Origin of the sequence: Pseudomonas sp. B21-015 (assembly GCF_024749285.1) — a bacterium.
GTDB lineage: Bacteria > Pseudomonadota > Gammaproteobacteria > Pseudomonadales > Pseudomonadaceae > Aquipseudomonas.
On sequence record NZ_CP087196.1, the window covers coordinates 4,178,343 to 4,292,853 of the forward strand.

At 56.5% G+C, this 114,511-nt stretch carries 103 protein-coding genes and 7 pseudogenes (2 of these 110 only partly in view); 50 read left to right on the forward strand and 60 right to left on the reverse strand.

Annotated features, from left to right (window positions below):
* Positions 1–644, reverse strand: partial view of a phosphoribosyltransferase gene (locus tag LOY38_RS18900; protein WP_258696542.1) — the 5' portion only. It extends 46 nt beyond the left edge of the window; only the first 644 of its 690 coding nucleotides appear in the window; its start codon is at positions 642–644; its stop codon lies off the left edge, out of view.
* 304 nt (positions 645–948) lie between these two features.
* Here LOY38_RS18900 and LOY38_RS18905 point away from each other — a divergent pair, with 304 nt between their 5' ends.
* Positions 949–1,515, forward strand: coding sequence for a phosphoribosyltransferase family protein (locus LOY38_RS18905; RefSeq protein WP_258696543.1), 567 nt, complete (start codon positions 949–951; stop codon positions 1,513–1,515).
* A gap of 39 nt (positions 1,516–1,554) precedes the next feature.
* Here LOY38_RS18905 and LOY38_RS18910 read toward each other — a convergent pair whose 3' ends face one another.
* Positions 1,555–2,103 (reverse strand): Spy/CpxP family protein refolding chaperone, encoded by a 549-nt coding sequence (locus LOY38_RS18910; RefSeq protein WP_258700754.1) that lies wholly within the window; start codon positions 2,101–2,103, stop codon positions 1,555–1,557.
* Between the two features lie 196 nt (positions 2,104–2,299).
* Positions 2,300–2,860 (reverse strand): nitroreductase, encoded by a 561-nt coding sequence (locus tag LOY38_RS18915; protein ID WP_258696544.1) that lies wholly within the window; start codon positions 2,858–2,860, stop codon positions 2,300–2,302.
* A 138-nt stretch (positions 2,861–2,998) separates the two neighbouring features.
* Here LOY38_RS18915 and LOY38_RS18920 point away from each other — a divergent pair, with 138 nt between their 5' ends.
* Genes LOY38_RS18920 through LOY38_RS18930 form a run of 3 tightly spaced genes read left to right on the forward strand, consistent with a single transcriptional unit; the run spans position 2,999 to position 7,562 of the window.
* Positions 2,999–3,964: a polysaccharide deacetylase family protein gene (locus LOY38_RS18920; RefSeq protein WP_258696545.1), complete on the forward strand. Its 966-nt coding sequence runs from the start codon at positions 2,999–3,001 to the stop codon at positions 3,962–3,964.
* Positions 3,961–5,232: a putative glycoside hydrolase gene (locus LOY38_RS18925; protein WP_258696546.1), complete on the forward strand. Its 1,272-nt coding sequence runs from the start codon at positions 3,961–3,963 to the stop codon at positions 5,230–5,232. The genes LOY38_RS18920 and LOY38_RS18925 overlap by 4 nt, the downstream gene beginning before the upstream one ends.
* Positions 5,184–7,562 carry an exo-beta-N-acetylmuramidase NamZ domain-containing protein gene (locus LOY38_RS18930; protein WP_258696547.1) on the forward strand — a complete coding sequence of 793 codons (2,379 nt, stop codon included), beginning with the start codon at positions 5,184–5,186 and terminating at the stop codon, positions 7,560–7,562. Before LOY38_RS18925 ends, LOY38_RS18930 begins: the two co-directional genes overlap by 49 nt.
* A 13-nt stretch (positions 7,563–7,575) precedes the next feature.
* Here the strand turns inward: LOY38_RS18930 and LOY38_RS18935 are convergent, their stop codons facing one another.
* The 7 genes from LOY38_RS18935 to LOY38_RS18965 all read right to left on the reverse strand — a co-directional run bounded on the left by LOY38_RS18935 (position 7,576) and on the right by LOY38_RS18965 (position 14,427).
* Positions 7,576–7,854, reverse strand: a complete 279-nt coding sequence (locus LOY38_RS18935) for an acyl carrier protein (RefSeq protein ID WP_258696548.1) — start codon at positions 7,852–7,854, stop codon at positions 7,576–7,578.
* A gap of 10 nt (positions 7,855–7,864) precedes the next feature.
* Positions 7,865–8,983 carry a dihydrolipoamide acetyltransferase family protein gene (locus tag LOY38_RS18940; protein WP_258696549.1) on the reverse strand — a complete coding sequence of 373 codons (1,119 nt, stop codon included), beginning with the start codon at positions 8,981–8,983 and terminating at the stop codon, positions 7,865–7,867.
* A 46-nt stretch (positions 8,984–9,029) separates the two neighbouring features.
* Entirely contained in the window at positions 9,030–10,016 is a 987-nt protein-coding gene (locus LOY38_RS18945; RefSeq protein WP_258696550.1) for an alpha-ketoacid dehydrogenase subunit beta, read from the reverse strand.
* Complete coding sequence (gene pdhA / locus LOY38_RS18950) at positions 10,013–10,996, reverse strand: pyruvate dehydrogenase (acetyl-transferring) E1 component subunit alpha (RefSeq protein ID WP_258696551.1); 984 nt, start codon at positions 10,994–10,996, stop codon at positions 10,013–10,015. The genes LOY38_RS18945 and pdhA overlap by 4 nt, the downstream gene beginning before the upstream one ends.
* Positions 10,993–12,756, reverse strand: coding sequence for an acetate--CoA ligase (gene acsA, locus LOY38_RS18955; protein WP_258696552.1), 1,764 nt, complete (start codon positions 12,754–12,756; stop codon positions 10,993–10,995). Before acsA ends, pdhA begins: the two co-directional genes overlap by 4 nt.
* Positions 12,757–12,828: 72 nt before the next feature.
* A complete protein-coding gene (locus LOY38_RS18960; RefSeq protein ID WP_258696553.1) occupies positions 12,829–13,713 on the reverse strand; it encodes a universal stress protein in 885 nt (294 codons plus the stop codon).
* Between the two features lie 216 nt (positions 13,714–13,929).
* On the reverse strand, positions 13,930–14,427 hold the full coding sequence (locus LOY38_RS18965) for a BCAM0308 family protein (RefSeq protein WP_258696554.1): 498 nt from the start codon (positions 14,425–14,427) through the stop codon (positions 13,930–13,932).
* Positions 14,428–14,716: 289 nt separating this feature from the next.
* Here LOY38_RS18965 and groL point away from each other — a divergent pair, with 289 nt between their 5' ends.
* From groL to LOY38_RS18980, 3 genes are all read left to right on the forward strand, one after another.
* Positions 14,717–16,333, forward strand: a complete 1,617-nt coding sequence (gene groL, locus LOY38_RS18970; protein ID WP_258696555.1) for a chaperonin GroEL — start codon at positions 14,717–14,719, stop codon at positions 16,331–16,333.
* Between the two features lie 131 nt (positions 16,334–16,464).
* Positions 16,465–18,291, forward strand: a complete 1,827-nt coding sequence (gene ftsH, locus LOY38_RS18975) for an ATP-dependent zinc metalloprotease FtsH (RefSeq protein ID WP_258696556.1) — start codon at positions 16,465–16,467, stop codon at positions 18,289–18,291.
* Between the two features lie 54 nt (positions 18,292–18,345).
* The gene (locus LOY38_RS18980) at positions 18,346–18,771 is read left to right on the forward strand and encodes a potassium channel family protein (protein ID WP_258696557.1); all 426 of its coding nucleotides are present in this window, start codon (positions 18,346–18,348) and stop codon (positions 18,769–18,771) included.
* Between the two features lie 16 nt (positions 18,772–18,787).
* Here the strand turns inward: LOY38_RS18980 and LOY38_RS18985 are convergent, their stop codons facing one another.
* Positions 18,788–21,169 carry a phosphoketolase gene (locus tag LOY38_RS18985; RefSeq protein ID WP_258696558.1) on the reverse strand — a complete coding sequence of 794 codons (2,382 nt, stop codon included), beginning with the start codon at positions 21,167–21,169 and terminating at the stop codon, positions 18,788–18,790.
* Between the two features lie 212 nt (positions 21,170–21,381).
* Here LOY38_RS18985 and fnr point away from each other — a divergent pair, with 212 nt between their 5' ends.
* The 3 genes from fnr to LOY38_RS19000 all read left to right on the forward strand — a co-directional run bounded on the left by fnr (position 21,382) and on the right by LOY38_RS19000 (position 25,132).
* On the forward strand, positions 21,382–22,128 hold the full coding sequence (gene fnr / locus LOY38_RS18990; RefSeq protein WP_258696559.1) for a fumarate/nitrate reduction transcriptional regulator Fnr: 747 nt from the start codon (positions 21,382–21,384) through the stop codon (positions 22,126–22,128).
* Between the two features lie 34 nt (positions 22,129–22,162).
* On the forward strand, positions 22,163–23,146 hold the full coding sequence (locus tag LOY38_RS18995) for a zinc-dependent alcohol dehydrogenase family protein (RefSeq protein ID WP_258696560.1): 984 nt from the start codon (positions 22,163–22,165) through the stop codon (positions 23,144–23,146).
* 168 nt (positions 23,147–23,314) lie between these two features.
* Positions 23,315–25,132: a sensor histidine kinase gene (locus tag LOY38_RS19000; RefSeq protein ID WP_258696561.1), complete on the forward strand. Its 1,818-nt coding sequence runs from the start codon at positions 23,315–23,317 to the stop codon at positions 25,130–25,132.
* Positions 25,133–25,296: 164 nt separating this feature from the next.
* Here LOY38_RS19000 and LOY38_RS19005 read toward each other — a convergent pair whose 3' ends face one another.
* Complete coding sequence (locus tag LOY38_RS19005) at positions 25,297–26,115, reverse strand: aldo/keto reductase (protein WP_309475881.1); 819 nt, start codon at positions 26,113–26,115, stop codon at positions 25,297–25,299.
* A gap of 338 nt (positions 26,116–26,453) precedes the next feature.
* Between LOY38_RS19005 and LOY38_RS19010 the strand changes: the two genes are divergently transcribed.
* The 7 genes from LOY38_RS19010 (at position 26,454) to LOY38_RS19040 (ending at position 33,111) form a co-directional block, all read left to right on the forward strand.
* Positions 26,454–27,242, forward strand: a complete 789-nt coding sequence (locus tag LOY38_RS19010; RefSeq protein ID WP_258696563.1) for an alpha/beta hydrolase — start codon at positions 26,454–26,456, stop codon at positions 27,240–27,242.
* A gap of 279 nt (positions 27,243–27,521) precedes the next feature.
* Positions 27,522–28,499: an NAD-dependent epimerase gene (locus LOY38_RS19015; RefSeq protein ID WP_258696564.1), complete on the forward strand. Its 978-nt coding sequence runs from the start codon at positions 27,522–27,524 to the stop codon at positions 28,497–28,499.
* 49 nt (positions 28,500–28,548) lie between these two features.
* Entirely contained in the window at positions 28,549–29,289 is a 741-nt protein-coding gene (locus LOY38_RS19020) for a glycosyltransferase family 2 protein (RefSeq protein ID WP_258696565.1), read from the forward strand.
* Positions 29,286–29,564 (forward strand): lipid-A-disaccharide synthase N-terminal domain-containing protein, encoded by a 279-nt coding sequence (locus LOY38_RS19025; RefSeq protein WP_258696566.1) that lies wholly within the window; start codon positions 29,286–29,288, stop codon positions 29,562–29,564. Before LOY38_RS19020 ends, LOY38_RS19025 begins: the two co-directional genes overlap by 4 nt.
* Positions 29,565–29,567: 3 nt before the next feature.
* Positions 29,568–31,088 carry a glycosyltransferase family 39 protein gene (locus LOY38_RS19030; protein ID WP_258696567.1) on the forward strand — a complete coding sequence of 507 codons (1,521 nt, stop codon included), beginning with the start codon at positions 29,568–29,570 and terminating at the stop codon, positions 31,086–31,088.
* Positions 31,085–32,020 (forward strand): SdiA-regulated domain-containing protein, encoded by a 936-nt coding sequence (locus LOY38_RS19035; protein WP_258696568.1) that lies wholly within the window; start codon positions 31,085–31,087, stop codon positions 32,018–32,020. The genes LOY38_RS19030 and LOY38_RS19035 overlap by 4 nt, the downstream gene beginning before the upstream one ends.
* Before the next feature lie 341 nt (positions 32,021–32,361).
* Complete coding sequence (locus tag LOY38_RS19040; protein WP_258696569.1) at positions 32,362–33,111, forward strand: SDR family oxidoreductase; 750 nt, start codon at positions 32,362–32,364, stop codon at positions 33,109–33,111.
* A 1-nt stretch (position 33,112) separates the two neighbouring features.
* Here the strand turns inward: LOY38_RS19040 and LOY38_RS19045 are convergent, their stop codons facing one another.
* Entirely contained in the window at positions 33,113–34,474 is a 1,362-nt protein-coding gene (locus tag LOY38_RS19045; protein WP_258696570.1) for an MATE family efflux transporter, read from the reverse strand.
* 313 nt (positions 34,475–34,787) lie between these two features.
* Here LOY38_RS19045 and LOY38_RS19050 point away from each other — a divergent pair, with 313 nt between their 5' ends.
* Entirely contained in the window at positions 34,788–37,115 is a 2,328-nt protein-coding gene (locus LOY38_RS19050) for a P-loop ATPase, Sll1717 family (RefSeq protein ID WP_258696571.1), read from the forward strand.
* Positions 37,116–37,556: 441 nt separating this feature from the next.
* On the opposite strand, the gene LOY38_RS19055 is transcribed toward LOY38_RS19050, so the two are convergent.
* The 3 genes from LOY38_RS19055 to LOY38_RS19065 form a co-directional block, all read right to left on the reverse strand.
* Positions 37,557–37,961, reverse strand: a complete 405-nt coding sequence (locus LOY38_RS19055) for a TIR domain-containing protein (protein ID WP_258696572.1) — start codon at positions 37,959–37,961, stop codon at positions 37,557–37,559.
* On the reverse strand, positions 37,958–39,217 hold the full coding sequence (locus LOY38_RS19060) for a DUF4071 domain-containing protein (protein ID WP_258696573.1): 1,260 nt from the start codon (positions 39,215–39,217) through the stop codon (positions 37,958–37,960). Before LOY38_RS19060 ends, LOY38_RS19055 begins: the two co-directional genes overlap by 4 nt.
* A gap of 369 nt (positions 39,218–39,586) precedes the next feature.
* Positions 39,587–40,516, reverse strand: coding sequence for a LysR family transcriptional regulator (locus LOY38_RS19065; protein WP_258696574.1), 930 nt, complete (start codon positions 40,514–40,516; stop codon positions 39,587–39,589).
* A gap of 155 nt (positions 40,517–40,671) precedes the next feature.
* Between LOY38_RS19065 and LOY38_RS19070 the strand changes: the two genes are divergently transcribed.
* Positions 40,672–41,430, forward strand: a complete 759-nt coding sequence (locus LOY38_RS19070; RefSeq protein ID WP_258696575.1) for a TSUP family transporter — start codon at positions 40,672–40,674, stop codon at positions 41,428–41,430.
* Positions 41,431–41,622: 192 nt separating this feature from the next.
* Entirely contained in the window at positions 41,623–41,946 is a 324-nt protein-coding gene (locus tag LOY38_RS19075) for a hypothetical protein (RefSeq protein ID WP_258696576.1), read from the forward strand.
* Positions 41,947–42,038: 92 nt separating this feature from the next.
* On the opposite strand, the pseudogene LOY38_RS19080 reads toward LOY38_RS19075, so the two are convergent.
* Positions 42,039–42,119: pseudogene (locus tag LOY38_RS19080) on the reverse strand (arsenate reductase ArsC); the annotation flags it as partial.
* Between the two features lie 59 nt (positions 42,120–42,178).
* Complete coding sequence (locus LOY38_RS19085; protein WP_258696577.1) at positions 42,179–43,111, reverse strand: Ppx/GppA family phosphatase; 933 nt, start codon at positions 43,109–43,111, stop codon at positions 42,179–42,181.
* Positions 43,112–43,492: 381 nt separating this feature from the next.
* Here LOY38_RS19085 and LOY38_RS19090 point away from each other — a divergent pair, with 381 nt between their 5' ends.
* Positions 43,493–43,885, forward strand: coding sequence for a VOC family protein (locus tag LOY38_RS19090; protein ID WP_258696578.1), 393 nt, complete (start codon positions 43,493–43,495; stop codon positions 43,883–43,885).
* Positions 43,886–44,059: 174 nt separating this feature from the next.
* Positions 44,060–44,365, forward strand: a complete 306-nt coding sequence (locus LOY38_RS19095) for a panthothenate synthetase (RefSeq protein ID WP_258696579.1) — start codon at positions 44,060–44,062, stop codon at positions 44,363–44,365.
* 172 nt (positions 44,366–44,537) lie between these two features.
* Here the strand turns inward: LOY38_RS19095 and LOY38_RS19100 are convergent, their stop codons facing one another.
* Positions 44,538–44,927, reverse strand: a complete 390-nt coding sequence (locus LOY38_RS19100; RefSeq protein ID WP_258696580.1) for a cytochrome c family protein — start codon at positions 44,925–44,927, stop codon at positions 44,538–44,540.
* A gap of 187 nt (positions 44,928–45,114) precedes the next feature.
* Here LOY38_RS19100 and LOY38_RS19105 point away from each other — a divergent pair, with 187 nt between their 5' ends.
* Positions 45,115–45,582, forward strand: a complete 468-nt coding sequence (locus tag LOY38_RS19105; protein ID WP_258696581.1) for a GNAT family N-acetyltransferase — start codon at positions 45,115–45,117, stop codon at positions 45,580–45,582.
* A gap of 41 nt (positions 45,583–45,623) precedes the next feature.
* On the opposite strand, the gene LOY38_RS19110 is transcribed toward LOY38_RS19105, so the two are convergent.
* On the reverse strand, positions 45,624–46,589 hold the full coding sequence (locus tag LOY38_RS19110; RefSeq protein ID WP_258696582.1) for a GlxA family transcriptional regulator: 966 nt from the start codon (positions 46,587–46,589) through the stop codon (positions 45,624–45,626).
* Between the two features lie 106 nt (positions 46,590–46,695).
* Here LOY38_RS19110 and LOY38_RS19115 point away from each other — a divergent pair, with 106 nt between their 5' ends.
* Positions 46,696–47,256: a thioesterase family protein gene (locus LOY38_RS19115; protein ID WP_258700755.1), complete on the forward strand. Its 561-nt coding sequence runs from the start codon at positions 46,696–46,698 to the stop codon at positions 47,254–47,256.
* Positions 47,257–47,741: 485 nt separating this feature from the next.
* Here LOY38_RS19115 and yfcF read toward each other — a convergent pair whose 3' ends face one another.
* The gene (gene yfcF, locus LOY38_RS19120) at positions 47,742–48,374 is read right to left on the reverse strand and encodes a glutathione transferase (protein WP_258696583.1); all 633 of its coding nucleotides are present in this window, start codon (positions 48,372–48,374) and stop codon (positions 47,742–47,744) included.
* 375 nt (positions 48,375–48,749) lie between these two features.
* Between yfcF and LOY38_RS19125 the strand changes: the two genes are divergently transcribed.
* Both LOY38_RS19125 and LOY38_RS19130 read left to right on the forward strand, forming a co-directional pair.
* On the forward strand, positions 48,750–49,253 hold the full coding sequence (locus tag LOY38_RS19125; protein ID WP_258696584.1) for an SLATT domain-containing protein: 504 nt from the start codon (positions 48,750–48,752) through the stop codon (positions 49,251–49,253).
* A gap of 48 nt (positions 49,254–49,301) precedes the next feature.
* A pseudogene (locus tag LOY38_RS19130) lies at positions 49,302–49,784 on the forward strand (adenosine-specific kinase); the annotation flags it as partial.
* 96 nt (positions 49,785–49,880) lie between these two features.
* Here LOY38_RS19130 and LOY38_RS19135 read toward each other — a convergent pair.
* Positions 49,881–50,702 carry a MinD/ParA family protein gene (locus LOY38_RS19135; protein ID WP_258696585.1) on the reverse strand — a complete coding sequence of 274 codons (822 nt, stop codon included), beginning with the start codon at positions 50,700–50,702 and terminating at the stop codon, positions 49,881–49,883.
* A 352-nt stretch (positions 50,703–51,054) separates the two neighbouring features.
* Here LOY38_RS19135 and LOY38_RS19140 point away from each other — a divergent pair, with 352 nt between their 5' ends.
* On the forward strand, positions 51,055–51,915 hold the full coding sequence (locus LOY38_RS19140) for a CAP domain-containing protein (RefSeq protein ID WP_258696586.1): 861 nt from the start codon (positions 51,055–51,057) through the stop codon (positions 51,913–51,915).
* Positions 51,916–52,089: 174 nt separating this feature from the next.
* On the opposite strand, the pseudogene LOY38_RS19145 reads toward LOY38_RS19140, so the two are convergent.
* The 3 genes and pseudogenes from LOY38_RS19145 to LOY38_RS19155 form a co-directional block, all read right to left on the reverse strand.
* Positions 52,090–52,542 (reverse strand): annotated as a pseudogene (locus tag LOY38_RS19145) (GNAT family N-acetyltransferase); the annotation flags it as partial.
* A gap of 24 nt (positions 52,543–52,566) precedes the next feature.
* On the reverse strand, positions 52,567–53,220 hold the full coding sequence (locus LOY38_RS19150; RefSeq protein WP_258696587.1) for a peroxiredoxin: 654 nt from the start codon (positions 53,218–53,220) through the stop codon (positions 52,567–52,569).
* A gap of 170 nt (positions 53,221–53,390) precedes the next feature.
* Positions 53,391–54,247 (reverse strand): annotated as a pseudogene (locus LOY38_RS19155) (cytosine permease).
* A gap of 137 nt (positions 54,248–54,384) precedes the next feature.
* On the opposite strand from LOY38_RS19155, the gene LOY38_RS19165 reads away from it, so the two are divergent.
* Positions 54,385–54,807, forward strand: coding sequence for a hypothetical protein (locus LOY38_RS19165; RefSeq protein ID WP_258696588.1), 423 nt, complete (start codon positions 54,385–54,387; stop codon positions 54,805–54,807).
* A 92-nt stretch (positions 54,808–54,899) separates the two neighbouring features.
* Here LOY38_RS19165 and LOY38_RS19170 read toward each other — a convergent pair whose 3' ends face one another.
* Together LOY38_RS19170 and LOY38_RS19175 are read right to left on the reverse strand one after the other, a co-directional pair.
* Entirely contained in the window at positions 54,900–55,556 is a 657-nt protein-coding gene (locus tag LOY38_RS19170) for a DUF2931 family protein (RefSeq protein WP_258696589.1), read from the reverse strand.
* Positions 55,556–57,112 (reverse strand): DUF2235 domain-containing protein, encoded by a 1,557-nt coding sequence (locus LOY38_RS19175; RefSeq protein WP_258696590.1) that lies wholly within the window; start codon positions 57,110–57,112, stop codon positions 55,556–55,558. The genes LOY38_RS19170 and LOY38_RS19175 overlap by 1 nt, the downstream gene beginning before the upstream one ends.
* Positions 57,113–57,557: 445 nt before the next feature.
* On the opposite strand from LOY38_RS19175, the gene LOY38_RS19180 reads away from it, so the two are divergent.
* Positions 57,558–57,914 (forward strand): DUF6124 family protein, encoded by a 357-nt coding sequence (locus tag LOY38_RS19180; protein ID WP_258696591.1) that lies wholly within the window; start codon positions 57,558–57,560, stop codon positions 57,912–57,914.
* Between the two features lie 15 nt (positions 57,915–57,929).
* On the opposite strand, the pseudogene LOY38_RS19185 reads toward LOY38_RS19180, so the two are convergent.
* The 4 genes and pseudogenes from LOY38_RS19185 to ggt all read right to left on the reverse strand — a co-directional run.
* Positions 57,930–58,684 (reverse strand): annotated as a pseudogene (locus LOY38_RS19185) (response regulator transcription factor); the annotation flags it as partial.
* Positions 58,685–58,815: 131 nt separating this feature from the next.
* The gene (locus LOY38_RS19190) at positions 58,816–59,847 is read right to left on the reverse strand and encodes a lysozyme inhibitor LprI family protein (protein WP_258696592.1); all 1,032 of its coding nucleotides are present in this window, start codon (positions 59,845–59,847) and stop codon (positions 58,816–58,818) included.
* A gap of 183 nt (positions 59,848–60,030) precedes the next feature.
* Positions 60,031–60,564, reverse strand: a complete 534-nt coding sequence (locus LOY38_RS19195) for a cysteine hydrolase family protein (RefSeq protein ID WP_258696593.1) — start codon at positions 60,562–60,564, stop codon at positions 60,031–60,033.
* Positions 60,565–60,809: 245 nt separating this feature from the next.
* Complete coding sequence (gene ggt / locus LOY38_RS19200; protein WP_258696594.1) at positions 60,810–62,537, reverse strand: gamma-glutamyltransferase; 1,728 nt, start codon at positions 62,535–62,537, stop codon at positions 60,810–60,812.
* Between the two features lie 152 nt (positions 62,538–62,689).
* Between ggt and LOY38_RS19205 the strand changes: the two genes are divergently transcribed.
* Positions 62,690–63,205 carry a methylated-DNA--[protein]-cysteine S-methyltransferase gene (locus LOY38_RS19205; RefSeq protein WP_258700757.1) on the forward strand — a complete coding sequence of 172 codons (516 nt, stop codon included), beginning with the start codon at positions 62,690–62,692 and terminating at the stop codon, positions 63,203–63,205.
* Between the two features lie 71 nt (positions 63,206–63,276).
* On the opposite strand, the gene LOY38_RS19210 is transcribed toward LOY38_RS19205, so the two are convergent.
* Both LOY38_RS19210 and LOY38_RS19215 read right to left on the reverse strand, forming a co-directional pair.
* Complete coding sequence (locus LOY38_RS19210) at positions 63,277–64,761, reverse strand: hypothetical protein (RefSeq protein WP_258696595.1); 1,485 nt, start codon at positions 64,759–64,761, stop codon at positions 63,277–63,279.
* A gap of 256 nt (positions 64,762–65,017) precedes the next feature.
* Positions 65,018–66,829: an ABC transporter ATP-binding protein gene (locus tag LOY38_RS19215; RefSeq protein WP_258696596.1), complete on the reverse strand. Its 1,812-nt coding sequence runs from the start codon at positions 66,827–66,829 to the stop codon at positions 65,018–65,020.
* Between the two features lie 236 nt (positions 66,830–67,065).
* Here LOY38_RS19215 and LOY38_RS19220 point away from each other — a divergent pair, with 236 nt between their 5' ends.
* From LOY38_RS19220 to LOY38_RS19240, 5 genes are all read left to right on the forward strand, one after another.
* The gene (locus tag LOY38_RS19220; RefSeq protein WP_258696597.1) at positions 67,066–67,479 is read left to right on the forward strand and encodes a VOC family protein; all 414 of its coding nucleotides are present in this window, start codon (positions 67,066–67,068) and stop codon (positions 67,477–67,479) included.
* Between the two features lie 603 nt (positions 67,480–68,082).
* Entirely contained in the window at positions 68,083–68,814 is a 732-nt protein-coding gene (locus LOY38_RS19225; RefSeq protein WP_258696598.1) for a winged helix-turn-helix domain-containing protein, read from the forward strand.
* Positions 68,815–68,826: 12 nt separating this feature from the next.
* Positions 68,827–69,582 carry an EAL domain-containing protein gene (locus tag LOY38_RS19230; protein WP_309475882.1) on the forward strand — a complete coding sequence of 252 codons (756 nt, stop codon included), beginning with the start codon at positions 68,827–68,829 and terminating at the stop codon, positions 69,580–69,582.
* Positions 69,583–69,620: 38 nt separating this feature from the next.
* Positions 69,621–70,289 carry a winged helix-turn-helix domain-containing protein gene (locus tag LOY38_RS19235; RefSeq protein ID WP_258696600.1) on the forward strand — a complete coding sequence of 223 codons (669 nt, stop codon included), beginning with the start codon at positions 69,621–69,623 and terminating at the stop codon, positions 70,287–70,289.
* 482 nt (positions 70,290–70,771) lie between these two features.
* Positions 70,772–72,166: an undecaprenyl-phosphate glucose phosphotransferase gene (locus LOY38_RS19240; RefSeq protein ID WP_258696601.1), complete on the forward strand. Its 1,395-nt coding sequence runs from the start codon at positions 70,772–70,774 to the stop codon at positions 72,164–72,166.
* Between the two features lie 392 nt (positions 72,167–72,558).
* On the opposite strand, the gene LOY38_RS19245 is transcribed toward LOY38_RS19240, so the two are convergent.
* The 19 genes from LOY38_RS19245 to LOY38_RS19335 form a co-directional block, all read right to left on the reverse strand.
* Entirely contained in the window at positions 72,559–72,918 is a 360-nt protein-coding gene (locus LOY38_RS19245) for a VanZ family protein (RefSeq protein ID WP_258696602.1), read from the reverse strand.
* Positions 72,915–75,005, reverse strand: a complete 2,091-nt coding sequence (locus LOY38_RS19250) for a YjbH domain-containing protein (RefSeq protein WP_258696603.1) — start codon at positions 75,003–75,005, stop codon at positions 72,915–72,917. The genes LOY38_RS19245 and LOY38_RS19250 overlap by 4 nt, the downstream gene beginning before the upstream one ends.
* An 8-nt stretch (positions 75,006–75,013) precedes the next feature.
* The gene (locus LOY38_RS19255; protein ID WP_258696604.1) at positions 75,014–75,781 is read right to left on the reverse strand and encodes a capsule biosynthesis GfcC family protein; all 768 of its coding nucleotides are present in this window, start codon (positions 75,779–75,781) and stop codon (positions 75,014–75,016) included.
* Positions 75,778–76,437: a YjbF family lipoprotein gene (locus tag LOY38_RS19260; protein WP_309475853.1), complete on the reverse strand. Its 660-nt coding sequence runs from the start codon at positions 76,435–76,437 to the stop codon at positions 75,778–75,780. Before LOY38_RS19260 ends, LOY38_RS19255 begins: the two co-directional genes overlap by 4 nt.
* A gap of 14 nt (positions 76,438–76,451) precedes the next feature.
* The gene (locus tag LOY38_RS19265) at positions 76,452–77,564 is read right to left on the reverse strand and encodes a polysaccharide biosynthesis/export family protein (protein ID WP_258696605.1); all 1,113 of its coding nucleotides are present in this window, start codon (positions 77,562–77,564) and stop codon (positions 76,452–76,454) included.
* An 86-nt stretch (positions 77,565–77,650) separates the two neighbouring features.
* Positions 77,651–77,929 (reverse strand): hypothetical protein, encoded by a 279-nt coding sequence (locus LOY38_RS19270; RefSeq protein WP_258696606.1) that lies wholly within the window; start codon positions 77,927–77,929, stop codon positions 77,651–77,653.
* Between the two features lie 430 nt (positions 77,930–78,359).
* Complete coding sequence (gene rfbC, locus LOY38_RS19275; RefSeq protein WP_258696607.1) at positions 78,360–78,899, reverse strand: dTDP-4-dehydrorhamnose 3,5-epimerase; 540 nt, start codon at positions 78,897–78,899, stop codon at positions 78,360–78,362.
* Positions 78,896–79,774, reverse strand: coding sequence for a glucose-1-phosphate thymidylyltransferase RfbA (gene rfbA, locus LOY38_RS19280; protein ID WP_258696608.1), 879 nt, complete (start codon positions 79,772–79,774; stop codon positions 78,896–78,898). The genes rfbC and rfbA overlap by 4 nt, the downstream gene beginning before the upstream one ends.
* A gap of 45 nt (positions 79,775–79,819) precedes the next feature.
* Positions 79,820–80,890 (reverse strand): dTDP-glucose 4,6-dehydratase, encoded by a 1,071-nt coding sequence (gene rfbB / locus LOY38_RS19285; protein ID WP_258696609.1) that lies wholly within the window; start codon positions 80,888–80,890, stop codon positions 79,820–79,822.
* An 81-nt stretch (positions 80,891–80,971) separates the two neighbouring features.
* On the reverse strand, positions 80,972–82,375 hold the full coding sequence (locus LOY38_RS19290; RefSeq protein ID WP_258696610.1) for a mannose-1-phosphate guanylyltransferase/mannose-6-phosphate isomerase: 1,404 nt from the start codon (positions 82,373–82,375) through the stop codon (positions 80,972–80,974).
* Positions 82,376–82,428: 53 nt separating this feature from the next.
* A complete protein-coding gene (locus LOY38_RS19295) occupies positions 82,429–83,535 on the reverse strand; it encodes a DUF1972 domain-containing protein (protein ID WP_258696611.1) in 1,107 nt (368 codons plus the stop codon).
* The gene (locus LOY38_RS19300; protein ID WP_258696612.1) at positions 83,528–84,673 is read right to left on the reverse strand and encodes a glycosyltransferase family 4 protein; all 1,146 of its coding nucleotides are present in this window, start codon (positions 84,671–84,673) and stop codon (positions 83,528–83,530) included. The genes LOY38_RS19295 and LOY38_RS19300 overlap by 8 nt, the downstream gene beginning before the upstream one ends.
* A gap of 20 nt (positions 84,674–84,693) precedes the next feature.
* Positions 84,694–85,758, reverse strand: a complete 1,065-nt coding sequence (locus LOY38_RS19305) for a polysaccharide pyruvyl transferase family protein (protein ID WP_258696613.1) — start codon at positions 85,756–85,758, stop codon at positions 84,694–84,696.
* Entirely contained in the window at positions 85,755–86,930 is a 1,176-nt protein-coding gene (locus LOY38_RS19310; RefSeq protein ID WP_258696614.1) for an oligosaccharide flippase family protein, read from the reverse strand. Before LOY38_RS19310 ends, LOY38_RS19305 begins: the two co-directional genes overlap by 4 nt.
* A 20-nt stretch (positions 86,931–86,950) precedes the next feature.
* Positions 86,951–88,009 carry a glycoside hydrolase family 5 protein gene (locus LOY38_RS19315; RefSeq protein ID WP_258696615.1) on the reverse strand — a complete coding sequence of 353 codons (1,059 nt, stop codon included), beginning with the start codon at positions 88,007–88,009 and terminating at the stop codon, positions 86,951–86,953.
* On the reverse strand, positions 88,002–89,279 hold the full coding sequence (locus tag LOY38_RS19320) for an O-antigen ligase (RefSeq protein ID WP_258696616.1): 1,278 nt from the start codon (positions 89,277–89,279) through the stop codon (positions 88,002–88,004). Before LOY38_RS19320 ends, LOY38_RS19315 begins: the two co-directional genes overlap by 8 nt.
* Positions 89,270–90,427: an acyltransferase gene (locus LOY38_RS19325; protein ID WP_258696617.1), complete on the reverse strand. Its 1,158-nt coding sequence runs from the start codon at positions 90,425–90,427 to the stop codon at positions 89,270–89,272. The genes LOY38_RS19320 and LOY38_RS19325 overlap by 10 nt, the downstream gene beginning before the upstream one ends.
* Positions 90,428–90,726: 299 nt before the next feature.
* Complete coding sequence (locus LOY38_RS19330) at positions 90,727–92,955, reverse strand: polysaccharide biosynthesis tyrosine autokinase (protein ID WP_258696618.1); 2,229 nt, start codon at positions 92,953–92,955, stop codon at positions 90,727–90,729.
* 45 nt (positions 92,956–93,000) lie between these two features.
* Positions 93,001–93,441, reverse strand: a complete 441-nt coding sequence (locus tag LOY38_RS19335; RefSeq protein WP_258696619.1) for a low molecular weight protein-tyrosine-phosphatase — start codon at positions 93,439–93,441, stop codon at positions 93,001–93,003.
* Between LOY38_RS19335 and LOY38_RS19340 the strand changes: the two genes are divergently transcribed.
* The 4 genes from LOY38_RS19340 to rfaH all read left to right on the forward strand — a co-directional run bounded on the left by LOY38_RS19340 (position 93,355) and on the right by rfaH (position 95,934).
* Positions 93,355–93,687 (forward strand): hypothetical protein, encoded by a 333-nt coding sequence (locus tag LOY38_RS19340; RefSeq protein WP_258700829.1) that lies wholly within the window; start codon positions 93,355–93,357, stop codon positions 93,685–93,687. The two genes, LOY38_RS19335 and LOY38_RS19340, sit on opposite strands and share 87 nt — an antisense overlap.
* A gap of 402 nt (positions 93,688–94,089) precedes the next feature.
* Positions 94,090–94,923, forward strand: a complete 834-nt coding sequence (gene galU / locus LOY38_RS19345; RefSeq protein ID WP_258696620.1) for a UTP--glucose-1-phosphate uridylyltransferase GalU — start codon at positions 94,090–94,092, stop codon at positions 94,921–94,923.
* Positions 94,924–94,999: 76 nt separating this feature from the next.
* Entirely contained in the window at positions 95,000–95,431 is a 432-nt protein-coding gene (locus tag LOY38_RS19350; protein ID WP_258696621.1) for a phosphomannomutase, read from the forward strand.
* On the forward strand, positions 95,428–95,934 hold the full coding sequence (gene rfaH / locus LOY38_RS19355; protein ID WP_258696622.1) for a transcription/translation regulatory transformer protein RfaH: 507 nt from the start codon (positions 95,428–95,430) through the stop codon (positions 95,932–95,934). Before LOY38_RS19350 ends, rfaH begins: the two co-directional genes overlap by 4 nt.
* Before the next feature lie 67 nt (positions 95,935–96,001).
* Here rfaH and LOY38_RS19360 read toward each other — a convergent pair whose 3' ends face one another.
* Positions 96,002–96,838, reverse strand: a complete 837-nt coding sequence (locus tag LOY38_RS19360; protein ID WP_258696623.1) for an undecaprenyl-diphosphate phosphatase — start codon at positions 96,836–96,838, stop codon at positions 96,002–96,004.
* Between the two features lie 216 nt (positions 96,839–97,054).
* On the opposite strand from LOY38_RS19360, the gene LOY38_RS19365 reads away from it, so the two are divergent.
* A complete protein-coding gene (locus LOY38_RS19365) occupies positions 97,055–97,177 on the forward strand; it encodes a hypothetical protein (RefSeq protein WP_258696624.1) in 123 nt (40 codons plus the stop codon).
* A 70-nt stretch (positions 97,178–97,247) separates the two neighbouring features.
* Positions 97,248–97,664, forward strand: a complete 417-nt coding sequence (locus tag LOY38_RS19370) for a hypothetical protein (RefSeq protein ID WP_258696625.1) — start codon at positions 97,248–97,250, stop codon at positions 97,662–97,664.
* Here the strand turns inward: LOY38_RS19370 and LOY38_RS19375 are convergent.
* The 6 genes from LOY38_RS19375 to LOY38_RS19400 form a co-directional block, all read right to left on the reverse strand.
* A complete protein-coding gene (locus tag LOY38_RS19375) occupies positions 97,658–98,560 on the reverse strand; it encodes a universal stress protein (RefSeq protein WP_258696626.1) in 903 nt (300 codons plus the stop codon). The two genes, LOY38_RS19370 and LOY38_RS19375, sit on opposite strands and share 7 nt — an antisense overlap.
* A 187-nt stretch (positions 98,561–98,747) precedes the next feature.
* Positions 98,748–99,347, reverse strand: coding sequence for a serine protease (locus LOY38_RS19380; RefSeq protein ID WP_258700759.1), 600 nt, complete (start codon positions 99,345–99,347; stop codon positions 98,748–98,750).
* A gap of 336 nt (positions 99,348–99,683) precedes the next feature.
* Positions 99,684–100,904 carry an organoarsenical effux MFS transporter ArsJ gene (arsJ, locus tag LOY38_RS19385; protein ID WP_258696627.1) on the reverse strand — a complete coding sequence of 407 codons (1,221 nt, stop codon included), beginning with the start codon at positions 100,902–100,904 and terminating at the stop codon, positions 99,684–99,686.
* 9 nt (positions 100,905–100,913) lie between these two features.
* Complete coding sequence (locus LOY38_RS19390; RefSeq protein ID WP_258696628.1) at positions 100,914–101,918, reverse strand: ArsJ-associated glyceraldehyde-3-phosphate dehydrogenase; 1,005 nt, start codon at positions 101,916–101,918, stop codon at positions 100,914–100,916.
* 47 nt (positions 101,919–101,965) lie between these two features.
* Positions 101,966–102,328 carry a metalloregulator ArsR/SmtB family transcription factor gene (locus LOY38_RS19395; RefSeq protein WP_258696629.1) on the reverse strand — a complete coding sequence of 121 codons (363 nt, stop codon included), beginning with the start codon at positions 102,326–102,328 and terminating at the stop codon, positions 101,966–101,968.
* A gap of 138 nt (positions 102,329–102,466) precedes the next feature.
* A complete protein-coding gene (locus tag LOY38_RS19400; protein WP_258696630.1) occupies positions 102,467–103,216 on the reverse strand; it encodes an EAL domain-containing protein in 750 nt (249 codons plus the stop codon).
* A 248-nt stretch (positions 103,217–103,464) separates the two neighbouring features.
* Here LOY38_RS19400 and LOY38_RS19405 point away from each other — a divergent pair, with 248 nt between their 5' ends.
* The 9 genes and pseudogenes from LOY38_RS19405 to yejK form a co-directional block, all read left to right on the forward strand.
* Positions 103,465–104,466 (forward strand): AraC family transcriptional regulator, encoded by a 1,002-nt coding sequence (locus LOY38_RS19405; protein ID WP_258696631.1) that lies wholly within the window; start codon positions 103,465–103,467, stop codon positions 104,464–104,466.
* 1 nt (position 104,467) lies between these two features.
* A pseudogene (locus LOY38_RS19410) lies at positions 104,468–105,292 on the forward strand (aldehyde dehydrogenase family protein); the annotation flags it as partial.
* 258 nt (positions 105,293–105,550) lie between these two features.
* The gene (locus tag LOY38_RS19415) at positions 105,551–105,757 is read left to right on the forward strand and encodes a hypothetical protein (RefSeq protein WP_258696632.1); all 207 of its coding nucleotides are present in this window, start codon (positions 105,551–105,553) and stop codon (positions 105,755–105,757) included.
* Between the two features lie 282 nt (positions 105,758–106,039).
* Positions 106,040–108,067 carry a type VI secretion system tip protein VgrG gene (gene tssI, locus LOY38_RS19420; protein WP_258696633.1) on the forward strand — a complete coding sequence of 676 codons (2,028 nt, stop codon included), beginning with the start codon at positions 106,040–106,042 and terminating at the stop codon, positions 108,065–108,067.
* Positions 108,064–108,912, forward strand: a complete 849-nt coding sequence (locus tag LOY38_RS19425; protein WP_258696634.1) for a DUF4123 domain-containing protein — start codon at positions 108,064–108,066, stop codon at positions 108,910–108,912. The genes tssI and LOY38_RS19425 overlap by 4 nt, the downstream gene beginning before the upstream one ends.
* Complete coding sequence (locus LOY38_RS19430; protein WP_258696635.1) at positions 108,909–109,703, forward strand: hypothetical protein; 795 nt, start codon at positions 108,909–108,911, stop codon at positions 109,701–109,703. Before LOY38_RS19425 ends, LOY38_RS19430 begins: the two co-directional genes overlap by 4 nt.
* A complete protein-coding gene (locus LOY38_RS19435) occupies positions 109,700–112,021 on the forward strand; it encodes a lipase family protein (RefSeq protein WP_258696636.1) in 2,322 nt (773 codons plus the stop codon). The genes LOY38_RS19430 and LOY38_RS19435 overlap by 4 nt, the downstream gene beginning before the upstream one ends.
* A gap of 390 nt (positions 112,022–112,411) precedes the next feature.
* Positions 112,412–113,592 (forward strand): IS3 family transposase gene (locus LOY38_RS19440; RefSeq protein ID WP_258696059.1). Its coding sequence is split into 2 segments (ribosomal slippage): positions 112,412–112,676 and positions 112,676–113,592, totalling 1,182 coding nucleotides; the frame shifts between segments, so codons are not numbered across the junction.
* Positions 113,593–113,599: 7 nt separating this feature from the next.
* Positions 113,600–114,442, forward strand: a pseudogene (yejK, locus tag LOY38_RS19445) (nucleoid-associated protein YejK); the annotation flags it as partial.
* An 11-nt stretch (positions 114,443–114,453) separates the two neighbouring features.
* Here the strand turns inward: yejK and LOY38_RS19450 are convergent.
* Positions 114,454–114,511, reverse strand: partial view of a hypothetical protein gene (locus LOY38_RS19450; protein ID WP_258696637.1) — the 3' portion only. The gene runs 128 nt beyond the window's last position; 58 of the gene's 186 nt are visible here — the last part of the coding sequence; its start codon lies off the right edge, out of view; its stop codon occupies positions 114,454–114,456.

Here is a 114,511-nt window from a genome sequence, read left to right on the forward strand (position 1 = left end):
CTGCGCCAGGCCCGTTGCAAAAGATCGATGACTTCTTCATCCGAGGTCTGGGAAAAATTCATGTACCAATTGCCGATCGACATCAGCCACTCGGGGGTGAGCGGGCAGATCACCTCATCGACTTCGCTAAACAGCGCCTCTACCGTCTCCGGTGGCGCCACCGGCACGGCGACGACAATACGCGACGGTGATTGCAGGCGCGCCGCCTGGACCGCCGCCATCATCGAGGCCCCGGTCGCCAGGCCATCGTCGACCAGAATCACCACCTGATCCTTGAGCGCCACGGGGGCACGCGAGCCCCCGTACAGGCGCTCGCGACGCAACAGTTCCTGGGTTTCCCGTGCCACCACGTTATCGAGCGTGCGCTGATCGATACGGTTCGCCCGCAGCGTATCGTCATTGACGATCTGGATGCCGCCACTGGCAATCGCGCCCATGGCGAACTCCTGATGGAATGGCACCCCCAGCTTGCGGACCAGCATCAGGTCCAGGCGAACCTCCAGGGCCGTGGCAATTTCATAGGCAACCGGCACGCCGCCACGGGGCAAGGCGAGAACGATGACATCGGGTCGATGAGCGTATTTGAGCAGCGGCTCCACCAGCCGTCGACCGGCATCCACCCGGTCACGCAAGAGGGTTTGCATCGAGGGACTCTGAATCACTTGAAAACCTCCCCAGGCGATTACGCCTGTCGGTCCGTATCACACAACCTTGACCTCTCCACGTCCTTGCGGGATCAAGCATCAGCTTTCACTAGAGTCCTCCGCTGAAGTCGCCTTGTTGTTGATTTTTATCAAGTTCGCGCGCAAGGCCCGCCATGGACGCGCAAGGGCTTGGCATTTCTCATTTCGTCGTTGTTGATCAATATCAATCAGGCTTGGGCCGAATGGATTACGTTGCCAATATTGGACAGCGCCGCGCCGCAGCGGCTCTCTGTGGGAGACTGCCATGCCGACCTTACTTGCAAGCCCGCGGTTGCGCTTGTACGACAGCAATGAACTCGATTCGGTGCTGCAGGCGATGGCGCGCCAGGCCGCGACACTGTTGCCATCCACTCAAGTGGCCCTGATTGGCATCCAACGCCGCGGCGAACCTCTGGCGCAGCGTTTACAACACCATCTGTCACGTCAGACCGGCCAGCCAGAACTGCCGCTCTACCCCTTGAAGGTCAAGCGCTATGCCGATGACCTCAAAGTGCTGCATGCCCACACCGAACTGACCGAAAATCCGCTGCTGGGCGAGCTGGACCTTGCCAGCACCACCCTGCTCGTTGTCGACGATGTGCTGTTTGAAGGCCATTCGCTCCTGCGTACCTGCGCGTATCTGGCGCAACTCGGTGCTCGCCGGGTCTACACGGCCGTATTGGTCGACCGGCACGTCTGCCAGCAGCCGATCCATGCCGATATCGTCGGCGTGCATCTGCAAGTTGCCGCCACCGACATCGTCGAATGCAACGTGCCCCCTTACGAAACGGAGTTTTGTATTGAGGTCTGGCGTCATGGCGCTGCGCGATGACGGGCAACGGTTGCAGCGCAAGCGAACAGTGAGTACCGCTTACTGTTTGCTTGTGTCGTCCTGCTCGCCTTGCATCATTCGCGGTCTGAACATGTGCATCGGCATCTGCCAACGGTCATCGCCGAAGAGCCGGTGATGCACCACCGTCCAGAACAGATCGAAAATGGTTTTCTGCTCAGCATCCAAAACCTCGTAGAAGGTTTTGGTACGCACCAGCGCAGCATCCAGGCGCTCCAGATGCGCCTCCATCCACTTGGTTTGTGCGCGCAAACGCTCTATCTCTCTGGCCATTCTTTCGGGGGTCGTTTCATTCATCGGCGCCGTCTTCGTGCTCGCCATTTCATCACGTCCGGCCTTGGCCTTTTCCTGATGCTGATTGGCGTCCGTCATGCCCCCCGTGGCCCATGTGTCCCAGGCGGGCATTTGCTCCGGCTTGAGATTGAGCTTGCCCTTGAGATCGTCCAGGGTCTGTTGCGTGTATTTGACCCAATCGAAATCCTGAAAACGATGATACATGCCACCTTGCGCAGGCATCGGCGGGTTGGCGAAGACGCTGGAGGATGGCACCAGCAACACGCTTGCCGCCATCAACATGCATTGGCCGATCAGGCTTGATCTGTTCATTTCAGTTCATCTCGATACCGTGGGTTGATTCGAGCATAGGAGTCGGCCGGGGGGAGTATCTGGTCCACATCAGAAAACAGACAGGCGGCCGGGCAAGCGGATAGACGGTCGAGTTGCCCCCGTCATTGGACAAGCAGCCAGCAATCGTTATGCGGTGCTGTCACCCAATCCAGCGGATCACTGGCTCCTTCCGGGGGACGGGCGCGGGTGCAGTTTGCGGGTGGCCCACGATGATTGGCGCCACTGGCGTCCACTCGGAGGGAAGGCCGAGTACATGCTTTCCTTGCGGCGTATCTAGAAAACCCTGGGCAAAACCGATCCAGCAAGTACCCAGTCCTTCAGCGTATGCCGCAAGCATCAGGTTTTCGGCAGCTAGTGCGCAGTCTTCGACGACCCACTGACCTGGCGCGGTTCCCGAAATCAGGATGAGTACCGGCGCGTGGTAGAAGATTTGATAGTTTTCATCATCGAGCAATGTATGGAAGTGCTCGGGCTGGGCCGCTGCGGGTATTGTCGCCAACAGGTGAGCTTTCGCTTCGCGCGAGACCCGATCCAGCAGGCTCTGGTCGCGTATGACGGTAAATGTCCACGGTTGTTGGTTCATCGCGCTGGGCGCCTGCGCAGCGGCACTGATCAAACGACGAATGACGTCCTCATCAACCGCTTCTGTCGTGTACTCCCGCGTCGAGCGACGGCCCGAGATCGCCTTATCGATGTTCATGGGGGGCATACCTCAAAAGAGTGTCACATCCTTTATAAAGTCATCCGCCCACGAGGGCTTGCTGTTGATTTAAATCAAATCAAGGCACAACCGGCCTCCCGTTTTGTCTGACGACTCGCCCCCTCGGAGCGGACCACATTGCGCGAAATTGATCTGCATCAGATCGACGATGAACGCTCAATGCACACTGCAAGCGTCTGGCTCGCTCTCGCGACAGGCAACGCGAGTGAAAACGGCTTGCGCAGGAGCGCTGACATGTGCGGGAAAATCATGGTGTGTATCGGTGGCAGCGTCGCGTTCCGGCTGCTGATCCGCGTCATGTTGGTATGCGTCTGCGCACCGGCCTGGGGCGCGGACGGCGCCACACAGAGCGCCGAACCACGCGTCACGATCCTCGTTTACCACCGTTTCTCGGACACGGCCGACGACTCGATGACCGTGCGCATGAGCACCTTCGAAACCCAGTTGCGCGTCCTGCACGAGCACGGCTACCACATCGTGTCGCTGCGCGAGGTGGTCGACTGGCTGCGGGATCCCAATGCGACGTTAGCGTCGAATCCGGTGGCTATCACCGTTGACGACGGGCATCGTTCGGTATTCGACAAACTGCTGCCCGTGGTGCTGCGCGAGCGTTTTCCGGTGACCCTGTTTATCTATCCATCGGCAATCTCGAACGCGTCCTATGCACTGACCTGGGAGCAGTTGCGCACCCTGAAACAGACCGGACTCATCGACATCCAGTCGCATACGTTCTGGCACCCCAATTTCAACGTCGAGCGCAGGCACCGCACGCCGGCGGATTTACAGCAATTCGTCCGTGCCCAACTGCAAAAATCACGTCAACGCATCGAGTCGCAAACCAGTGCGCAGGTCGACATGCTCGCGTGGCCGTTCGGTATCTACGACGACGAATTGATCGCACTCGCCTCCAACGAGGGTTACGCCGTGGCCTTCACACTAGACGCGCGCAAGGCCGATCGGCACGCGCGACTACTCGCCCTGCCGCGCTTTCTGATGAGTGACGCCTACGGCGCACGCGCGTTCGCGCAGTTGCTCGGCGAACCAGACACTGCGCCGACACCCGCAGAGGGAAACCCGCGATGACCTACATCCGCGCACTGAGGCGCTATGCGATCCCGGCGCTACTCGCCGTCACGGCCCTGCTGACCGAGCAAGGCGCACAGGCCGTCACCGGAGTCGTGCTCGACTCGAGCACGCAGAAACCGCTTGCCGACGCGATCATCACGACATCGGCCGGCGTGATGCGTACCGACGAAAACGGACGGTTCGAGACGGCCGAGGCAGTCGAGAGTGTCGCAGCCCGCGCCCCTGGGTATTTGCGCACCGAGGTCAAAGTGAGCGACGAAACACCCGTGACGCTCGCACTGACCCCGTTCCGCCCCAAAGCGGTCTATCTGTCGGCGTTCGGTGTGACCAGTTCGACCCTGCGCAACAACGCTGTCAGCCTTACTGAAAACACCGAGATCAATGCATTGGTGATCGACGTCAAGGATGACCGTGGCCTGACGCCCTATCGCAGTGTGGCACGCGAGACAATCGGCGCGGCGGCCCATGTGACCACACGGTCACCTCAGATGCGCGACTTTCCGGCGTTGCTTGCCAAGCTGCATGCGCAACACCCGTACCTGATCGCGCGTATTGTGGTATTCAAGGACGATCCATTCGCCAGCGCGCATCCCGAATGGAGCGTGCACACCGCCGACGGCCAGCCGTGGCGGGACCGCGAAAAACTGCAATGGATGGATCCGTATTCGCACGAGGTCTGGCAGCACAATCTCGATATCGCCGAGGAGGCCGCGCGGATGGGTTTCGACGAGATCCAGTTCGACTATGTGCGTTTTCCCGACAAGAGCGGGCTGCACTTTGCCCTCCCCAACAACCGCGCCAACCGGACGGCGGCGATCATCGGCTTTCTGCAGGCCGCACGCGCGCGGCTCGCGCCCTACAACGTGTTCGTCTCCGCAGACATCTTCGGCTACGTCTGCTGGAACCTCGACGATACGGCAATCGGGCAACAAATCGAACTGCTGGGCGCGGAGCTCGACTACATTTCTCCGATGTTGTACCCGTCCGGTTTCACATGGGGGCTGCCGGGCTTTACCAACCCGACAGCCGACCCCGGCCAGATTGTCAGGCGTACCCTGACGGAGGCGATGCGGCGCACCCATCTGCCGGGTGTGCGCTTTCGTCCCTGGCTCCAGGCCTTTCGCGACTATGCCTTCGATCGTCGCCCGTTTGACGCCGCAGCAATCAGTGCGCAGATTAACGCCGCCAACGCAGCCGGCACCGATGGATGGATGTTATGGAACCCACGCAATCACTACGATGCCGCCGATCTGCCACAGCGCTGAAGCGCTGGGCGATACTGCTTGGCTTCGCGATGACGGCGCACATGGCCTGCGCCGCCGATCTCGACGCGACGACGCGCCTGCAAGCCGCACAGATCGTTGAGGGCCAGATCGCCGCCGGACGCGTTCCGGGAGCCGTTGTCCTGATCGGTGACTCCAAGCAGGTGTTGTATCGCCAGGCCTTTGGACAACGCACGACGACGCCCCCCCGCGAGCCGATGACGCTGGACACCGAGTTCGATCTGGCATCGCTGACCAAAGTCATCGCGACGACCACGGCCATCCTGCAACTGGCCGAAACGGGCCGTATCAACCTGGACGCACCCGTTGCACGGTATTGGCCTGCCTTTGGGTCCCACGGCAAAGAGGCGGTGAAGGTGCGTGACCTGCTGGCGCACACGTCCGGGCTGCGCCCAGACTTGCCTGGGCGGCCAGCCCGTGCGGGCCGCAAAGGTGTGTTGAGCGCCATCGCGGCGCAGCGGCTGCGCAACGCGCCGGGTGCCCAAGTCATTTACAGTGACCTGAATTTCGTGGTGCTCGGCGAGCTGGTCGAACGCATCACCCACAGCTCGCTCGACGCCTATTGCCAGGCTCACATCTTCGGGCCGCTGGGCATGCGCGATACGGTTTTTCTGCCGGATACCCTGCGAGCGACACGCAGCGCACCGACACTCGCCACCAAGGCCGGCACGCTCCGGGGGCACGTACACGATCCGACGGCGCAATGGATGGGCGGCGTCTCCGGCAACGCCGGGCTGTTTTCCACGGCGGACGACCTTGCGCGTTTCGCGCAGATGGTGCTGAACCAGGGGCGCGCCGGCAACCGACAGATCCTGCGGCCGGCGAGTATCTCCGCCCTGGCGAGCGCCGCATCGCCGTTCGACAGCGTGCCGTGGCGCGGCCTTGGCTGGGAACTGGCCGCACCGTTCGCGCCGAACCATGATCGTCTGCCGCCGATTGGCGTCATCGGCCATACCGGATACACCGGCACGGGGCTGTGGATTGATCTGGTGACCCGCCAATTCATCGTCATCCTGAGCAACCGGGTGTATCCCGATGACCGCGGTGACGCTCGCCCGCTTCGTGCGCAATTGCTTGCACTGATGGCCAGTCGCGGGGCACCTGCAAGCGGCGCGCAAATCGGCCGGTTGCTGCCCTCTGCGTTGCCGGCGCTGCGTGCCGCCGATCGCCTGCCCACCTCGACGGGCCCGGTGCAGACAGGCATTGACGTGCTTGAGGCACAGCAATTTGCCCCGCTCACCGGCATGCGCGTGGGCTTGATCACCAATCGCAGCGGATTCGACGCCAAAGGCCGACGCACCGTCGACGTCCTCGCCCACGCGCCAGGCGTCAGGCTGGCGGCGCTGTTTTCGCCGGAACATGGGCTGAACATCGACGTGGACGAGCGGGTCGGCGACACCCTAGACCCGGCGACGGGCCTCACCGTGCACAGTCTCTACGGCGCAACGCGGCGCTTGCCGGCCGGCTCGCTCAAGGGACTGGATGCGCTGATCTTCGATATTCAGGACGCCGGCGTGCGCTTCTTCACCTATGAGACGACACTCGGCTACGCACTCGAAGCCGCAGCAGCGCAAGGCATCGCGCTGTTCGTACTGGACCGGCCCAACCCACTCGGCGCACAGCGCTTCGGCGGCCCGGTAATGGACAGTCGCCGCGAATCGTTTACCGGCTATTTCCCTGCACCGCTGCAACCCGGCATGACCGTCGGCGAGCTGGCGCGTCTATTCAACCGCAACAAGCACATTGGTGCGGATCTGCGCGTGGTGCCGATGCAGGGATACCGGCGCGCGATGACCTTTGCCGACACCGGGTTGGGATGGGTGCCGCTCTCGCCGAACCTGCGCACGCTCTCCCAGCTGGATCTGTACCCGGATATCGGTTTGCTCGAAGGTGCGAATCTGAGTGTGGGGCGCGGCACACCGCACCCGTTCGAGTGGGTTGGCGCACCGTGGATCGACGCAACCCGGCTCGCCAATGCGCTGAATGCGCTTGATGTCGGCGCGCGTTTCGAGCCGGTCGACTTCGTCCCCACCGAATCAAACTGGCACGGTCGGCTCTGCCATGGTGTGAGCATCACCCGCGCCCCAACGCCTGCGCAACGTCCCGTAGCCAGCCTGGGATTGACGCTACTCGCCACCCTGCACACGCTTTATCCCCAAGTACTCGACCTGGCGGCGACCCGCGATTCGATCGGCTCGCAAAGCGTGTGGCAGGCGATTCGCGACGGCGCGACACCTGACACGGCGCAGGCACTCGACGCGGTGCCGCTTGCGCGCTTCGCGCGGTTACGGCAAGAGAGCTTGCTGTATTGAGCTGCCCGCAGCGTCATCCATTGCCGATGGATGGCGCCTGTTCACCCGGTGTTTCCTTTTCCATCAGATAGGCGACGAGCTTGTCCAGGGTGTCCACCTGTTGGTAATCGATTTCAGGAATGACCACACCCAGGCTCCGATTCAGGGCTTCGATGAAACGAAGCCAATCCATGGAATCCAGATCAACCTCCTCGCGTAGCGGGCGGTCACCGGGTAATTGTTCAGGGTCGACTTCAGGAGCGATGCCCTTCAACGCGTTCAACACCTGATTGCGTACCGATAGCGGGTCCATGGGCTCACCCTCACAGGTTCTCTGGGGTTTGTAACAAACGACGGACTTCCCCCAGGAAGCGTGCGCCGTAGTGACCATCGCTGACCCGATGATCGGCTGACAAGCTGCTGACGACGGTGGGCATGACACACAACTGGCTATCTTGGACCCAGGGCCGCTCGCCGATACGACCGAAACCGACCAGGGCGACTTGGGGCGGGTAGATCACCCCCAATACGCTGTCTACGCCCTGATCGCCGAGCTGGGTGACCGTAATGCCGGCGCCACCGAGCTCGGAGCTGCGCAGAGAACCGCTGCGGGCGCGCTCCACCAGGCTGGTCAGTTCACTCATCAAATCGGTCAAGGACGTGTCGGCCACATGCCGCAGAACCGGGGCGACTAACCCGCCCTGGCGCAAGGTGATTGCCACGCCAAGGTCTGTATCGGGGGCCGGCTTGAAGCCGTTGTCCTGCCAGGAGCCGTTGAGCTGCGGATAGTCACGCAAGGCCAACGCCACCGCTTTGAGCAGCAAGACACTGGGCAACAGACGCTCCTGCAATGGGCTTTGTCCGTTGTGTGCCTTCAGCCAGGACATAGCCCTATCCAAGGCGATGGTTTCGCTCAGGTAGTAATGGGGAATCTCGCGTTTTGAGCGACTCATCGCCGCGGCGATCGTGCGACGCATGGCCTGGTTATGGTCGGGTTCCGGCGCCACACGGGCGGCGGCTTCGACATCTTCCAGGGTCACCACACCGTGTGGTCCATGGCCCTGCACCTGACTGGCATCGAGCCCCAGCTCGGCAGCGCGTTTGCGTGCTGCGGGAGAAATCTTCGGCCGCCTTGCGCAAAGGTTTTCCGTCTCACGCGGCACAAGCACGGGAGTCGATGCCCGTCGCACACTCTGCGGACTTTCACCCGGCTCCAGCAACTGCGCGATGGCGGTACCGACAGGCACCTTGGCACCGACATCGATCAGCAGTTGCAAGACCGTGCCCTCGTGCCAGCACTCTATGTCGATAGCAGCCTTGGCCGTATCGACGACGGCAATCACCTGACCCGGATTGACCGCATCACCAGGATGGATTTTCCATTCCAGCAACGTGCCTTCATCCATATCGGCTCCCAGCGATGGCAGTTTGAATTCGATCATGGTTGACCCTCCTGGCCCGATACCTGGACGCGGCACAGGCACGCCATCACGTTGCAGTTCCTTCGCACAGCTCATGCGCGGCGGCGACGATCGTCGACACTTGTGGCAGCGCGGCGTCTTCAAGATGCCGGGGATAAGGCATCGGCACTTCGGCGCTGCACACCCGTGCTGGCGGTGCATCCAGCTCGAAAAAGCCCTGTTCGACGATCCGCGTGATGATTTCCGCTGCCAGGCTGCCGCTGCGCCAGCCTTCATCGACGACGAGGGCACGACGGGTTTTGCAGACCGACGTCATGATTGTGGTGTCATCCAGCGGGCGCAGAACCCGCAGGTCGATGACTTCACAATCAATGCCCTCCCCGGCCAGTTGCTCAGCCGCTGTCAGGGCCTTGCCGAGTGTGCCGCCATACGTAATCAGGGTCAGGTCGTGGCCGACTCGGCGGACCTTGGCGGCACTGATGTCCAGAGCCTTCCAGTCGCCGGTATCACCTTCCATGTTGTAGAGCTGGGCGTGTTCGAAAATCAGCACCGGGTCCGGATCCAGCAGCGCAGGCCAGAGCATGCCGCGTGCATCCTCGACGGTCGCCGGGGCGAGAATTTTCAGCCCGGGGATATGCGCATACCAGCCTTCGAGACTGTGCGAGTGTTGCGCCGCGAGCTGACGTCCCGCGCCCGTCGCCATGCGCACCACCAGAGGAACCGAGAATTGTCCGCCGGACATATGCCGCAGGGCAGCGGCCGTATTCATCAGAGGATCAAGGGCGAGCAGGCTGAAATTCACGGTCATGATTTCTACGATCGGCCGCATGCCCCCCAGCGCCGCCCCGATACCAGCCCCCACGAAGCCCAACTCGGACAATGGCGCGTCTCGGATGCGCTCCGGGCCGAAGGCTTCAAGCAGCCCCAAAGAGACGGCATAGCTGCCACCGTAACGACCGACGTCTTCTCCCATCAGAAATACCCGTGGGTCGCGTTGCAACGCTTCACGCAGTGCCTCGCGCAATGCTTCGCGGTAGGTCATGCGAGCACTCATGGCGCAGCCCTCGGGGTGTAGACATCACGAGACAGATCCTCCAGCGGTTCCAGGCTACCGCTTTCGGCATAAGCGACGGCGGCCTCCACTTCAGCGTCCACCTGGGCCAGGATCGCCAGAAAACCGGGCTCGTCCAACAGGCCTTGCGCCTTTAGCCGGGCGCTGTAGGTGTGAATCGGTCCGCGGGTCTTCCACTGCTCCACCTCAGCCTTGTCGCGATACAGCTGCGGGTCGAACATCGAGTGGGCGCGAAACCGATAGGTACGAAACTCCAGGAAAAAAGGCCCGCGCCCGTGCCGGATGTGTTCAACCGCCTCCTGGGTGGCTTGGTACACCGCGACCACATCCATGCCATCGACAGACCGGGTCTGGACCTTGTACGCCGAGGCTTTGGCACACAGGTCGGTTTGCGACTGCGAACGCTCCAGGGCCGTGCCCATGGCATAGAGGTTGTTCTCGCAGCAAAACAGCATCGGCAACTGCCACAAGGCGGCCAGGTTGATCGACTCGTGAAACGCCCCTTCCGCCATGGCACCTTCACCGAAAAAGCACGTGGAGAGCCGTGATCCACCCTGCATACGCTCGGCCAGCGCCAGGCCGACGGTGAGTGGCAAGCCGCCGGCCACGATGGCATTGCCGCCGAAGAAACGTGTGCCGGCATCGAACAGATGCATTGAGCCGCCGCGCCCTCGCGAGCAGCCTTCCTGGCGCCCATACATCTCGGCCATGATGGTCTTCATGGGCACTCCCTTGATCAGGGCATGGCCATGTTCGCGATACGTCGCAACCACCGCATCGTCGGCTGCCAGTGCATGCAGAACGCCGACAGCGACCGCTTCTTCACCGATGTACAGGTGCAGGAAGCCACGGATCTTGCCCTCGCCATACAACTCGCCGGCGCGCTCCTCAAGGCGGCGGATGCGCACCATGTCCCGCAGCAAGTCGAGAGAAAAGTCCTTGGGCAACGATTGAAGGCTCATGACGGATTCTCCAGGCTGGAAATATCGCCTTCTGGCAAACCCAGCTCCCGAGCCTTGAGCAGACGTCGCATGAGCTTTCCACTGCGGGTGTGAGGAAGTGCCTGCATGAACGCCAGTTCCTTTGGCGCGACCACGGCGCCGAGACGCTTGCGTCCATGGCCCAGCAACTCATCGTGCAGGGCCTGACTGGCGGTGAATCCACTCTTGAGCGAAACAAACGCTTTCACGGTTTCACCCAGCAGAGGATCGGGCTTGCCAATCACGGCGGCCTCGGCCACGGCCGGATGTTCCATCAGCGAGCTTTCCACCTCGAACGGGCCGATCAGGTGCCCGGCCGACTTGATGACATCGTCGCCGCGACTGACGAACCAGAAATAACCATCGGCATCGCGACGCACCAGATCGCCACTGAGGTACCACTCACCGACAAAACTCTGTCGATAACGCGCCTCTTGCCCCAGGTAAGTACGAAACATCGCGGGCCATGGTCGTTTCAGCGCCAGTTCACCGACTTCATTTTCCTTAAGAAACACCAGCGTACCGTCCGCCTTGCGCTCGATAATGGCCGCCTCGACGCCGGGCAAGGGTTTGCCCATGGAGCCCGGTTTAATGGCCATCGAGACCGTGTTGGCAATCATGATTCCGCCGGTTTCAGTCTGCCACCAGTTGTCGTGGATCGGCAGCCCCAACACCTCTTTGCCCCACCAGACAGCCTCGGGGTTGAGCGGCTCGCCGACACTGGCAACAAAGCGCAGACAGGGGAAGCGATGGCTGCGCGCCAAGGCGTCTCCGGCTTTCATCAAGAGACGAATGGCCGTCGGCGCCGTGTACCAGACCGTTACCCGTTGTTTTTCGAGAATCCGGTACCAGCGTTCGGCATCGAATTCGTTGCCCTCGACCACACTGGTTACCCCTATCAGCAGCGGCGCGAAAATCCCGTATGAAGTCCCCGTGACCCAGCCCGGATCGGCGCTGCACCAGTAAATATCTTCAGGGTGTAAATCCAGGGCGTATTTAGCAGTGACCCGGTGCGTCAGCGCGGCGCCGTGCACATGCAACACTCCTTTGGGGGTGCCGGTCGTGCCGCTGGTGAAATGTAAAAGTGCGGGGCTGTCGATCGTTGTCCGGGCGATGTCGAAATCGTCAGCGGCTGACGCCAGCAATCGATGTACGCTGAGGGTGCCCTCCACAGCGTTCGTATCCTCACCCTCGGCGTCGCACAGCAGCACATGCTTGAGTGCCGGCAAACGCTCACGAATGGGCGCGATCTTGCGTCGATAAAGGGTTGCGCTGGTCAAAAGTACACTGCCCTCACCAAGACGCATCCGGGTTTCAATGGGCTCGGGGCCGAACGCGCAGAATAACGGCGAAACCACGCAACCGAGCTTCAAGCCACCGAGCACGCCCAGATACAGTTCCAGCCCTTGGCCACAGAGCACAAACAAGCGTTCGCCGGGGGCCACGCCCAATGTTTTCAGCACATTGGCAAATCGGTTGGTCAGCGTGCTCAGTTGCCCGTAGCGGATGTCGCGGTGCCCGCCATGGCGATCGAGAATGCGCAACGCCGTATGTTCACGCCCCCCTCCCATCGCATGCCGATCCACCGCCTCATAGGCGAGGTTCATGCCGCCCCCTGGCAACCCGGCCAATTCAAGCGCCTCCACTTGCCATGAAAAGGCTGCGCGGGCTTGTTCGCTTTCCAGCCAATTGGGCTTTTTCGGCAAATTGGCGAGTTTCTTTGTGATCATCGGCAAATGCATGGGCTTCACCTCAACGGCTGTTCATCACAACTCGTCACCCAGGGGGGTGATCAACCGTGAACGGGGCCGTCCCTAAACCGCCAGGACGCTGCAAGGCACCTGATACAGAATATGTTCGGTCGTACTGCCCACAAGCTTGTTCAAGCCATGCGACTGGACTCTACCCATCACAATCACATCCACCTGATGTTCGTTGGCAAACTCACTCAGCGCCGAGACGGGGTTCCCCAGAATGAAATGCCGACGGTCAGAGGCCACACCGTACCGACCGGCCAGCGCCAGGAACGATTTTTCCAGTTCTTTACGCAACTGCTTGGTCAGGTCCGACAGCGTCAGACCACCGCCGCCCATATCGCCCAGATAGTCTGTGATGTCGCAGGCGTACAGCAGGTGCAACTCGGCATTGCACTGCAGCGCGAGGCCATTGGCCTGCTGGATGATCCGGTCATTCAGCTCTCTGTCGGAATCGGTACCCGAAGCGTCGACCGCGGCCACGATCTTGTGCGGCAAGGTATGGCCACTGCCGCCCACCAGATAGACCGGCACCGGACAGTGGCGCAGCAAGTGCCAGTCCAGCGGGGTGAAGAATGCGCGCTTGAGTGCCGACTCATGCTGAACCTCCTTGATCAACAGGTCGGGCTGCATTTCCGTGACGTGATCCAGAATGTCCTGCTGCAGGTCATCGGCCCAGGCCACCTCCGTCGTCACCTCGATCCCCCGACCACGGATATTTTTTGCCTGGTACGTCAACCAATCGCGATGGTCCTGCAGGTAATTCTCTCGCGCCGTTTCCCGCACGCCCTCTTCAAGCAGCGACAGAATGTCCAACGATTTTATCAAGGCAGCGATATGCAAACGTGCCCCGCTGGCCTTGGCCAGGGCCGCCGCATGTTGTATTGCGGGAGAGTGGCGCAGGGCCGGGTTGATGATCAATAACAACCGTTGATACTGGCTCATGATCTGACTCCAGGCAGGTGGGGTTCAACACGCCATGGCCTGTTGCGAGGGCGCGGTCGTTGCGCCCTCGCTGGATCAGGCACCAGCGTCTACCCAGACTCCTCCGTTGGAATCACTTTGGCGTTGATATAAATCAACTACCTTCGCCGGGCAGGCTACCTGCCGCACCCTGCCTGATGAGCATGAAACAAATCAGTATTCCACCCTCGCCCGATTCTACTCGTCACGCGTCCAGTCGATGTTCACCCCGAACTCATCATCGCTGTACTGATAATCGGCGTGCCCTTTGAAGGCTGCTTTCAGTGCATGGCCCAGGCGGTTCGCGAGATGGATGCCCGTGGTGGTGACAACCAGCGCGCCTTCGGAGTCGGTGAGGCTGATGATGCGCTCCAGGGCATGCTCCGCTTTTTCCTTTTTCTCGGTGTTTTCGATCAGGTTGATGATTTCGTTTCGATGCTCGAGCAAGAAACTGCCCGATAGCGTGAGCGTACCCGCCGGCTTGTTGTCATTGGTACGCTGACAGGCTGGGCAGATCACCATTTGCGCGTCATGAACCACCGTGCTTTCAGGAATCTTACAAGTCCAGTTGCCCGCCTGATAAGCGGCCCCACACTGCGGGCAGACGGCAGAACCTTCGATTTTCGGCAAGCGATAAGGATCATGGGCGGGTGTTTTGAACAGCTGGTTTTTCTGACTCTGCTGATACTTGTCCATGGTCTTTCCTCGCAAATGACTTGGATAAAAATCCCACGCGAAACTGTGTTTTCAAATCGCCCCCCCCTTCCAGTCAGGCCCATTGAAAACACCGTGGATTTGAAGATTTCATTTGGGCCCGGTTTGCTGTGGCTCAGGTTGATATTTATCAACTCGGGCCAACAACCAACGGTCGATCATCCGAACGGTACGTACTGTGGCTTTGTTGATAAAAATCAACGCTGAACATGCCATTTCATAGAAGCTGAAAAGACGCACATGTCGTTGAACTCTTCAGGAGAACAACCTGATGGCCCACACTAAAATCCTGTTTCGTGCTGCCGCTCGCGAGAAAATCCTGAGTGGCGCCACACAGCTGGCGGACGCTGTCCGGGTGACCCTGGGACCGAAATCGAAATCGGTGTTGATTCAGAATAAATGGAGTAATCCGACGGTCTGCAACGACGGCGTGACGATTGCCAAACGGATCGATCTGCTGGACCCCGAAGAGAATCTGGGTGCGCAAATGCTGCGGCAAGCGGCGGAACGCACCGGCGAAGCCGTAGGGGACGGGACCAGCACATCAACGGTTCTGGCCCATGCAATCCTGGCCGACGGCATCCGCAATGTCGTCGCCGGCGCCAGTGCGATCGACCTCAAGCGCGGCATGGACCGGGGGTTTGCTCTGGTCATGCAATCACTGCTGGCACAGTCGCGCCCGGTCAGCACGCCCAAGGAAAAAGCCCAGATTGCCACGCTTTCGGCCCATAACGACGCGGTCATCGGTCAGCTGGTGGCCGACGCTCTGGAAAAGGTCGGCATTGAAGGTGTCGTCAGTGTCGAAGAGTCCAAGACCACCGAAACAGTGGTCGAGGTCATGGAAGGGATGCGCCTGGACCGCGGTTACGTCTCGCCCTACTTCGTGACCGATACCGAGAAGATGCAGGTTGAACTCGACGATGCCTACCTGCTGCTCTGTGACCATAAGATCGGCGTGCTCAAAGACCTGCTGCCATTGCTGGAATTGATTGCCAAAAGTGGTCAACCACTGGTCTTGATCGCCGACGACATAGAGGGCGAAGCGTTGACCACGTTGGTGGTCAACCAGATTCGGGGGGTATTGCGTGCGGTGGCGATCAAGGCGCCAGGCTTTGGTGATCGACGCAAGGAAATGCTTCAGGACATTGCCGTTCTGACTGGTGCCACCGTGGTGTCCAGTGAGTTGGGCATCAACCTCGACCAGGTGGATCTGAGCCAGTTGGGGCAGGCCCATCGAGTCGTGGTGCAAAAAGACAGCACGGCGCTGATTGGCGGCGCAGGTACACGCGAGGCTATCGAGGCGCGCCTGCAACAGATCCGCGTGCAAATGGACAACACCACCAGCGATTACGACCGGGAAAAACTTCAGGAACGCCTGGCAAGGCTGTCTGGTGGCGTGGCGGTGATCCGCGTCGGTGCGCCTTCCGAAGCTGAAATGAAAGCGCGCAAGGATGCACTCGACGATGCGATTTCCGCGACCCGGGCGGCGATCGCCGAAGGCATTGTTCCGGGTGGCGGTCTGGCGCTGCTCAAGGCTGTGCCGATGATCGCAGCCGAGGAAGCCAGCCATGAGGGCGATGTCAAAACCGGCCTGCAGATTCTGCGTCGGGCTTTGGAAGCACCGGCCCGGTTCATCGCTGAAAACTCGGCAGTGGATGCCGGCGTGGTCATCGCCCGCATGCTCGCGGAACCTGGCAACGTGGGCTTCGATGCGGCGACCAATTGTTATGTCGACATGTACGAAGCCGGCATCATCGACCCGACCAAAGTGGTGCGCATTGCCCTGGAAAATGCCGTGTCGGTTGCCAGTGTTCTGCTGCTCACCGAGGCGACCATGACGGATATTCCAGAAAAGGAATCGCCTGCCCAGCCATCATTTCCTGAATGACCGGCACGAGGTGAGGTGATCTGTGCACATCATCCGGCGCCCTGCGCGAGGGAGAAGCTGAAGCAGGCTATCTTTATTAAATGGGTTGGCCGCGGGCTTACCGATATGCGTTCCCACTCTGAGCCAAGGCCATGAAAAAGAACGACCAGTGGAACCTGTCCTACTTGGCGATTGCTTTTATCGTCATGGGCCTCATGCAGGTCTTCTTTGTCGAGCGCCAGGCCGTGCAGCCCCTCCCCTACAGCCAATTCCTGCAATTGTTGAGCGAGCAAAAAGTCAGTGACTTGCAGATCGACAAGGACCGGATCAGCGGCAAATTGGTGGAACCCATCGACGGACGCGACCGGTTCTCCACGGTGCGGGTCGATCCGGCGTTGGCGACCGAACTGTCCCAATCGGGCGTCGGTTTTACCGGGGTCAACGAAAACACCTTTATGAACAGCCTGTTGGGCTGGTTGTTGCCGTTCATGATGATCATGGTGTTCTGGCATTTCCTGTTTCGCGGGATGGCGGAAAAACAAGGCCTTGGCGGGCTGATGAATGTCGGTAAGTCCCGGGCCAAGGTCTTTGTCGAACGCGACACCGGGGTGACCTTCGCCGATGTCGCGGGCATCGACGAAGCCAAGGCCGAACTGGTGGAAATCGTCTCGTTCCTCAGGGACAAGGCCCGATACGCACGCCTGGGCGCACACATCCCCAAGGGCACCTTGCTGGTGGGCCCGCCAGGCACCGGCAAGACCCTGGTGGCCAAGGCCATCGCCGGTGAAGCCGGTGTGCCGTTTTTCTCGATTTCGGGGTCCGAGTTCGTCGAAATGTTCGTCGGGGTCGGTGCGGCACGGGTCCGCGACCTGTTCGAACAGGCCCGGCAGGCGGCACCCTGCATCATCTTCATCGATGAACTCGACGCACTGGGCAAGATGCGCGGCATCGGCGTGTTAGGCGGCAATGACGAAAAAGAACAGACCCTCAACCAGTTACTGGCCGAGCTGGACGGCTTCGATCCCCGTGAAGGCGTGGTGTTGCTGGCCGCCACCAACCGGCCTGAGGTCCTCGATCCGGCGCTGTTGCGGGCCGGCCGCTTCGACCGGCAGATTCTGATCGACCGCCCCGATCGCAAAGGGCGGCAGGCGATTCTTAAGGTTCATCTGAAGAAAATCACCGTGGAACCAAGCCTCGATAGCGCGCGTATCGCCGAAATCACCACCGGTTTCACCGGCGCCGACCTGGCCAACCTGGTGAACGAAGCAGCCATCGTCGCCACCCGGCGCGGCGCCGATGCGGTCAGTCTGGACGACTTCACTGCGGCGGTGGAACGCCTCATCGCGGGGCTTGAACGCAAGAGCAGCCTGCTCGATCCCGACGAGCGCCGGGTGGTGGCCTATCATGAGATGGGGCATGCCCTGGCCGCCAGCAGCCTGCCGGCCATGGACCCGGTCCATAAAGTCTCGATCGTGCCCCGCGCCATCGGCTCGCTGGGATATACCTTGCAGCGACCGACCGAGGATCATTTCCTCATCAGTTGCCAGACGCTCAAGGACCGGATCGTCGTGCTGATGGCCGGGCGCGCCGCCGAGGACCTTGTCTATGGCCAGATTTCCACCGGGGCCGCCGACGATCTGGTCCGCGCGACCGATATCGCCCGGCAACTGATCACCCGCTTCGGCATGAGCCCCGAGCTCGGACAGTCGGTGCTGGAGAAGCAAACCTCAACGTACCTGGGAGATCGCATGGCCACGATGGGCGAAAAGGATTATTCGGAACAGACCGCTCGGGAAATCGACCTGGGTATTCGTGCCCTGCTCGATGAAGCCTACCAACGGGCCAAGGCGCTGCTCCAGAGTCGTCGGGCCGACCTGGACGAAGGTGCTCGCCTGTTGCTGGAAAAGGAAACCCTCACGCCCGAGGAGTTTCCACCGCTGATGCCATTCAAGCCCACCCCGGCATTACCGGCACCGTGACGCACCGATCAATCGCCCGCAGATTGCCCCCGCCCTTATCGCTGAAGGCTCATCATGTTCGCAGTCACGCTAATCAACACGTTGGTGGTGGTCGTCACAGTGGTGATCCATTACGAATGCCTGCTGCGCCTGAACGATTGGCTGCCCAGGCTCAAACTCTGGAGTCGCTTTCGGATCGTCGTCGGGGTGTTCGGCGCGATGCTGGCCCATGCGATAGAAGTCTGGTGTTTCGCGCTGGTCTATTACCTGCTGATCCGCTCCGGTGAATGGGGCAGCCTGAGCGGCAATTTCGACGGCACGTTCATGGACTGCGTGTACTTTTCCTTCACCACGTTTACCACCATCGGTTTCGGCGACATTTCACCCATGGGAAACCTCAAGTACCTGACCGGGCTGGAGGCGCTGACGGGGCTGGTGCTGATCTCCTGGACCGCCTCGTTTCTGTTTCTGGAGATGCAGAAATACTGGAAGAGCAAATAGTGCCCGGCGCCTGCCGTCAACCCCGATTGTCCGGCGCAGGCGTCCATTGCCACTGCATCACTTCAGGCATGTCCTGCCCGTGTTCGATGAGGTAAAGCTTGTGTTTCTCCATCGTCGCCCAATAGCGCGCCCGGGCAGTCTGGAGTTGATCGTGCAGCCGGGGCACGCGCTCGATGACATCCAGGGCCAACTGATACCGATCCAGATTATTGAGCACCGCCATGTCGAACGGTGTGGTGGTCGCCCCCTCGTCCTTGAACCCGCGAACATGGAAGTTTTCATGATTGGTGCGCTTGTACAGCAGCCGGTGGATCAGCGCGGGGTAGCCGTGGAAAGCAAAGATCACCGGCCGGTCGACAGTGAACAGTTCATCGAAGGCGCTGTCGGGCAAACCGTGGGGATGGTGGTACGACGGCTGCAGGACCATCAGGTCGACGATATTGATCACCCGCACCCGCAAATCCGGCACGTATTCGCGCAGCAAAGTGACTGCCGCCAGGGTTTCCAGGGTCGGAACGTCGCCGGCACAGGCCATCACCACGTCCGGATCGCTGTCATCCCGGCAGGCCCAGTCCCAGCGCCCGATACCGGCCTGGCAATGACGAATGGCGGCATCGATGTCCAGCCACTGCCACTCCGGTTGCTTGCCGGCCACGATCACGTTGATGTAGTTACGGCTTCTGAGGCAGTGATCGGCCACTGACAGCAGGCAATTGGCATCGGGCGGCAGATAGATCCGGACCACGTCCGCCGTTTTGTTCGCCACCAGATCGATGAAGCCAGGGTCCTGGTGGGAGAAGCCATTATGGTCCTGGCGCCAGACATGGGAGGTGAGCAAATAGTTGAGCGAGGCAACGGGTTTGCGCCATGGCACTTCGGCGGCGGTTTTCAGCCATTTGGCATGCTGGTTGAACATCGAGTCGACGATGTGGATGAACGCCTCGTAACAGGAAAACACGCCATGCCGGCCGGTCAGCAAATAGCCTTCGAGCCAGCCTTCGCACACCTGTTCGCTCAGAATCTCCATCACCCGGCCATCGGTCGCCAGGTTGACATCATCAGGCCCCAGCGGCTCCATCCACGCCTTGGCACTGACTTCGTACACCGCATCCAGCCGGTTCGAGGCGGTTTCGTCCGGGCCGAACAGGCGAAAATTGCTCGACGTCAGATTGCACTTCATCACGTCGCGCAGAAACCGGCCCAGCACCCGCGTGGCCTCTGCCCGCAGGCCACCGGGCGCCTCGACGTTCACCGCATACTGGGTGAACCGTGGCAGATCCAGCGCGCGCAACAGCAGCCCACTGTTGGCGTGGGGGTTGGCGCTCATTCGCCGATGACCGGTGGGCGCCAACGCGGCGATCTCGGGCAACAAGGTGCCATTGGCGTCAAACAATTCGTCAGGTCGGTAACTACGGAGCCATTCCTCCAGTTGCCGCAAATGCTGCGGTTGCTGGAAGTCGGCCAAGGGCACTTGATGCGCACGCCAAGTGCCTTCGACCCGCAGGCCATCGACGAATGTCGGCCCCGTCCAGCCCTTGGGCGTGCGCAAGATCAGCATCGGCCACAGGGGCCGCTCCAGCGTCCGGGACGGCGATCGTTGACGCGCGACCCGCTGAATCTCACGAATCTCCAGCACCATGGTGTCCAGCGTTCTGGCCAGGGCTTGATGAACCTCTGCCGGGTCATCGCCTTCGACAAAATACGGATCGTAGCCGTAGCCGTACATCAACGCCGACAACTCCTCCTCGCTGATGCTGGAGAGCACCGTGGGATTGGCGATCTTGTACCCGTTCAAGTGCAAAATCGGCAGCACGGCGCCGTCACGCGCCGGGTTGAGGAACTTGTTGGAATGCCAGCTGGCCGCCAGCGTCCCGGTTTCCGCCTCGCCGTCGCCAATCACACACGCCACTATCAGGTCGGGATTGTCGAACGCGGCACCGTAGGCATGGGCCAGGCTGTAGCCCAACTCGCCCCCTTCATGGATCGACCCCGGGATCTGCGCCGACACATGACTGGAAATGCCGTAGGGCCAGGAAAACTGCCGAAACAGTCGGGCCAGGCCGTTGGTATCGCGCCCCACCGACGGGTAGAACTCGGTGTACGTTCCTTCCAGGTAGGTCTGCGCCACGATGGCCGGTCCACCATGCCCCGGGCCGGCGATGAAGATCATGTTCAGGTCGTAGGCCGTGATCAGACGATTGAGGTGCGTATAGATCAGGTTCAACCCCGGCGTCGTGCCCCAGTGCCCCAGTAGCCGTGGCTTTACATCCGCCAGCGTCAGCGGCACCTTCATCAGCGGGTTGTCCTTGAGGTAAATCTGCCCGACCGCCAGGTAATTGGACGCTCGCCAGTAGGCATCCAGCCCTTCCAGTTGCTCGGCACTCAGAAATTCGCTCATGACGTCCTCCGCCAGGGCCTCGGTAAACCGCAAGGCATGCCTCGATTCTGGGACTCTGCACCGCGCAACACTTGATTTACATCAAGTCTCGCGCCGCCCGTCCCGGCTCAACGGGGACAGGCCTTTTCCCGCTCATCGACTCCATCTGTAAACGCCCGATTGAAACGGTGATCCGAACTATGCTTTAAGCCACCATCAGAGGGGCTTACGCAATGCCTGAAACCCGGCCGTATCAACATCATTATCTGAAAGCCGCGTGTTCCAATTGCAGCGTTCTGGAGTTGTGTCTGCCGATTGGCATGACCAGCCACGAAGTCGAACGGCTGGATACTCTGATCACTCAGCGTGTAAAGGTTAAAAAAGGCGCAGCCCTGTACCGGGCCGGCGATCCGTTGCGCTCGCTTTACGCGGTACGGATCGGTTCATTCAAGACCAGCATGCTGTCGGTCGACGGCCGCGAGCAAGTGACCGGTTTTCAGATACCCGGCGAAATGCTCGGTCTGGACGCCATCAGCGACGATCGGCACGCCTGCAGCGCCTTTGCCCTTGAGGACAGCGAAGTCTGCCCCCTGCACTACGCGCAACTGGAGAAACTCGCCCAGGAGCTGCCCTCACTGCAACACAACATGAACAAGCTCCTGAGCCGGGAAATCGTGCGTGATCACAGCATGCTCATGATGATGGGCAACATGAACTCCGATGAACGCCTGGCCGCCTTCCTGCTGAACCTGTCGCAACGGCTGAGCATTCGGGGGTACTCGTCCAGAGACTTTGTGCTGAAGATGCGGCGCGAAGAGATTGGCTCTTATCTGGGCCTGCGCCTGGAGACCATCTGTCGGGGCATTGCTCATCTGCGGGATCTGGCACTGGTCGAAATTTCCGGGCGTAACGTCAAAATCCTGGATCTGGACGGGCTCAAGCAACTCGTCGCCGGCTGTCACCGGGAGCCGCCCCTCTGACACCTTGCGGTGCATTGGCTTGTGGAGAATCGTCATGCGCGCCATGGTTTTACATAGCCCCGGCCAGCCGCTGCAACGCGAAGAACGTCCTGTTCCGCGACCCGGCGCGCACCAACTGTTGATCAAGGTTTTGGCCTGTGGCGTGTGCCGCACCGACCTGCATCTGCTGGACGGTGAGTTGCCACAAGCGGTGTTGCCGCGGGTGCCGGGCCATGAAATCGTCGGTGAAGTGACGGCGGTGGGGGCCGACGTCACGCCCGACTGGATTGGCAAGCGCGTCGGGGTTCCCTGGCTTGGCTGGACGTGCGGTGAGTGCACGTTCTGCTGCTCGGGCCGGGAGAACCTCTGCGACCGGGCACAGTTCACCGGCTGTCATCTGGATGGCGGTTATGCCGACTACACAGTTGCCGACGCTCACTTCTGTTTCCCCATCCCGGACGCGCTCCTGGCGACCGAAGCCGCACCGCTGCTATGTGCCGGGCTGATCGGTTTTCGCGCCTTGCAAATGGCCAAAGGCGCGCGCCACCTGGGCCTCTATGGCTTCGGCGCGGCGGCGCATCTGGCAATTCAGGTGGCGCGAGGCCGGGGGCAGCAGGTGTACGCCTTCACTCGCCCGGGCGACAGCGAGGGCCAGGCCTATGCCCGAACCCTGGGAGCTGCGTGGGCAGGCCCCTCGGATCAGCCACCGCCACACCCGCTCGACGCCAGCCTGATCTTCGCCCCCGTCGGTGCGCTGGTGCCCCTGGCGCTGGAAGCCACCGTCAAGGGCGGCTGCGTGGTTTGCGCGGGCATCCACATGAGCGACATCCCCGGTTTCCCTTATCGACTGCTGTGGGGCGAACGCAGCGTCCGCTCGGTAGCGAACCTGACCCGCGAAGATGGCACGGCGTTTTTTGAAGAGCTGCGTCATACGCCCGTGCACAGCGACGTCACCTGTTTTACCCTGGACGATGCCAATCAGGCGCTGGCAAGCCTGAGGGCCGGTCAGGTCAAAGGAGCGATTGTGCTCATCCCCTGACGTTCGCCCCAGCCATTCGGTGTTTTTTCCGGCACCGTCCGCCAACAACGCTAGGCTTACGGATGATGTGGCGATTGCTCGCCATTTTGCAGGGAGCGCAAAAATGGAATTCATTAACCGTTGGCAGCCTCTCTCTCAGGATGGCCTGTATGAGGGAGGAACGCCGCCATGAAGATTTCTAACCATTACAAATGGCCTGCCTTGGCCACCATTGCGCTGACCCTCTTCAGCGTACTGATATTTTTGCTGATCAAATCCTATTCGTACGACACATCGACCTACTTCGAGTCACGCGACTTCGTTCGTCAACTCAAGCAATACGATGCCAACTGGAACGTGAAAATCCTGCGGGCCAAAATCGGCCTGAACAACAACCTGCTTCTGGTGGCGCCTCCTGAAGCGGAACAGCGATGGGCGCAGCTCGATAGCCTCAACGCTGCCGGCCCTCTCTCGACCCTTTGGCAAACTCGACGGCAGGGTTATCTGGATGCGGTAGAAAACAAGATCCAGTTGGTTGAGCAATTCAAACAACACAACACGGCCTTGCGAATTTCACTGGATGCCCTGCCCGAGCTGGAAGATGGCATTCAGGCGCTGCGCGAAGATGTCAACGACAAGCTCCCGTTGGTGCATGCGGCGGCGGCCTCACTGGTGTTCGATGTTACGTTGGACACCCTTGAATACGCCCTCTATGTCTCCGACGAAAGGGCTGAGGAAATCTCTGAACATCTGAAAGCTTTGAATGAATACATCCATCAACTGCCGCCTGAACAGCGCCTGCCTTTCACCGCATTTGTAGGCGCCGTGAATGCCACCGTTCGAGAGCAGCCCATCGTCAATGACTTGCTTGATCGCATCAGCGTCATTCCGGTCGCACAGCAACTGGACAGCATCAACGAGTTATTGAACGAGACACAACGGCGCACCGGCGCGACAGATCGCCAATATCACCTTTACCTGGGGATATGCGCCGGCATCATGGCGCTTCTGTTGTTGTACCTGGCCGCCCGCCTGATTCGCAGTTATGCGGTGATCAACAAGATGAACAATGAATTGCAGACGGCAAACGAGCGACTGGAACAACGTGTCGAGGAGCGTACCCGCAAACTGCTGGAAGCCGAGCGCGAGTTGGTCGATGCCGCGCGGATGGCCGGCATGGCGGAGATCGCGACCAATGTGCTGCACAACGTCGGTAATGTGCTGAACAGCGTTAACGTCTCTGCAGATTTGATCACCCGCAAATTGGCGGCCAGCAAAACACTTGGCCTGGGCAAAGCGGTAAACATGATGAACGAGCACGCCCAGGACCTGGGGCAGTTCATCACGCTCGATGAAAAAGGCAAACTGCTTCCCGTTTACCTCAATCAACTGGTCAACTCCATCGCGGCCGAGCAAGCGAGCATCGTTGACGAGCTGTCGCAACTCACCAAAAGCATCGATCACATCAAGGACATCGTCGCCACCCAACAGGCCTATGCCGGCGCCGCCAGGCTGGTCGAGCCGCTGAACGTCATCGATCTGTTCGAAGATGCGTTACGCATGAATTCCGGTGCCTTGAGTCGGCACCATGTCACCGTCACCAAAGACTATCAGGCCACACCGACCATCATCGGCGACAAGCACCGACTGCTGTTGATCCTGATCAATCTGATCAGCAATGCCAAGTACGCGATGTCCAAGGTCAGCGACCGGCAGCGCCATATGACACTGGGCGTCAAGATTATCGATAACACAACGCTGCGCTTCAGCGTAGAGGATCAGGGCGAAGGGATTGCTGCCGAGAACTTGACCCGCATCTTCAATCACGGTTTCACCACACGCAAGGAAGGTCATGGTTTTGGCCTGCACAGTTGTGCGCTCGCGGCGGTAGAGATGAACGGGCGCCTTCGCGTCCATAGCGACGGACCCGGTCAGGGGGCACTGTTTACCCTGGAGATTCCGCTGGAAACGGCGGACGCATTGCAGACTGCCCAGGCCCTGCAATGACGTCGCCCTGGCCAGTTAAGCGCAATCCATGTGGGAGCGAGCCTGCTCGCGAATACGGTGTGTCAGGCAACATTAATGTCGACTGATAATCCCTCTTCGCGAGCAGGCTCGCTCCCACAGGTTCCGCATTTGGCATTGGTCGCCCCGCTACTTTGTCAACACGACTACCCCACCAGGGCAATCAACTGCTGGCGCTGTGCATCCGTCAGCATTGGGCCTCCACCCGCACCGGCGTTTTCCGCCATGTAGCGCGGGTTGTGGGTGCCGGGGATGACACAGGTCACAGCCGGATGAGCCAGCACAAACTTGAGCGCCAGTTGCGCCCAGCTGTTGATCCCCACTTGCGCAGCCCATCCCGGTAACGGTTTGCCTTTCAATCGAGCGAGCAAGCCACCTCCGCCGAAAGGCCGATTGCAGATCACCGCCACGCCGCGCTCGCGGCACAGCGGCAGGATTCGTTTCTCGACGGTGCGGTCGTCCAGTGCATAGTTGATTTGCAGGAAGTCCATCGGCTCGGCTTGCAACACCGCTTCCACTTCGTCATACGCCGACGCCGTGTAATGGCTGATGCCGATGTAGCGAATGCGCCCTTCTGCCTTCCATTGACGCAGGGTCGGCAGATGGGTTTTCCAGTCCAGCAGGTTGTGAATCTGCATCAGATCGATACGGTCGGTTTGCAACAGCTTGAACGACTGCTCCATCTGCGCAATGCCTTCTTCGCGGCCACGGGTCCAGACTTTGGTGGCCAGGAAGGCAGGTGAGCGAGGCTGATGGATCGATAGCAACTCACCGGTCGTCTGCTCGGCGCGACCGTACATGGGCGAGCTGTCTATTACCTTTCCCCCCTTCTCGAACAACGCGTTGAGAACGGCGGGCAGATGCTTGTAAGCGGGACTTGAAGGCTCGACATCAAAGCCGCGATAAGTGCCCAACCCGACAATGGGTAACGGCTCGTTGCTGGAAGGAATGGCTCGGGTCAGCATGTTCTTGCCTCCTGTTTCCGTCGACGGCGTCGATGCAGCAAAGGCTGGATCGAAGGTGAGGACCGCCGAAGCACCGGCAGCCAGCGTGAGTATTCTTCTGCGGGTGAAAACAGCCATGGGTATGGGCCAATGCCAGTCAGTGAAGCACAACCCCTGTGGGAGCGGGCTTGCCCGCGAAAGCGGTGTGTCAGGCGACATCAATGTTGACTGTGACGCCGTCTTCGCGGGCAAGCCCGCTCCCACAGATTCCGCACCGCGGCTCTCCTGTACAGCTGAAATTACTGAACTACACTTTGGCGGCGCTCCAGCAATAGCTGTCTCAAGGCCCAAAGCAGTCCATGTCGTCCACTAAACTTAGCCGAATGTCGCGAACCCTGGCGTCTCTCTTCGCTTTCATTGCCATTGCATACCTGCTGCTCTGCGCCGCGCTGTTCGTGTTTCAACGCGCCCTCATCTACTACCCGCAACCACGCGCCATCGACGCACCCGAAACGCTTCTTGCATTGTCAGTCGCCGACGCGCAGGTGCTGGTGACCGTCAGGCCGCACGACGGCCCGAAGGCGTTGATCTACTTCGGCGGCAATGCCGAGGACGTTTCCCGCAGCCTGCCCCCCTTCTCGCAGGCTTTTGCAGATCATGCAATCTACTTGCTTCATTACCGAGGCTACGGTGGCAGTTCCGGGTCGCCTTCCGAGGAGGCGATTCAGCGCGATGCCATGACCTTGTTCGACTGGGTCTACAACACCCATCCCACTATCACCGTGGTCGGGCGCAGCCTGGGTTCGGGCGTTGCCGTGCGCCTCGCCAGCCAACGCCCGGCCTCGCGGCTGATTCTGATCACGCCCTACAACAGCCTTGAAGACCTCGCCGCCCGCCAGTTCCCCTGGTTCCCGGTGAAGTGGCTGTTACAGGAAAAATTTGAATCCTGGAAATACGCCGCCCACATCACGGTCCCGACGCTGTTGGTGGTGGCCGAGCACGACGAAGTCATACCACGCTCAAGCACGGACCAGCTCTACACGCATTTCGCCAAAGGTGTGGCCTCGCTGCAGGTCATACCGGGCACGGACCACAACACGATTTCCGAGAGCGCTCAATACCTGAAGATGCTGGGTGCCGCGTTGTGAGGGCCATCACAACCGAAGGCCTATAAGGAGGCGGTCATAAAATCGAAATAACCACTTGACATTTTTTTTACAACTCAGCGGGCAGGGTATAGGGCTGCGAGTTCTGCGGCTCATGATGAGCATTGCGCAGGCCTATAACAAAACAATGGAGCAAGGCATGGAGCCTACGGTGGCATCGACTCAAAAAAATACGTTGATCAGCGAACACTTACAGGGGGTTGTCATGCAAAGGCGTCCTTTGCGCAGGATGGGGATCAGTCGCACACAGGCGCAGGCCTCATGACGGTTCTGGTCACTGGCGCCGCCGGTTTCATCGGGTATCACACCGTCAAGCGTTTGTGTCGCGAAGGCCTTGAAGTGGTCGGTATCGACAATCTCAACGACTACTACAGCGTGGAACTCAAACACGCCCGGCTCAAGGAGCTGGAATCGTTGCCGGGCTTTCGCTTCCAGGCCCTGGATATCGTCGACAAACCGGCCTTGATGGCGTTGTTCCAGGCCCATGCCTTTACCGAGGTTGTGCACCTGGCCGCCCAGGCGGGTGTTCGCTATTCACTGGATAACCCGGACGTCTATGCGCAGTCCAATCTGGTAGGTTTTCTGAATGTGCTGGAAGCGTGCCGGCACCATCGCCCCGCCCATCTGATCTATGCCTCGAGCAGCTCGGTGTACGGCACCAACAGCAAAATGCCGTTCAGCGTCGAAGACGCCGTCGATCATCCCATTTCGCTGTATGCCGCCAGCAAACGAGCCAATGAACTGCTGGCGCACAGCTATTGCCACCTCTATGGCCTGAGAGCCAGCGGTTTGCGCTTTTTTACCGTTTACGGGCCTTGGGGGCGCCCCGACATGGCGCTGTTCAAGTTTACCGAGGCGATCATCAAAGGCTTGCCGATCGACATCTATAACCATGGCCAGATGTCGCGGGATTTCACCTACGTCGACGACATCGTCGAAAGCATCGCCCGCCTGCGCTCCAAGCCACCCGTGCCGAACGAGCCAGGCGATGGCGTAAACCGGATTTTCAACATAGGCCGCGGCCAGCCAGTGCCGCTGCTGGAGTTCGTCGACTGCCTGGAGTCCGCGCTGGGCATCAAGGCCCAACGCAACTTCATGCCGCTACAGGCAGGCGATGTGATCAAGACCTGGGCCGATATTTCGGCACTGGCCGAGTGGGTCGACTTCCGTCCTCAAGTGACGGTTGAGACAGGCGTGGCGGAATTTGTGAAGTGGTATCGCCACTTCTATCAGATATGAAACGTGAGCCCTTGATAAATAAAAAACCAAGGAGCAAGGGGGGGACTCTATGAACCAAGACATTTTTGTATCTGTATTGATTCCAGCAAAGAACGAAGCGAACAACCTCAAACCGTTACTTGAGGAAATCCGCGTCGCATTGGCCGACGAGGCCTACGAAATCATTGTCGTGGACGATGGCAGCACCGATTCCACCCTGCATGAACTGCGGCAGCTGAAAAACAGCGGCCTGGATGCGTTGCGCATCCTGCGCCATGAGCGCTCGCTGGGGCAAAGCACCTCGCTCTACCACGCGGCGATCGCCGCCCGGGGGCAATGGCTGGCCACGCTTGATGGCGACGGTCAAAACGACCCCGCGGACATCCCCGGGATGTTGGCGCTGGTGCGTGGTGAACAGGGGCTGGTAGACGTTCAACTGGTGGCCGGGCACCGGGTCAACCGCCGCGACACCGCGAGTAAACGCTGGGCCTCGCGTTTCGCCAACGGGCTGCGCAGCCGCCTGCTCAATGACGCGACCCCGGACACCGGCTGCGGGCTGAAGTTGATCGAGCGCGCGGCGTTTCTGCGCTTGCCGTACTTCGACCACATGCATCGGTTCATTCCCGCGCTGATCCAGCGTCACAACGGCCGAATGATCGTCCACCCGGTCAACCATCGGCCTCGCACCGCCGGGGTGTCCAAATACGGCAACATCGACCGCGCCCTGGTGGGCATTCTCGACCTGTTCGGCGTGTGGTGGCTGATCAAACGCACGCGGTTGAACACCAACGCACAGGAGATCGAAGGATGAACGTCTCCCGCGAAACCCTGTGGCTGGTGGTCGGCTTCGCTGGCCAGATTGCCTTTACCGGTCGCTTCGTCTTGCAGTGGCTGTTCAGCGAATACAAAAAACGCAGCGTGATTCCGGTGAGCTTCTGGTATCTGAGCATTGTCGGCAGCGCCCTGCTGCTCGCTTATGCCATTTACCGGGAAGACCCGGTCTTCATCGCCGGCCAGGCCTTTGGCTCCATCGTCTATTTGCGCAATTTGCAATTGATTGCCCGCAGCAAACACCTGAAGGACTGAGCCATGCGTAAAACCCTGTCGCCCGGCATCGAATGCCTGGGCCTGGTGCTGCTTGCCTTGCTATTGATCGGCGCTGGCCTGGGGCTGCGTCAACCGCAGAACGTGGACGAGGAACGCTTCCTCGGCGTAGCCCTGGAAATGCTGCACAACGGCTCATGGTTCATCCCCCACCGCGCCGCGGAGATCTATGGCGACAAGCCGCCGGTCTTCATGTGGATGGTGGCGTTCTTCGCGTGGCTCACCGGCCTGCCCGCCCTCGCCCTGTATATTCCGGGGCTGTTGTCGGCCGCGACGGTCACGGCCGTGGTCTACGACCTGGGCCGCCGGCTGTGGAATCAGCGCATTGGTCGAATAGCGGCGCTGTTGTACCTGGCCACGTACCAGACTTACAGCATCCTGCGTACCGGCCAGATCGACAGCCTGTTGATTCTGTTCACGTCCCTGGGCCTGTACGGGCTGGCGCGGCACCTGCTGCTCGGGCCGGCCTGGCGCTGGTTTTATGTGGGTTGCGCCGCCATGGGCATTGGCGTGATCACCAAAGGGGTCGGCTTCGTCCCGGTCCTGATGTTGATTCCGTATGCCTACGCAGTGCGCAAAAACTGGTCCGGCGTGGTGGCCATGCCCGGCCAGAAGCGCAAGTGGTTCCTGGGCTTTGTGGTTGCGCTCGGCGCCATCGCGGTCTGGCTGCTGCCCCTGGCACTGTCCATCGTGCTCAATGGCACCGCGGATGAAATCGCCTATGCGCGGGAAATCCTGTTGCGCCAGACAGCGGCACGCTATGCCGCCGCGTGGGACCATCGCGAACCGTTCTGGTACTTCTTCGTCAACGTGATCCCGCAATACTGGTTGCCGTTGGTGCTAACCCTCCCGTGGCTGGTACCGGCCTGGCGCAAGCAACTGCGCAAGCACGACGGTCGAGTGCTGGTGCTGCTGGGCTGGGTGGTGCTGGTGGTGCTGTTTTTCTGCCTGAGCAGCGGCAAGCGCAAGTTGTACATCTACCCGGCATTGCCAGGGCTGGTGCTGGTGGCGGCGCCGCTGATTCCCTGGCTGCTCAAGCGCTGGTTCGGCAAGCGCCCGCGCGGTATGCGGGTATTCCAGGCGCTGGTGGTGACCTGGTTTGTTCTGTGGTTCGCCCGCGGTTTCATCGAGCCGATCAAGGAAGGCCCCAACCCCCATGAAGCGATCATGGCGCAGGCGGCGACCATGACCCACGGCGCCGATCTGGTGTTGGTCAACTGGCGCGAGGGCCACTGGTTATTCGCCCGGCAGCCGATCGTGCATTTCGGGATGAGCAACTCCTCGGTCGAACAAGCAGCGCAGTGGCTGCGCGAACACCGTGACGCCTACGCCTTGGTCCCGGATGAAGTGCTGGGCCAGTGTTTCAATCCCCAGGCCGCCCATGAGCTGGGCGAAACGTCTCGCGCGCAATGGTCGATCGTGGGCGCCGATGCCGACAACGGCAAATGCCAGCCCGGACAACCCGCAAAGGTCTATCGCTTCAGCTGGAACAAGGACAAGTCATGAGCAAGAAATGGAAGCTGGGACTATTTTTCATTGTTGTACTGCTTGGTGTCTACGCGGTTTCCGCACGTTTCATGGTCCACCAGCAGCTGTATGCGTACGGGAAAAACCTCTGGCATGGTAATCAGGCGCCCGACAAAAATATCTGGCTGCCGGACTATAAAGCCGTTATCCAGGCCAAGCCTGTCGCGGACATCACCAATTTGTCCGGTATCGCCTATGACCCGGACCACGATCGTCTGCTGGGTATCACCAATGGTGCGCCCATGCAGATAGCGGCAATGAGCCGCAACGGCGATCTGCTCGAACGTTACCCGCTGATCGGCTTCCAGGACACCGAAGGCCTTGCTTACATAGGCAACGGACGCGTAGTGATCGCCGATGAAGAGTTGCAGCGACTGTACGTCGTCACCTTGCCGGACAGCCCTGGCCCGATCCACGTGGAGAACGCCCCATTTGTCGCCGTCGAGATCAACCTGAGCGAGCACAACAAAGGCTTTGAAGGCGTGACCTATGATGCGGCCAATGATCGTATCTTCGCGATCAAGGAACGCGATCCGCGGCAGCTGTTTACGGTCACGGGCATGCTGGCGTCCATCGGCGGCCCATTGCAGGTCCGCATCAAGGACTTGACCCACTGGATCGACCGTAGCGTCTTCGGCCTGGACCTTTCCGAGGGTTATTACGATCCGCGGACCGGTCACTTGTTGATACTGAGCCAGCAGTCCTACAACCTGACCGAACTGGACCAGGACGGCAACTTCGTCAGCTTCCGCTCCCTGCTCGGCCTGAATGACCTCAAAAAAACCATACCGCAAGCCGAAGGCATGACCATGGACACCTCCGGCGAGCTCTACATTGTGAGCGAGCCCAACCTGTTCTACCGGTTCAGCAAATCGAAGGCAGCAGTGGCGGAGAATCAGCAGAAGCAATAATGGGTTTTGTGCTGGATGGGCTGGCCTCATCGCGAGCAGGCTCGCTTCCACAGGGGATATGCAGTGAATCCACTTTTTGTGATCGCCGCCGATCAAATGTGGGAGCGAGCCTGCTCGCGATGGGGCCCGCAAAAACACCCTCCAACTTCCGGCCACACCACCGGAGTAACGGCGGTTGCGACCACCTATCGGACAACTTCCCGACCCTTGCGCCATTGAGCAGATTCCGGGGCTTTAATGGTTGCAGGACTCCAAGCCAGCCCCCCAACCCGACCAGAAAAACGACGCTCAAGCGGGGCTGACACACCGCAACCCATTGCGCACGCATCGGGAGACTCGTCATGAAAATCGTCGTGATTGGCGGTACTGGGCTGATCGGCAGGCAGCTCTGCAAAAACCTGCAAGACCTGGGGCATGAAACCCTGGCAGCGTCACCGAGCACCGGCGTCAACGCCCTCACCGGCGAGGGCTTGCAAAACGCCTTGCAAGGCGCCGACGTGGTGGTCGACGTGGCCAACTCGCCCTCCTTCGAAGACGCTGCCGTGCTCGATTTCTTCGAAACCTCCGGGCGTAACCTGCTCGCCGCCGAAAAAGCCGCCGGGGTCAAACACCATGTCGCGCTGTCGGTGGTCGGCACCGAGCGCATGCTCGACAGCGGTTACTTCCGGGCGAAAATGGCCCAGGAAACACTCAACAAGGACTCAGGCATTCCTTACACAATCCTGCGGGCCACGCAGTTCTTCGAGTTCATCGGGGCCATTTCGTACTCGGGCGTGCAGGACGGCGACTCCGTGCGGTTGACCTCCGCCGCGTTGCAGCCGATTGCCGCATTCGATGTCGCGACGGCGCTGGCGAAGATCGCCGTGCAAGCGCCGAGCAATAACACCCTGGAAGTGGCCGGGCCTGAGCGCTGGCCGCTGGTGGAGTTCGTGCGCTTGTTCTTGCAACACACCAACGATCCGCGCCAGGCCCAACCGGACGACGCGGTCCCCTACTTCGGCGCGCCGATCGATGACCACTCGCTGACGCCGGGAGAACACCCCATCGTCGGGCCGACGCGCTTCGAAACCTGGCTCAAGAGCAACACGTGACCTACACCAACCGCTCAATCTTCTGATGCTGCCAGACCATTTTGTAATACAGCGTCTGCAGCATCAGCATACCCAGATACGCCACCGGAAACGCCATCCACACCCCTTGCAAGCCAAAGCGCGCATCCAGCAGATAGGCCATCGGCAACTGCACCCCGACCACGCAAACGATCGAAACCACCACCGGCACCAACACCGTGCCGCTGGCGCGCATGATGCCGCCGACGATCGCCTGGAAGCCAAACACCAGCAGGCTCCAGAGCATGATGTGTAGCAGGTGTTCCGCCATCGCCCGGGTGGAATCCTCCGTGAGGAACAACCCCAGCAACCAGTGCGACAACAGATAACCCAACACCACCAACCCACCGGTCAGGCACACGTTGATCAACAGCCCGGTGCGCAGAATCGGCCCCATGCGCTCGATGCGCCCGGCGCCGATGGCCTGCGCGCCGAGGATCGACGCCGTGATCGCAATCGACAACGCCGGGAACTGCACGTAATTGACGATCTGCGTCACCGCCCCGTACGCCGCCGTCGCCTGGGAACCGTGCTGGTTCACCAGCGCCAAAATCACCAGCTCCGACAACGACAACACCACCATCTGCAACCCCGTGGGCAAACCGATGCGCAACACCTTGCCGAGGATCGCCAGATCCAGCCGCATCGCCGCAAACATCTCCCGATCCGGCGCCAAGGGATGCCCCTTGCGAAGCAACCGCCACGCCAACCACCCCATCGCCGACAAGTTACCCACCAACCCCGCCCACGCCGCACTCTGAATCCCCAGCGGCGGCAACCCCAACCACCCGAGAATCAACGCCGGCGTCAGCGCCAGCCCCACACACGTCGACACCACCAGCGCCAACAACGGCGACACCGTGTCACTCACCCCGCGCAGCAACTGCGTGAACAACACAAACACCAACAGCGACGGCAAGATCCACATCATCACATGCGCATACGCCACCGCATCGTCCAGCACATCCGCCGGCGTACCCAAGCCCTGCAACGCGTGCCGGGCGAACACACTGCCCAACACCGCCGCCACCAACCCGATCATCGCCCCCAACAGCAACGTCGAACCGGCGATGGCCTTGACCAAGTGCGGCTCGCGAGCGCCCCAGGCTTGGCCAATCAGAACCCCAGCGCCCGCGCCGAGGCCGATGACCAAGGCGATGAAGAAGAACACCACGGGGAACATGCCGGATACCGCCGCTAACGCCTGGGTGCCGAGCATTTGGCCGATGTAGATGCTGTTGATCGTGCCGGACATGGACTGGAGGAAGTTGGAGAGGACCATGGGCGCGAGGAATAGGAGGTAGGTTTGCCAGAGGGGGTGTTGGGGTTTGGCTGGGGTTTGCATTGAGGGTCCGTCTCGGTTGGGCTGGCGGTTTGCAAATTCTACGCTAGGGAACTGACAACGACGTGTTCCTAAATCGACAATCTTGGAGCATAAATTAAGCTCGGTTTCAGCAAAAAGTGGACGTTTAACATTGGCACCTACGGTTATCAACGGTCATTCCGGTAAGCCTAGAGCCTTGGAGGGTGGTTGATAATAATTTTCTGTGACTAGCAGTCTTTGATTGAGTTGTGCAAAGATCTCGGTCAATTATGGCGTTATGCCGCCATGCTCCCGAACGCGTGGCAATCCATGCATGCACGATAAGGACGTCCAAGTGAAAATTGACACTGGTTTTTTTGCCTATGCATCTTTCCCCGCCGATATCGGGCAAGTGATTGATAACGCGATGGAAAGCGTCGGAAAGTACAATAAATCCATTTCTGTAAATACTTGGAAAGCACTCGACATTGCCGGACATTTCATCGCAGGAGAAGTACTAGGTGGTATTGATAGCGCAGATTTCTTTTTAGCTGATATTTCGGCACTAAATTTCAATGTGACATATGAAATTGGGTATGCAGTTGGAAAATCAAAACGAGTATTGCTGGTTAAAAACAAAAGCTTATCTCCCCAAAGTGCAAAAATTTCCGATGTCGGGATATTCGACACTTTAGGATATCGCGAGTATCAAAATTCTGCCGAATTGATCGCAATTGTAAATGGCGCAAACTTTACAAAACCCATCGAAACAACCAACGCACTTAATGTTAAAGCGCCAATATACTTACTTGACACACCATTCAAAACGGATTGGTCGACCAGGATAATTTCTAGAATTAAGAAGGCCGGCTATACATTTCGAAATTTTGATCCGAACGAGATGCCACGACTCTCCGCTTATGACGCTATTTCTCAAGTATCACAATCGCATGGAATAGTCGTACCCCTTCTGTCATCAACGTCTGCGGGTTTTCAGATTCATAACCTTCGAGCAGCATTCATTGCGGGCTTAGCCGATGGAATGGAGAAGGCTCTTTGTATATTGCAATCCGGTGATGATCCGGTACCGTTAGACTATAGAGACTTTGTGCATGTCACCTATCACCCAGACGACGTTAATCAAGCAATTGAACTGTTCGCAACCGAGGTAACGCAGGCTTTTCAAAAACTTGAGCCAAGCGCGTCAAAACAAGAACGCTCTTTCTTAAAAAAATTAAATCTCGGCGCTACATCCGCAGAAAACGAGATGCGCGACTTAGAGAAATACTACTTAGAAACCGACCAGTTCTTGAAGTCTTTAAGAGGTGAAGCACACCTTGTGGTAGGAAGAAAAGGTTCTGGAAAATCTGCAATTTTTTTACAAATCAGAGATAGTGAGCGTGAAAAAAACAGAAACAAAAATATAGTTCTGGATTTAAAACCTGATGGTTACAAGTTAATAAAATTCAAAGAAAAAATACTCAGTTTTCTTGAAGAAGGAACATATCAGCACACGATTACTGCATTTTGGGAGTACGTACTTTTACTTGAAATCTGCTACAAAATACTTGAGAAGGATAAAACTCGACATATTCACGATCATCGCCTTTATGCCGGCTACCGAGAGTTATCAGAACTGTTCTACGCGGAAGAATACGACTACCAGGGCGATTTTTCCGAACGTATGTCAGTATTAATGGAGCGAATATATTCAGAGTACCAATCCAAGTTTGGCGAATCAGAAAAGGTAAGCTTGACGTCCTCGCAAGTTACGGAACTTATATATAAGCACGACGTGAGACAGCTAAAAATAAAACTCGGCAGCTATCTGGAAAACAAAGAGCTTTTATGGTTGCTCTTTGACAACCTTGATAATGGATGGCCAACATCCGGTCTCCAGCATGAAGATCTTCTAATAATCAGGGCATTAATTGAAGCCACGAGAAAAATAGAAAGACAGTTCAGCCGATCACAATTTAGTGTAAAAACGGTAGTTTTCTTAAGAAATGATGTTTATGAGTTACTTGTAAAAGAAACTTCGGATCGTGGAAAAGAAGCTAGCGTAGTGCTTGACTGGACAGATGCTGATTTGCTTCGCGAACTTGTAAGATTGCGCATTATTTCTAATGGGCTTGATGACACACTTGACTTTAAGAATGCTTGGCTGAAGGTTTTCACCAGTCACTTTAAAGGAGAAGAAACTTCGCAATACTTGATTGATCGCTCACTAATGCGACCACGTTTCTTGTTAAACCTAATTAATCATTGCAAAAGCTTCGCAATCAATTTAAATCATGAACTGGTAGAGAGTGCAGACATAGAAAAAGGAGTCGCGGCTTACTCTTCTGACTTGCTTCGAGATATCGGGTACGAACTGAGAGACATTTCTCAAGAAACTGAAAACGTGCTGTACGCATTTATTGCTTCTGCGTCTGACCTTAGTGAACTCAAAGTAATGGAAACCCTTGTAGAGTCTGGACTTGATCAACAGCAAGCTGCTAACGTTATGGATCTTTTGCTATGGTATGGTTTTTTGGGTATCAGAATAAACTCAGACGAACCGAAGTTTATCTATGACTTCAACTACAACAAAGCCCTAATGGATGGAGTAAAACGAAAATCTACTCACACAGTTACGCTGGTAATCAACCAAGCATTCTGGCCTGCGTTGATGATCGAATAGATAGTTAAAAAGCACCCCAAGGAAAGCTCTTAAAAGACTCTACTTTCATTATTTAGTGGAGGCGAAGTCTGTGATTGGTTTTTTCCAGATGCAGAACTACTTTTGGTTAAAAGAGGAAGTTCTCATGACGACTTGTAGCCCGATTTGGTGCAACCTGTGTGCTCCTCCTGATCATCCACATTCATGCCAATCGTCAAATAAACCGTCTTAATTTTGAACCGAGCCACTGCAAGGCACTTGAATGAAAATATCGATACAGGGATTTGGAAACGCACTGACTTTCAAGATAGATAGCCAAAGTCGCCTGGCGTCCTGCAGCTATGCCAGTGTGAGTATTTCATGGTGAGCTGTTTAAGCAGACCATTTTTCGCTGATCAGATGGTTTTGGTAACTAGCCAACAAGCTGTTGGCCAGCTTTACCAGCTCAGGATTTAGTTACTACTATTTAGCCAGTCGCCTAATAGCATCGACTATAGACGGTGTGTACCAGCCTACAATTTCTCCAGCTTTCTCTGAAACCAAAGAAGGTATTCTTTGTGCTGACCTTGGTCTTATACCTAAGATAGGCACGCCATTATTTACTGCCGTATTGATCTCCCACTCCATCCAATCGCTGTAAGCGGTATACATACCTGCCACGACAATAAAAACATCTGAATCCAGTATTTTTCTTTTTAGAACCGTTTTTATGTAATTCGCATTCTCAGAATTTATCGGCTGATCTACGGTAACTTCTTCGTACGAAGCAATTAGCCCATCCTCTTTATTAAGAAGACTCTTCAATGACACCAATTGGTCATTATAATCCCAGCGATGACTAATAAACACACTATAGTTTTTGTTCATTCTTGATTAGCTACCATGACAGAGACACTGTTATTGTTAAACGTATCTAGATCCCACGAGCCGTCGGATAACGACTTAAATTCTTCTGCATATAGCTGATGACGAGGATCCCCTAAATACTCAGCTGCTCTTGCAGCACTTGCATAAACCCATTTCCGATCACTTCGCTCATCAAAATTATCAGAATCAATAATTTTATCAGTGATCTCTGCTATGGCTTCAAAAGTTTTCTTCGCTGAATATTCGTAAACATAAGAATCTCTATCTTGAGCACCTGCTGCCTTTAGAGCGCCGGACTTCTCAAGAAAACAAATAGCTAAATTCTCACCATTATAGTAGTCTTTTTTTATCGTAAATCCACGATTATAAAATGCTATCGCCTTATCTAAAAACTCAACCTTATTAGTGTCACGCCATATATTTTTATGAATTGCCCCAGCCAGACCTGTTGTTTCCGGATCATTACTTTCATCTGGATTTAGACTCGACAAAACAACCATAGCATTCATACATGCCATCGTAATACTTGGCAATTCGGACTTATACGTACAGAGTGTTAACCGTTGAATCAAGTAATCATCACCCGGCCTAATTTCTAGCGCAGTTTGATATAGATCTTTTGCCTCACTAAATTTTTTATTCTTAAGCGCAATTTCTGCACTTCCAAAAATATAGCCCCACTCGCGTTCAGCCTCAATAGATTCCTCAACCAACCTTTCAACTTCCTCACTTGTTAAATGAGGCACATTCAGGTTAGGCATATAGGTATAAACTGGACTATCTACCACATTTGTAGCCAATGTAGCTTTTAGCAGCTCCGTCAATCTAAATGTTATCTTTCTGGCTTCTGAACAGCCTATATCCTCACCTAAATGTTCATACTGTATTGTAGCTACATGATTTAGATCGAAGTGTAAAACCCCAGATTTTTCGGACATTATTATGGTTGTATTTTTCTTAAGCGCATGCCTCACGCCCAATTCATAAATAGCATTCGCATTACTGGTTGAGATATCAGCGACAACAATATCAGCTGAAAGCAACAACCTGTACATTTCTTTATCGATAACGCCCGAATGGTTGACTTCATCAGCTCTTATGCATTTGATCCCCAAGCCTTCCACTGCCGGCTTTATTATTTCATTATACGTAGCATCTAAATTTAACAACTTCCCTGTTTTGGGGTCGGTTTTCTTACCAAACCCCATAACCACAAAGCAAACTTTTTCCTTTGCATCATTATTTTCATTTTCCATTAGAAAACTCTTTTTATACAGTGGTGGGATGCTAGATGCGACGCAGGTAATTATTTTTTACATTACAAGCCACCTGAAGACACAGCCGTATTATATTCAGGTAACTTATAAAACATTGTGTAACTTCCCTTTAGTACCAGCCATTCGCGGCACAGCATAGATGGGCGGATGTTAAAATGCCAGCACTACGAGTCGTGTCGCGTGGTTATAGATTCATGCTCGCGAAAGCGGTGTGTCAGGCGACATCAATGCCGACTGACACTCCCTCTTCGCGAGCAAGCCCGCTCCCACAGGGGTTGCGCTTAACTGACTGGCATTAGCCTGAGTGGCGCCCGTTTTTTGTGTCCGCGAATCGTGATGCGTCGCCGCCTAAAGCATCCGCACATGCTTTCGATCAAGGCTTTCACCAACGCCACGGATCATCTCCAACAACGACTTCACCCGCAGCGGCAGATTCCCGGCCGGGTACACCGCGTGCATCTGCGGGCTCTCACCGCTGCTGGAGGTGAGTTTGTACTCGGGACAGACACGGAGCAGGCGCCCCGCCTCCACTTCGGGCTCCGCCAGCCAGTCCGCCAGGCGGGCGATGCCGAGGCCCGCCAGGGCCGCCTGGAACACCGCCGAACCGGAGTTGAAGCGAAACTTGGGATGAGCCCGAAAGCTGATGGCCTGCGCCTCACTGCGAAAATTCCACTCTTTGAGAATCCGCGGTGCCGTGTGCAGGATCAGTGAGTGCGCCTCCAGCGCCTCAATGGAGTCGGGCATTCCGCGCCGCTCCAGATACCCGGGGCTGGCATACAGGTAACGTGAATAACTCCAGAGCGGATAGCCGATCAGGTCACTGGATTGCGCAAACGCGCCGCGAATCGAGAAGTCCAGCTTGTTCTTGGCCGGGTCGATGATCTCATCGGTGAAAATCACATCGACGTTCACGTCTGGATAACGCTCGGCGTACTGCGCGATCAACCGGGGCAATACGCCGTGGCCAAGGAACTCGGGGGCGGAAAAGCGGACCCAGCCGTAGGCCTGGCCGCTGATGCCGGCCAGGTCTTCATCCGCCTCACGTTGCAGATCCAGCATTTTGTAGGCGTGGGGCAACAAGCGCTCGCCCGCCTCGGTCAAGCTCACTGCATTGGAGGAGCGATTGAGCAACTTGACCCCGACACTTTCCTCCAGGGCTTGAACGGCACGGGTCAGCGCGCTGGGGGAGCGCCCCAGAGTACGTGCCGCCGCGACGAAACTGCGCTTGCGAGCCACCGTCGCGAAGGCTTCAAGTTCCCCCAACATATCCAATGCCATGCGCCACCTCGTTGCACTTTTCACAACGTGGCATTGCAACACATTAAAAGCCCTTCCGTTAACCTTCCTGCTCAAGGACGCAGGCAAGCCGATGCGATGAAACACGTAGAAGCCGCCGGACGCTCACCCACCCTTCATCGTCAGAGCCTGATTTCATGGTCGATATTATTATCCTTTGCGTGTTCGCCTTCTCCGCCGGACTGATCGATGCGGCGGTGGGCGGCGGCGGACTGATCCAGATTCCCGCGCTGTTCAACGTGCTGCCCACGGCACAACCGGCGGCGCTGCTGGGGACCAACAAGGTTGCGGCAGCCTGCGGCACCGCATTCGCGGCCCGGTCCTTCGTGCGCAAAGTGGTGATCAACTGGAGCCTGGTGATCCCCGCCGCCTGTGCGGCGTTTGTCATGTCCTTCTTCGGTGCGGCCACGGTGTCGTTCGTCCCCCAGTCGGTGATCCGGCCGGCGGTGCTGGTGTTGATCGTGCTGATGGCGATCTACACCTTCTGGAAAAAGGACTTCGGCGCTCTGCACAAACCCATGCACATCGGTACCAGGGAAAAACTGCTGGCGATCGTCATCGGCGGTGCCATCGGCTTCTACGACGGACTGTTCGGGCCCGGCACTGGCAGCTTCCTGATCTTCCTGTTCATCCGCTGCTTCGCCTTCGACTTCCTGCATGCCTCGGCGTCGGCCAAGCTGGTGAACATCGCGACCAACGTAGCGGCGCTGATGTTCTTCATTCCAACGGGTAACGTGCTCTACCTGATCGCCATCCCCATGGCGGCATTCAACATCCTGGGTGCGCTGACCGGCACCTGGCTGGCGGTTCATAAAGGCGTGCCTTTTGTCCGGGCTCTGTTCCTGGTGTTGCTGCTGATCCTGATCGGCAAACTGTCCTATGACCTGTTCGTGTAAACCTGAGGAAAACAGCCCGCATCCAATGTTCGATAGGTGTGGGCTCATGACGCGTGGACGCGGCATTTTCCCACCACGTTTCAACCATTGCTCGCGTCGATAGTCACCATCACTTCAATGAAGTTCTCATAAAAAATCCTCGGCGTAACATCCGCTCCATACCCAACCCATAACACCCCGGAGCACACCATCATGAAACGCCAAACCCTTCTCGGCATCGCTTTCTCGGTTTTTGCAGTTAACGCTTTCGCCGCGTCTTCTACTCACCCGGTCGTCGCTGAAGGCGGCTCGGATCGCCTGATTGAAAGCCGTGTGGCTGAAGGTGGTTCGGATCGTCTGATCGAGAATCGCGTCGCTGAAGGCGGTTCGGATCGTCTGATCGAGAATCGCGTCGCTGAAGGCGGTTCGGATCGTCTGATCGAGAATCGCGTCGCTGAAGGCGGTTCGGATCGTCTGATCGAGAATCGCGTCGCTGAAGGCGGTTCGGATCGTCTGATCGAAAACCGCGCAGCATGAATGAGTGGCTTTACCGCAACACTCGACCAAAGAACCCGGCCTCATCAGCCGGGTTTTTTCATGCGTTTTTTTGCCCGACTGAATCGTCAAATGTGCCGAAGCAGCGCTTCAGCCATCAGTGAGCGAACGTCATTTTTTGCGCAAACGAACAGAACCCGGAGTTTGTCAGCCATCACGTCCTCACATCTGTTTGATCCGAATAGCACAGCTTTTTTTATTGAAGCATCTTCATTCAGTGCCTGGACATCAGGCCATGAAGAACGCCCAACCTTAAGCCCGACTCGGAAGGACTCATATGCGAGATGCCGAATACCTTGAACGCCGCCAGCATGAGCACCAGACCACCGGGCAAGACACTCAGGCGATGGGGTGGTAAGCCCGCCAATTTGAGTTGTTTAACATGCCCCGCTTCCAGCAGACGCAACGACAAGCGCAACAGACCGCCGTAGGTGATACCGCTTTGACCATCGTCATTCAAGCCATTGGCCTTGAGCACTTTGGCCAGCATCCGTGCGGTGCCTGAAGAGCCGATAGTCTGCTGCCAACCCATTGCACGATAACGACGGGTAACTTTTTCAAACTGTAGAGTGGCCACTCGCTCAGCCTCCAGGAGCGCCTGAGCCGTGATACACCCCCCCTGAAAGTAACGAGTGCCAAGAGTGCCGCTGCCAATGGCAATGCTCTCGGTCAACAGGGGCTGCGTGCCTTGCCCCAGAATCAATTCTGTGGAGCCGCCGCCGATATCCACGACCAGTCGCATACTCTCTGTGCCGGGTATCGTATGAGCAACACCGGCATACACCAGTCGAGCCTCTTCATGCCCAGAGATGACGTCTATACGAAAACCCAGATGCCGCTCCGCGCTGGTCAAAAATAATTGAGCATTGTCAGCTTCGCGCACGGCACTGGTCGCCACTGCCCGCACACGCCCCGCCTCGAAGCCGCGCAGTTTTTTGCCAAACCGCGCGAGTGCCTGCCATCCCCGATCCAGCGCCAACTCGTCCAGCGCCCCGCCCTGAAACCCCTCCGCCAAACGGACAGGCTCACGCAGGGTTTTCACTTCCTGGATCACGAACCCCTGATTACGCCTGACCGACTGGCCAATCATCATGCGAAACGCATTGGACCCCAGGTCAATGGCCGCAAACAGGGAGGCGTCTTTCATAGGGGGGATTCCTGGCAAATTCATCGGCCCGCAGACGGAGTTCCGCTGAGCGCTCAAGACGGTTTGCGAGGATCTTGCCATTAGGTCGATGACACGAAGATGACACCCTCTGAATACACTTCAGCCGCCGCATTGTTCAGCGCCAGTATCTCTGCAACGAACTTGTCTGCGAATGACATGCCGTCATCTCACTGAAACAGGACGGACACGAGCTTAGTAAAAGCGTGGATCGCCAAAATCAGGACACTGCTTGAAAACAGCTACGCGCCATCAGCGCCCACTCGAAAGAAAGATGCTGTGAGCGCTTTAAAACGGACAACAAATTTACAGAACAATCTGCTAGATTCGCCACTCATTTGACGCGACAAGGAATGCCCGCTCATGAAATTTGGCTACATGATCATCTACGTCCCGGACGTTGTTGCCTCACTCCAGTTCTTTTCGTCAGCCTTCGGGCTTGGCGTTCGCTTCCTCCATGAATCCAACACCTACGGCGAACTCGAAACGGGAGAAACCGCGCTGGCATTCGCCGCCGATGAACTGGCTGCGATGAACTTCAGCACCGGCCATGTCTCGGCGCACTCTTCCCCCAAACCACTCGGAATCGAAGTCGGTCTGGTGACCGAGGACGTTCCGGCGGCGCATGCCAGAGCGTTGAAGGCGGGCGCCGTCGAAATCTCTGCGCCAGGCGCCAAACCCTGGGGACAAATCGTCTCCTACGTTCGATGCCCTGACGGAACACTTGTGGAACTCTGCACGCCGGTAAAGCAGTAAGTGGGGATCGGTGAGTCGGCATCGTCTCTACAGTAACGACCGTCCGTAACCCTGCACCGACGACCTCTCACCCTTCGCTATTCTTAACCACACACCGCGGGCACGGCTTGCGGCATCAACACCAGGAGTAAGGATCCGGGTAAGGAGCGCGCCACATCAACAGAGTATCGAATAATGAAAATGCTACTGATGGTCGAATTCCCCCATGAGCCTTTCAACGCGTTTGTCAGGTCCGGGAAGGTCGGCGAAATCATGAACCGCATCCTGGACACCATTAAGCCCGAGGCGGCTTATTTCACTGAGCAAGATGGCATGCGAAGTGGAATTTTCCTGATCGATATCGTGGATCCCTCCGAAATACCCGGATATGCGGAACCCTTCTTCCTCAACTTCCAGGCCAACTGCAAGTTCCGTGTGGTCATGAACCCGCAGGACCTGCAAAACGCCGGTCTGGAGGAACTCGGAAAAGCGTGGGCGTGAACCACAATCAATGACTGAGAAACCTGTGGAGAGGGAGCTTGCTCCCGCTTGACCGGGCTGGCGCACCAGTGCGTAGCAACTCACAAAAATCGGCAATGATTGTCAGATTTTGGGGCCGCTGCGCAGCCCAGCGCGAGCAAGCTCGCTCGCCACAAAGGTAGGCATGCACCGATTATTGCGGCTGAAATGTCTGAAGGTAGGCCAACAGGTTTTCGATCTTTTCCGGATCGCTGAGGCCCCAGAAAATCATGCGGGTGCCGGGGACCACGTCCTTTGGAGCTTCGATGTAGGCGGTGAGTGTTTCGCGGGCCCAGACGACGCCTGATGATTTCATGGCGGATGAGTACTGGTAGTCCGTCGTGCTTCCCGCAGGGCGCCCGAAAATGCCATTGAGCTGCGGGCCGAAAGAACCCCTCGCCGAACTCCCGACTTGATGGCAGCCGCCGCAGATTCGCTTAAACAGCTTCTCACCCGCCTCAACATCTCCCGCCGCGTCTGCTTGCAGGCTGAATAACCCTGTATTGAGCATCAAGGCGAAGGTGAGTACGGCGGCGTGTTTCATGTTCGGCTCCAAATCGAGTGTTGCGGACAACAAAAGCGGGCGGCTATTTCATCATGACTGGCGTCTACACCGAAGCCTTGAAGCCAATCTATAACTCTCTTTGCTCCTTTTCAGCGACGAAGCACTCTTCGCCGAGCCGGTGCACGCTCTATGCTGGCTCCCCGTGATGATAATTAGAGCGCAGACGATGTCCGTCATACCTGATCAAAATTCTCCAGTCACGTTGGTCGCGGCTCAACCCGCCGACCTGGACAATCTTGTGGCCATTCGAATTGAGGCCATGCGCGAAAGTCTGGAGCGTGTTGGGCGATTTGATCCGGTACGTGCCCGTGAACGCTTTCTCAACGGTTTTGATCCCCGCAACACGCGTCACATCGAGCTGGCCGGTGTGCGGATTGGTTTTATTGTGGTCAAGCCTCACCTGAACGAACTGCTGCTTGACCACTTGTATGTGCGACCGAGTGCTCAGGGATCAGGTGTAGGCTCTGCTGTCCTCAAACAGATTTTCAAAGAAGCGGACGCCGCCGCGCTCCCTATCAGAGTGGGCGCGCTCAAAGAGAGCGCTTCGAATCGGTTTTACATCCGTCATGGCTTCCAGTTCGTCGAAAGCGGCGAGTTCGACAATTACTATGTTCGTCCGGGCGCTGCGCCTTGACGCCGGTTTTTTACACAGCCTCGACCAGCAGTGGATGTCGCTCAACCCACGCTCGCTTGAAACTTCTTTCGGTAAGCCGCCGGAAGCAGGCCCACTCGCTGCCGAAAAAGCCTGCGAAACGAGTTGCCATCTTCGTAGCCCACTTTGTACGTGATGCTGTCCAGGGTCATTCGTGTGGATTCGAGCAGCTGCTTTGCCCGCTCCAGACGTAGCGTTTGCAGATAGGTCAGCGGCGTGTAACCGGTGGCTTCCTTGAAACGCCTTTTGAAGTTCCTGACGCCAAACCCGAATCGCTCGGCCAAGTCATCAATCAGCAGCGGCTGATGGAAATGATCCTCCAGCCACGTTTGAACCCGCAGGATGTCACTGTCCCCATGGTGCTTGGGCAGTGACCACATGACATAGACCGATTGCTCGCTGCGCACGTTGTCGACCAGCAGGTATTTGCCACACTTCTGCGCCAGTTCCAGTGACGCGAACCGGCGGATCAGATGCAGCAACAGATCCATGGCGGCCGTCGCGCCGCCGCAGGTGATCAGGCGATTGTCCTCGCAGAGGATCTGCGCCTCCTCCAGGCAGGCCTGTGAATACCGGCGCCGAAAAAAATCGGCAAAGGCCCAGTGCGTGGTGACACGAATGCCGTCCAGCATGCCCGCTTCGGCCAGCATGAACGTTGCCGTACACATGGAAGCCACAACGGCACCTTGCGCGTGCTGTTGACGCAGCCACGGCCCATAACCGGGAAATGCCGGCAAGGCGTCCTTCAGTGTGAAGAGGAACCCCGGGATCACCACCAGATCGGTTCGGGAAATGTCGGCGATGGATTGGTCCACGTGCAGCGTCTGCCCTCCCCATCCGGCGACGTCACCGCCATCCAGTGAGGCGGCAACCACATTAAACGGCGCGCTGGCGGTGTCGGCGAACAGGTTGGCGGCACTGAGCACTTCCAGCGCCAGGGTGGCGCTGGCGGCGGAACATTGATCAGCCAGTAGCAGGGTGACGTGCATGAATGATCCCGATTGCGCTTTTCGCATGAAAAAAGTCATTTGTGCACCTACCTTATCCGATTTCTCCCCCCTAAAGTGCACCGGTCATTCAACCCTCGGCATCCTTATGAATCTCTGGTTTCGACTTATCCTCATGCTGTTTCGTCGCCCCTGGCGCAAGCCGGTAGACGCCCTGGCCACCACCGTCATCCGCCTGCGCGTCTGGCCGCTCGACCTCGACCTCAACCGGCACGTCACCAATGGCCGCTATTTCACCCTGGCCGATATAGGCCGCATGGATTTCGTCCTGCGCAGCGGCGCTTACCGCGTGGCTTTGCGCAACAAGGCAGTACCGATCGTTGGGGATACCTGGGGCAAGTTTCGTCGTGAGCTGAAGGTGTTCGAATCGTTCGAGATTCACACCAAAATGCTCGGCTGGGACGATAAATGGAGCTTTATGGAACACCGCTTCGTGAGCAAAGGGCGAGTGATTGGCGTCGTCATCATGCGGGGGCTGTTCCGCTCGGCCAAAGGCACGGTTGCATCTACAGAGATCGTCAGGGATCTGGGATTGGCCGAACAGTCACCCGAGATGTCGATGTGGCTGACGGCCTGGTCGCAAAGCTGCGACGACATGAGCCGTCAGCTGCGTGGGGAAGAAGGCCTGGTTGCCCAACCGCCCCTCTGATCAAGCGCAATCCCTTGTAAGAGCGGGCTTGTGTGGCGAGGGAGCTTGCTCCCGCTCGGCTGCGAAGCAGTCGTATGCCCTTTGCATGCGGTTTAACTTTGAAATGCCGGGGTCGCTGCGCGACCCAACGGGAGCAAGCTCCCTCGCCACACAAGCCCGCACACACTTTTGAACTGCATTGCCCCAGTTATTTGAGCCCGACATAGACCCCTTGCGTGAGCGAGTCTGCTCGCGATGAGGCCATCGCCCTGGCTGGCGTCGATGCAGCAACAGCAACACCGTCTGCCTGGGCCATCTCGGGTTTTCCTCTACGCCCTCCCCGTTCAGCGCCTTGTTCATCTTTACCGTGTCCAGCGCCTTGACCCTCGCGTCTATCCGCTCAGAGGCAGAGCCGCCCCCCTCTGTTTCCTTTGAGCCAGCCGCCTCTTTCTTCATGATGGTTATCTCCCTCTTCCAGATGATTGCCGCTCGCCCACTACTTGAGATTACATCGCAGGACGTTGCAGGTTGACCCACTCCTGTACCGTCGGTCGCTGCCATTGGCGCTGCGCGTATTCCACCAGTGCGGGTGGTACGGAGTCGCCATTGAGTATCAGCCGGTTGAGCATCAAGGCCAGGTCCACATCGGCGATCGACCATTGGCCGAACAGGTACTCGGGGCTGTCAGCCAGCAGCGTTTGTGCGGCATCGAACAGCTTGCGCGTTGCCGACTCGGCCGCTGGCGACAAGGGCCCTGATTTGAGGCCATAAAACACCACCAGCGTGGATCGCTCCTGCCGAATGGGCAGCAAATCGCTGCGCAGCCATGCTTGAACTTGTCGTGCCCTCGCACGCTGTTTCAGATCTCGTGGATAAACCGGCGTCTGGGGTAAAACGTCTTCCAGGTATTCAGTGATCGCCGACGATTCAGACAAGGCGAAGTCGCCCTGCACGAGTGTCGGAACACGCTGGGTCAGAGAGAGGCTGGCATAGTCTGGTGTCTGGTTTTCGGATGTTTCGAGGTTGAGCGGGCTCAGTTCAAATTCGATGCCCTTTTCGCGAAGTGCGACGAAGGCCGACATGGCATAGGGGCTGGTGAATTGAGCGTCAACGTACAGGCGCAGGCGGGAATTGTTCACGGGGTCATCTCCATATGCAGAAGCAAAACACGCTACGAGATCCAGAGTTATAAAGAAAATTCATGTTTTTCATGGGCGTATTCCTGAGCGGAATACGTGAGGTGCGAAACCTGTATGCGGGCTTGCTCGCGAAGAGGGAGTGTCAGTCGACATTAATGTTGCCTGGCACACCGCTTTCGCGAGCTCGCTCCCACAGGGATAGCGCTTGTCGTTTGTTCTGGTTATCGCTTTGGGTCGATTACGTTGGCTCGTATCGTGTGGCGGCGGACGATGGTGGGTGCTACGGCGTAAACGTCGCGTCGAATTCCGGCGCCCTGACTGGGGGCCAAATAGGAGCTAATATTCACCTGAACCCTCCTGCAAAGGACTGCAACCATGAGCCGGCTTGAGCTACTCACCAAATGGAATCGCATGATCGTGCGGTTGCAGATCGAACACGAAATCAGTGCCCGGGATTTCGAGAAATTCAGCTGGAAACTGGGCATCCCCTGCGTGGTGCTGTCAGCGATTGTCAGCGCCAGCGTCTTTGGTTCAATCAGTGACTCATCGCCCCCCTGGCTCCAGTATGCAGCGGGTATCCTTTCGCTTCTGACCCTGGTGTTGAGCTCGGTTCAGACCTTCCTGAACTTTGACACCCGGGCTGCCGGGCACAAAGACACCGCCGAGAAACTCGGTGCGATATCTCGTGAGATTCAGGACGAGATCGCCAGCGGCAAGGACGAGGCGATCCTGGGCCCAATCGTTTTGGACATCCGCAAGCGCATTGATTCGATCCTTCTTGATGCCCCGACCTTGCCCAAGTCAACGATAAGGAAGCTGGGGGATACTCGCGTCCACCCAGAAGCTCCATCAGAGGAGCATGACACCGTCCCGGCTTGAATAGAGGCCAGACGCTGGTCCGCAACATCGTGAAAGGAGGCGTTTGAAATGCAACTCATCACGTTGAAAATCGATAAGCCGGAAGCGACGAACTTCATTTTTGGTCAGACGCACTTCATCAAGTCCGTCGAGGACATTCACGAAGCATTGGTCAATGCCGTGCCCGGCATTCAGTTTGGCGTGGCCTTTTGTGAAGCCTCCGGTAAATGCCTGGTGCGATGGTCTGGCACCCATACCGCCATGATCGAGCTTGCCCGAAAAAATGCGCTAGCCATTGCAGCAGGCCATAGCTTCATCATTTTCCTCGGCGACGGCTTCTATCCGCTGAACGTGTTGAACACCGTCAAAATGGTGCCAGAGGTGTGCCGTATTTTTTGTGCAACCGCCAATCCAACCGAAGTGATACTCGCGCAGACGGAACAGGGACGAGCGGTCCTGGGCGTTGTGGATGGCTTCTGTGCCAATGGCGTCGAAGGCGACGAAGACATCCTGTGGCGCAAGAACTTGTTACGGCAGATCGGCTACAAGCTGTGCCCCCCCCTCCTTCTCCCTATTCGACCACGGAATAGAGAGAACATGAAAACCCCGGAGACCCGCTCCGGGGTTTTGCGTTTCATCCCGACAGGCTCACCGGCCGGAATTGTGCACGAGTTGCTCAACGAAGAACTCCACATGCCCTCTGGGGTGGGTCGGCAATGGCCAGGTGTCGACGTTGTGAGCAAGGGCCTGGAAGGCTTGAGCGCATTTGGAGCGGGGAAAGGCTTCAATCACTGCACGCCCCTTCTGCGCCGCTTTGTGCGCGCATTCGTCGTTTGGCACCGCGCCGACGTATTGCAGGGAGACATCCAGGAACATATCGGTAATCTTTTCCAGCTTGGCAAACAGATTGCGGCCTTCCGCCGGACTGGCCGTCATGTTGACCAGCACCCGAAAACGGCGCAGGCCGTAGTTCAGGTTGAGCAATTTGATCAGTCCGTAGGCGCCGCTGATTGAGGTGGGTTCATCGCACACCACCACCATCACTTCCTGCGCCGCGCGGATGAAATTGACCACTGAGCCACCGATACCGGCGGCCGTGTCGATAATCAGCACATCCAGTTTGTCGCCAATATCGCTAAAGGACTGGATGAGCGCACGGTATTGCGCAGGCTCCAGATGAGTCATGTTCTGCAAGCCAGAAGAGGCCGGGGCCACACGAATCCCCCCTGGCCCTGGCACCAGTACCTCGGAAAGCTCGCAACGCCCTTCGATGACATCGGCCAGTGTGTAGCGCGGGGTCAGCCCCAGCAAAATATCGATATTCGCCAGGCCAAGATCGGCGTCCAGCAGTACGACGCGCCGCCCCATTTTCGCCAGCGCCAGTGAAAGGTTAACCGCCACCGTCGTCTTGCCCACGCCACCCTTGCCGCCGGTCACAGCGATAACTTGCACGCAATGCACCTGATCCATTTTTGCTTTCCCTTCCCTGCGCATTGTGTGCCAGTACGTAATGGCACCCTCCAGATGCCGGAAGCATAGCTGAAAAGCGCAAAATTGCTGCTTTGTCCCCCGACGAGAGGCATTTCGCCATATTCCATCGAACCGTTTCCACGAAAAGGCCGACAAATCAAGGTCACACGCCCCATGAATGCCCCCTGAGCCAGCCCCTCGCCGCCAAATTTGTCTCCTCCCCCCGTGAACCAGTCTTCAGACCCGCAGTCTTAGCCGTGCCGTAAAGGAAGCTCACCCAACGAAGCACTCCTACGGTCATTGCTCGTCCCCGTCCCCCCTATCGTCGTCAACTCATCAGAGCTGTCCGTTCATGCGCCCAACCGTCCGCTGCTGCCGCTTTATCTCGCTGTGCCTGATGCCTTTGCTCCCGCTGCTCGCCAGCCCCGCCCATGCCAGCGGGGAGCGGCAATTGGCGGAGGTCATCAACGACTATCGCGCCGATCCCGATCGTTGCGCGGGGCGTGCGGTCAAGCCGTTGCGGCCACTGTCGCTGAAATCGGACCTGGCCTTGCCGGTTGGTTATGGCGGCGGTTTGCGCAACGCCTTGAAAGCTAACGGCTATCAAGCGGTTGCGGTGCGGACCATTCGCGTGGTCGGCGCGCAAGATGCCGATGAGGCGTTTGACATGCTCCAAAGCGACTACTGCGGGGCGCTGCTCGATACCCAGTACGCCGACATCGGCGTCACTCGCGCCCGTAGCGAATGGCAGGTGGTGCTGGCACAACCGGTGCTCGATGGGCGTATCGGCGATTCGCGTGAAGCGGGCAAGGCGTTGCTGGCGCAGGTCAATGCGGCACGGGCCAGGCCACGTATGTGTGGGCGTCAACGCTTCGCCGCCGCGCGGCCGTTGACCTGGAATGCCGCCCTGGGTGCCGCCGCCCAAGGCCACAGCAAGGCAATGGCCTACGGCAACTACTTCGCCCACCAGGATCCCGACGGTGATATGCCGGCGGATCGCGCCAGAGCTGCCGGTTACCGTGGCCGGCAGATCGGCGAAAACATCGCCGCCGGGCAAGGCTCGCCCAGCAAGGCGATGACCGGCTGGCTGGCCAGCCCCGGGCATTGCGCCAATCTGATGAACCCGATGTTTACCCAGGTCGGCGCGGCGTATGCCGCCGACTCGCGCAGCAACGAGGGGGTTTATTGGACGATGCTGTTTGGGGCGCCTTGAGCGAGGGTTTCGAACCTTGCATAGAAAATGGCTGGCGCTTGGGTCAGTCAGTTAGGGGCTTGAACACCGTAGATCTGTGGGGGCGAGCCTGCTCGCGAAGGCGGCGGGTCAGCCAATATTGCTGCTGAATGTACCGCCGTCATCGCGAGCAGGCTCGCTCCCACAGGTTTGCACCTGCTTCAAGTCGAGGCAGTAGGTGTAGTAACCCGTATCGCGCACATAGCCCAATGACTCGTACAACCGTTGCGCGACGTGATTGTCCGTGGCGGTTTCCAGCACCATGCCCTTGGCGCCGGTCAATAGCGCAAAGGCTCGGGCGGTGTTCATCAATAACGTCCCTACCCCTTTTTCCCTGGCGGCAGGTGTGGTGAACAGGTCGCTGAGCAACCAGGTGCGGTGGGCGTCGATGGAGGAAAACGTTGGGTACAACTGGACGAAGCCGAGCGCTTCGCCCGTGGAGTCCTCGGCGAAGAAAATCGCCGATTCGTCCCTGGCGATGCGCTCGGCGATGAAATCGCGCGACTGCATCAGGTTCGAGGGCTGGCCGTAAAAGCCTCGGTAGGCGTCGAAGAGACTGGCGACTGTGTCGATGTGGGATGCATCAACGCGCAGGACCTGGACGGCCATGTTGGAGATCTCCGAACAGATGGGTTACTTCGGTTGCGCCACCGTGCGCAAATAAGGTTTCAGCGTCTTGAAGCCATCCGGGTATTTCTTCCTGGCGTCCTCATCGGAGACCGACGTGGGAATGATGACGTCCTCGCCAGGACGCCAGTTCACCGGCGTGGCGACGGTGTGCTTGGCGTTCAGTTGCAGAGAATCGAGCAGACGCAGCACCTCATCGAAGTTACGCCCGGCACTCATCGGGTAGATCAGCATCGCCTTGACCTTTTTGTCCGGGCCGACAATGAACACTGAACGCACCGTGGCGTTGTCCACCGCAGTCCGTGCGCCGCCACTGGCATTCGGATGAATCATGTCGTAGAGCTTCGCCACCACCAGGTTCTCGTCACCGATCATGGGGTAGTTGACCGCATGGCCCTGGGTCTCTTCGATGTCTTTGGCCCAGGTCTGATGGTTGCTGACAGGGTCGACACTGAGCCCGACGATTTTGGTGTTGCGCTTGTCGAACTCCGGCTTGAGCCCTGCCATGTAGCCAAGCTCCGTGGTGCACACCGGGGTGAAGTCCTTTGGATGTGAGAACAGAATCGCCCACTTGTCGCCGATCCACTCATGGAAATGCAGCGTGCCTTCGGTGCTTTCAGCGGTAAAGTCCGGTGCTTCGTCGCCAATACGGATTGCCATTTCGTTCTCCTTACTGTTGAGTCGCAGGGAAGCCGCCGGAACCCTGCTTGCTGTTCCAACGGCATTCGGTATCGGTGTTGAACCTGTCAACGCGGATCAGTATAGGAGACGCCTGAAGACAAGGAGGCTAGCGCTGCGCCAACTGCGCAAGCCCTTGAATGACTGTGCATTCAAGCCTGCGAACTGCGCTCGACCGCCACCGCAAGTGCTGATGTCCTGGCCAGCCAGTAATAGAGCACGCCCGGCACCACCAGCCCGACGATCCAGGAAATATCGACACCGCCGAGCTGCGCGACCATCGGTCCGGAGTAGAAGTGAGTGTCGACAAAAGGCAGCTGGACCAACACACCGAGCACATACACGCTGATCCCCAACACATTCCAGCGGCCATAACGCCCCGCCGGGTCGGACAACGCGGGAATGTCATAACGCTCCTTGTTGATGAAGTAGTAATCCACCAGATTGATCGCGCTCCACGGCGTGAAGAAGGTCAGCAGAAAGAGAATGAAGTACTTGAACGTGCTCGGAAACGAGTACTGACCCAGCAACGCGAGCGTGGTGGACGCGCCGACAATCGCCAGCACAAACAGCATGCGTTTGCCGGCGGATATCTCGAAGCCACGACGAAAGCCACTGATAATGGTGGCCACGCACATGAAGCTGCCATAAGCGTTGAGGGTCGACACCGTGACCTTGCCGAACACCACACTCAAGTACAGCAGGGAGGCCATCACGCCGGTACTGCCCAGCCCCCGATGGTGGCGACTTCATGCCCACGAAAATTCGCGCCCGCCACCGCACCGCCGAGCAACTGGCCGATCAGCAAACCAATGAGTGACCAGAACACATCGCCACCCAGCACCACGGCCAGCGCGCCGGTCACAATCGCCGTGATCTGCAGATTGGCGCCGAGCCACAGGGTGAACTGGCTGTAGAGGCTGCCATGGCGCTCGGCTTGCGGGATGTAATCGATCGAACGTGTCTCGATCAGGGGACTTCGCTGCTGGGTATCGCTGACCTTGGTCATTTTTGTGCTCTCTTCTCATGGAGTAGACGCTAATACCAGTCAGTTCAGCGCCATCCATGTGGGAGCGGGCTTGCTCGCGAAGGCGGTGTTCCAGGCAACGTTAATGTCGACTGACACTCCCTCTTCGAGAGCTGGACTTGAGGATTATCCGTGCGGATATGCTGGTGGAGAGAGCTACCCGCTCATTTGCCGAGAGCCGTGCGGGGAACTCTAAGGCAATAGATGAACTCAGGTACGGCGCTATACGACAATTTGCAAAGGCAATGACCGAGCCTGACGAGGATGCAAATGTGTGGGTGGCCGCCAGACATTTGAATGAAGCGCGCAACAAGGTTGCTCACTTATTGGAGAACGCAGCACCTGAGATTGAGCGGAACCTGGTGAATTTCTTCAAGGCCATTGGCGTCAAACCGGCGCAAACCCCTGAAGACTTTGAACAGGCGGTGATGCAGTTGTGCCAGTCAATTTTCACCCTGAAAGAGAACTGGGTCACTCGTAAAAAAATGTACGAGTCGATTGTTCGTGATTTTGAGTCAGGGCAGTTGGTCTGGCGTAAATAGATACGCCAGATTGACTTTATAAAGGCTTTACGGCGACAGCCAACTGGCGGGGGCGTAGATAAGGCGCCTCTGAAGACGCCATAACCGCCCGTTCACCAACTCCCGTAAGGAATGCTGTATTTCTCAATGTAGCGCTTGGCCTTTTCACTGACAGGATAAGCGTAACGTCCTTCGTTCTTACCTTGGCTCGGCCCCAACGGCTCAATCTCTGCTTGGGCTCTGGCCACTTTGACAGGGCGGTGGCATAAGTCTCTGACCCATACCTGTACGACGCCGCCAGGAGCCAGGCCTAGATAGATAGATGCCGTATAACGAGCCTCTTGCTCTGGAGTTTCCGAGCACCGCTGGTTGGTCGAAGACACCATCAGTTGTCTGGCCTGTTCGGGTACATCCACCCAAACGTGATAGGTCTGGGGTTCAACTATGGATTGCCAGCGCACGTAAATGCGCTTGGGGAGGTCGGCACCGACCACTGCTTTTGCAGCGCTGCCGACGGCATGCCAGCCTCGTGCGGACTCTTTGCCGCTTTCTGGTTCCCCGCCTGCGGCCGTGCCGCCACCGGTATGTTGGAACACCTTGCCGTTGATGTCTTCTACGGCGCTGTCCTCAACCCAAACTTTCATATAGTAAGGTTCGGTGAACGCGAGCTCCCACCACTGGGATTTGGGGTCGTGTTTGGCTGACAGCGGATCGGCAGACTGGCAGCCGGCCATGAACAGCATGCACAACAGGGTCACAAGTACTTTCATTACCAAAGCGTCCAGTCAGGTACGTGAGGATGCTGTATGCGGATTGCATCCGTCGTAGGGGCATTGATGTACACCGCGTTAATGCCGCTGCCATCTCTTCGGCCAAGGGGGTGGTTCCAGTTGGCGGACGTGTGAATGTACTTCAGTTTCAGCAATTGTTCTTCTTGCGGCGTGGTGCTGTAGTCACCCGCCACAAATCGGTCGCACAGAGCCTGAAGCTCTGAGGGAACAGCCAGATCTGGCGTGTCGGGAATGTCGTTGAATCGAACGCCTTTTTCTTTTGCCAGGTGGTGCATCACTCGCAGGTACACCCTGGACAGCAGGCCGCTCACAGGACGTTTGAGTTGTACGGCGGCATACACGCGTTTGACGCTTGGGCTGAGCCGATCTTGCGGACTGTTTGGCATAAGGAGTGCGTCTGGGGTGACGACCTCCAGCATCTCTGCGGGCCAGCCTTTGGCCAACCACTGGTTTTTGACCTTCACCGCATCAAGGTAGATCGAGGTGGACATGACATCGGTATTCAGGGGCACCGAGAGTGTTTGCATGGGACTGACGAGCACGCACTCCTGGGCTTCTTCGAGGTAGCCACCGCCGATGTCGGAATGCACGCCCGGCAAGGATATTTCCAGCTGATCGGGCTTGACGCGACTGAGGGCGAAGTTGGCTCGGCATTCATCGCGGGCAGACAGTTGAACGACGTCAGTGAAAAAGCGGCGATCTAGGTAGAGCTTGATACCCGTGGCGATGGGGCTTTTGATGTTGCCCAGATTGGACCAGCCGGCAATCGATGGCACGGTATCGAACAGGCCGATAAAACCCATGTCGATGCCGTTTTTGTATTGGTCATTGAAGGTCGAGCTGAATGCGTTGGGGTTGCTGCGCAGGACATCGCCCAGAGGTCCCTGCTTGGTCCGTACGATTTCGTTGGCGAAATGCCGAGCGGCGGCGGCACCGCGGCTAAAGCCGAATGTATCGAAGGTCAGCGAGGTGATTTCACTGCCAGGGTTATCGACTAAGACTTCATTGATACGCTGCTTGATCAACGCAAACGAGGACTGGACTCGCCCCGCAACGCCTGTCTCACCTCGTCCGGCGCCCGCTCCCAACGAGCTGTCTTTTTCACCGGAACGGGTACCGATGCCCTCGACATAGACAACGCGGGAGGCCCGTTTTTGAGGGCCTTCCCCTTGAGCCTCTGGAACGGCGTCATACAGATCGCTCAGTTTTTTTACATTGCTGACGTCATTGCCATAGCTGCTGTCTGGATCCCCCATGAATGGCTTGCAACTGGCATCGATGTCTTTTGGCTCAATGGGGTGATGGGCGCCGCAGAGCAGACCGGCAGCCGAATTGTTGGCGTTGTTTCCGGTGCCATCGAAGAAGACGCCGATGCGTAACGCTATGCCGATTTTTTGCGGCTCGGGTGCGGGCTCTTTACCGTATTTTTCGTATTCCGCCCAGCGCTGAGCGTGAACATTGACCGGCGCCCCCCCTGGATTACTAAAGTCCTGCGGTGTGTTAGGTCTAGCTGGTTTAGGGACGTATCCACTCAATCCTTGATTCCTTGTTCCGATCCTTGATGAACGGCCGCAGGGTGACAGTCGATGATCGAGGAAGCAATGGATAGCACTTTGATTCTATGTGGTATGCGGCTTGTTAAACATCGCTGGAGAGTGCTTGTTTAAGCACGCTCAAAGTTACTTCCTGAAAGCTACAAAACCTTGCGCCGTTGCCTACGGCTGCACCAGAATCCGCCGGCTTGTGCGCCTTGGGGTCACTCGGTAACTTGATTCGTGTCACTGCCCATCAGTGATCGGGTTTAGCAGCCCGTCGTGACGAAGCGCATCTGCATCCAGACAGTCAACTTTATGGTAGCTGTGCGCAGGGCGCCCTCGGGCGCGCCGGATTCGTCTCCGCCGGTCTGCTAACCTGCACACAGCTGCCACCATTCGTTTAGCAGCGATTCGGTGATGGCTCCATATTGTTGGAGACTTAAATATGTTCAAGGTCACACCCAATCCGCCGGACACCGATCCGGTCTCCCCATACGAACCCGATTCAAAGAAGCTCAACGAGGCCGCCGAGCGGGCTCTGAACTTCCACTTCCCGTCGAATGCCGACATCAAAGCCACCCCTCGAAAACGCAGCACCCTGTTTTCCGTGGACCCAGAAGCCACGGCCGAAACCCTGGCGGTTTTTTTGGTCGAGACGCTGGCCTCGGTCGATGTGATGGTCCACCAGTTGGTGGACCATCTGGAGGGTGAGTCGCGCTACGCCCTGCTCGGCATCTCAAACAGCATCATGGTGGCGGAGATCACGGCGAACCGGGTGCTGGATAAAATTGCTACGCCTTAGAAAGGTGAGCTCCATTCTCCTTGTAGTATCCGAGGTCGAGGTCGGTGAACGCAGCACAGTACCCAGCTCCACCTTGCTCTTCACGCCCAGCTGCAAGTAGCAGTTGCGCAGATAGGTGCGCACTGTCGCCGGACTCAAAGCAAGGATTTTGGCAATCCCCTTGTAGGAATGGCCGGCAGCGGACAGCATCGCTGCCGTCCGCTCGCGAGGTGCAAGCACCGCCCCCCGCGACTGCGCTTCGAGCGACAGGATGACATGCTCGGCGTTGGGGCTCAGCGTCAGGGCACGGCGGCCCAGGCCCATGACGCAAGGTGCCTTTTGCAGTTGCGCGATCACCTGCGCGGGCAGCATTGAACCGCCCCACCCTGGCAACTCACGCTCAATGACTGCGCACAGCGTGGCCCCCACGTACAGCAAACTGCCGTCCATGCGCGCGACGCCAAAGTCAGATGCCCCGTTGCCCGTGTCGAAGCGGATCATGTCCTGCACCTGAAATCGCCACAGCTGCAACAGGTGGTCGCAGAAGGCCGAAAACAGATCGGCTTCGCTGTCGTTGAAAGACGGTGCTTCAAGGCCTCGGTAGATGCGGACATCTCGCCCCACCAGGCCGAAGCGAAGGGGACCAGCTCGCGGAATACTTGCAGGCCGTCTGTGATGAACCGGGATGCGCCGCGATCTCGAGCAAGACGCCCCAGGTGCAACACGCAAAGATTGAACGCCTTCAGCAGTGCCGTCGACGTCTTGGCGCCGACCTCATCACCCTCCTCCATCGTTCTGATCCCGTTCGCTGCATGGTGTATTTTTTTGACCATGCCATAGGCGCAGCGAATGCTTCCAGCCCTGGGTAGTTGTCTTGGGACCGATAGTCTTCAACCTGAATGAGCCCGTACTGCATAGCGGCTTAGGGCATCAGGTCCAACGGCATAATCTGCCCTTTCGCTCGCTCGTCATACCAACGTTGCAGTGCATCGGGTAAGCGCCCTTTCCAACTCGACATGTTGGTGTAGTAACGGGCTCGAGAATTGTTCTGCTCATCGAACACCAGCAGCACCAGCCAAAACCGGGCGTCTGCTGCACGCATGAGAATGGCGGCATTGGTATTGCCCAGCCCGCGCACCCACATTTCAGTCACTTCAGCACCCGGCAGGTCATTCGACTCGTCACCGATCAGCCTGGAACTGCTGCTGTCCATCAACGTCTGGTAATCGTCCTTGAGCAATTGCCGCAGCTCGTCATCTTCCTGCTGCGTACGCACAAGACCCAGACTGAGCAAATTGTAGTCCAGAGCCAAAGCCTGTTCCGACGCTACATAACGCCCAGCGTAAAACACACCCATGCCGGCTCCACAGTCGGCATCGGCACCTTCTTGTGTGACATCGAGAACGCCATTGATGGCTTTGAAGGTCAAGGCGCAGGCGCCTTCGATGTAATGCGCCTGGGTGTCGTCGAGTTTGGCGATGCCGTTCAGGTTGCCAGAATTGGCGCCACTCGCAGCCGATATTTCGAAACCCAGATGAGTCGAGTCCCGACGTGTTGTCTTCAACTCGGCTCCCGTCGAAACGCCCCAGAGAATGCGCTGCCAAGTGGTGTCCCAGTTAAACGGAATGGCCGCGTATTCGAGTTCGGTGATTCGCATCAGGTATTGCTGGCGCAGACAATCGATTTGCTCTGAACAGTGATTGCGTTGTTTCAGCCACTGACGTTGGTCTTCTTTTAAAGCTTTAGGGTCGGCGACTTTTGCCAGCGTCGAACGCCAGATTTTTGCCAGTTTTTGGTCCAGCTTCGAAGTATAGGGGTCGGCGCAAATGGCTTTTTCACTGGGGCTGGCGGCACTGGTGCAATCGAAGCTACTGCCGTGGGTTGCGGCAGAGAATGCGAGAAACATCAGCAGTAAAGCGCAGCGAGCGTTAGAGCAGAACAAGGTCGGGGGCATGGGCAGATTCCATTCTTTGAGCGCGCCAGTATGCCGAGACAAGCGCGAAAAGGCGCTTGTTCTGGTATGGCCTCTTCACGGGCAGCCTCGCTCCTACAGGATTTTTGTCGCTCAAATTTCGGGCAAACCCGCTTCCACATAGATTGCACTTAACTGACTGAAATCAGAACAAGCCCCTTGGTTCTAGATTTTGACTTCGCTGGCCGGCACGACATCGATCCGCGCCACGGAACCGGTCAGATGCGCCAGATCCTTGTTGTGTTCGGCGATGATGTCTTCGGCGCTCATCGTGCCATTGTCGATAGTGGAATGGGCATCGGCCGCCAGCACTACGTCGTAGCCCAATTGATGCGCCTGGCGCACGGTGGCGTTAATGCAGTAGTCGGTTTGCAGGCCGCAGATGATCAGGCGCTCGACGTCCAGCTCTTGCAGCTGTTCATGCAAGTGGGTCTGGTAGAACGAATCCGGGGCGGTTTTACGCATGCGCAGGTCTTGGGGTGAAGTCTTCAGGCCGTCGGCCAGTTGCCAACCTTCGCCACCGTATTGCAGCAGGTCGCCCTCTTCTTCGTGCTGGATCAGGATCACCGGCAGTCCGGCGGCTCGGGCTTTGGTACTGAGGCCATTAATGGTTTCGATGATGCGCTGGATGTCGAAGCATTCATATTCGCCGGTGCACAGCGCGCGTTGGACGTCGATGATCAGGAGTGCGGTGCTCATGGCTTCCTTCCTTAGAGAGGTCGCTGGAACGATGGATTTCAACTCCCTTTTAGCCTGTGTAGCAGCTGTCGAGCTTGCGAGGCTGCGTTCGAGCCCCTGTAGGAGCGGGCGCAGCCTGCGATCTTTTGCCTTTGATGTCAGCGAAAGCAAGATCAAAAGATCGTCCGATCGCGGCCCGAGCCTTCGGCAGTTCCTACGGGGATCAGGGCCACCCGGGGAGTTCAGGTGGCCGATGATCGCCTGTTTCAGTAACCGAGTGACAACCCGGTATTACGCCGTGGGTCGTTCGCCCCATAGAAGCGGTTCTTGCCCACTGGCTTGCCTTCCAGCGAAGGCGCACCTACCAGAATAGCCGCGATATGGTTGGGGTCCTGCGGCTTGGCAAATTTGTGTCCCCAACTTTCGAGCATCTTCTTGGTGTCCGGGCTGGTGGCGAAGTTCTCCAGGTTGGTTTCTTCCGGCAGCCACTGCTGGTGGAAACGCGGCGCATCCACCGCTTCCTGGATGTTCATGCCGTAGTCGATCACGTTGAGGATGGTCAGCAAGGTTGCGGTGATGATGCGGCTGCCACCGGGAGTGCCGACGACCATGACGACTTTGCCGTCCTTGGTGACGATGGTCGGGCTCATGGACGACAGCGGGGCTTTGCCGGGGGCGATGGCGTTGGCCTCCCCTTGTACCAGGCCGTACATGTTCGGCACGCCGACTTTCGAGGTGAAGTCGTCCATTTCATCGTTGAGGATGACCCCGGTTTTGCTCGCCATCACGCCGGCGCCGAACCAGTCGTTGAGGGTGTAGGTTACCGACACTGCGTTGCCCCATTTGTCGACGATCGAGTAATGGGTGGTGTTGCTGCCTTCGTGGGGCGCTACGCCGGGTTTGAGCTCACGGGACACGCCGGCCTTTTGCGGGTCGATGGCGGTGCGAATTTTGGTCGCGTAGTTTTTATCCAGCAAATGGGCGATCGGGTTTTTCACGAAGTCCGGGTCGCCGAGGTAGCTGTTGCGGTCCACATACGCGTGGCGCATCGCTTCGATCTGGTAGTGCATGGCCTGAGCCGAGCGGTAGCCCAGGTCTTTCATCGGGTAGCCGTCGAGAATGTTCATGATCTCGCAGATCACCACGCCACCGGAGCTTGGCGGCGGCGCCGAGACCACGTGGTAGCCACGGTAGTCGCACTCGATCGGTGCCAGTTCGCGGGTCTGGTATTTGTCGAGGTCAGCCTGGGTGATGATGCCCTTATTGGCCTGACTGGAGGTGACGATGGCGTCGGCCACCCAGCCTTTATAGAAACCATCGGGGCCCTTCTCGGAAATTTCCCGCAGGGTTTTACTCAGGTCTTTCTGCACCAGTTTCTGGCCGACCTGCATCGGCTCGCCGTTGCTCAGGAAGATCGAGCCCGAGTCGCGCATGTCTTTCTTGAAGACGTCGGTGGCGTACTCCAGCAAATCGACATCGCCCTGCTCCAGCACAAAGCCGTCTTCGGCAAGCTTGATTGCCGGGGCGATCACTTCCTTGCGGGGTTTGGTGCCGTATTTCTTCAGCGCCAACTCCATGCCGGACACGGTGCCCGGCACGCCGACGGCCAAGTGACCACGGGTGCTGAGATCCGGGATGACATTGCCCTGCTTGTCGAGGTACATGTCGGCGGTGGCGGCCAGCGGGGCTTTCTCACGGAAGTCGAGGAAGGTCTTGCGCCCGTCCGCCAATTGAATCGTCATGAAACCGCCACCGCCCAGGTTGCCTGCCGCGGGGTACACCACCGCCAGCGCATAACCCACCGCCACGGCGGCATCGACAGCATTGCCGCCGTTCTTGAGGACATCGACGCCGACGTGGCTGGCCAGATGCTGGGCGGTAACGACCATGCCGTTTTCGGCCGCGACCGGGGCAACGGAGGCCGCGTGAGCCGTCAGGCAGCTCAGCGCCAATGTGGTCGCCATGAGCGATTTGGCAAAAGGTTCGAACTTCATGAGTCGGTCTCTTTTTGTTTTTAGGCTCTGTACAAGAACAGAGGGATCGGTTCAAGAGCAGTAGGCAAGTATGGCCGGGATTGCGTATTGCGCCTCCCCGACGAGGCAGTATGCTTGGCCGCCTGTTCAGCACTTTTGCGGAGTCCGTCGGCATGACCTACACCTTCACCACCCTGGCGTCGCCGGTCGGCGAGTTAAAGTTGGTCGCCAAAGACGCGCGACTGGCAGCCATCCTCTGGGAAAACGACAAACCCGGCCGGGTAAGGCTGGGGCCGATGAGAGAAGCGGCGGACAAACCGATCCTGGTGCGCACCGCACAGCAGTTGCAGGAATACTTTGCCGGCACGCGTCATCGTTTCGAGCTGGAGCTGGACTTTGTCGGGACGGACTTTCAGAAGCAGGTGTGGCAGGCGTTGCTGACCATTCCGTTTGGCCAGACGCGCAGCTACAGCGAGATTGCCCGGCAGATCGGCAATCCCGGCGCGGTGCGGGCGGTGGGCGCGGCCAATGGTAAAAACCCGATTTCGATTGTCGCGCCGTGTCATCGGGTGATTGGCGCGTCGGGAAAATTGACCGGGTTTGCCGGTGGACTTGAGGCGAAAGAGCGGTTGCTGACGCTGGAAGGCTGCGAATGGTCGGGGGCCGGCAGGACGGGTGATTTGTTTTAACTGAAGAACCTTGACGGCCCATCAGACCCGCGACGCCGGCACGCGATCTGCTGATTCCGCTACGCCCTTCTTTAAAGACCCAAGACGGTATAAGTACGTACTGGAAAGGCCACGGCTGTCGCCAGATTCGCCACCTTGTCCATATTCAACTTGAACCTGATGGACAGTGTGCTTCCATCGCCCAGTTCCCGCAGGTAACTGTACGCAACATAGGTGCTGAAACTGCCGGATGAGGCCCACCCTCGAGTGACCGAGTTGCGCCCTCCCACCCACATCGTAAGATTGTGAGTGTCACCATTGGCGTTCCGACCTTCCAGATCCAGCCAAACCCGCTGCCCGGCGGCAATAAGTGGCCAGCTGCCAAACAGAAGAGTCGCGCCCTCCAACACGTCTTTCAAATCCAACACCGCCGTACCGTTCGCCTGGGTAATCACCGGGGCAATCAACTTATCTGCCGGGACAGTCTGCACGTTCAACGTCAGCGGTAGCGAGGTCACAGGCTCCGAGTTCTCTCGGATAACGGTGTAGGTCACTGTCACCGTTTTGCCCAGGCTAAAGGCTACCACTGCATTGCGCAGCGGTATTTCTCTGGGATGTGTACTACCGGCCTCGACGAAACCCGTGGTGTATGTACCCTCGGCCGGGGTGCCCGCCGCGCCTGTCCAGGTCACACTGATCCTGTCGGTGGGTTGCAGGGCGTATTGCACGACGGCAGTCAGGGAATCTTTGACCGCCACCGGGTTCAGGTTGGTGTTGTCAGGGTTTTCCTTGATGGACGGTGGCGGAAATTGCACCGCTGCAAGCGTTCTGACGGTGTAGGTTCGTAACGCAAACCTCACCGCCTCATCCTCATTCAGGCTCCTGCCCAGTGCCGCTTTGAACTCCAGGGTTAGCGTGCTGCCGTCCTTGAGCCCTTTCAGTGGGCTGGCCGAAAAGTTTTGCTGATGAAAGCCGTAGCGGATCCAGGGCTGACTGACGTTGTCGGTGGGAGCCTTCCAGTACGTAACGTTGAAAAGGCTACCGTCGGCGTTGGTTCCTTTCAGGTGCAGCCACACGTACTGACCATAAGCGATCAGTGGCCAGCCGTTCATGCGCAGGGTGAATTCAGTCAGGTCTCTCACGTCCAGCACCGAACCTGCGCCATAGTCGGGTGCTTGTGTAATGAACGGTCTGGGCAGCGCGTCTTGCGCAAGCGGCAACACAGTCAACGTCAGCGGTAGCGAGGTCACAGGCTCCGAGCTCTCTCGGATAACGGTGTAGGTCACCGTCACCGTTTTGCCCAGATTAAAGGCCACCATTGCTGTGTACAGCGGTATTTCTCTGGGATATGTACTACCGGCCTCGACGAAACCCGTGGTGTATGAACCCTCGGCCGGGGTGCCCGTCGCGCCTGTCCAGGTCACACTGATCCTGTCGGTGGGTTGCAGGGCGTACTGCACGACGGCAGTCAGGGTATCTTTGACCACCACCGGGTTCAGGTTGGTGTTGTCGGGGTTTTCCTTGATGGACGGTGGCGGCAGGTCGATGAGCGCTTCTGCGGCAGACGGAACATTCATTATTCTTTCCATGAGAGTGATTAACCTTGCCCCCCTTGGGACGCTGGTTCATCACACACCGGTTCGGGAACATGCGCTACTGTCAGAACTTATAGGTAAATGAATATTGCGGACGAATGGTAGGGTCCGTTGCACAAAATCCCCTGCGAGAGCGGGCTTGCTCGCGAAAGCGGTGTGCCATTCAACATTGATGTTGGCTGACCCGACGCCTTCGCGAGCAAGACCGCTCCCACAAGGAAATAGAGGTGCCTTCAGGCTATCGGTAACCGCGAGCCTGCACGCTGAACAACTGCGCATAGCGCCCACCCGCTTCGACCAGGCTGTCGTGATCGCCTCGCTCGAGGATCGATCCCTGGTCCAGCACGATGATGTGGTCGGCATTGCGCACGCTGGAGAAGCGGTGAGAAATCAGCAACGTCATGCGGCCTTCGGTGTGTTGGCTGAAATGCTCGAACACCGCCGCTTCCGCCGCCGGGTCCAGGGCCGAGGTTGGCTCATCCAGAATCAGGATATCGGCATCGCGGCGCATGTAAGCGCGAGACAAGGCGATCTTTTGCCATTGCCCACCGGACAGTTCCTGCCCACCGGCGAACCACCGCCCCAATTGCGTGGCGTAACCGCGATCCAGACGCTCGATGAAAGGCGCGGCCATGCCCTCGGCGGCCGCCTGCCGCCAACGCGCTTCATCGTTGAACGCCTGGGTATCGCCCACGCCGATGTTCTCGCCCACGGAGAATTGGTAGCGAATGTAGTCCTGGAAGATCACGCCGATGCGCCGTCTCAGCGCCTCTTCTGCCCAGGACTGCAAATCGCTGCCGTCCAGTAAAATACGGCCCTGGTCGGGGCGATACAGCCGAGTCAGCAACTTGATCAGCGTGGTTTTACCCGAACCGTTTTCCCCCACCAGTGCAACGCTGTGTCCGGGCAACAAGTGCAGATCGATGCCCTGCAAAGCGGCTCGGCTCGCCCCCGGATAACGGAAACCGACGTTCTCGAAACGCAAACCATCGCCGGGCACCGCGCCCACGATAAGGCTTCCGGTGTCGGCCACCACCGGCTCGGCCAAATACTCGTAGAGGCTGGACAGGTAAAGACCATCCTCGTAGAGACCGCTGATCGCGCTCAAGCTGCTGCTCACGGCGGCCTGCCCCTGCTTGAACAGCACCAGGTACATGGTCATTTGCCCGAGGCTGATGCTGCCGTGAACGGTATCGACCACGACCCAGGCATAGGCCAGATAAAACGCAGCGGTGCCCAGCAGCCCCAGCACAAAACCCCAGCCATCGCGACGCAGTGTCAGGCGTCGGTCTTCGGCGTAAAGACGAGCAAACGTGTCCCGATAACGCTTCAACAGCAGCGGCGCGAAACCGAACAGCTTCACCTCTTTGATGTAGCCCTCATGGGAGAGCAGTGTCTCGATGTAGTTCTGCTGCCGACTCTCCGGCGCCCGGCGCGTGAACAGCCGAAAGGCATCCCCGGAAAAATGCGCTTCGGCAAAAAACACCGGCAACGCCCCGACCACCAGCAACACCAGCGCCCACGGCGAAAAATGCACCAGCAACACACCGAAGCTGATCAACACGATCAGGTTCTGGATCAGCCCCAGCGACTTCATCACCAGCGCCAACGGCCGGGTCGACGCTTCGCGCCGCACCCGAACCAGCTTGTCGTAGAACTCGGAATTTTCGAACTGGACCAACGATAACGTCTGGGCCTTCTCCAGAATCATCGTGTTGACCTTCTGCCCCAACTGCACCCGCAACAACGACTGCTGCACCGACAGTGCGCGCTGCGTCCCGGACAGCAACGCAAGCACGCCCGCCTCAAACAACACATAGCGCACAACCGGCCACAACGGTGCGCTGCCCTGCTGGGCGTGCAACTGCATGGCGGTGACGACCGCATCGACAATCCGCTGCCCCAACCAGGCCGCCAGTGCCGGCAGCACACCGGCGATCAGCGTCGCCAGCACCAACCCCAGAAACAGCCCGCGAGACGTTCCCCAGACCAGCAGCAAGGCACGTCTGGCCTGGTCGAGCAACGAGGCGAAACGGATAAGGACAGGCATAGGGCGATGGACTCGGTAGCGGATATCAGAGAAGCGCGGCAGGCTCTACAGTACGTGGAATGAGCCAGCCACTCTACGTGGATATGACGCGATAAGCCTCGCCTCGCCCATAGTAAGGACATCTAAAAAAACACCATCACTCGCTACGTTTTAGCGCCTTGCTATGGAGAGTCAATGCCCATCGGGACTCGAGGATGAGCCCCCGATGGCCCCCACTCCATGACCGGGAGCCGATCATGAAAATCAACCCCTACCTGATCTTCAACGGCGACTGCCAGGCCGCTTTCACGTTCTACGCCAAAAGCTTGCCTGGCAAGATCGAAGTCATGATGACCTTCGGTGAAACCCCGGCTCGTGACCACGTTCCGGCGGACTGCCACAACCTGATCATTCATACGCGTCTGTTGGTGGGCGATCAGGCGATCATGGGGTCGGACACCACACCTGATCGCCCTACCACGGGCATGAGCGGTTGTTCGGTTTCGTTGAATGTCGACAGTGTGGCGGAGGCAGAGCAGGTATTTGCTGCGTTGGCGGAGGGTGGAAGTATTCAGATGCCATTGAACGCGACGTTCTGGGCGGCACGTTTCGGGATGCTGGTCGATCGGTTTGGCGTGTCATGGATGGTTAATTGCGAAAAGGATCAGTAACCGCTCTACTCCCCGGTTAGTACATAAAATTAATGGCGCTTTAATATCAACTTTAGCTTTTTTTATTAAATAGCCAGACGAAATAACTACAGGTTCACAAATTCAGCCTTTGACACAAAATATTACGAATATAATGCAAAAGGAGTCAATTAATATAGGCCCCTGCCTCGTTCGCCCTAAAAAGAGGCAACATTTGAACTGACGCCTTCCGAGAGCGCGCCTACACTGCCATAGAACACCGTGGAATATCCTTATAAATCAACTCCAGTTTTCAAAAATGCGGACCTTCGCACAATTCATACGCAAGACTACTCAGTTATGCCTCGTTCTGTAGCCTGATCGGGAGATCGGCCACGCGTCTGTATTGTTCATGGAAAAGCCAACCGAGAGCGTCTAGTCCGACGGAAAGGGCACTCCAACTAAAGTCGGATATCAAAAAAACAAATTGGCTAAAGCCTCCACAGTTGGCTATGCCATTGAAATCTGCTGAAACTACTGACGATGGAATGCGCCTTTTGACGAGGCCGAAATGTTATAAAAAGTCAGATAACTTCAGTATTTTGTGTATTAAGATTGCAACGCCAGCACATATGAGTAATTTACATGATGAGTACTGAGAGCAAGATCGAAAATAGCCAGAGGGGTATTCTCGCTATTGGGCGCACTTGGCGCTCGACAGAGAAACTACGCCAACTATTTGTACCCAATCTCACGCATGTTTATACATTAGATTACCCAAACCCGCTAAGCCTTGATATCGAAACTCAGACGCTCGATACCGTACTGATCGATATTGAAACTCCCTCCCTTCTTAATGACTGCCTGGCGCTGATTAAGAAACTACGTACAACTCCGACAGAACTGACCATTATCGCTGCAATCAATTATCGCTCTCCGCACACTAAAATTGAATGCTACCTGGCCGGTGCCGACCACTGCATCAATGTACCTAACGACCAGGATGAAAAGGCCAGGTTAATTTCAGAGCTGCTCGAAACGCCTGAATGGAAACCCTCCATCAAATTGATCCTGGACCAAACATGCCTGCACTTATACAACGATGAGTACAAACTGGATCTGGCCTATCAGGAAATGAAAGCCCTGGATGCGCTTATCAACGCAGAAGGCAATATCCTGCACCACGATTGCATGGCCGAATCCATGGGATTGAATATAAAACTCTATGACTCACGCGTTTTGGAGAAATCCATAAGCCGGCTGCGAAATAAAATCAAAAAACACTTTGGCATTAACATCATTCACAGCGTTCGCGGTTATGGTTATCGGTTGCTTCGAGGGGTCGTATCAGTCAACCCAGCAGACTTTCACTCTTAAAGGGACTAAATGATGGAGTCCAGCAGGCAATATACAGTGCAAGAAAATTTCGCATTGGTCTTCTTCAGGCAATCGATTCTCAAACGAAACGATGAACTGTTCGGCAGTGAAATCTATGCCAAGGCGACCAAACAGCAGACACCTCTGAACAAGAGCTATCAGCAACTGCACCCCGATCACCCGCTGGCGATCTATCGCGAAGTACTGATGCGGATCCAATTAAATGCCCTTTCACAGATCGAGGCCATACCTTCCCCGTCCGTACAGGCACCCAACAAACTGTTCATGAGCATGAACCCATCCGCTTTGTTGGATAAAGCACTCATCAAGGAACTGAGTGACGCTCAGACGACACTCAAGAAGCATGAGCAACAGCTGATCCCCAGCATTAACAGCAGTTCGTTCCTTGCGTTCAACCTCAAAGAAAAAAGAACCATTATCAATCACATTCACTTATTGAAGGACAACGGGATCGAGATCGCTTTCGATGGCTATGACTTAAGCGATGACAGCGCTGAAAAACTGATCAGCCCGAAGCTGTTCGATTACATAAAAGTGGACTTGACCCGATCCAACTTCGACATCATGGTCGACAACAGCCAGGACTTTTTCAACCGCTCTTACGACTGCCTGAGCAGCATGATCCATGACAGCAAAATCAAGTTCATCGCGGACCGGGTGGAGCACAAAGCACTGCACACACTGGCCCGCAGCATGCCTTTCGATTTTTTCCAGGGGCGGTACTACTCCCCAACCGAGGTCATTTAAGCTTTAAAAATTTCACCGAACTAGGAAGGAGCCTTATTGTGAATACGCCAAATAACAGTTTTCTAATTTTCACCCGCGACCAACTGGCACGACAAGCAATCGAATCGCTTCTCGCACAGCGCCTGTATTTATCTTTCGAAATCGAGTCTGGCAAACTCAGCAGCGAACGCATCAGAAAGAGTCGATTCACGCACATCCTGCTCGACCAGGCAGACATATCGCTGAGCGATGTCAGTTTTATCCGCAAAAATCAAAAAGATGCAGAAATCATACTCATAACGCCCAACTCGGAACATTCAGAACTCCATCACTTCTCGCACTTCGGGATTGATGGCTTTCTCAAGAAGCCGGTGGCCGACGAAGAGTTCATCTCCGCAGTGAGCCGGGTTAAAGAGTCGCAGGGTAAACCCGAGATCTGGTGGTTTAACGCTGACGATAGAACACTGGTCAAGGAAGATATAACCATCCCATTGACCGGCACCGAATCGTTAATGCTCACCCAATTGGTCATCAGCGACCGACGGGTACTCAGCAAGAACGATCTTATTCTACGCATCGACAAAGACCCGGAGCATTACAGCGGTCTTGAAATGTGCTTGAGCCGGTTGCAGAAGAAGTTCAAAACTGCCGCCAACGGAGAACGACTGGTTCGCTCGGTCAGAAACCGTGGTTATTGCCTGGCACAAAGGATAAGAGTCGCTTACTGAGCGAGATCGCAAAAACAATAATAATAAATGCGACCTCCCGTCCTACCCGATATCGCTTGACTGCCTGACCGCCTTGCACTGCACTTCCCGCCTCCTGTCATCCTCGCCATAGTTCCTGCCCGGCTTCCTCCCTCCTGTACTGGCAAGCGCTTATCGGAATACTGCAATTATATAGACGATTCAGTGATGTTCACCTAACAAAAGAGCACGACCTTTTATAACAAAGCCTCTGGCAGAGTGACCGTTATAATTCGTCAGACACCCACGAAGATTAAGGTACTAGTATAAAAACCAGACACTGAGACAACCGTATCAGCTGACTTGAAAACAAAAGCAGGATGGCCAGCCATAAGCCCGCGTTATTCCCTTCTAATAATAAAAAAATTCCTGACTTAAGCGCGCTCACCCAGCCTTTGCGCGTGGCTGCCATTTATTAACCGTCGACTGATACACAACGTGGCGCATGCCCGAGGGACACCGCGATGGTACATAATCGTATTAATCGAAACAGCATAACCAAAGGACTGACTTTCTGGGGGCAATGGATAATTGCCATCACTTCGGTCAATGCGTTGTTATTTGCTCTGGCGCTGTACCAGACAGGAGAAATCGACGCCCATTATCGTGTGCTTGCAGTGCTTACTTTCCTGGGTTCGGTCCCTTCCTACTCCCTGCTGCTGGTCTATCACAAGCAGCATGGCTACCTCACCGGCCTGGGACGCCTGCTGCTGGGTTGGCTACTGACGCTGGCCGGGCTGACCAGCATCGGCTTTCTCAGCAAGACCAGCGAATTGTTCTCCCGGGAGATCATCCTGGTCTGGGCCACGGCCGGTTATTGCGTGCAGGCCTTGCTGTACCTGCCCTTGCACAGTTTTTCCAGGCACTACCACCGGCAATTGCACAGCCAATACAACACCCTGATCATCGGCACTGACCAATTGGCGGTGAATCTGGCGGACAAACTGGCCAAAACCGACTATCCGCCGCTGGTCGGCCTGATCAGCTCAAAACCCAACGAACTGTCGACCAACGTCAATGCCCACAGGATCGTGGGTCAGTTGCAGGAACTGCGCGAGCTGATCCGGGTGCACGATGTCCGGCGGTTGTACATTGCGCTGCCCTTGAGCGAAGCCAAACAGGTAGAAGCGCTGTACATCGATCTTCTCGACTCGAATGTCGATGTGGTCTGGGTTCCCGACCTGGGCAGCATGACGTTGCTCAATCACTCCGTCAGCGAACTGGATGGCTTGCCCGCCATCCACCTCAATGAAAGCCCGCTGACCAGTTACCCGACGGCGGCGCTGAGCAAGACCCTGCTGGACAGAGGCCTCGCCGCGCTGGCGCTGATCGGCTTCAGTCCGCTGCTGCTGGTGATCGCCGTCGCGGTGAAGATCTCCTCCCCGGGGCCGATCATCTTCAAGCAGGAGCGCCATGGCTGGAACGGCAAGATCATCAAGGTCTGGAAGTTCCGCTCCATGCGCCTGCACGACGACCATCAGGTGCGTCAGGCCGGCCGTGAAGACCCGCGCATTACCGCGGTCGGCCGTTTCATACGACGCACGTCCATCGATGAACTGCCGCAGTTCTTCAACGTGCTGCAAGGCCATATGGCGCTGGTCGGGCCTCGGCCACATGCCATTGCCCACAATGACTACTACACCGGCAAGATCCGCGCCTACATGGCCCGTCATCGAATCAAACCGGGCATCACCGGGCTGGCCCAGATCAGTGGCTGCCGTGGCGAAACCGAAACCCTCGACAAGATGCAAAAGCGTGTGGAAATCGACCTCAACTACATCAACAACTGGTCGTTGTGGCTCGACATCAAGATCCTGATCAAGACCCCTTTCACACTCTTTTCCAAGGACATCTATTAACCCCCGCGATTCGCCCCCCGCCTGTTCTTCACCTTGTGGCTGACAAGGCCGCAGTCCGGGCAGTCAGATCTCTGACTGCCCGAACCCCCTTTCCCCGCCTCACCTCATTCGCCCTCTGTTTTGTAGCAGCTGCCGACGGCTGCACTCGCCTGTAGCAGCTGTCGAGCTTGCGAGGCTGCGTTCGGCTGCGTAGCAGTCGTGAATCCGGCTGACGCGGTTTGCCTGATGCACCGCAAGCTCTGGTTTGACGACTGCTGCGCAGCCGAACGCAGCCTCGCAGGCTCGGCAGCTGCTACGGGCGGATGGAGGGCAAGAGAGGTGTTGCTGGAGGGGGATACAGCGAGGATCAACGGTTACAACATGCCGACAAACTGCCAGGTGCCTAACGCCTTTCAGCGCACCCAGCACCTGGAGACCAACAACCCCATCAACACGCCGATACAGTTTGCCAGCATGTCATAGGGCGAAGCCGTGCGCAGCGGCATCAAACCTTGCGCGAGCTCAATGAGTACGCCGGTGAGCAAACACCCCAAGGCTACCCAAAGAAACCTCACATTGGGGAAGGCCAGGCGGCAACTGCACGTAAAAACCAGAAAGCCGATCCAGTGATGGAGCTTGTCCTCTTCGACGAACAGCTCCGGGATCGATTGAGGGCGCAAACCTGCGTACAGCAAAATCACAGTCACCGCAGCAAAGGCCAGGCCCCGGAGCCAGAATGGCAACTCGACCAAGCCTTTGAGCCACGTGATCATTCAGTGATTTTCTCGAAGTTGTTGTAGAACAGGCTGCTGTCGCGCCCGTCGGTCATGGTCTGCAGCGAGTAGGCACGGTTCAGGCGCGCACCACCGTCGCGGGTCAGTGGCGCCCAGACGATATTGGCCCGGCGCATGGTCGAGGTACTCATCATCTCGTCGAACGGGATGGAAATATAGATCCCTTTGTCGAAGCTACCCTCACCATATTCCGCCTTCGACGCGGTAGTCAGAGTGACCCAGCCGCCAAACTTCACGCCGTTCTTGAACTCCCGCGACAAGTCGACAGTGGTACCCCAGTCCCGCGCCAGATAACGCCCGACACTGACCGCTGCAAGCATGTCATTGGGCAGCTCAGTATAGCTGGTGACATGGCCCGTCACGGTCTGGTAATCGCGCAGACCGAAGCCCTGATCAAAATCCCGTTGACGCACGAAGTTCAGATCGGCGCCCACCGACCAGCGTTTCCCCGCGGGTCGATACAGCACTTCGCTGCCGACACCGGCATACATGGATTCCAGATAGCCGCCGTAGACCATGCCATACAGGTCCCTATCCAGCTGCGTCGCGTGGTTGAACTGGAACGTCGGCATCGTCACATCGGAGGTGGTCAGGTATTTACGCAAATCGGTGCGCACTCGCGGCAGCCCGCTCGGCGCGTCGTAGGTGAACTTGTCGTAGTTGTTCAGCAGGTTGGCACTGAGCAGGCCGCTCCACCAGGTGTTGCGGGTGAAACGGTACTCCGCGTCAGCATCGGCGGTGAACTGATAGAGCAGCCCGTCGGGGCCACCGATGTTCTGTTTGTAGCCCAGGCCCAAGCCATAGCTGAACGGTTCCAGCGCCTGGGTGTAGAGCGTGGTTTCCCGGTGCGCAGTCGCCGGATTGACCTCGGTCGTACGGTGCAGATCCTTCAGCGGCTGGTCGTTGTTCACCACCGCGCGGAAGGTTTCCCGTGGCACGCTGGTTTCCTCGACGGACATGTCATAGCGCTGGTTCACCAGGGTGAACCAGTCGATGTCCTGATTGACGCTGTTATCGAGAATCCGGCTGGCTCGCCCAACGGCCTTGGCCGGATAAAAATAACGGGACTGCTCGCCATACACCATCAGCTCCGAACCGCGCCGGGCGATGCGTTTCACCTTGTATCCGGCATTTTGTTGCAGCCGGTTGGAGACATCGGCCCAGTTGACTTGGTCGGGCGGAGTCGACGGCGCCTGCGCCGGCAGCGGCTCGGCGGGAGGGTCGTAAGTTTTGACCGGCGCCTTGCGGCTGACAAAGTTGGTGTGCAGGGTGATGCCGAACATCGCGGTATTGCCGCGCTCCCAGCCGGCGCTCAGATCGACGCTGTCGGCCAGCTTGTAGACCACACCGAAGTTGATCGGCAGGTCTTGTTTGAGCGGGTTGTCCAGCGGCTCATTCTTGTAATCGTTGCCCTCGTACTCGATCTTCAGGCTCAGTGGCTCCCACGGCGTTTGATAAGCGACCCCGCCAAACAACGAAGGGTGCCCTCTGAAATACGCGTTGGCATTCACGTCCCCTGCCCTGGCGACAGCCGCCGTGCTCTGCGGCCGGTCGTTGAACTGGCTGCCGAAGACCGACAGCGGGTTACTGAAATCCCCCCGATTACCCAGATAACCCCAGGCAATGCCGAGGCTGAAATCGAGGTTGCCATAACGCTTGTTGGCGGCGAAATATTCGCTGGAAAACAGCCCGGTACCGCCGATGTCCCGGGCGCCGATGGCGACTTGCGGCGCCCAGCGACTTTCTTCCCAAAGCCGTGCCTTGAAATCGATGGCCTTGTCTTTGAAACTCTGGTCGCCACTCAATTCTTCGGTGCCGTACTTGCGGTTGGTGATGGCGGTGTAACGAAACGAGCCCTCCAGCCAATCGAACGGCTGCAAGGAAAAACTGTAGCGTGAGTAAGGATCGGTACGACTGGCCGTGGCACTCAACTCCCCCGCGGGGGCCATGCGAGCGGTGGGGGTCTGTAGCAGACCGACGCCACCAAAATCACTCTGGGTGTAGCGCGGTTCACCGTGAGCCAGTCCGTAAGGCAGAAGCAATGCAGCAGCAAAACGTAACTTCAACGGGCACTTCAAGGGGCCACCTCAGCCTGGGGTTGAGTGGCGAGGAACTCGGCCAGTTGTTGATTGAGCTCAGGGGTCGGCGTCTCGAGATCGTCGCTCCTGATCGGCACCAGGATCCTGCTGCCAGGAGCCGCCACGACGCCGTCCTCACGATTCCATGCCGCCACGCCCACGCGCCGTACCTGGCCGTCGGGCTGGATCAGCCACAGATAATCGCGCTCGGCATCGTCGAGGATGGTGCAGTCCCGGGCATAAACACGCGCTTCCAGCAGGGCGCGGTAAGGCACCCGACAGGGCTGCGCGACCGCCCCCAGAATCTCTACGGTGGATGGCCGCTCGGGGTAAATCAGACGGTCGCCATCATCCAGTAGAGCGTTGCGGGCGAACCCCACCTCCACGGCGATCGGGTCGAGCACCGCGACCTGCCGTCCGGTGACTGACAGTTGCGCAACCTGCTCATACAGACGCGTACTCAACTCTGCTCGCGTGTTTTTGCCGTCGAGCAAGGCGCCCCGTTGCAGCAGCTTCAGATCGAACAGGACACCCGCCTTCAAACGCGCCTGTTTGTCCACCAATGAACGGTGCAGCCAAGCCGCGCCCAGCCAGTAACTTTCGGCGTTGGGTTGGGCGACGCGAATAACGTCCAGCAAGCGTGCACCGGGTTTGACCTCGATGGGGCCGGGGCTGCGCACGTCACCGCTGACCGTGACGGCCGCCTGGCCCACGGCCGGGCCGATCAACAGCAGGCCAAGCAAGAAAAGGTTTGAACACTTCACTGGGCCGCTCCCCTGTCAGGGCGCACCTGCACGATGTTCAGAAACAGCTGCGGCGTCAGATGCTGCTCGCTGCGCAGGATGAAACCGTCCTGGGGGTCGACCCAGTAGCGGTTGGTGGCGTGGAAATTCAGGGTGGGTGCATCCACCTGCTCGTCGATGCGCAGCAAGACGTATTCCTTGTCCAGAATGCTGATGGTCTCGATGCCGTGGGGGTTGAAACGGCTGTTGACCGCGATACCGATTCGGTTGCCGTCGTAGATGTCGATCCAGCGCGTGCTGGTATAACCGTCGGGCAAATGCTGAAGGCCGTGCTTGAACGGCGACTCATCATTGAAACGAGTGCCATCCAGTGAAACACCCAGCCCGACGGTACGTACCACCAGACCGTCGCGCATCATCAGCACTTGCTTGCCGGAAGCGACCCAGAACTGCAGGTCGCCCCGCCGACGAGCCATGGCCATCACCCCCTCGCTGGAGGGGGTGGTGACCAGTATCTGCGGATACGGCACGGCATCGACCTGAGCACGGGTCAAGTTGATGGAGGCAGGCCCCGCGACGGATGTTTCGAGGGTGTCCCAGGAGGCCTTCATCAACGGGTTACACCCGCACAGCAAGAGCGCCATCGTCAGACTGGCGAAGGTAGGCAAATTTTTCACGGCGGGATTGAGCCTTATCTGCTGTTGGCTTCGCTGAGGTCATTAAGAGAGCTGGCACCGGTCCCGAGAACGGTGGCCGTAGGCAGAAGCTGGCTGATCAGACGGTTCCAGCGTGTCACGCCGGCCGGGCCGACATAGACGATGTCTTGCGGTTGCAAGTCAAAGCGGGTGGCCAGCACTAGGGCCGAAGGCGATTCGGCATCGAGCTGGAACACCTTGGCCGGTTCGGTTTCCAGGTGGTCCGCGCCGCGAATCACGTACACCGCATTGCCGTTGGAGGTGGTCTGGTTCAAGCCCCCCACCGTGCCCAGCGCATCGGTCAGGTTGATCGATTTGCTCTTGAAGCTCAGGGCGCGAGGCTGGTTGACCTCACCCATGACATAGATACGTTTTTGGTCGTTATAAGGCAGGTACAGCCGGTCGCCGCCCTTGAGGTAGACGCCCTGCAGCTGTGAGTCCTGCCGATTGAGGGTGTCCAGATCAAGCTTGTATTCACGCCCGTCCCGGGTCAGCGTCAGGCCCGACAGGTCGGCATTCGAGGGGTCCACACCGGCCGCGCCAACGGCCTCCACCACGCTCAGCGGGGTGGTGGTGATCGGCTGCTGGCCGGCTTTGAGCACCGCACCGGAAATCACCACGGTCTGGCTGGCGAAGCGCAATACGCTGACGTCGACCTGGGGGCTTTCGACAAATTGCGACAAGCGCTCGGCAATAAAAGCTCGCAACTCTTCGATGGTTTTACCGGCGGCCGGCACATTACCGATGTAGGGATAAAACAGCGTGCCGTCCGGACGAACCAGACGACCGTTGGCATCGATTTGCTGTTGCGGCCCCGAAGGCGCCGTCAACTCGGGGTGATCCCAGACCGTGATAAACAACAGGTCATTGGCACCCACGCGATAACCACCGGGCACATAGGACAACAACGCCGATGGCACCGATTCGCGAACCTGCGTGGCGGCATCCATGGCAATCAATTTAGGCGTGATGGGAATAAGCTCCACCCGGCTACTTTCCACAGAGCCGTCACTGACCATTTGACTGGTGTCCATGTGTTGACCAGGCGAAAACATACAGCCGTGCAAGCTGATACTTGCCAGCATAACAACAGATAATCTACGGATCATAATGGCACTACGCTAGTCGAGGGCAAATCTAAAACAAGATCACCCAGAAAGTTCTGAGTGATCTTGAACAACATACTTCGCGGGGTTTAGTTGGTACCTGTCGTACCACCAGTACCGGTTGTGCCACCCGTTCCAGAGGTACCGCCATTGGAACTGCCGCCGGAGCTGGAGGCGGCCGCAGCAGCGCCGATAATGGCCGCGCCGACCACCACGGTTTCGGCGACCGTCACGCCCCCGACCAGCGGGGTATTCAAGGACAGTGGCTCGTCCAGTGCTTCGCTTGCCGTTTCACTCGGTGGTGCATCCGCCGCCAACGCCGCGGTGCTCATGACAGCCAGCAAGCTGGCAGTAAGTAGTTTCTTCATATCAGACTCCTTCTCGACATCAACTCTGCATTAGATTTGATACTAAGGGACCGGGAATGGAACAACAGATGAATGAACTGACACCCGTAAGTTGAACGAGCCCGTTCATGCACATTGCCTCCTTTGGAGGATGTCATTTATAGGGAGTGCATGCCATACGCCGAATCCCGTCACATCCTCGGCAAAAGCGCTTGCGCGGGGCAAGGATTATTGACAAATAAAGGCGATTTTCAAAGATATTCGCCACACAACAAGGCATTTTAAGTACAAACTTACGAGTGTGAGTCACTCGCCTCAGGCGTCTATTGTTATTATTAGTCAGGATTCTCCCGACTTCTTATCCCGCAAGGTTCTACTGCGATTGGAAATTCAGGCTAAATAACATCAGGTCATCAATAGTTAATATTAACTATAGACCATTATTAATCCGTCATTCCCCGCTCAACAGCGCGCGCAATCGCGGGTTGCGCAAGTCTTTTTCCGAGAGTTGAGGTGACTCCAAAGGCCAGGCAATGTCCAGGTCCGGATCACTCCAGAGCAGACCACCTTCGTCCTCGGGAAAATACAGATCGGTGCATTTGTATTGAAAATCGGCGGTTTCACTGAGCACACAAAAGCCGTGGGCATAACCTGGCGGCACCCATAGCTGAAGATGGTTGTCGGCGGTCAACTTGACCCCTACATGCTCGCCGCAAGTGGCCGATTCGGGATTGATGTCCACCACCACGTCGTATACCGCCCCTTGGGAAACCCGCACCAACTTGCCCTGGGGCCGGGTCCGCTGGAAGTGCAAACCACGCAACACGCCATACTGCGAGCGCGAGTGATTGTCCTGGACGAAAGGCAACTCGACGCCAGCGTCGCGATAACGCTGCTGGTGATAACTCTCGAAAAAGAACCCGCGGCCATCGCCAAACACCTTGGGCTCGATAATCAGTACGCCAGGCAACCGGGTGTTGATGACATTCATATCGCAGGCTCCGTGCTCAGCACCCGTGCCAGGTATTGGCCGTAACCGGTTTTGCATAACGCCGTGGCTTGCTGATCCAGTTGTGCAGCCGACAACCAACCCTGGTGGTAGGCCACTTCCTCCAGACAGGCCACTTTCAAGCCCTGCCGCGCTTCGATGGTCTGGACGAAATGCCCGGCCTCCATCAATGAATCATGGGTCCCGGTGTCCAGCCAGGCAAAACCACGCCCCAGCACGCTGACGTGCAAATCCCCGCGCTGTAGATACGCGTTGTTCACATCAGTGATTTCAAGCTCGCCGCGGATCGAAGGCTTGACTTGCTTTGCAATGCTCACCACGTCTTTGTCGTAGAAATACAAGCCGGTGACGGCATAGTCGGACTTCGGGTGTTTAGGCTTCTCTTCGATCGAGATCGCCTTGCCGTTACTGTCGAACTCGACAACGCCAAAGCGCTCCGGGTCGCTGACTCGATAACCAAAGACAGTGGCACCGTTCTGTCGTTGTGACGCTTCGCGCAACAAGGCGCTGAAGCCATAACCATAGAAAATGTTGTCGCCCAGAATCAACGCCACATTGCTGTCGCCGATAAAGTGCTCGCCGATCAGAAAGGCCTGGGCCAGACCATCGGGAGAAGGTTGTTCGGCATAGCTGAGTTCAATACCGAAAGAAGAACCGTCACCCAACAGGTTCTGGAAGTTGGGCAAGTCCTGCGGCGTGGAAATAATCAAGATCTCGCGAATGCCCGCCAGCATTAATACCGACAGCGGATAGTAAATCATCGGCTTGTCGTAGACCGGAAGCAGCTGTTTGGATACACCACGGGTAATGGGATGCAAGCGGGTGCCGGAGCCTCCCGCCAGAATGATGCCTTTCATATGAGGATTCCCTTCGAAACTTAATAGAGGCAGGGTTTGAATGTTTCAGCCGACGTGGCCAAGACGCTCCGACCGGTACTGGCCGTTGAGTATCCGTTCCCACCACCCTTGATGGTTCAGATACCACTGAACCGTTTTGCGTATGCCGCTCTCAAAGGTTTCCTGTGGTCGCCAACCGAGCTCACGCTCGATCTTGCCCGCATCGATGGCGTAACGAAGATCATGCCCCGGCCGATCCTTGACGAAGGTAATCAGCTCGCGATAACGCGCGACGCCCGCAGGTTTATCGGGAGCCAACTCCTCGAGCAGATCGCACAGGGCTTGCACCACCTCAAGATTGGTTTTCTCGTTGTGGCCGCCGATGTTATAGGTTTCGCCAACCTCGCCACGGCGCACGACCTCGCATAAAGCACGCGCATGATCTTCTACAAACAGCCAGTCGCGAATCTGCAAGCCGTCGCCATAAACCGGCAGAGGCCGGCCGTGGATGGCATTCAGAATCACATGGGGAATCAACTTCTCGGGGAAGTGATAAGGGCCATAGTTGTTCGAGCAATTGGTCACCAGCACGGGCAGGCCATACGTACGCTGCCAGGCCCGAACCAGATGATCTGAACTGGCCTTGGAGGCCGAATAGGGTGAACTGGGCGCATAAGGCGTGGTTTCACTGAACAGACTATCGGTGCCTTCCAGGTCGCCATACACCTCATCGGTGGAGATATGGTGGAAGCGAAAAGCCTGTTTGAGCTCTTCCGACAACCCGTTCCAATAACGCCGGGTCGCTTCGAGCAAGGTATAGGTACCAACAATATTGGTCTGGATAAAGTCCGCAGGACCGTCGATGGAACGATCGACATGGGACTCTGCGGCCAGGTGCATGACTGCATCCGGTCGAAATACCGTGAATACCTGATCCAGTGCCCGAGCGTCGCAGATATCGACCTTGAAGAAGTGGTAGCGCGGCGACTCGTCGATGCTCGACAGGGAGTCGCAATTGCCTGCGTAGGTCAACTTGTCAACGTTCGCGACCCTGCAGGTGGTTTCACTTATCAGGTGGCGTACCACTGCTGATCCAATGAAACCGGACCCACCGGTAACGAGGATTTTTTTAAACATGAGTGGAGATCCTGACGGCGAAATGAAAGATTAAATCGGTGACCCGCACCGCTGTCGGCTAACCCAATGGATGACGGAGGTTCATGCCCTGCCGTATTTATCTTCAAACCGCACGATATCGTTCTCGCCCAGGTAGGAGCCGGACTGAACTTCGATCAGCTCAAGAGGAATGACACCCGGGTTCTCGAGCGCATGCACTTGACCGATCGGGATGTAAGTCGACTGATTCTCGGAGACCAGATAGGTCTGCTCACCGTTGGTCACTTTGGCCGTACCGCTAACGACGATCCAGTGCTCGGCGCGGTGGTGATGCATCTGCACAGACAGCTTCGCTCCCGGCTGCACCGTGATACGTTTCACTTGATACCGAGCGCCTTTATCTATCGAGTCATACATACCCCACGGGCGATAAACTTCTCTGTGGTTCGAGTACTCATGGCGATCGGATTGCTTGAGCCGTTCCACTACTTTTTTAACGTCTTGCACCTGATCCTTGCGGGCCACAAGAATGGCGTCGTTGGTTTCAACGATGACCAGTCCTTCAACGCCAATGGTCGCGATCAAGCGGCTGTTCGCATGAACATAGGTATTGAATGTGTTCTCGGCGAAGACATCCCCCTTGAGCACGTTACCGTCAGCATCTTTTGCAAAGGCATCGGCGAGCGCAGACCAGGAGCCAATGTCACTCCATCCGGCATTCATCGCGACCATCACCGCGTCGTCGGTCTTTTCCATTACCGCGTAGTCAATAGAGTCCTCGGGGCACGCAGAAAACAAAGCCCGGTCAACCCGAGTGAAATTCAAATCCTGCGAACCGTTGCCCAAGGCCTCGATACAGGCAGACAAAATATCGGGCCGGAATTTTTGCAACTCTTCCAGATAACGGCTCGCGCGGAACAGGAACATGCCGCTGTTCCAGAAGAAATTGTTCGTGAGCACGTACGCTTGAGCCGTCGCCAGATCGGGTTTCTCGACAAAACGGTTCACTCTGAAACCGCCACCGATATCGTCGCCCTTCTCAATATAGCCATACCCCGTTTCAGGATAGGTGGGCACTATTGCGAAGGTCACTAACTTCCCTTCCATCGCCAACGGAAGCGCGACCCTGATGCTCTCTTGAAAAGCGTCGACATCTTTAATGGTGTGATCCGCCGGCAAAATCAGCAGCATCGGGTCTTGACCTTCGACCGTTGCCTGCAGCGCGGCCAACGCCACCGCTGGCGCCGTATTACGACCGACGGGCTCAAGCAGGATATTGGCATCTCCCATGCCCAGTTTTCGCAACTGTTCAGCGGCCAGAAACCGATGTTCTTCGTTGCAGATGAGCCTGGGGGGCTGTATCTCCAGCCCATCAAGTCTCTGAATGGTGGCCTGCAACAAAGAGAGATTGGTATCTATTAAAGACAAAAACTGCTTGGGGTTCAGTTGTCGCGAAAGCGGCCACAGGCGCGAGCCAGAACCTCCAGATAAAATAACCGGAATCATTTAGCACCTCATCGAAAAGTAACAGCCTGGATTAGATCGAAGTAATGGATGACTTATGAAGGTCGCCATTCAATGAAAAGCTGTTCATACGCACTCAACACTTTTTCCCACTTGAAACACTCTACAAATCTCGCGGCACCGACTTCTTTCATATCCGCAATTCTGTCTTCATCCGCCAGCCATTCATCCAACAGGCACGAAAGAGATTGTTTGTCCGAAAAGTAGGCTGCACCCTCACCCACGACCCAACGGTTAAATGGGTTATCGTGAGCAATAATTGCGCAGCCAGCGCCAAGCGCCTCGACCAAAGACGGGTTGGTTCCGCCAACACGATGACCGTGGAGATAGAAACGACTGAAATACCTGAGTGCCTGAACGATGTTCGAATCGTAGATGGCACCTGGAAATATCACCTCATCACTTGCGGCGTCCATCACCTTCTTGTGATATTCGTTCGTGCTCGGCGTAAAGTTTCCAAGCACCACAAGTTTATGATTCCTGACCGAGGAACTAAACGCATCGACCATCTCGAAAAAAGAGTTTTCCGGTTCAGGCCTGGCAATAATAATAGAGAAGTTTTTCGGTTCCAGGCCGAAACCTGCCAACACTTCGACAGACGCCGTTTTCACTTCATCGCCACCATAGGGAATCATGGTGATCTTATCGGCACTGACTCGAGTGGCAAGGTGGTCTTTTATCTTTGGATGATCGGCGACCAGATGATTACCTATCCAGCAACCCAATCGCTCATTTATCCAGAACCAGGTCTTGGCAATCGCCCCCCACTTTTCTCTACGCCATTCAATGCCGTCCATATTGATTATATTGGTCTGGCCTTTCGCACGTTGCAGCAGATTAAAAATGGCGGTGTTATACCCCAACGTCAAAAACAAACCTTTTTCACTCAACGCATGACGCACAGCCTTGAAATCAAAAATAACAGTACCCAGCGCACCCTCTCTGGAGACCGGTATATGAACACGACGAATACCTTGCCATTCGGTTTCCGTTATGGCGCCACTGCCGCTTTCCTGGCAATAAACGGTAATTCTCCAACCCCTTTCCTTCAGGTAGACCGCCAGCTTTTCGGCAAATGTCTCGAAGCCGCCATGCTGTGCCGGAATGCCTCTTATCCCTAGAATCAACAAGTGCCTATTCATAAGTTTCAAATACCTTAATGTGCTGACGCGCTACGCGCGTCCAATCATGCTTTTCGATCATCGCGGCTCGAGCGTTCTGCGAAATGTCCTCTGCAGCATCTGAGCCCAGGGCTGCAAGTATTTGCCGAGCCAGATCCTGTGGGTCATCCGCTTCAAACAAAAAGCCATTTCGACTGTCGTCCACAACTTCAACCATGGCGGGCAGACGTGAAGACACGGTAATACAGCCGTACGACATCGCCATTAGCAGCACGCCGCTTTGGTAGATCTTCTTATAGGGCAGGACCACGATATCGGCAGAGGAATAATAAAAGTCGACATCCTCGTCATTGATATAGCGAATATGTGGAATCACCACACTCGATATGTTTTTTGATTTTATTATGTCTTCATAGTGCTGAAACGAATCCTTCCATACTTTACCGGCGATGAGCAATACGGCATCAGGCTCAAGTTTCGACACGATCTCCATTGCACTCAAAAGAACATCCAGGCCCTTGACCTTTTTTATCTGACCAAAGAAGAGTATGAGCTTTTTATCGACGGGCAATGATAAGTGCTGGCGAGACAAAACGGTCTCTCGCCTTTTCACGAACGGAAGGTAGTTACCGTGAGGAATAATAGCTATCTTTTTATTGATACCCTGCGCGGAAATCACCGACCGCAATTCTTGCCGAGAGAACTCGTTATGAACAATAAACTCCTCCGGCGCTCGCAATATGGAAGTATGGGTTCTTGTCAGAGAACTCCCTGAAAACGATTCAACATCATGAACCGTGGCGACTATTTTTATCCCACTAAACTTCAACAGGTTGCACGTTATCAACTCGAGCAGCGAGTACTGAAAAAAATGCAAATGGCAAATTTTTCCGCCTTTCCTCTTTATATCAATGATGGATCTCGTCAACGCCGTGATGAACCTGGCGAGCCTGATAACTTTATTAGACTTACCGTAGACCCCTTTAAAGAACTTATTTATCGTGAAATTACTTGAGCTTTGCTCCTGCGATTCAGGGCAAGTGTAGAGATGTACAGTGGCGTTATTCAGAACCAATCCTTGCCCAAGGCCGGTGTTGTAATAATTCATTCCACCATGCCCTCCTACCGGTTCAATGATGAAATAATTCAAGTGACCCATGAGGAAAATCCTTATTCAGATCAATTTAACAACTGGTATATTTCGTGAACAGTCGATTGCGCCAGCTGTCTATGCGTGCTTTTTTCGCCTGCGGAACCGATTTTGTATTGAGGTACAAATCTGTTTATCGCCCCCCTGTGAATCAAACACTCATCGGTGTGCGTCTCAGCGGTAAACTTTTTATTCTTGTCTGAGTAGTTATACAAAGAGAAGGGAGTCCCTACCGAATAAGCGACCACCGCAGGGTGCAACCGGGCACTGATCACATGCCTGGCATTTTTAATACAGTCGATGGACCGATCAATATCACTGCCTGGAATTTTAAATACCGAGAACCCACAATCTTCGAGCTCACGCTCGGCGTACAGCGATACACCCGCATCAACTTCGGCGTCCGCATTCAGTACGCCGATCCTATTAACACCCAACGCTATACACGCCTTTATTGAAACACCTAATAACTGCCTATAGATATCGCCACTGGATTGTTCGCCATATCCTTCAAGATCACGCAAGCACAAGATAATGTAATTATCCGCGCCCTCCAGATCACCCGCGCCCTCGACATCGCCTATATCAAGCGCATACGCCAAGTCCACAGATTGCTTTATTTTTCCGGAGCGCATCCACGGGTTTATTTTTTTAACGGCTTGCAGCGAAGCCGAATCTCTTATGTAAAGCGCTTTAGCTATTAACGTTGCCAAAAACAAAATCAGCCGGGTTTTCATTTTTTTGTGGTTATCTACCCCAATGCCTGCATAGATAACATTCGCGCCGAACAAGCGGGCCAGCGCCATGTACTTGATCCCACCGGTACCCCCCTCATCCATGAAGCAAGTACCACCGCCCCAGATGATCGCAGAACTGTTTATTACCTTTCTGTAAGCGGCCAATGTGTTGGCCTTATTAAGTTCCACCACTCCCACATCATTATCGCTAATGAAGTTTTGCTTCCTGAGTGACTGACCATCCCCGTAAGTTAATACGGTAAACACCGCACCTGGCTTCTTCAAAGACAGGAGTGACTTCAGCATCAGCAGATCACCAAAGTTATCCCCGTAATAGCCGATAATAGAAACATTCATACTCGCATGCTCTTTCTATAAAGAATATAGTACGAAACCGCTATGAAGAACTCACTAGCCAAGATACTTGCACCAATGCCTTTTGCTTCAAATTGCATTAACAAAACAAACAAGCCGACCTGTAACGCCATCCCGATACTGGCGACCATTATCTTTTTACTCACCCACTCCTCGCTCAATAATGCAGCGCCAAAAGGTGTTGCAAAAAACCTGAACGGAATAGACAACGCCGCTATTTGCAACACCTGGGCCGCATAACCATATTCACCGCCAAACAGCAAATGAATAAGCTCTCGGGAGTAGAAGCTCAAGCCACCCGCAAAAACAGCCCCCACGGCAAAGGAATACAATGAATGTTTTACAGGCAACGATTTTTCCGCACTTGAAAGCGCATGGTATTTTTTTATTAGATAGGTATTAAATACCGTGTTAGGGGCTATATACAGCGCCGTGAGCAACGTATTACAAATCGCCAGATAGCCAGAATAGGTAGAGCCGTAGATCACCCCTAACAAGGAGATGGGAATTTGCAACTGAGCTATATTCAGGGCGCCATTCAACGAGTATTTAATGGAGTCTTTCAAAAAGTCTCGAATTTTCACACCTGCTTTTTTTCCATGCCGTGTTATCAAGGCGACACACAACATCAGGCAAAGAGTGTTAGCCGCCCCCAAGGCTGCTGCGGCGGTGGTAAAACTCGGGACCATCGAATAGAAAATTGCCGCAACCAACAATATCCTTGAAAGCGGCACCACTACCTGGCCAAACGAGATCCGCAGGGGACTGCTCTTGAGCTGACCTTGAGTGATCACGATCGCCTGAGAAGACAGTGCTACAACACCTGTCGCCAGCAAGACCGACTCCAGAAGATCTATGCCTGCTCCATACAACAGCGCCATGCTGATGACATAAGCGCCCAGCGTATTGAGCAACAGGCAAACATAGGCAATTTGCATATACCCGGTATATTCGGACGGAGCCCGGCTGACACGTCTCAACAACAAACTATTTATGCCGCTGAACGCCAGCGCTCCCAGCGTGATGGTAATCGCATTGGAAAATGATATAAGGCCAAAGCTGGCGGCGTCCAAAGTCCTGCTGAGCAGAACTTGAAGTAAAAAAGTCGCACCCGCGGCGCCAAACGATGAGATCAACAGTTGAATTGCTTTCAAGTAAAGTGTCCTGCTCGCGGTTAGTCAGCGGCCTGAAATCGATCGTTCAATCTAAAGTGCGCCTTCAACAGCAAGTACTTCTTGGATGCGCCGTCCGGGGCCAAACCTCTTTTTGTCAGCGACAGTTCGGGGTTCCAGATGTCTGCCTCTTTATAAGAGTGATAAAACCAGCTCCAGCCGTTGCGCTCAAACAGATCCAGCAATGTATTCATGTACAGTTCAGAGTCATCCACCGGACTATAATTCGACACACTGAACTCACCCACTATCACCGGCCCCGGGTGATTTAAAACCCGAGACAGTGTTTTTCTGAAATACAACCTCAAGCTCTTTTCACTTCTAAGCAAAAATGGCAGGCGTTGATTGACAGGAAACTGATGAACACCCTGATGAGTGAAATCCCCTGGATCGTAATAGTGCAGGCTGCCAACGACTGCTTTGTCATCAATCAGGTGAGTGATCTCACTCCAGTTGGAGCGCTGCCCGTTAGGAATTCCATTCGGTTGAATGGTGATGCGGGGCTGGATCAATACCAGTTTATCTGGCGAAATCTTCAAGATTGTTTCTGATACCTGTTTTAGAAAACCCAGGTAGTTCGAAAGGTCAGCCTGCGCCGGTTCGTTCACAATGTCATAACCAATGACCATGCTTTCGTCTTTTAACTTCTCGGCCAGTTGCGCATAGCTCTTGATCAGCTCACTCATCAAGTCGGTATTACGCCAATATTCGTCGCCTATCGAACCCGAGTATTTTTTGACATTGCCAGGAAAAGTATGAACATCGATCAGAATCAGAATATTGTATTTCTTTGCATACCGAATATAGTTATCAAGTACAGCGACTGCCGCACTGTCCAACCCACCCTTCTCATCAAACAATGGATGTGATGCAAACGCCACACGCACCGCATTGACATTCAGTTCATCTAAGCTTTTAAAGTCCCGCTCACTTAAATTCAAATCGACGTTGAATCCTCGTAACGGCATGCCCGCCTTATAATCCAAAGCACTTCGAGTCGATGCCGAGACGTTAAAAGCAACCGCCAAAAGCATGACACACAGGAAAACTCGTCTAAGCATGTCGTTTCGCTCTGTCATTAAGGGCGCAAATGATTCCAAAATTGATCCAGATGATTGCCTGTATGCTATCCGCCCGGAATGACCACCCCTGGATACCGGTTATTAATATCGCGATAATAGAGACCAGCGCGGCCGCCGAGGCATTATTTACAGAAACATCACCTGCCCCTTTGATCGTATTCTTATGAATCTTGTAGATTCCACATATAAGAGCCAAATAACTAATAATCCCTATCAGCCCTGTCTCGGCCATGACTAGCAAATACATATTGTGAGCCGGGTACCTGAAGCTTTTAGATGCACCAAACTCATCGTACTGTTCCATGACATCTACAAAATTATTCCACCCCACACCGATGAGTGGATGCTCTACAAACATATTGAGCGCAATTTTTGCCAAAATCAGCCTTGAGGTCGTACTCGACTCAGGTGCATCAAAAAATCGTGCGTAGAGGTTTTCCAGGTTGTAAATGGCACCCGCCATAATCACCAAAGAAAAAATCACAGAGGTATAAATGATTTTTTTGTTTCTTAGAATCGAGCTGCCATTCGGACGCTTAAAATAGAAAAGGCAAAGTCCTACAACAAAAAAGTACAATACAATTTGAGTTCTTGAGTAGGTCAAGCAAATAACCACAAAGCCTGCTGCAATTGCACCGATATACAGCAGCCGGCCCTTTCCATTTACCGCGCCATAGACACAAAACGGTAATAACAGCACCGTAAACAGAGACAGCAACGCCGGGTGTCTTAATGTACCCGTGACCCGGGTGATTCCATTTTCTACGAAAAGCTCTTTAACTTGCTGGGCATCTTCCGTGACATCGCCGGTTGCCAGTTGATACGCCGCATACAATGTTTCGAAGAGTATCAATAACGCGGCAACCCTGGTGAACTTCTCCATGGACTTGCCATCCTGGAAAACCGATCTCACCACAAGAAACAGTACGATGATCTTCCAGTGCCTGAAAATTTCATACACGGTAAAGCTTACCGCTTCCGAATTAATGATCGACACGGAGGACAACACGACAAAAAATATGGCCATCGCCGTTATGCGGTCAATTTTGATTTTTTCCAGATTGATTTGTTTACTGAAAAAAATGATGGAAACCAGTATCAGAAATAGAAAAATATCGTAGGGTGCTATGGAAAGCTCCGCGCCCCCCAGGTGTATATCAGCCCCCGTCAATCGATATCTCAGGTTGAAGGCCGTCGCTACGAGAAGCAACGGAAACAGCATGTAGTTGACAAGGACCCTTACTGGCATTTTAGTTCTCGAGAATAGACTGACGTGGCTATTCTTTTACCGATATCAATAAAGGGCGTCTCGATATACCGATGAATCACCGATGAAGCCGCATAAGTGAAGACTATTGAGAGCGCGATGAAGAGCGCAACCAAGTCACTGCTCAGATAACCGAACGCTCTCGCGACAATCATCACGGCGTCGATAATCAGGATATGAATCAAATACGTGGAGTACGACAGCACACCCAGTTTGACCAGCATCTTGTTCCTGAGTGGGGCTTTAGACAACTCCAGCATTCTGGTGATCAACGGCTGCCTGAATCGGCCGTTCAATTTGAACGCGATCGCCAATACTGACCATAAAGTGATAGACGCAAAATTGGCAAAGGATCGGCTAATAAGACCTATCCCCAAGACGATGACAATGATCAAAAGTCCATTCTTCAGTTCGTCCTCGCCACGGCGAATCAAATCGTGGGTTAACATACCAATAATGAAAACAGGTAGTTTTATAAGGATGAAGCTGCCGTAAGAGAATGTCAGGCCAGAGTGAGTCAGAAGCAGCAGCGCAATCAAACTTGACGCCACAAGCAGTTCTTTCCCGCGTTTCAGCAAAAAGCCCCACACTAACAACGGCGCAATCAGATAAAACTGCCACTCCAGTGTCAGGCTCCACGCTGGCGCTAAAAAGGCATCTCCTGCATGGGGCAGGACCTGGTCCGGAATCAGCCCCTGAAGCAACATTAAACAAGGCATCAAGTAAGCGGCCACATTGTCACTGATGGTCGACCAATAGTTTTCAACCGCTGCTAATTGCCCAGGGGTGTTCCATGGCATCTCCATGCGAACACTCATCCTCTCATTAAACAACAAGGCAGCCAGGAACATGGCAAGCAGATAAATCGGAATGATTCTGAAAGCGCGCCGAACAATATAGGGTTTATAGTCGCTACTTTTCCCGTTCAGGGCTTTGGCGATAAAAAAGCCGCTTAGACAAATAAAAATATCCACTGGAATAGCCGTGGCCAACAACACTTCATTGATGATAGGAGGTACGTTGCCTATCGCCTGACGAAAGCAGGAATACAGGTGTCCAAAAACGACCCACCACGCCATCAGCCCTCGAATCGATTCCAGCTCTACGTAGAATCCCTGTTTATTTGCCATGGCCATCTTTTTCTCAACTATCCATCAAGAGGAGTCACTTGGAACTGCACACCCATTACTTGCCAATCAGCTCAATCCGAGAAACAGGCTTCTCTTCAGACTTTTTTCGAAAAAACCACGCTACCGCCCCAGGATTTATAGTCAATTTCCTGAGAACACGATGTATTTTTTGTCGGGCAACATGGGTATCAGCTCGTTACCCCTGCCACCCGGGTGGGGTGTCAGGTGCTGATACCTCACACAATCAAAACAACTCAAAAAGAAACTGGAAAGATTTACGGACCTGGGCCGCACCCGGTTTAACTATTATCCGATTGATACTCGTAGTTGTAATAACCGTAAGCACCGTACCCGTATTTTGCCGAAGCGCGTTTTTCTACCCCATTGAAAATGGCACCTCTCAACTCGATGCCGTTTTGCGCGAACCGGCGAATGGTCAGTTCTATTTCTCTGGAGGGATTAAAACCGAAGCGCGCAACAATCAAGTTTGTACCTGACTGTCTGCCGACAATCGCCGCATCGGTCACTGCCAATAACGGAGGGGTATCCAGGATGACCAAGTCATACATTTCACTGACCTGCGACAGCAGCTCAGTGAAGTTTTGATGCATTAACAGTTCCGAAGGGTTGGGTGGTATCTGACCGCGGCTGATGAAGTCGAAATTGTCGATGTCTGTTTTGTGGATCGCGGTTTTCAGATCGCAGCGTTTGGCCAAGACATCGGAAAGCCCGTTGGTGCTGTGGGAATTCATGACTTTGTGGATATAGCCTTTACGCATATCGACGTCGATCAGCAAGACTCGCTGCCCTGTTTGGGCGATCACGGCTGCCAGATTGACCGATACGAAGGTTTTACCGACTTGCGGGCTAGGGCCGGAAATCATCAGACGATTGTTTTCAGCTTCATGCATCGCGAAATGCAGGCTGGTGCGCAAACTGCGAAGCGCTTCAATAGCCAGGTCGGTAGGGTGGTTAACGGCCAGCACCGAGAGGCTGCTGCCGGAACGCTTCCCTCCACGCGTACTTTTTTCATCTGCATTTTTTTGCAGCATGCTGTAGGGAATGGAGGCGTATACCGGGAGCCCAAGCTGCTCAATGGCTTCCGGGCTTTCCAGCCCGCGATTCAATGCCTTGCGCAGCAGAACCAGCAACACGGCCAGGAACCCACCAAGAAAGGTGGCAATCAGAACAATGAGGATTTTTTTGGGTTTGATCGGCTTGATCAGGTTCACATCCGCCGTATCGATCAAACGCACGTTGCCCACCGTCCCGGCGCGCATGACATCGAGCTCCTGGGATTTATTCAGCAGCTGGGTATAGATCGCCGTCCCCACTTCGACGTCACGAGTCAGGCTGAGCAGTTCTTGCTGGGTCGAGGGAAGGTCCTGGACCTTCTCGGCCAGACGCTGTTGTTTACTGCTCAATTCAGCAATCTGAGCGAGCAGCGCACGGTAGGCCGGGTGTTGACGGGTGAACTTTCTATCCATCTCGGCTTGCTGGAGTTTTAGCTGAGAGATAGCCGTGTCCAACGATACAATCTGGTCCAGGATCGCTTTGGTTTCCAGGCTGATGTCCACGGACTTGGTGCGCGTCTGGTACGAATTGAGCGCGTTGCCGGCCTTCTCCAGATCATTCTTGACCTGGGGCAGCTGTTCTTTCAAAAACTCCAGACTTTGCGCGGCCTCGGCAGAAGTCCGTTGTACGTTCTGCTCGACGTAGAGTTCGGAAATCTTATTGAGGATTTTTACCGCCAATTCCGGCTCGGTACTTTCCAGCGCCAACCCGATGATGCCCGACTCTTTCCCACGCTCGATGACATCCAGTGCTTCCTGATAATCCAGAATACTGGTCAACCGTGGTTTGCGGACGATACGAAACCGGGTTCCGGGGTTGGCCCGCAACTCTTCGACAAGCAATTTAACGCCGCGTTGATCGACAACCTCTCCCACCTGCCCTTCAACCAAAAGTTCGTCACTTTCATCGAACAGCTGGAAAGTCCCGTTTTCACCGGCAATGAAGGTCAGTTTTTTGGCTAACTTATCTTGTGGCAGCTCAAGGCGAGCTATTTTTAACGACTCGCCACCCCAGGCGTAACTCGTCATACCCAGCCAAGGACTGGCGACTTCATCCGGGTTGGCACTTTTAAAACGACGTGCAATGAACTCGCCGACAATGGGGAAGTAACTGGGCTCTACGATAATGGCCAGTTTCAACTCATCGACTGTCTTGCCAATCACCGCACGAGACTTGATCAGCTCGATCTCAGTCGCGGAAGGCGACTCTTTCCCCAACATGCTGCTGACATCGGAGAAGCCCAGCAAGTCGTTCTTTTTCGCTTCAACCTGCAGCAGCGCGTTCGCCTGATATACCGGGGTCGCCAGCACCGCGTACGCGGCACCGGTCACCATGAAGGCACCGGTAATCGCGGCAATCAGCCATTTATGGTCGATGAGTGTTCCAAACAAGCCGAGAAGATCAATCTCGTCATTGTCGTCGTCCCGCACGTTGACTACCGGTGCTTGCTGCATAAGTCGGATTCTTTGCCTTGATTACGATTCAAAAAGGAGTGGCCATCAGCGTGCTAGACGCTGTGCCCATGCGTGTACGGCTTCTTCGATCAACGCATAAGCATGCACAAAAGCAGGTTTGCCTTGACGGTAGGGGTCGCTGATTTCGCGATCGTCCTGCCATTTGCCCAGCAGTAACACCTTGCCTCGCGCCTCAGGGGCAATGTTGAGCACCCCGCTGACATGCCGTCGCTCCATCACCAGAATCAAGTCCGCCTCGCTGACGGCTTGAGACGTGAGTTGGACGGCCTGGTGCTCATGGGGCAGATGACCATGCTCCTCGAGTACAGCGTGTGCCGTCGGCTCGATGGGTTTGCCTGCCAAGGCGGCCAGACCAGCCGAGCTGACCTGAATATCGGAATGGACAAGTGCCCCGCGCAGCAAATGCTCCGCGGTGGGACTGCGGCAAATATTGCCGACACAAACAATCAAAACCCTTTTAAGCAAGATAACCTTCCCCGTCTTGTCAACATTGGCGGTGACCTAGCACTTGCCGAACATAAGAGCTTTAAACTACGAATGAATTCAGGTATTTACAAACCCGGTAACTGCAGAAGAAACATTAAAACAATCGATGCGTATTTATTACCATGGCACCTAAACCACCCCCAACTTTTTCTCCAGACAAAAAATAACATTTCGCTTTCAGGCACTGAAAATAACAGTTCAGGATTTTATCCAGACAATTTCTAACAGTTGCCGTTTTCCCGCGTTCGTTCAATCTAAATTACACCGAAATAGCGAATGGCTAATGTATAGCTGTTCCGCTAGTGCATTGCCAGGGTGTCGGACATTCGGTTAGTAGTTGGGTAAAGGGCGCCTTGGGCAATAACTTTGTTTACAGCGGATTGCGTCAGGAACATGCCATGGAACAACCGGGCATGCTCGCCGGCCACCCGATATTCCCCCTGCCCGCGCCTGACGAGAAACATGGCGCACGGGCCTTTCGTTGCCCCTGTAGCGTTGCGAACATTTTTCTCGAGTGATCGGGCCATTTCGAGCCCGCACTCCTCAGCGTGACCGGTTCCGACATCCGGATCGAATCTTTCCTACTGCCATCAGCCACTCCATCAGTCTACTTTCAAGGACGCTTCCATGATTCGTAAATGCCTGTTCCCCGCTGCCGGTTATGGGACCCGCTTTTTACCCGCCACCAAGGCCATGCCGAAGGAGATGCTGCCGATCGTCAGCAAGCCGCTGATCCAGTACGCCGTCGAGGAAGCACGCGACGCCGGCCTGCAACATATGGCCATCGTCACCGGCCGCGGCAAGCGCGCGCTGGAGGATCATTTCGATACCAGTTACGAGCTGGAACATCAGATTCGTGGCACCGATAAGGAAAAGTTCCTGCACGGCACTCGTGAGCTGATCGATACCTGCAGTTTTTCCTATACCCGTCAGGTGGAGATGAAGGGCCTGGGGCACGCGATTCTCAGCGGCCGCTCGTTGATCGGTGATGAGCCATTCGCCGTGGTGCTGGCCGACGATCTGTGCCTGAACCTGGAGGGCGATGGGGTGCTGGCGCAAATGATCAAGCTCTACGAACAGTTCCGCTGTTCGATCGTGGCGATCCAGGAAGTGCCCCATGAGCAGACCCAGAAATACGGCGTGATTGCCGGCGAGTTGATTCGCGAGGGTATTTACCGGGTCAACAGCATGGTCGAGAAGCCCCGTCCGGAAGACGCCCCGTCCAACCTGGCCATCATCGGTCGATACATTCTGACCCCCGATATCTTCGACCTGATTGCTGACACTGAACCTGGCAAGGGCGGTGAAATCCAGATCACCGATGCGCTGATGAAACAGGCCCAGAACGGCTGCGTCCTGGCTTACAAATTCAAGGGCCGACGTTTCGATTGCGGCGGCGCCGAAGGTTACATCGAAGCCACCAACTACTGCTTCGAACACCTGCATCAGAACACCCTGTGACGGCGCTACCCCCTGACAAGCGTGTGCTTAACCGAATCGATTTTATGGTCTTTATTACCCTATGGACGAAGCCTCTATGAATACGTTGAGCGGTTTCAAGGCAGATGACAGTCGCCCCCCGTATGGCGCTGACCTTAAACACAACCTCGCCTACCTGATCGTGCGCGCCTATGCGTCGGAACTGATTTTCCCCCGCGTGCAGAAGCCGCCAGTGCTGCTGGTGGAGCGCATCGGCGCTTTCCCTTCTTCCGGGGACATCCATCGTCACGTCAAGGATGGCCCCGCACTGCTGGCATGCATCAAGCAGCGTTACGCCGCCGATGCCCTCGACATCAACGAGTGTGACGGACTGAATCTGGTCTTTGCCGACTGGCGCTTCAGCTTGCGCCTCTCGGACCAGGGTTGCGTGGTGTGCCTGGCCGTGAAAAGTCGTGGCGACAGCTCGTTAATGCAGCGCAAGACCGCCGAATTGCTGGAGCAGATCAACGCAGAGGAGGCCTCTAAATGAACGCGATTGCAGAACACGCCACCAAAGCCTGGTATCTGCTCCAGTGCAAACCCAAACAAGATGAGCGCGCCGAAGAACATTTGCAGCGCCAGGGCTATGCCTGTTTCCGCTCGACCTACAGACGTGAGCGCATTTTGCGGGGCCAGCGTAAGGTGATCAGCGAGTCGCTGTTTCCGGGCTATCTGTTTATTCAACTGAGCCTTCAGGACAGTTGGGGTCCGCTGCGCTCGACCCGCGGTGTTTCGCGAGTCGTCGGGTTCGGCGGTCAGCCGCTGCCAATCCGCGATGCGCTGATCGATGAACTCCAGGAACGGGACAGTCAGGCGATCGTGACAACGTTGTTGAGACACGGAGATACCGTGCGCATCAATGAAGGCCCGTTCTGCGATCTCGAAGCGGTGTTCCTGGCCATGGACGGCGAGGAACGGGTGCTGCTGATGATGAATTTCCTGCAGCGTGAACAGAAAATCAGCCTGCCACTGGCGCGGGTCAACAAGCTTTAGATACTTTCAGCAGCCCACACGTGGCGAGGGAGCTTGCTCGCTCGCCACAAAGGCAGGCATGGAAAACCTACACCCCTTCCGAGAGGTGGTTCCAGTCGACCCAACCCAAAAACCACGTCGCCAGGATCAGCAAACCGAACGCGATCCGGTACCAGGCGAACACCGCATAACTATGGTTGGCGATGAACTTGAGCAAACCGCGCACGGCAATCATCGCGAAGAAGAACGCTGCCAAAAAACCCAGAGCAAACACTGGCAAGTCGGCGGCCTGGAACAGATCGCGATACTTATAGCCCGAGTACACCGCGGCCCCCACCATTGTCGGCATCGCCAGGAAGAACGAAAACTCGGTAGCCGTCTTGCGTGACAGGCCAAACAGCAACCCACCGATAATCGTCGATCCCGAGCGCGAAGTGCCGGGGATCATCGCCAGGCACTGTGCACAACCGACTTTCAAGGCATCGGTCCAGCGCATCTCGTCCACATGATCGATCACCACCACATGCTCGCGTTGTTCCGCCCACAACATGATGATTCCGCCAATCACCAGCGCCACGGCCACAGTGATAGGGTTGAACAGATACTCATGGATCTTGTCGGCGAACATCACCCCCAGGACAACCGCCGGCAGGAAGCCGATCAACAAATTAAGACTGAAGCGTTGCGCATTACGCTGGGTCGGCAAGCCGGTGGTGATGTTCAGAATCTTGTGACGGAACTCCCAGACGACCGCCAGAATAGCCCCCAACTGAATAATGATATTGAACGCCATGGCTCGCTCACCGCCAAAGTCGAGCAAGTCCGCGGCAATGATCTGGTGTCCGGTACTGGAGATGGGCAAAAACTCTGTGAGCCCTTCAACCAATCCTAAAATCGATACTTGCGTGGTGGTCCAGAAGTCCATTAATCCCCCGTTAGTCCCTCTCAGCCGAAAGGTCTGTTGATGATGCCAAGCCTCTAAATCCTGATCGCGATTAAACCTGTCGGACCAACGCAGGATTAAAGCGCACTCTCCGCCCGCTTTTGCCAAACGTTATAAAACGTCCATGACAGGGCTATCGCCGCGTATACGGCTCCCGCTCACCTGCTACGCTTTCCTTTCTTGACTGGAGGAATAACCATGCCAGACGATCCTGTCCCCGCCCTGCTCGACCGTATCAACCAGAACATCACGGCCCTCGGCTGCGCCATGGATGAGATTGGTCGCTGTGTTTCGGGACCTGCGGCTGCCACTCATCGTTAGATCGTTGACGTTTTGAGTTTCGACGCGCGCAATGTCCACCCCAAAAATGATCGCCCAGAGAACACTCCATATGGCAAAGATCACAGTGCTCGCCGGTGATTTCCCGCAGTGCGACGGGGAGTATCACTCGGGTACCATTACGCTCAAGACAGCCCTTAAACCACGACTGGGGAAAAGTTTCCCGGTCTCGGAATTCAAAGATCTGACGGTCCAGAACACGGAGTCCAACAAGAATATAAAGAGCGCCATAGGCTTGGGCATTGCAGGCGCGATGTTGCTGGGCCCAGTTGGCGCCATCGCCGGCTATCTGCTCGCCGGCAACAGCACTGAAGTGACCTTCATGGCCACCTTGAAGGACGGTGGAAAGCTCCTTGCGGCAACCGATTGCGATACCTACCGGGATATCTCGGCACATGCCCTCAAAAAATCCCGCTCCAGCCGCCGAGGCGCTCTTAGCGAGTCATTGAACAACGGATCCATTCACTGATCCACTTGCCCCGTGACCGCGAAGATGTTGCAGGGCACTCGATACAGCACATGCTCCGTCGTACTGCCCACCCAGTTGCCCAGTCCCTTGCGATGCGCATTGCCCATGACGATCACATCGGCCCGATGATGCGCTGCAAAGTCAGCCAGCGCTTTGCCAGGCGGCCCTGCAACGAAGTGTTGTCGCTCGGTGGGCACGCCAAAGTGGTCGGCCAAGGCGATGAATGACTTATGCAGAGACTTGCGCACATCGCTGCTGAAGCCTGGCATTGTCACGGCTCCGGCGCCTGCATCGGACATATGAGTCAGCGATAGATCGTAGGCATGCAGCAGATGCAACTCCGCATTGCATTGCATCGCCAATCCGTTCGCCGCCTGGATAATGCGGTCGTTGATGCCGGTGATCTGCGTCTCGGGGCGCGACGGATCGACGGCCGCCACTATCACCCTCGGCAGCGGACACCTGACTTCACTGACCAGATGGACAGCCACCGGACATTCGCGCAACAAGTGCCAATCCAGAGGCGTGATGAACACGCGCTTGAGCGCCGACTCGTGCTGCACGTCCTTGATCACCAGGTCCGCCGGCATTTCTGTTACATGCCGAAGAATCTCTTGCAGTGCGTTGTGCGTTATCAGCACTTCGGTGCTCACCGCGATGCCGCGCCCACGGATCAGATCGGCCTCATCTTTCAGCCATTTTTCGTTCTCTTGCTGACAGACCTCACGAAACCGCGCACCTGTGCTCATCAAACCCAGGAGGTGGGAGTCTTCGATAAACACTGTGATGTGCAGCGCGGCACCGGTGGCTTCGGCAATGGCGACAGCTCGCTCCAGCGCCGGGGTGTGACGCATGGCTGGACCGGCTATCAGAAAGAGTCGTTGATATTGGCTCATGTAACACCTCCAGACACTCCGGAAAATCTAACTCCCCCAGCGCTCTCACCTGCCACACCACGACGAATTGCTATCGCCTCAACGACCTGGATCGACACTATCAATATACGCCAGGATTGAATAAGCGAGTGATTGACGTGCCACCTCGCACCGAATCCGATGATCCGGATTCGGTGATGACCCGACGCTACTTCTGCGCATATTTCGCGCCGTGCGGATCATTAAGCTGTACCTGCATCAGCCGCCACTCACGCTGAATGATCGAGTACGGGATAAAGATGCTGATCCGCTCCGCGCCCTTTAACCCAGGGTGAAAACTCACATCGTGAAGTGTGGTGGAGAAAAAACCGACATTAACACCGACAATGTTGCCGTCACTGGCGATGACGGGCCCACCCGACATCCCCTTGATCATCGGGGCATCATGGATGGCATAGCGTTCTCCGCTGCCTTCATCACTGTTGATGAAAGGCGCCGGATACACCTTGCCTTGCCCGCTGACCGTTGTCATATACGGACTCGTTCCCACGGCAGTGATGTGCTCACCCACGCGCGGTGCGCGCCATGACGGATAATGGCCGTCGGCCTTGTGCTTGATGAAGACCAGGTCGCAGCCGGTGCTGCAGCTGTATTTCACGTTGCGGATGAGCGGGGTGTGGCGGGTGGTGACGGCGTAGTCCTCGTTCCATTGCACGGCCGAGGCCGTGTACAGATAGGGCAAGGGAAAGCCTGAGAAGACTGAGAAATATGAATCATTGGCAGGTCCCGACAAGTCGGGTTTTACCATACCGTTGCATCCTGCAAGAACAGCTCCTATTAAAAAGTAGGCCATGACTTTAATCATGATGTTCACCGACTTATAAGGAGATTTTAGTTTTTGTCGTGTCAGTTTTTTAGTGATGAGATTGTTGTAGTTTTCCTTGATGCCTGAACGGGTTGGTAATGTATGGCTTAGATTGCAATAGTGCGTATGAATTAATTGTACTAAGCGCAATCGCTTTTCGATCCATATAAAAAACTGCAAATATTTGGCGCCTGAAAAATGTCAGGAGCGCCAAAATAAATAGAAATGAAAGTTGCACTATGACGAGTAAAACGCGTGAAACAGCGCCTCCAGAGCGATTTAGATCACTTTGGAATGCCTCGGCAACCTAATGGAAATCAGTGCCGCGAATATAACAAATGCGCTGGATATCCATAAACACGCTCCCAGCCCGAAGACCTGAAAAACCCAGCCAGAGAGCACGGTGCCGATCAGTCGTCCCATGGCGTTGGACATGTAGTAAAAGCCCACGTCCAGCGACACGCCGTCTTCCTTGGCGTAGGACACGATCAGGTAGCTGTGCAGAGAGGAGTTCACCGCGAACAGCGCACCAAAAATCATCAATCCGCCCAACAGCACCCATTGTTGCGATAACCCGGTGTTCAGCCCCAGAGCGATTGCCGCGGGAAAGCCTGCCAAAGCAAGCGCCCAAACAAACGCAGCGCGGCCATCTGGGACATGTCCTCGTTGCTTGCCGGTAATCCGTGGCGCGAACGATTGCACGATGCCGTAGCCAATCACCCAGGCCGCCAGGAATCCACCGACCTTCCAGAAATCCCAGCCAAAGACACTGCTCAAGTACACCGGTAAAGCCACCACAAACCAGACATCGCGGGCACCGAACAGGAACATTCGTGCTGCCGACAAGATGTTGATGGCACGGCTCTTGGAGAGGATGTCGCGAAACCTTGGTTTGGCTTTCGCCTTGCCCAGATCCCTTTTTAACAGGATCACGCTACTGAACCAGATCAGCGAAAGAACAGCGGCCATGGCCAGCAACGCCCCTCTGAAGCCGATCAGGGCGAGCAATGCCCCACCGAGAAAGAAACCGACACCCTTGAGGGCATTCTTCGAGCCGGTGAGGACGGCTATCCATTGATAAAGCTTGCCCTGTTGCCCGTCGGGCACCAGCAGTTTGATCGAGCTTTTGGCGCTCATCTTGTTCAGGTCTTTGGCGATCCCCGACAGCGCCTGAGCCCCCATCACCCAAGGGATCGTCAGCCAGGCCACTGGCACTGTCAGCATCAACAGCGCCACAACCTGCATCCCCAGCCCGATGTTCATGGTTCGGTTCAGCCCCAGACGCGCACCAAGATAACCGCCCACCAGATTGGTGATCACGCCAAAGAGTTCGTAGAACAGGAACAACGCCGCGATGTGCAGCGGGCTGTAGCCCAACGCGTGAAAGTGCAGCACCACCAACATGCGCAAGGCACCGTCGGTGAGGGTGAAGGCCCAGTAATTGCCCGTCACGAGCAGGTACTGCCGCACTGGCGGCGCGAGGGCTGACAAGGCTTTCATCAACGCTCCTTAAACAGCCAGGCCAACCATTCTGGCCAATTCGACGGTGCGGTTTGCGTAAGCCCATTCATTGTCGTACCAGGCATAGAGTTTGATCTGGGTGCCGTTGATGACCAGGGTCGACAGCGCATCGATGATCGAGGAGCGCGGGTCGGTGCGGTAGTCGATGGACACCAGTGGACGCTCCTCGAAACCGAGGATGTCTTTGAGTTCGTTCTCGGACGCATCCTTGAGGAACTGATTCACTTCGCCAACCGTGGTGACGCGCTCGACCTCGAACACGCAATCAGTCAGCGAAGCATTGGCCAACGGCACGCGTACGGCGTGACCGTTCAGACGCCCGCGCAGCTCCGGGAAAATTTCGGCGATGGCGGTGGCCGAGCCGGTGCTGGTCGGGATCAGGCTCATGCCCGAAGCCCGCGCACGGCGCAGATCCTTGTGCGGCTGATCGAGGATGCTTTGTGTGTTGGTCAGGTCGTGGATGGTGGTGATCGAACCGTGGCGAATGCCCAGTTTTTCATGGATCACCTTAACCACCGGCGCCAGACAGTTGGTGGTGCACGAAGCCGCGGTGACGATGCGATGTACGGCCGGTTTGAACAGCTGATGGTTGACGCCCATGACGATGTTCAGCGCGCCCTCTTCTTTCACCGGAGCGCTGACCACCACGCGCTTGACGCCCTGGTCCAGATAAGCCTGAAGCACCGCGACGGTCTTCATCTTGCCGCTGGCTTCGATCACCAGATCGCAGCCCGACCAATCGGTATCGGCAATCGCCTTGTTGGCGGTGACCTTGATGCGTTTGCCGTCGATGACAATGCAGTCACCCTCGGCGCTTGCCTGATCATTCCAACGGCCATGCACCGAGTCGAAGTTCAGCAAGTGCGCATGCGTCGCCGCGTCGCCTGCCGGGTCGTTGATCTGCACGAACTCAAACTCCGGCCAGCGCCACGCGGCGCGCAGGGCGAGGCGACCGATGCGGCCAAAACCATTGATGCCCACTTTGATAGTCATGTTGAGGTGCTCTGTTGCTGTTGTCAGGGAGGGTGCTTTGGAAATCATCAAGCCGGGCAGCAAGCCGCTGCCCGTTCAGGACGGTCGCCCATTTGTTCAAGGCGTTTGGCATCCGGGCTCAGCCAGTGCTTGTTGGCTTCGAGCACCACGGTCAGCACCTGATGCACCCAGTCAGGAAGATTCGGGTGCAGCCGGTAGTAAACCCACTGGCCTTGCCGACGGTCCGCCAGCAATCCGCCTGTGCGCAACTGTGCCAGGTGCCGGGAGATTTTGGGCTGGCTCTCATTCAACGCACAGGTCAGCTCGCAGACGCACAGCTCTCCCTCACGGGCGATGAGCAGCATAATGCGGACCCGGTTGTCGTCAGCCAGGCATTTGAAAACAGTGGTCGGCGTCAGAGGGGCAGCCATTTCGGTTCTCGGGGTTTGGGCTTTGCGTCACAGTGGAGCGTCAGCTTATATGCGTTTCCCCGAATATATGTTTTTTCGCATGTACGGTAAAGCACCAGCGGTCAATCGTCGTAAGCGCCAGACTGCCCCGGACCGCTTCTACAACAATATGGGTTGCAGCAGGCAGCGCGCGCCCAACGCATCAATCTGCGGACGACCGAATAGATAACCTTGCCCCCACTCGCTGCCGCAGGCGGTGGCAAGAGCGCGGTCGGCTTCGGACTCAATCCCTTCGATGATCACGCACGGCGCCAGGGTCTTGCACAGCTGCACCAGGTGGCCAAGGGTCTGGGCGTTGTTGGTTTCCAGGCGTGCACGCTGGATGTAACCCTGATCAATCTTGACGATGTCCGGCCGGGTCTGGCGAATGAATTCCAGGGTGCCCAGACCCGCGCCAAAGTCGTCGATGGCCACCCGGCAGCCAAGTTCACGCAAGCACAGAACGAACTCGATCGCCGCCAAGGTGCTGGGCGGTGTGGCGCTTTCGGTGATTTCAATCACCAGCCGCGCGGCCACCGAGGGGGCATCACGCAACTGCGCGAAGATCTCCTGCCAGTAGTGGTCGACGATGGCACTTTGCGCAGAGATGTTGCAGCCCAGTCGCAGGTGCTCGTCCAGCAGCAAGCTGTCGATCACGCCATGCACCACACTGCGGTCGAGCTCACGCATCAGTTGGTGTTTCTCCAGCATCGCAAAGGGATAGACCCCGTCTCCCAGCGCATCGATATGCCGCAACAGCCCTTCCTGGTACAGCACCCGATTACTGTCGGGCAACCAGACCACCGGCTGAAACGCCAGCACCAACCGGCCGAGTGCCAACTCACTGTAAAAGTTTCTGACTCTGTGCATGACACATCCGTGGACAAAGCAGCGGCCTGCCGCCGGTTGAGTGTGACCAGGCCGAGCGGCGCTCCTGCGACTGCAAGGGTTGACTGCCGGCCATAATCCCCCCGCCTCACTGCGTCAGGAAGTGTTCCCGGATACCTTTCGTTTGTCCTCGGAAACGTGGTTGTCCCGTTAATCGACTGTGGTCATTTGTTTATTGCGATCATGCGCCGCTCGCGCGATATCACTTAGCTATCAGCCCAGGAAGAACCATGCACAGAATGACTAGCGCCAGTTTTCGGGTGCTTGCCGATGTCTTGACCGACGGAGGTGCAAACGTAGAAGCCTTGCTCAAGCAGTTCGACAGCAGCGAGGAGGTCTTTGCAAACCCCAAGGGAGTCGGGCTGGAGCTGGTCTATAAGGTGATGGCAGAAGCGGCAAAGCGTACCGGCAATCCGGACATCGGCCTGCTGGCCTATACCCGGGCGCACCCGGCCAATCTGGAGGTGCTCGGTTATGCAGTGATGTCCTGTGCCACGCTGGGCACTGCCCTGCAACGTCTGGTGGACTATCATTCACTGATCAGCAACGGCTTTTGCATGTGCCTGGAACGCAAACCCCGGGCGCTGAGGCTGATCGGTTTCGACATCAGCATGGAGCCGTCGCTGACGCCCCGCCCGTTCATCGACGCTGGTGCCGCGCAAACCCTGGGGCTGGTCCACTGGCTGTTGCCCAAGCACAAACCCCAGCCCCTGGCAGCGACCTTTACCTACCCCGAACCCGCAGACACCACCCGACTGGAACGCTTGCTGGGCAACAACCTGCTGTTCGACGCGCCGTACAACAGCCTGACGTTCAGCATCGACGACTGCTCGATTGCCTTGCCCACCGCCGATCCGGCACTGGATGTCTTGCATGTCGAATACGCTCGCGCGCGTTTGAACGTGCTGCTCAACGACTCGATGACCGCGCGGGTTCGGCGGGTGCTGTCCGAACGCTTGGCCCAAGGCGTGCCCAGCGACCTCGACAAAATCGCCCAGGTGGTCGGGGTCAGCGCGCGCAGCCTGCAACGGCGCCTGAGCAATGAAGACATGCACTTCTCCGCGCTACAGGACGAGGCGCGGCTGATGCTCGCGCACAACTTCCTGCGCAACTCGGTGCGCAGCGTAAAGTACATCGGCGCGTTGCTGGGTTTTCGCGATCAGAGCAGCTTTCATAAAGCCTGCCTGCGCTGGTTCGGCATGACCCCGGGGCGCTATCGCGAAGAGTCCTGACCCTGCCATGCTGAGCGCCGAACCGACGATGGTCGAGGGTGGCAAGGCACGCATTGAATATCGCCCGCTCGGCCCGATTCTCGCCGTGATGCCGTGGAACTTCCCGATCTGGCAAGTCCTGCGCGGCGCCGTTCCAGCGCTGGTCGCTGGCAACACCTACGTCCTCAAACATGCACCCAACGTGATGGGCTGCGCCTATCTGTTGCGGGATGCCTTCAAACACGCTGACTTTCCCGAAAGCGTTTTCGAGGTCATCAATGTCACGCCGGACGGCGTCTCCACGGCAATCGCCGATCCACGCATCGCAGCGGTGACACTCACCGGCAGCGTCCGGGCCGGCATTGCCATTGGCGCACAGGCCGGTGCGGCCTTGAAAAAGTGTGTGCTGGAATTGGATCGTCAAGTTCGCGACACCCTGGAAGAAGGCGCGACATTGCTGATGGGTGGCAAGAAAGCTGAAGGCCCCGGCAACTTTTACGAGCCCACCGTCTTCGCTGACGTCACCGACCAGATGACCTCATTCAAACAGGAACTGTTTGGCCCGGTGGCCTCCATCATCACCGCACGCGATGCCGCCCATGCGCTGGAGTTGGCCAATGACAGCGAATTCGGACTCGCTTCAACTATCTACACAGGTAATGTTCAGCTTGCGGAGCAGATGGCTGGTGAACTGGAAACCGGTGGCGTGTTCATCAATGGCTACTGCGCGACGGACCCACGTGTCACGTTTGGTGGTGTGAAGAAGAGTGGTTTTGGCCGGGAGCTGTCGCATTTTGGGGTGCGGGAGTTTTGTAATGCGCAGACGGTTTGGTTGGATCGACGCTGATTGCATCAATAACCAAGGCGTCAAAACCGAGACAAATAAAAAGGGTCGCGAGATAAAATCTCGCGACCCTTTTGAATTATAGGGGCGGGATGGAGTGATTCGGACACTCGTCCCCCGGCGCCCCATGCTGGGGACTGGACTAACAGCAGATCGATGCGGTGCCGATGCCCACGACCGAGGCTGTTCGTCTGTGTTCTGGTGGCCGATACTCTGAGCTAGCAACTGAAGGCAAGTACTGCCCTGCAGAAAGGTTACTCAATGCTGAAGAAACAGCTGGAAAGCAAAGCAGCGACTGCGGCTGAAATTGAGCGCTCCATCCAGGCCCTGAACAAAATGGCAGAACGCCTTTGGGGTGATGGCCGGGAAGCTGAGGCGAAGGCCCTCCTTGATGCGTTGGACGCACTAAACCGGGCGCTTGATCGGATCCGGATTGGAGAGAGTCGAAGGATTTCGACTCTTCATTAAGAAACAGGTAAATGCCGGGCACCGGGTTTTAAAACTGGAAAATGGACTTTCACTTCGACCATATGTAAAGCGCACAGAAATGAACTCAGCATCATTTTCACTGTCCCTGTCGTTCACAGAAAAAACATTCTGAATATTTGGAAATTTCTGAAACATTTTAGAACGTTTCCTACATCAATTTTTCTGCAGCCTTGTTAGCGTGCTTGGAAATTTGAGCTTGTTTAGGCTAGGTATGGCCTGGACATCGCGTTTTGCCTCCTCTCTCAGCTTAAGGATAAGCGTATGTTTGCGCCGGCCAATGCTGCGCACTTCACGTTACTGATTCCCTCTGTTCGTAACGACTTCAAGGTACTGGCCTTTCACGGCTCTGAAGCTATCAGCAGCTTGTACGCTATCCATGTTGAACTGGTCAGCGAGTACCCTGATTTCGATCTGGAGAGCTTGCTCAGCCAGTCGGCTTTTCTCCAGTTTGGCCTGAATGGCGAAGGTATACATGGGCGTATCGAAGATGTTTTCGTGGGGGAAGCGGGTAAACGCCTGACCCGTTATCACCTGACCTTGGTGCCGGCGCTGCATTACTTGCAGTTCAGCCACAACCAGCGGATTTTCCAGCACCTGACGGTGCCGCAGATAGTGGCCCAGGTGCTCCAGGGGCATGGTCTTCAGGCTGATGCGTACGCCTTTCATGTCAGCACCAGCCCAGAGCGCGAATACTGCACTCAATACGGTGAAAACGACTTCGAGTTCATCCAGAGGTTATGCAGTGAAGATGGTGTTTCGTGGCACCACCAACACAGCCAGGATGGCCACCTGCTCGTATTCACCGACGATCAGACCTATTTCCCCAAGCTGGGGGACACGCCCTATCAGCAAGGCGCTGGACTGGCGGCGGATCATCCGGTCGTCAGCCAGTTCTCCATGCGCTTCAGCACCCGTACCAGCACGGCCACGCGCCGGGGCTATGATTTACAACGCCCAAGCCTGCTGCTGGAAAGTCGAATGGCGGTCGAGGCCACTCCTGCGCTGGAGGATTATCGCTATCCGTTGCTGATCGAAAATGAAAAGCTCGGCAAACAGCTGGCCCGGCAAGCCCTGGAGCGACACCGTAGCGACTACCAGTTGGCGGAGGGTAAAAGCGACCAGCCGATCCTGCGCAGTGGCCACTTCTTTACTCTGACCGAGCACCCTCGCAAAGCGTGTAACGAGTTGTGGCTGTTGCTCAGCGTGACGCATGCGGGCAAGCAACCTCAGTCACTGGAGGAATCAATCACCAGCGACGTTAAACCCGAAGACGGGTTTACCCAAGGTTACCGCAACAGCTTCAGCGCGATTCCCTGGGATGTGTTCTACCGTCCGCCGCTTGTCACGCGTAAGACAGTGTTGGTGAGCCAGACTGCTCGTGTAACGGGACCTGTGGGCGAAGAAATCTTCTGCGACGATTTTGGGCGAGTCCGCGTCGAGCTGCCCTGGGACCGCGCTGAACTCAACAGCGACAAGAGCAGTTGCTGGCTGCGAGTGTCGTCCAGTTGGGCGGGAGAAAACTTTGGTGCAGTGACCATCCCGCGGATCGGTATGGAAGTGGTGGTGACCTATTTAGAAGGCAACCCCGACCTGCCGCTAATTACCGGGTGCGTGGTGAATAAGGTTACCCCCACGCCATATCCCTTGCCGGCGAACAAGACCAGGACCGTGTTGCGCAGCCACAGCTCGCCCAGTTCAGGTGGTTTTAACGAGCTGATGATCGAGGACCGCGCTGGTCAGGAAAAAGTCTACCTGCGCGCCGAGCGTGACTTCGAACAACTAATCCGCAACGACAGCACCAGCCAGATCGACAATGACCGCGCTGAGCAGGTCGGGCGCAACAGCACCAGCCTGATCAAGGGCGATGAAACCCACACCACCGACGGTCAACGCAACACCGTGATTGGCGGCAACGAACTGATCTCCATCACCGGCAACAGCAGCACCACGGCGGATGGGACACTGGTGATCAAGGCTGGCTCGCAGGCCCATGTCACCGCCACCAACGTGGTGATCAATGCCGGTGCAACCCTGACGCTTTCAGCCGGAGGTCAACACATAGTGATCAGTGCCGGTGGCATCTTCAGCAGCGTACCCATTGTGTTGGGTGGTGCGCCGGTGCCCGGTATAGCGCCACTACAAGCAACAGAGGCGCTGGCCAGTGAGCTGCCCACCATCATCCTCAGTCCGCAATCTCTCGTTTTAGAGACCCAACAAAAAGCGACTGACTACTGCCCGCTCTGCGAGGCTTGTCGCGATGGCCTGTGCAGTATTGGAGACAACGCATGAGCACGTTGGAGCAATGGATACACGAACAGTCCGCGACAGGGCGGCGCTTTTACTTGGTGCTGGATTCCCTCGGGCAGCAAGATGAACGCAATACGTTGGTCAGCGAGCTGGGAACTCAGCGCTACCGCAACCTGTACATTGGTACTCCAGCTGAGTCGCTGGCGAAAAACGGACCGTACCTGTTTGAGCTCGATTCGTTTGATATCCCGGCGCTCCGGACGTTGCTCTCGTCGCCAGAGCGCAACTGGGGTTGGCTGGCCAGCGCTGAAAACACTGATCTCGACGTGCTGAGCGCCCATTGGCGAGAGCGTCTGGTGACGGGTGAGCGCCCCCACCAAGCCGTCTATCGTTTCCACGATAACCGCGTATTGGCACGTGCGCTGGCTTACCTGCAATCTGAACAGCGTCCAGAGTATCTGGGATCGATGGCCAGCGTCTGTTATTGGCAGGTTGAGCAATGGACGATCACTGACAACCCCGCGCCCAGTCAGTACCCTCTGCCAACAGACCCCGCCTGGTGTCATACCCCTATGCCCGAAGCCACATTCAAGGGCGTACAGTTCGACAACACGCGGCGTTACCTTATCCGCGAGCACACCGACAACTTGCTCAGCCTGGCACAGGAGCAGGACATTGATACTTGGCTACGCGGCCAGTTCGACCTGGCGCACACCTGGGGTTGGCAGGAACCGGACAGCATTCATTTTTTGCTGACGCAAAGCTTGCAGGCGCCGGACTACGCCCCACCAAAAAGCTGGCTACCCCAGCCAAACGAAACCCCGACGATGCACTTTGACCGGGTTTATCAGGAAACGCTGTATTGGCAGGGAGATGCCTCCGTATGAAACGTGTCATTCACAGTTTGATCCTTGGCAGTTGCATGGCCATGACCGTCGGCTGCTCAGCCACCGGCAAGTCCGACACCTTTACTTTTACCGCTGACCTGCCACCGAACTTTGCTTATGTCGCGTCCGTGACTTACGTGCCGGTCCCCGGTCAGTCCTGCGACTTGGGCAAACGTGACAACCTGAAACCGCAGTTCAACCGTGAGTGGCGAACCGAATATAAGCCTGATACGCAGATCGAAATACACCGCACCCGCAAAGGGTGCGAGTTGGTGCTGGACAAAATCCAACTCGACATTAACGCGAGTTACGGTAAGGACCGAGGTGATTTCGGCGGAGATTCGGGGCTTATCGTAGTGAAGGATTACCTCGACTCCCGCGACAAGGGCACCTTCAACGCAGCCGGAGAAAGCCAGTTTTCGGGTCAGTGCCAGTGGTTGTTCCGCACGATTGGCCCTAAGCGCTACATCACCAAAATTCTTGACTGCAAAAACACCGATGCCCAGGGCAATGTCACCAAAGGTCGTCCGTTTGCCGCGTATACCCTCGATCAGTTGCCGGGCAAAACCGTGAAGTTGAAGATCAAGCTGGCCGATGAGGAAAAGCCCGCTATCGGCGACACCTGGGTCAAGGTGCCCGGTGGCTGGAAGAGATGTATGGGCGACAATTTTGAAGACCAATATGCATTTTGCTATGGCAATTACAAAGACTTCAGCACTTTTAAAATGGTGGATGAACGAATCTGCACCATTTATCCCGGCTGCACCGAAAACAAGGAGGTAACTCCATGAGCGTTGTTCCCCTGAAAGACGGTGACAAGCCGTCCTTTGACGGTCGTATTCATACCTGCCCGTTACGTGGGCACTCGACCAGTTTTCAATTGGTGGATGAATTGGGTGACGGCAAACCCTATGCCGGTTTGGCCTACGAGGTCACCGATTACGAGAATGTCAGCTACACCGGCAAACTAGATGCGTCCGGATCCGGCAAGGTGGATAACCATTATTGCGGCCCGGTGGTGCTCAAACTTAATCAGCCATACCAGGGAAGCGAAAAGGCTTATACGTTTTTGCGAGAAAGACCACACTACCCGCTGCCCATCACCGAACTGCAAGTACGGGCCGAAAAAACCCGTTTTTTTAATAAGTCGGGCGCCCGCACAGAAGCCAATCCGGCACAGGGCGAGGCTATTACCTTTTACCAGGTTGAAGTGCGCGAACTGGTGGACCATTCGGCGCATCTTCCCCCCATAGTGCAGCGCCATTTTCCACCCAATACCCATGTGTTTTCGTTGTTTCGGCAAAAAACTCAGGTCAAAAACCCCAAGACCCAGCAGACTGGCTTCATTGATGGTGGAAAGAACGTGGACGTCACGCCGTATGATTCGGCTATGGCGGAGCTGGGGAATGCACCGCCTGCACGCACACCGCTAGGCGTCGCCCTCATGCCGAACCGGCACACCGTGCTGGAGGTGCGTCCGCTACGCGCCTTGCGCCCAATGCTATCGCCTAGCAACGATTTCTGTGCACTCAACCTCTACCAACTGGCGCTGATGTCGACTCTGAGTTACAGCGACTTTGGACAGCAGCCCACCTCACTCCCGGTAGAAAACGACAGCGTGAGCTTTCCCTTGCAACCGAGCATTGGCAATTGGTTTGGTGACGCTCTTTCAAAATTTGACGAGCTTTGGCAGGTGGATGCAGCGCAGGCGGGGAGCAAAGCCTATTACCCTCTGTATGAAGAGGTGCCGTACTCCAAACGCCTGGAAATGGTGCCCTTCGACCCAGAGCTGTACTCGGAAGTTAATAGCCCAAGCCTAGGTGAAAAACAGGAAAATCCGGCCAGCATTCACTGCTTTGATGACAGCGCATTTGACGATGGCACCGATACCCAAGCCTTCATCACCCACCACGATACGCTGATTTTGATCTCGATCCGGGGCACCGCCGGTGGGGCGGATGCCCTGCGCGACATGGATGCCACTCAAGTGCCCTTTGGCGAATGGCCTGGCAAAGTGCATAGCGGATTTTATGGTGCAGCTAAGGTGGCCTATGATTTTGTAGACCGTTACCTGGATAAGTTTTACAACGGGCAAAAGCTGGTCATCACCGGGCACAGCCTGGGCGGGGCGATTGCCCTGATAGTGTCTGAAATGCTGCGACGTAATAAACGATATGCAGCTGACATTGTGCTTTACACCTACGGTTCCCCACGGGCTGGTGACAAAGTCTTCGTTGAGGGGGCTTCGCCCCTGATTCACCACCGCACCGTCAACCACAACGATCCGGTGCCAAGCGTTCCGTCGACATGGATGGACACGTCCACCAAGCGAGAGTACATCGCACAGGGTGTCGTTACGGTGATCAGTCCGCCTGTCGGGGTGTCATGGTTTGCGTTGGGCATGATCAACATTACCGGTGAGCCTTATACCCACCACGGTACTCTGCGACACTTTATGCCGGTCAACTTTGGAGCTGGCAAAAAGTCCTCGATCCTCTGGATGCCAGGTTGCAGCACTATCAATGACCACGGCTGTGCCAAAGCGCTGAAGGCAACCGACGGCCTGCCGGATCGCGGTTCATTCCTACGACAAATTGTTGATAATGCCGACCACAAAATGGTCCTCAGCTACATTCCAAACTGCTGGGCCAGCCTACGCCGCTGGCAGGAAGCTCAAGAATTCAATCGCACATTAGTTACTGACAATGAATTTGAACTGGTGGATGGGGCGTTAAAGAACGTCCAGCGGCAATTGCTCACTTTGGAGAGACGCCTGGCGGCGAGCCCCGACAGATATGTCGATAGTCAAGCAGCGACGAAGGCCGCCCTTCAACAAGAAATCGAGAACATAGGCACAACGCGGACGCGACTGGACATTTTACGTGGCGAGCCTGTCACCGAGTCCCATGTGTATGGTTTATTCGCTGGACTGCCCGAACTGATTGAGGGCGATTTGCCTCGTTGGAAAGCTCATCCGGAGAATACAACTCAGGAACAGCTGGCAATGTCCCCCCCACCAGCCTACGACGATGACCGGGCGATAGCGGCGATAACGGGTGGCCACACCGTGGGAGCCCCTTGCTACCTGGATATTGATTCGATTGCCTAGCTCTTATACCCACAGACAGCGCGTCTCTCATGTTGCTGTGAGCTAGAAGAAACGCCCCCAATACTCCCTCGACACGCCGGGCTCCGACAGAGTTTAGACCCGGCGAGATCGGGTGGAGGAGCTGGTCACAGCCGTTACCGCCAGAACAATAGAGCAAACTTAAGCCTGCGCTACGAAAAACCAACGCGCTGATAAACATCCCCGGGCACGACGATCTGCCGGATTACGATCCGTTTCCTCCGGTGAGCCCGCGCACCGAGGACGACCGGTTTATCCACTAAATTCTCCGTGAAGAATTCAAGTTCAATGTCCAACACCCATGCTCCTGCAGTGGTCTAATTTCCCCGGACACCTCGATAGGTGGAGAATGCATCTATCGAGGATTTTTTCATGACTGGCAAACGCAGAACATTCGACGACAGCTTCAAACTGCAAGTGGTAAAGATGATCAAGGACCAGGGACTGGCCGTTCCGCAGGTCTGCCGCGACCTGAATATTGGTGAGACCGCCGTCCGGCGCTGGGTGCAGCAGTACGAGGCTGAACAGCTGGGAGATGTCGGAATCGGCAAACCGTTGACTGCTGAGCAACAACGTATCCGGCAGTTGGAGCAGGAAAATCGCCAGCTCAAGATGGATAACGATGTATTAAAAAAGGCTACCGCCTTCTTTGCCCGCGAGCTGAAGTAACGTATCGCTTGGTTCGGCAGCTGCAACAGAAGGCTTATTCGGTGGCGCATGTCTGTCGGCTGCTGGGCATCAGTCGATCCGGGTTCTACGAAGCCAACAAACGTGCTGAAGTGCCAACATCAATTTGTCCCATGGCTCTGCAACTCAAGGCATCGTTTGCCGCAAGTGGCGGCTGTTATGGCAGTCGTCCGTTGCGTAAAGTGTTGCACGCCAAGGGCATGGAAATAGGCCTTTATAAAATTCGTCGCTTGATGCGTGCCAACGGTCTGCGTTCGGCTTGGAAGCGTAAGTTTGTGCATACGACAGATAGCAACCACGACCTGCCGATTGCTGAAAATGTATTGAATCGCCAATTTGAACCTGACGCAGTAAACAAAGCTTGGGTGGCAGACATTACCTACATCCGGACCCGAAGCGGCTGGTTATACCTGGCCGTGGTGCTGGACTTGTTCTCACGCAAGATAGTCGGCTGGTCCATGGCCCCGAACATGCCGGCTGAGCTGGTGTGTAGTGCAATGCAACTGGCGATTGCTCAGCGTCAACCACCACCGGGTCTGGTCGCCCACTCGGATCGTGGCAGCCAATACGCGAGCGCAAGCTACAGAGCGCTGTTGGCAAGAAATGAAATGCAGCAAAGCATGAGCCGTAAAGGTAATTGCTGGGACAACTCAGTGATGGAGCGCTTCTTCCTGAGTTTGAAAATGGAGCGGGTATGGCGGCGTGATTACGCCAACCACGCCGAAGCGATACGTGACATCACTGAATACATCGTTGGGTTTTACAACAACGAGCGGCTGCACTCGAAACTGGGATATCTGCCACCGACCGTTTACGAACGGGCAATGGCGTCTAAACCTCCTATCGAGGTGTCCGGAATTAGTTGACCACTACATCTTCCATGCCGAATCGGGTGCCCACCCTTTAAGTGGCTGGCTGGGCAAGTATCTGGCCGGCACCGAAGACTTCACGGAGTTCAGCAATGTAGCCGTCGAGCATCTGACAATGCTCATGGAAGAATCCAACCTGTCGATAGGTGGCAACGTCCTCTTCTGCCATTACATGCAAGGCATGACCGACTATTTAGTCATTGCCCTGGTGCAGGAAACCGAAGCCGTACTGATGACCGACGGGCTGACACTGATGCCGATCCGGCGCCTGGATCTGGACCACATCCAGTTGGCCGCGCGGATCAACCTCAGCGAGTGGAAAAGCAACCCAGCGTCGCACCAGTACATCTCATTCATCAAGGGCAAGAACGGCCGCCGGGCGAGCGAGTACTTCCGCGACTTCATCGGCTGCCAAGAGGGTGTCGACGGACCAGGTGAAACCCGCACCCTGCTCAAGGCATTCAGTGACTTCGTTGAAAGCGAAGACCTCGGCGAGAATTCAGCTCGCGAGAAGACCAACACACTTGTCAGCTATGCGATAGCCCAGGCCAAGCTCGGCGAGCCGATCACCATTGACGAGCTATCCGAAGTGCTCAATGACGATCAGCCAAAAGCGTTCGCCGACTTCATCCAGGATAAAGACTACGGCCTTTCAGCCTCGATCCCGCCGGACAAGAAGACCCTGAACAAATTCCGGCGCTTCACTGGTCGGGCCGATGGCCTGTCGATCAGCTTCGAGCAGCATCTGCTCGGCTCGAAGGTGGAGTTCGATGAAGCCGACGGTACGCTGACGCTTCGCGGACTGCCCCGACAGCTTACCGATCAGCTCAAGCGCGCAGCCGCCTGACCCACCCTCACCTATTGCGCTGATGGCTCAGTAAATTGGTCAATCGCCTTCCTGTAGGTGGCAAGGTCA

What these genes read in the sequence shown, in the direction of transcription:
- LOY38_RS19300 (WP_258696612.1), bottom strand. Translation starts at nt 84,673, where the DNA reads ATGGGTCACTTGAATTATTTCATCATTGAACCGGTAGGAGGGCATGGT.
- pdhA (WP_258696551.1), bottom strand. Translation starts at nt 10,996, where the DNA reads ATGAGCCTTCAATCGTTGCCCAAGGACTTTTCTCTCGACTTGCTGCGG.
- LOY38_RS19290 (WP_258696610.1), bottom strand. Translation starts at nt 82,375, where the DNA reads ATGATTCCGGTTATTTTATCTGGAGGTTCTGGCTCGCGCCTGTGGCCG.
- LOY38_RS19390 (WP_258696628.1), bottom strand. Translation starts at nt 101,918, where the DNA reads ATGACTATCAAAGTGGGCATCAATGGTTTTGGCCGCATCGGTCGCCTC.
- acsA (WP_258696552.1), bottom strand. Translation starts at nt 12,756, where the DNA reads ATGCATTTGCCGATGATCACAAAGAAACTCGCCAATTTGCCGAAAAAG.
- LOY38_RS19040 (WP_258696569.1), top strand. Translation starts at nt 32,362, where the DNA reads ATGAAAATCGTCGTGATTGGCGGTACTGGGCTGATCGGCAGGCAGCTC.
- LOY38_RS19340 (WP_258700829.1), top strand. Translation starts at nt 93,355, where the DNA reads ATGGACAAGTGCCCCGCGCAGCAAATGCTCCGCGGTGGGACTGCGGCA.
- LOY38_RS19225 (WP_258696598.1), top strand. Translation starts at nt 68,083, where the DNA reads ATGATGAGTACTGAGAGCAAGATCGAAAATAGCCAGAGGGGTATTCTC.
- LOY38_RS19240 (WP_258696601.1), top strand. Translation starts at nt 70,772, where the DNA reads ATGGTACATAATCGTATTAATCGAAACAGCATAACCAAAGGACTGACT.
- LOY38_RS18945 (WP_258696550.1), bottom strand. Translation starts at nt 10,016, where the DNA reads ATGAGTGCTCGCATGACCTACCGCGAAGCATTGCGCGAGGCACTGCGT.
- LOY38_RS19295 (WP_258696611.1), bottom strand. Translation starts at nt 83,535, where the DNA reads ATGAATAGGCACTTGTTGATTCTAGGGATAAGAGGCATTCCGGCACAG.
- LOY38_RS19430 (WP_258696635.1), top strand. Translation starts at nt 108,909, where the DNA reads ATGAAACGTGTCATTCACAGTTTGATCCTTGGCAGTTGCATGGCCATG.
- LOY38_RS18940 (WP_258696549.1), bottom strand. Translation starts at nt 8,983, where the DNA reads ATGATCGAATTCAAACTGCCATCGCTGGGAGCCGATATGGATGAAGGC.
- LOY38_RS19010 (WP_258696563.1), top strand. Translation starts at nt 26,454, where the DNA reads ATGTCGTCCACTAAACTTAGCCGAATGTCGCGAACCCTGGCGTCTCTC.
- LOY38_RS19110 (WP_258696582.1), bottom strand. Translation starts at nt 46,589, where the DNA reads ATGCACGTCACCCTGCTACTGGCTGATCAATGTTCCGCCGCCAGCGCC.
- LOY38_RS19360 (WP_258696623.1), bottom strand. Translation starts at nt 96,838, where the DNA reads ATGGACTTCTGGACCACCACGCAAGTATCGATTTTAGGATTGGTTGAA.
- LOY38_RS19140 (WP_258696586.1), top strand. Translation starts at nt 51,055, where the DNA reads ATGCGCCCAACCGTCCGCTGCTGCCGCTTTATCTCGCTGTGCCTGATG.
- LOY38_RS18910 (WP_258700754.1), bottom strand. Translation starts at nt 2,103, where the DNA reads ATGGCGGCAAGCGTGTTGCTGGTGCCATCCTCCAGCGTCTTCGCCAAC.
- groL (WP_258696555.1), top strand. Translation starts at nt 14,717, where the DNA reads ATGGCCCACACTAAAATCCTGTTTCGTGCTGCCGCTCGCGAGAAAATC.
- LOY38_RS19215 (WP_258696596.1), bottom strand. Translation starts at nt 66,829, where the DNA reads ATGCCTGTCCTTATCCGTTTCGCCTCGTTGCTCGACCAGGCCAGACGT.
- LOY38_RS19060 (WP_258696573.1), bottom strand. Translation starts at nt 39,217, where the DNA reads ATGGAAAATGAAAATAATGATGCAAAGGAAAAAGTTTGCTTTGTGGTT.
- rfbC (WP_258696607.1), bottom strand. Translation starts at nt 78,899, where the DNA reads ATGAATGTCATCAACACCCGGTTGCCTGGCGTACTGATTATCGAGCCC.
- LOY38_RS19090 (WP_258696578.1), top strand. Translation starts at nt 43,493, where the DNA reads ATGAAATTTGGCTACATGATCATCTACGTCCCGGACGTTGTTGCCTCA.
- LOY38_RS19370 (WP_258696625.1), top strand. Translation starts at nt 97,248, where the DNA reads ATGGCAAAGATCACAGTGCTCGCCGGTGATTTCCCGCAGTGCGACGGG.
- LOY38_RS19325 (WP_258696617.1), bottom strand. Translation starts at nt 90,427, where the DNA reads ATGGCAAATAAACAGGGATTCTACGTAGAGCTGGAATCGATTCGAGGG.
- ggt (WP_258696594.1), bottom strand. Translation starts at nt 62,537, where the DNA reads ATGAAGTTCGAACCTTTTGCCAAATCGCTCATGGCGACCACATTGGCG.
- LOY38_RS19350 (WP_258696621.1), top strand. Translation starts at nt 95,000, where the DNA reads ATGAATACGTTGAGCGGTTTCAAGGCAGATGACAGTCGCCCCCCGTAT.
- LOY38_RS18930 (WP_258696547.1), top strand. Translation starts at nt 5,184, where the DNA reads ATGGAACCCACGCAATCACTACGATGCCGCCGATCTGCCACAGCGCTG.
- LOY38_RS19365 (WP_258696624.1), top strand. Translation starts at nt 97,055, where the DNA reads ATGCCAGACGATCCTGTCCCCGCCCTGCTCGACCGTATCAACCAGAAC.
- LOY38_RS19105 (WP_258696581.1), top strand. Translation starts at nt 45,115, where the DNA reads ATGTCCGTCATACCTGATCAAAATTCTCCAGTCACGTTGGTCGCGGCT.
- LOY38_RS18980 (WP_258696557.1), top strand. Translation starts at nt 18,346, where the DNA reads ATGTTCGCAGTCACGCTAATCAACACGTTGGTGGTGGTCGTCACAGTG.
- LOY38_RS19065 (WP_258696574.1), bottom strand. Translation starts at nt 40,516, where the DNA reads ATGGCATTGGATATGTTGGGGGAACTTGAAGCCTTCGCGACGGTGGCT.
- LOY38_RS19435 (WP_258696636.1), top strand. Translation starts at nt 109,700, where the DNA reads ATGAGCGTTGTTCCCCTGAAAGACGGTGACAAGCCGTCCTTTGACGGT.
- LOY38_RS18905 (WP_258696543.1), top strand. Translation starts at nt 949, where the DNA reads ATGCCGACCTTACTTGCAAGCCCGCGGTTGCGCTTGTACGACAGCAAT.
- LOY38_RS19055 (WP_258696572.1), bottom strand. Translation starts at nt 37,961, where the DNA reads ATGAACAAAAACTATAGTGTGTTTATTAGTCATCGCTGGGATTATAAT.
- LOY38_RS19020 (WP_258696565.1), top strand. Translation starts at nt 28,549, where the DNA reads ATGAACCAAGACATTTTTGTATCTGTATTGATTCCAGCAAAGAACGAA.
- LOY38_RS18985 (WP_258696558.1), bottom strand. Translation starts at nt 21,169, where the DNA reads ATGAGCGAATTTCTGAGTGCCGAGCAACTGGAAGGGCTGGATGCCTAC.
- LOY38_RS18995 (WP_258696560.1), top strand. Translation starts at nt 22,163, where the DNA reads ATGCGCGCCATGGTTTTACATAGCCCCGGCCAGCCGCTGCAACGCGAA.
- LOY38_RS19150 (WP_258696587.1), bottom strand. Translation starts at nt 53,220, where the DNA reads ATGGCAATCCGTATTGGCGACGAAGCACCGGACTTTACCGCTGAAAGC.
- rfbA (WP_258696608.1), bottom strand. Translation starts at nt 79,774, where the DNA reads ATGAAAGGCATCATTCTGGCGGGAGGCTCCGGCACCCGCTTGCATCCC.
- LOY38_RS19070 (WP_258696575.1), top strand. Translation starts at nt 40,672, where the DNA reads ATGGTCGATATTATTATCCTTTGCGTGTTCGCCTTCTCCGCCGGACTG.
- LOY38_RS19320 (WP_258696616.1), bottom strand. Translation starts at nt 89,279, where the DNA reads ATGCCAGTAAGGGTCCTTGTCAACTACATGCTGTTTCCGTTGCTTCTC.
- LOY38_RS19085 (WP_258696577.1), bottom strand. Translation starts at nt 43,111, where the DNA reads ATGAAAGACGCCTCCCTGTTTGCGGCCATTGACCTGGGGTCCAATGCG.
- galU (WP_258696620.1), top strand. Translation starts at nt 94,090, where the DNA reads ATGATTCGTAAATGCCTGTTCCCCGCTGCCGGTTATGGGACCCGCTTT.
- fnr (WP_258696559.1), top strand. Translation starts at nt 21,382, where the DNA reads ATGCCTGAAACCCGGCCGTATCAACATCATTATCTGAAAGCCGCGTGT.
- LOY38_RS19405 (WP_258696631.1), top strand. Translation starts at nt 103,465, where the DNA reads ATGCACAGAATGACTAGCGCCAGTTTTCGGGTGCTTGCCGATGTCTTG.
- LOY38_RS19305 (WP_258696613.1), bottom strand. Translation starts at nt 85,758, where the DNA reads ATGAATGTTTCTATTATCGGCTATTACGGGGATAACTTTGGTGATCTG.
- LOY38_RS19190 (WP_258696592.1), bottom strand. Translation starts at nt 59,847, where the DNA reads ATGCCCCCGACCTTGTTCTGCTCTAACGCTCGCTGCGCTTTACTGCTG.
- LOY38_RS19395 (WP_258696629.1), bottom strand. Translation starts at nt 102,328, where the DNA reads ATGGCTGCCCCTCTGACGCCGACCACTGTTTTCAAATGCCTGGCTGAC.
- LOY38_RS19205 (WP_258700757.1), top strand. Translation starts at nt 62,690, where the DNA reads ATGACCTACACCTTCACCACCCTGGCGTCGCCGGTCGGCGAGTTAAAG.
- rfbB (WP_258696609.1), bottom strand. Translation starts at nt 80,890, where the DNA reads ATGTTTAAAAAAATCCTCGTTACCGGTGGGTCCGGTTTCATTGGATCA.
- LOY38_RS19000 (WP_258696561.1), top strand. Translation starts at nt 23,315, where the DNA reads ATGAAGATTTCTAACCATTACAAATGGCCTGCCTTGGCCACCATTGCG.
- LOY38_RS19245 (WP_258696602.1), bottom strand. Translation starts at nt 72,918, where the DNA reads ATGATCACGTGGCTCAAAGGCTTGGTCGAGTTGCCATTCTGGCTCCGG.
- LOY38_RS19375 (WP_258696626.1), bottom strand. Translation starts at nt 98,560, where the DNA reads ATGAGCCAATATCAACGACTCTTTCTGATAGCCGGTCCAGCCATGCGT.
- LOY38_RS18935 (WP_258696548.1), bottom strand. Translation starts at nt 7,854, where the DNA reads ATGGACCCGCTATCGGTACGCAATCAGGTGTTGAACGCGTTGAAGGGC.
- LOY38_RS19075 (WP_258696576.1), top strand. Translation starts at nt 41,623, where the DNA reads ATGAAACGCCAAACCCTTCTCGGCATCGCTTTCTCGGTTTTTGCAGTT.
- LOY38_RS19035 (WP_258696568.1), top strand. Translation starts at nt 31,085, where the DNA reads ATGAGCAAGAAATGGAAGCTGGGACTATTTTTCATTGTTGTACTGCTT.
- tssI (WP_258696633.1), top strand. Translation starts at nt 106,040, where the DNA reads ATGTTTGCGCCGGCCAATGCTGCGCACTTCACGTTACTGATTCCCTCT.
- LOY38_RS19005 (WP_309475881.1), bottom strand. Translation starts at nt 26,115, where the DNA reads ATGCTGACCCGAGCCATTCCTTCCAGCAACGAGCCGTTACCCATTGTC.
- LOY38_RS19100 (WP_258696580.1), bottom strand. Translation starts at nt 44,927, where the DNA reads ATGAAACACGCCGCCGTACTCACCTTCGCCTTGATGCTCAATACAGGG.
- LOY38_RS19270 (WP_258696606.1), bottom strand. Translation starts at nt 77,929, where the DNA reads ATGAAGAAACTACTTACTGCCAGCTTGCTGGCTGTCATGAGCACCGCG.
- LOY38_RS19265 (WP_258696605.1), bottom strand. Translation starts at nt 77,564, where the DNA reads ATGATCCGTAGATTATCTGTTGTTATGCTGGCAAGTATCAGCTTGCAC.
- LOY38_RS19025 (WP_258696566.1), top strand. Translation starts at nt 29,286, where the DNA reads ATGAACGTCTCCCGCGAAACCCTGTGGCTGGTGGTCGGCTTCGCTGGC.
- LOY38_RS19195 (WP_258696593.1), bottom strand. Translation starts at nt 60,564, where the DNA reads ATGAGCACCGCACTCCTGATCATCGACGTCCAACGCGCGCTGTGCACC.
- LOY38_RS19230 (WP_309475882.1), top strand. Translation starts at nt 68,827, where the DNA reads ATGGAGTCCAGCAGGCAATATACAGTGCAAGAAAATTTCGCATTGGTC.
- LOY38_RS19415 (WP_258696632.1), top strand. Translation starts at nt 105,551, where the DNA reads ATGCTGAAGAAACAGCTGGAAAGCAAAGCAGCGACTGCGGCTGAAATT.
- ftsH (WP_258696556.1), top strand. Translation starts at nt 16,465, where the DNA reads ATGAAAAAGAACGACCAGTGGAACCTGTCCTACTTGGCGATTGCTTTT.
- LOY38_RS19330 (WP_258696618.1), bottom strand. Translation starts at nt 92,955, where the DNA reads ATGCAGCAAGCACCGGTAGTCAACGTGCGGGACGACGACAATGACGAG.
- LOY38_RS18915 (WP_258696544.1), bottom strand. Translation starts at nt 2,860, where the DNA reads ATGAACATCGATAAGGCGATCTCGGGCCGTCGCTCGACGCGGGAGTAC.
- LOY38_RS19180 (WP_258696591.1), top strand. Translation starts at nt 57,558, where the DNA reads ATGTTCAAGGTCACACCCAATCCGCCGGACACCGATCCGGTCTCCCCA.
- LOY38_RS19220 (WP_258696597.1), top strand. Translation starts at nt 67,066, where the DNA reads ATGAAAATCAACCCCTACCTGATCTTCAACGGCGACTGCCAGGCCGCT.
- LOY38_RS19210 (WP_258696595.1), bottom strand. Translation starts at nt 64,761, where the DNA reads ATGAATGTTCCGTCTGCCGCAGAAGCGCTCATCGACCTGCCGCCACCG.
- LOY38_RS19315 (WP_258696615.1), bottom strand. Translation starts at nt 88,009, where the DNA reads ATGCTTAGACGAGTTTTCCTGTGTGTCATGCTTTTGGCGGTTGCTTTT.
- LOY38_RS19135 (WP_258696585.1), bottom strand. Translation starts at nt 50,702, where the DNA reads ATGGATCAGGTGCATTGCGTGCAAGTTATCGCTGTGACCGGCGGCAAG.
- LOY38_RS19115 (WP_258700755.1), top strand. Translation starts at nt 46,696, where the DNA reads ATGAATCTCTGGTTTCGACTTATCCTCATGCTGTTTCGTCGCCCCTGG.
- rfaH (WP_258696622.1), top strand. Translation starts at nt 95,428, where the DNA reads ATGAACGCGATTGCAGAACACGCCACCAAAGCCTGGTATCTGCTCCAG.
- LOY38_RS19030 (WP_258696567.1), top strand. Translation starts at nt 29,568, where the DNA reads ATGCGTAAAACCCTGTCGCCCGGCATCGAATGCCTGGGCCTGGTGCTG.
- arsJ (WP_258696627.1), bottom strand. Translation starts at nt 100,904, where the DNA reads ATGAAAGCCTTGTCAGCCCTCGCGCCGCCAGTGCGGCAGTACCTGCTC.
- LOY38_RS19045 (WP_258696570.1), bottom strand. Translation starts at nt 34,474, where the DNA reads ATGCAAACCCCAGCCAAACCCCAACACCCCCTCTGGCAAACCTACCTC.
- LOY38_RS18965 (WP_258696554.1), bottom strand. Translation starts at nt 14,427, where the DNA reads ATGGACAAGTATCAGCAGAGTCAGAAAAACCAGCTGTTCAAAACACCC.
- LOY38_RS19015 (WP_258696564.1), top strand. Translation starts at nt 27,522, where the DNA reads ATGACGGTTCTGGTCACTGGCGCCGCCGGTTTCATCGGGTATCACACC.
- LOY38_RS18925 (WP_258696546.1), top strand. Translation starts at nt 3,961, where the DNA reads ATGACCTACATCCGCGCACTGAGGCGCTATGCGATCCCGGCGCTACTC.
- LOY38_RS19380 (WP_258700759.1), bottom strand. Translation starts at nt 99,347, where the DNA reads ATGGTAAAACCCGACTTGTCGGGACCTGCCAATGATTCATATTTCTCA.
- LOY38_RS19400 (WP_258696630.1), bottom strand. Translation starts at nt 103,216, where the DNA reads ATGCACAGAGTCAGAAACTTTTACAGTGAGTTGGCACTCGGCCGGTTG.
- LOY38_RS19170 (WP_258696589.1), bottom strand. Translation starts at nt 55,556, where the DNA reads ATGAAAGTACTTGTGACCCTGTTGTGCATGCTGTTCATGGCCGGCTGC.
- LOY38_RS19095 (WP_258696579.1), top strand. Translation starts at nt 44,060, where the DNA reads ATGAAAATGCTACTGATGGTCGAATTCCCCCATGAGCCTTTCAACGCG.
- LOY38_RS19425 (WP_258696634.1), top strand. Translation starts at nt 108,064, where the DNA reads ATGAGCACGTTGGAGCAATGGATACACGAACAGTCCGCGACAGGGCGG.
- LOY38_RS19125 (WP_258696584.1), top strand. Translation starts at nt 48,750, where the DNA reads ATGAGCCGGCTTGAGCTACTCACCAAATGGAATCGCATGATCGTGCGG.
- LOY38_RS18960 (WP_258696553.1), bottom strand. Translation starts at nt 13,713, where the DNA reads ATGAGCCAGTATCAACGGTTGTTATTGATCATCAACCCGGCCCTGCGC.